The sequence below is a fragment of the Mesorhizobium koreense genome, assembly GCF_031656215.1.
GTDB lineage: Bacteria > Pseudomonadota > Alphaproteobacteria > Rhizobiales > Rhizobiaceae > Mesorhizobium_L > Mesorhizobium_L koreense.
The window spans coordinates 2,383,123-2,494,811 of the sequence record NZ_CP134228.1 but is presented as its reverse complement, the minus strand read 5'-3'; the positions used below and the strand labels follow the sequence as shown (position 1 = coordinate 2,494,811).

The 111,689-nt window shown below is 63.2% G+C and carries 109 protein-coding genes, 1 other RNA gene and 1 pseudogene (1 of these 111 running past the window's edge); 46 read left to right on the top strand and 65 right to left on the bottom strand.

Features of this window, described 5'->3' with window-relative positions; translation table 11 throughout:
- The 4 genes in view from RBH77_RS11835 to mraZ are tightly spaced (at most 7 nt apart) and all read right to left on the bottom strand, a layout consistent with a single transcriptional unit that may run on beyond the window.
- Positions 1-1,089: the 5' portion of a peptidoglycan D,D-transpeptidase FtsI family protein gene (locus RBH77_RS11835; protein ID WP_311032379.1), read on the bottom strand. Its footprint begins 624 nt before the window's first position; the window shows 1,089 of its 1,713 coding nt (coding positions 1-1,089); its start codon is at positions 1,087-1,089; its stop codon lies off the left edge, out of view.
- Positions 1,086-1,448 carry a cell division protein FtsL gene (ftsL, locus tag RBH77_RS11830; RefSeq protein ID WP_311032378.1) on the bottom strand — a complete coding sequence of 121 codons (363 nt, stop codon included), beginning with the start codon at positions 1,446-1,448 and terminating at the stop codon, positions 1,086-1,088. The genes RBH77_RS11835 and ftsL overlap by 4 nt, the downstream gene beginning before the upstream one ends.
- A 7-nt stretch (positions 1,449-1,455) precedes the next feature.
- On the bottom strand, positions 1,456-2,475 hold the full coding sequence (gene rsmH, locus RBH77_RS11825) for a 16S rRNA (cytosine(1402)-N(4))-methyltransferase RsmH (protein ID WP_311032377.1): 1,020 nt from the start codon (positions 2,473-2,475) through the stop codon (positions 1,456-1,458).
- Positions 2,472-2,939 (bottom strand): division/cell wall cluster transcriptional repressor MraZ, encoded by a 468-nt coding sequence (mraZ, locus tag RBH77_RS11820; protein ID WP_311032376.1) that lies wholly within the window; start codon positions 2,937-2,939, stop codon positions 2,472-2,474. The genes rsmH and mraZ overlap by 4 nt, the downstream gene beginning before the upstream one ends.
- A gap of 401 nt (positions 2,940-3,340) precedes the next feature.
- Here mraZ and RBH77_RS11815 point away from each other — a divergent pair, with 401 nt between their 5' ends.
- Positions 3,341-4,450, top strand: a complete 1,110-nt coding sequence (locus RBH77_RS11815; protein ID WP_311032375.1) for a cystathionine gamma-lyase — start codon at positions 3,341-3,343, stop codon at positions 4,448-4,450.
- 51 nt (positions 4,451-4,501) lie between these two features.
- Here RBH77_RS11815 and RBH77_RS11810 read toward each other — a convergent pair whose 3' ends face one another.
- From RBH77_RS11810 to RBH77_RS11785, 6 genes are all read right to left on the bottom strand, one after another.
- On the bottom strand, positions 4,502-4,786 hold the full coding sequence (locus tag RBH77_RS11810; RefSeq protein ID WP_311032374.1) for a type II toxin-antitoxin system ParD family antitoxin: 285 nt from the start codon (positions 4,784-4,786) through the stop codon (positions 4,502-4,504).
- A 108-nt stretch (positions 4,787-4,894) separates the two neighbouring features.
- Positions 4,895-5,344: RNase P RNA component class A (rnpB, locus tag RBH77_RS11805), an RNA gene on the bottom strand.
- Positions 5,345-5,430: 86 nt separating this feature from the next.
- Complete coding sequence (locus RBH77_RS11800; RefSeq protein ID WP_311032372.1) at positions 5,431-6,147, bottom strand: lytic transglycosylase domain-containing protein; 717 nt, start codon at positions 6,145-6,147, stop codon at positions 5,431-5,433.
- 184 nt (positions 6,148-6,331) lie between these two features.
- Complete coding sequence (locus RBH77_RS11795) at positions 6,332-7,096, bottom strand: N-acetylmuramoyl-L-alanine amidase (RefSeq protein ID WP_311032371.1); 765 nt, start codon at positions 7,094-7,096, stop codon at positions 6,332-6,334.
- Positions 7,093-7,803: a TerB family tellurite resistance protein gene (locus RBH77_RS11790; protein WP_311032370.1), complete on the bottom strand. Its 711-nt coding sequence runs from the start codon at positions 7,801-7,803 to the stop codon at positions 7,093-7,095. Before RBH77_RS11790 ends, RBH77_RS11795 begins: the two co-directional genes overlap by 4 nt.
- A 169-nt stretch (positions 7,804-7,972) precedes the next feature.
- The gene (locus tag RBH77_RS11785) at positions 7,973-8,221 is read right to left on the bottom strand and encodes a hypothetical protein (protein ID WP_311032369.1); all 249 of its coding nucleotides are present in this window, start codon (positions 8,219-8,221) and stop codon (positions 7,973-7,975) included.
- A 201-nt stretch (positions 8,222-8,422) separates the two neighbouring features.
- On the opposite strand from RBH77_RS11785, the gene RBH77_RS11780 reads away from it, so the two are divergent.
- Positions 8,423-12,127: a hydantoinase B/oxoprolinase family protein gene (locus tag RBH77_RS11780; protein WP_311032368.1), complete on the top strand. Its 3,705-nt coding sequence runs from the start codon at positions 8,423-8,425 to the stop codon at positions 12,125-12,127.
- A 234-nt stretch (positions 12,128-12,361) separates the two neighbouring features.
- On the opposite strand, the gene RBH77_RS11775 is transcribed toward RBH77_RS11780, so the two are convergent.
- Positions 12,362-13,738, bottom strand: coding sequence for a serine hydrolase domain-containing protein (locus tag RBH77_RS11775; RefSeq protein WP_311032367.1), 1,377 nt, complete (start codon positions 13,736-13,738; stop codon positions 12,362-12,364).
- Positions 13,739-13,937: 199 nt separating this feature from the next.
- On the opposite strand from RBH77_RS11775, the gene RBH77_RS11770 reads away from it, so the two are divergent.
- Together RBH77_RS11770 and RBH77_RS11765 are read left to right on the top strand one after the other, a co-directional pair.
- Positions 13,938-14,711 (top strand): glycoside hydrolase family 25 protein, encoded by a 774-nt coding sequence (locus tag RBH77_RS11770; RefSeq protein WP_311032366.1) that lies wholly within the window; start codon positions 13,938-13,940, stop codon positions 14,709-14,711.
- Positions 14,712-14,724: 13 nt separating this feature from the next.
- Positions 14,725-15,897, top strand: coding sequence for a lytic murein transglycosylase (locus tag RBH77_RS11765; protein WP_311032365.1), 1,173 nt, complete (start codon positions 14,725-14,727; stop codon positions 15,895-15,897).
- 106 nt (positions 15,898-16,003) lie between these two features.
- On the opposite strand, the gene RBH77_RS11760 is transcribed toward RBH77_RS11765, so the two are convergent.
- Together RBH77_RS11760 and RBH77_RS11755 are read right to left on the bottom strand one after the other, a co-directional pair.
- A complete protein-coding gene (locus RBH77_RS11760; RefSeq protein ID WP_311032363.1) occupies positions 16,004-16,375 on the bottom strand; it encodes an SPW repeat protein in 372 nt (123 codons plus the stop codon).
- Positions 16,376-16,514: 139 nt separating this feature from the next.
- Positions 16,515-17,735, bottom strand: coding sequence for an alanine racemase (locus RBH77_RS11755; RefSeq protein ID WP_311032362.1), 1,221 nt, complete (start codon positions 17,733-17,735; stop codon positions 16,515-16,517).
- A gap of 119 nt (positions 17,736-17,854) precedes the next feature.
- Here RBH77_RS11755 and RBH77_RS11750 point away from each other — a divergent pair, with 119 nt between their 5' ends.
- The gene (locus RBH77_RS11750) at positions 17,855-18,793 is read left to right on the top strand and encodes a DMT family transporter (protein ID WP_311032361.1); all 939 of its coding nucleotides are present in this window, start codon (positions 17,855-17,857) and stop codon (positions 18,791-18,793) included.
- A 604-nt stretch (positions 18,794-19,397) separates the two neighbouring features.
- Here the strand turns inward: RBH77_RS11750 and metF are convergent.
- Positions 19,398-20,318 carry a methylenetetrahydrofolate reductase [NAD(P)H] gene (metF, locus tag RBH77_RS11745; RefSeq protein ID WP_311032359.1) on the bottom strand — a complete coding sequence of 307 codons (921 nt, stop codon included), beginning with the start codon at positions 20,316-20,318 and terminating at the stop codon, positions 19,398-19,400.
- Positions 20,318-21,334, bottom strand: a complete 1,017-nt coding sequence (locus RBH77_RS11740) for an ArsR/SmtB family transcription factor (RefSeq protein WP_311032358.1) — start codon at positions 21,332-21,334, stop codon at positions 20,318-20,320. Before RBH77_RS11740 ends, metF begins: the two co-directional genes overlap by 1 nt.
- A gap of 121 nt (positions 21,335-21,455) precedes the next feature.
- Between RBH77_RS11740 and tsaA the strand changes: the two genes are divergently transcribed.
- Together tsaA and RBH77_RS11730 are read left to right on the top strand one after the other, a co-directional pair.
- The gene (tsaA, locus tag RBH77_RS11735) at positions 21,456-21,956 is read left to right on the top strand and encodes a tRNA (N6-threonylcarbamoyladenosine(37)-N6)-methyltransferase TrmO (RefSeq protein WP_311032515.1); all 501 of its coding nucleotides are present in this window, start codon (positions 21,456-21,458) and stop codon (positions 21,954-21,956) included.
- Positions 21,953-22,264 carry a DUF2293 domain-containing protein gene (locus RBH77_RS11730; protein ID WP_311032357.1) on the top strand — a complete coding sequence of 104 codons (312 nt, stop codon included), beginning with the start codon at positions 21,953-21,955 and terminating at the stop codon, positions 22,262-22,264. Before tsaA ends, RBH77_RS11730 begins: the two co-directional genes overlap by 4 nt.
- 23 nt (positions 22,265-22,287) lie before the next feature.
- On the opposite strand, the gene RBH77_RS11725 is transcribed toward RBH77_RS11730, so the two are convergent.
- Positions 22,288-23,409: a beta-ketoacyl-ACP synthase III gene (locus RBH77_RS11725; protein ID WP_311032355.1), complete on the bottom strand. Its 1,122-nt coding sequence runs from the start codon at positions 23,407-23,409 to the stop codon at positions 22,288-22,290.
- A gap of 162 nt (positions 23,410-23,571) precedes the next feature.
- The gene (gene tam, locus RBH77_RS11720; RefSeq protein ID WP_311032353.1) at positions 23,572-24,351 is read right to left on the bottom strand and encodes a trans-aconitate 2-methyltransferase; all 780 of its coding nucleotides are present in this window, start codon (positions 24,349-24,351) and stop codon (positions 23,572-23,574) included.
- Positions 24,352-24,582: 231 nt separating this feature from the next.
- On the opposite strand from tam, the gene RBH77_RS11715 reads away from it, so the two are divergent.
- Positions 24,583-26,247, top strand: coding sequence for a Na/Pi cotransporter family protein (locus RBH77_RS11715; protein WP_311032351.1), 1,665 nt, complete (start codon positions 24,583-24,585; stop codon positions 26,245-26,247).
- An 89-nt stretch (positions 26,248-26,336) separates the two neighbouring features.
- On the opposite strand, the gene RBH77_RS11710 is transcribed toward RBH77_RS11715, so the two are convergent.
- Complete coding sequence (locus RBH77_RS11710) at positions 26,337-26,795, bottom strand: GatB/YqeY domain-containing protein (protein ID WP_311032350.1); 459 nt, start codon at positions 26,793-26,795, stop codon at positions 26,337-26,339.
- Between the two features lie 178 nt (positions 26,796-26,973).
- Between RBH77_RS11710 and carA the strand changes: the two genes are divergently transcribed.
- The gene (carA, locus tag RBH77_RS11705; protein ID WP_311032349.1) at positions 26,974-28,173 is read left to right on the top strand and encodes a glutamine-hydrolyzing carbamoyl-phosphate synthase small subunit; all 1,200 of its coding nucleotides are present in this window, start codon (positions 26,974-26,976) and stop codon (positions 28,171-28,173) included.
- A 16-nt stretch (positions 28,174-28,189) separates the two neighbouring features.
- Here the strand turns inward: carA and RBH77_RS11700 are convergent, their stop codons facing one another.
- The 4 genes from RBH77_RS11700 to RBH77_RS11685 all read right to left on the bottom strand — a co-directional run bounded on the left by RBH77_RS11700 (position 28,190) and on the right by RBH77_RS11685 (position 32,300).
- On the bottom strand, positions 28,190-29,443 hold the full coding sequence (locus tag RBH77_RS11700) for a TCR/Tet family MFS transporter (protein ID WP_311032348.1): 1,254 nt from the start codon (positions 29,441-29,443) through the stop codon (positions 28,190-28,192).
- A 294-nt stretch (positions 29,444-29,737) separates the two neighbouring features.
- Positions 29,738-30,661 carry a KPN_02809 family neutral zinc metallopeptidase gene (gene ypfJ / locus RBH77_RS11695; RefSeq protein WP_311032347.1) on the bottom strand — a complete coding sequence of 308 codons (924 nt, stop codon included), beginning with the start codon at positions 30,659-30,661 and terminating at the stop codon, positions 29,738-29,740.
- Positions 30,662-30,863: 202 nt separating this feature from the next.
- Positions 30,864-31,049, bottom strand: a complete 186-nt coding sequence (locus tag RBH77_RS11690; RefSeq protein ID WP_311032346.1) for a hypothetical protein — start codon at positions 31,047-31,049, stop codon at positions 30,864-30,866.
- Positions 31,050-31,118: 69 nt separating this feature from the next.
- A complete protein-coding gene (locus RBH77_RS11685) occupies positions 31,119-32,300 on the bottom strand; it encodes an MFS transporter (RefSeq protein WP_311032345.1) in 1,182 nt (393 codons plus the stop codon).
- Positions 32,301-32,513: 213 nt separating this feature from the next.
- Here RBH77_RS11685 and RBH77_RS11680 point away from each other — a divergent pair, with 213 nt between their 5' ends.
- Complete coding sequence (locus RBH77_RS11680) at positions 32,514-32,855, top strand: ArsR/SmtB family transcription factor (protein ID WP_311032344.1); 342 nt, start codon at positions 32,514-32,516, stop codon at positions 32,853-32,855.
- A gap of 114 nt (positions 32,856-32,969) precedes the next feature.
- On the top strand, positions 32,970-33,656 hold the full coding sequence (locus tag RBH77_RS11675) for a dihydrofolate reductase family protein (protein WP_311032343.1): 687 nt from the start codon (positions 32,970-32,972) through the stop codon (positions 33,654-33,656).
- Positions 33,657-33,715: 59 nt separating this feature from the next.
- On the opposite strand, the gene msrA is transcribed toward RBH77_RS11675, so the two are convergent.
- Positions 33,716-34,474, bottom strand: a complete 759-nt coding sequence (gene msrA / locus RBH77_RS11670; RefSeq protein WP_371832862.1) for a peptide-methionine (S)-S-oxide reductase MsrA — start codon at positions 34,472-34,474, stop codon at positions 33,716-33,718.
- Positions 34,475-34,801: 327 nt separating this feature from the next.
- Between msrA and RBH77_RS11665 the strand changes: the two genes are divergently transcribed.
- Both RBH77_RS11665 and carB read left to right on the top strand, forming a co-directional pair.
- Entirely contained in the window at positions 34,802-35,872 is a 1,071-nt protein-coding gene (locus RBH77_RS11665; protein WP_311032342.1) for an SH3 domain-containing protein, read from the top strand.
- Between the two features lie 181 nt (positions 35,873-36,053).
- Complete coding sequence (carB, locus tag RBH77_RS11660; RefSeq protein ID WP_311032340.1) at positions 36,054-39,533, top strand: carbamoyl-phosphate synthase large subunit; 3,480 nt, start codon at positions 36,054-36,056, stop codon at positions 39,531-39,533.
- Here carB and RBH77_RS11655 read toward each other — a convergent pair whose 3' ends face one another.
- Positions 39,534-41,180: a hypothetical protein gene (locus RBH77_RS11655; protein WP_311032339.1), complete on the bottom strand. Its 1,647-nt coding sequence runs from the start codon at positions 41,178-41,180 to the stop codon at positions 39,534-39,536.
- A 641-nt stretch (positions 41,181-41,821) separates the two neighbouring features.
- Here RBH77_RS11655 and RBH77_RS11650 point away from each other — a divergent pair.
- Positions 41,822-42,253, top strand: coding sequence for a hypothetical protein (locus RBH77_RS11650; protein ID WP_311032338.1), 432 nt, complete (start codon positions 41,822-41,824; stop codon positions 42,251-42,253).
- 79 nt (positions 42,254-42,332) lie between these two features.
- Positions 42,333-42,620 carry a hypothetical protein gene (locus RBH77_RS11645; protein WP_311032337.1) on the top strand — a complete coding sequence of 96 codons (288 nt, stop codon included), beginning with the start codon at positions 42,333-42,335 and terminating at the stop codon, positions 42,618-42,620.
- Positions 42,621-43,500: 880 nt separating this feature from the next.
- Here the strand turns inward: RBH77_RS11645 and RBH77_RS11640 are convergent.
- Both RBH77_RS11640 and RBH77_RS11635 read right to left on the bottom strand, forming a co-directional pair.
- A complete protein-coding gene (locus tag RBH77_RS11640) occupies positions 43,501-44,391 on the bottom strand; it encodes a class I SAM-dependent methyltransferase (RefSeq protein ID WP_311032336.1) in 891 nt (296 codons plus the stop codon).
- A 203-nt stretch (positions 44,392-44,594) separates the two neighbouring features.
- Positions 44,595-45,356: a transglycosylase SLT domain-containing protein gene (locus tag RBH77_RS11635; RefSeq protein WP_311032334.1), complete on the bottom strand. Its 762-nt coding sequence runs from the start codon at positions 45,354-45,356 to the stop codon at positions 44,595-44,597.
- Positions 45,357-45,599: 243 nt separating this feature from the next.
- Between RBH77_RS11635 and RBH77_RS11630 the strand changes: the two genes are divergently transcribed.
- Positions 45,600-46,175, top strand: coding sequence for a methylated-DNA--[protein]-cysteine S-methyltransferase (locus tag RBH77_RS11630; RefSeq protein WP_311032333.1), 576 nt, complete (start codon positions 45,600-45,602; stop codon positions 46,173-46,175).
- Positions 46,176-46,201: 26 nt separating this feature from the next.
- On the opposite strand, the gene RBH77_RS11625 is transcribed toward RBH77_RS11630, so the two are convergent.
- Positions 46,202-46,510, bottom strand: coding sequence for a hypothetical protein (locus RBH77_RS11625; RefSeq protein ID WP_311032332.1), 309 nt, complete (start codon positions 46,508-46,510; stop codon positions 46,202-46,204).
- A gap of 302 nt (positions 46,511-46,812) precedes the next feature.
- Here RBH77_RS11625 and RBH77_RS11620 point away from each other — a divergent pair, with 302 nt between their 5' ends.
- Positions 46,813-47,025 (top strand): cold-shock protein, encoded by a 213-nt coding sequence (locus tag RBH77_RS11620; RefSeq protein ID WP_311032331.1) that lies wholly within the window; start codon positions 46,813-46,815, stop codon positions 47,023-47,025.
- 247 nt (positions 47,026-47,272) lie between these two features.
- Complete coding sequence (locus RBH77_RS11615; RefSeq protein ID WP_311032330.1) at positions 47,273-48,181, top strand: NAD(P)-dependent oxidoreductase; 909 nt, start codon at positions 47,273-47,275, stop codon at positions 48,179-48,181.
- Here RBH77_RS11615 and RBH77_RS11610 read toward each other — a convergent pair.
- On the bottom strand, positions 48,109-48,675 hold the full coding sequence (locus RBH77_RS11610) for an SgcJ/EcaC family oxidoreductase (RefSeq protein WP_311032329.1): 567 nt from the start codon (positions 48,673-48,675) through the stop codon (positions 48,109-48,111). The two genes, RBH77_RS11615 and RBH77_RS11610, sit on opposite strands and share 73 nt — an antisense overlap.
- 44 nt (positions 48,676-48,719) lie before the next feature.
- Here RBH77_RS11610 and RBH77_RS11605 point away from each other — a divergent pair, with 44 nt between their 5' ends.
- Positions 48,720-49,169 carry a MarR family winged helix-turn-helix transcriptional regulator gene (locus tag RBH77_RS11605; RefSeq protein ID WP_311032327.1) on the top strand — a complete coding sequence of 150 codons (450 nt, stop codon included), beginning with the start codon at positions 48,720-48,722 and terminating at the stop codon, positions 49,167-49,169.
- Positions 49,170-49,190: 21 nt separating this feature from the next.
- Here RBH77_RS11605 and RBH77_RS11600 read toward each other — a convergent pair whose 3' ends face one another.
- The 6 genes from RBH77_RS11600 to RBH77_RS11575 form a co-directional block, all read right to left on the bottom strand.
- On the bottom strand, positions 49,191-50,276 hold the full coding sequence (locus RBH77_RS11600) for a sn-glycerol-3-phosphate import ATP-binding protein UgpC (RefSeq protein ID WP_311032326.1): 1,086 nt from the start codon (positions 50,274-50,276) through the stop codon (positions 49,191-49,193).
- A 16-nt stretch (positions 50,277-50,292) separates the two neighbouring features.
- Positions 50,293-51,141 carry a sn-glycerol-3-phosphate ABC transporter permease UgpE gene (ugpE, locus tag RBH77_RS11595; RefSeq protein ID WP_311032325.1) on the bottom strand — a complete coding sequence of 283 codons (849 nt, stop codon included), beginning with the start codon at positions 51,139-51,141 and terminating at the stop codon, positions 50,293-50,295.
- A 9-nt stretch (positions 51,142-51,150) separates the two neighbouring features.
- Positions 51,151-52,035: a sn-glycerol-3-phosphate ABC transporter permease UgpA gene (ugpA, locus tag RBH77_RS11590; RefSeq protein WP_311032324.1), complete on the bottom strand. Its 885-nt coding sequence runs from the start codon at positions 52,033-52,035 to the stop codon at positions 51,151-51,153.
- A 68-nt stretch (positions 52,036-52,103) separates the two neighbouring features.
- Positions 52,104-53,429, bottom strand: a complete 1,326-nt coding sequence (gene ugpB, locus RBH77_RS11585; RefSeq protein ID WP_311032323.1) for a sn-glycerol-3-phosphate ABC transporter substrate-binding protein UgpB — start codon at positions 53,427-53,429, stop codon at positions 52,104-52,106.
- A 153-nt stretch (positions 53,430-53,582) separates the two neighbouring features.
- Entirely contained in the window at positions 53,583-54,203 is a 621-nt protein-coding gene (locus tag RBH77_RS11580; protein WP_311032322.1) for a glutathione S-transferase family protein, read from the bottom strand.
- Positions 54,204-54,300: 97 nt separating this feature from the next.
- Entirely contained in the window at positions 54,301-55,146 is an 846-nt protein-coding gene (locus RBH77_RS11575) for an EAL domain-containing protein (protein WP_311032321.1), read from the bottom strand.
- Positions 55,147-55,336: 190 nt separating this feature from the next.
- Between RBH77_RS11575 and RBH77_RS11570 the strand changes: the two genes are divergently transcribed.
- On the top strand, positions 55,337-56,539 hold the full coding sequence (locus tag RBH77_RS11570; protein WP_311032320.1) for a pyridoxal phosphate-dependent aminotransferase: 1,203 nt from the start codon (positions 55,337-55,339) through the stop codon (positions 56,537-56,539).
- Between the two features lie 161 nt (positions 56,540-56,700).
- Here the strand turns inward: RBH77_RS11570 and RBH77_RS11565 are convergent, their stop codons facing one another.
- A complete protein-coding gene (locus RBH77_RS11565) occupies positions 56,701-57,489 on the bottom strand; it encodes an ion channel (protein WP_311032319.1) in 789 nt (262 codons plus the stop codon).
- Between the two features lie 89 nt (positions 57,490-57,578).
- Here RBH77_RS11565 and RBH77_RS11560 point away from each other — a divergent pair, with 89 nt between their 5' ends.
- On the top strand, positions 57,579-58,454 hold the full coding sequence (locus RBH77_RS11560) for a protein-L-isoaspartate O-methyltransferase family protein (RefSeq protein ID WP_311032318.1): 876 nt from the start codon (positions 57,579-57,581) through the stop codon (positions 58,452-58,454).
- Between the two features lie 172 nt (positions 58,455-58,626).
- Positions 58,627-60,678, top strand: a complete 2,052-nt coding sequence (locus RBH77_RS11555; protein WP_311032316.1) for an elongation factor G — start codon at positions 58,627-58,629, stop codon at positions 60,676-60,678.
- A 500-nt stretch (positions 60,679-61,178) separates the two neighbouring features.
- On the opposite strand, the gene RBH77_RS11550 is transcribed toward RBH77_RS11555, so the two are convergent.
- Positions 61,179-62,075 carry a LysR family transcriptional regulator gene (locus RBH77_RS11550; RefSeq protein WP_311032315.1) on the bottom strand — a complete coding sequence of 299 codons (897 nt, stop codon included), beginning with the start codon at positions 62,073-62,075 and terminating at the stop codon, positions 61,179-61,181.
- A gap of 31 nt (positions 62,076-62,106) precedes the next feature.
- Complete coding sequence (gene trxB, locus RBH77_RS11545; protein ID WP_311032314.1) at positions 62,107-63,090, bottom strand: thioredoxin-disulfide reductase; 984 nt, start codon at positions 63,088-63,090, stop codon at positions 62,107-62,109.
- A 232-nt stretch (positions 63,091-63,322) separates the two neighbouring features.
- Between trxB and RBH77_RS11540 the strand changes: the two genes are divergently transcribed.
- Together RBH77_RS11540 and RBH77_RS11535 are read left to right on the top strand one after the other, a co-directional pair.
- Positions 63,323-63,793: an Lrp/AsnC family transcriptional regulator gene (locus tag RBH77_RS11540; RefSeq protein ID WP_311032313.1), complete on the top strand. Its 471-nt coding sequence runs from the start codon at positions 63,323-63,325 to the stop codon at positions 63,791-63,793.
- Positions 63,794-63,957: 164 nt separating this feature from the next.
- Complete coding sequence (locus tag RBH77_RS11535) at positions 63,958-64,866, top strand: hypothetical protein (RefSeq protein WP_311032312.1); 909 nt, start codon at positions 63,958-63,960, stop codon at positions 64,864-64,866.
- Here RBH77_RS11535 and RBH77_RS11530 read toward each other — a convergent pair.
- The 5 genes from RBH77_RS11530 to greA all read right to left on the bottom strand — a co-directional run bounded on the left by RBH77_RS11530 (position 64,863) and on the right by greA (position 69,311).
- Complete coding sequence (locus RBH77_RS11530; RefSeq protein WP_311032311.1) at positions 64,863-65,771, bottom strand: glycosyltransferase family 92 protein; 909 nt, start codon at positions 65,769-65,771, stop codon at positions 64,863-64,865. The two genes, RBH77_RS11535 and RBH77_RS11530, sit on opposite strands and share 4 nt — an antisense overlap.
- Before the next feature lie 15 nt (positions 65,772-65,786).
- Entirely contained in the window at positions 65,787-66,695 is a 909-nt protein-coding gene (locus tag RBH77_RS11525) for a glycosyl transferase (protein WP_311032310.1), read from the bottom strand.
- Positions 66,696-66,848: 153 nt separating this feature from the next.
- On the bottom strand, positions 66,849-67,715 hold the full coding sequence (locus RBH77_RS11520) for a glycosyltransferase family 2 protein (protein ID WP_311032309.1): 867 nt from the start codon (positions 67,713-67,715) through the stop codon (positions 66,849-66,851).
- A gap of 4 nt (positions 67,716-67,719) precedes the next feature.
- Positions 67,720-68,805, bottom strand: coding sequence for a glycosyltransferase family 4 protein (locus RBH77_RS11515; protein WP_311032308.1), 1,086 nt, complete (start codon positions 68,803-68,805; stop codon positions 67,720-67,722).
- A 32-nt stretch (positions 68,806-68,837) separates the two neighbouring features.
- Positions 68,838-69,311: a transcription elongation factor GreA gene (greA, locus tag RBH77_RS11510; protein ID WP_311032513.1), complete on the bottom strand. Its 474-nt coding sequence runs from the start codon at positions 69,309-69,311 to the stop codon at positions 68,838-68,840.
- A gap of 243 nt (positions 69,312-69,554) precedes the next feature.
- Between greA and RBH77_RS11505 the strand changes: the two genes are divergently transcribed.
- A complete protein-coding gene (locus RBH77_RS11505) occupies positions 69,555-70,706 on the top strand; it encodes a PQQ-dependent sugar dehydrogenase (RefSeq protein WP_311032307.1) in 1,152 nt (383 codons plus the stop codon).
- A 14-nt stretch (positions 70,707-70,720) separates the two neighbouring features.
- Here RBH77_RS11505 and RBH77_RS11500 read toward each other — a convergent pair whose 3' ends face one another.
- Positions 70,721-71,269, bottom strand: a complete 549-nt coding sequence (locus RBH77_RS11500; protein WP_311032306.1) for a tetratricopeptide repeat protein — start codon at positions 71,267-71,269, stop codon at positions 70,721-70,723.
- A 171-nt stretch (positions 71,270-71,440) separates the two neighbouring features.
- On the opposite strand from RBH77_RS11500, the gene RBH77_RS11495 reads away from it, so the two are divergent.
- The 3 genes from RBH77_RS11495 to RBH77_RS11485 all read left to right on the top strand — a co-directional run bounded on the left by RBH77_RS11495 (position 71,441) and on the right by RBH77_RS11485 (position 74,529).
- Positions 71,441-72,355, top strand: a complete 915-nt coding sequence (locus RBH77_RS11495; protein ID WP_311032305.1) for a DMT family transporter — start codon at positions 71,441-71,443, stop codon at positions 72,353-72,355.
- Between the two features lie 297 nt (positions 72,356-72,652).
- Positions 72,653-73,237 (top strand): extensin-like domain-containing protein, encoded by a 585-nt coding sequence (locus RBH77_RS11490; protein ID WP_311032304.1) that lies wholly within the window; start codon positions 72,653-72,655, stop codon positions 73,235-73,237.
- 116 nt (positions 73,238-73,353) lie between these two features.
- Positions 73,354-74,529, top strand: a complete 1,176-nt coding sequence (locus RBH77_RS11485; protein ID WP_311032303.1) for an extensin family protein — start codon at positions 73,354-73,356, stop codon at positions 74,527-74,529.
- Positions 74,530-74,531: 2 nt separating this feature from the next.
- Here RBH77_RS11485 and RBH77_RS11480 read toward each other — a convergent pair whose 3' ends face one another.
- The gene (locus RBH77_RS11480) at positions 74,532-74,924 is read right to left on the bottom strand and encodes an acyl-CoA thioesterase (RefSeq protein ID WP_311032302.1); all 393 of its coding nucleotides are present in this window, start codon (positions 74,922-74,924) and stop codon (positions 74,532-74,534) included.
- Between the two features lie 181 nt (positions 74,925-75,105).
- Here RBH77_RS11480 and RBH77_RS11475 point away from each other — a divergent pair, with 181 nt between their 5' ends.
- Together RBH77_RS11475 and RBH77_RS11470 are read left to right on the top strand one after the other, a co-directional pair.
- Positions 75,106-76,185 carry a Zn-dependent alcohol dehydrogenase gene (locus RBH77_RS11475; protein WP_311032301.1) on the top strand — a complete coding sequence of 360 codons (1,080 nt, stop codon included), beginning with the start codon at positions 75,106-75,108 and terminating at the stop codon, positions 76,183-76,185.
- Positions 76,186-76,283: 98 nt separating this feature from the next.
- Positions 76,284-77,498 carry a mandelate racemase/muconate lactonizing enzyme family protein gene (locus tag RBH77_RS11470; protein ID WP_311032300.1) on the top strand — a complete coding sequence of 405 codons (1,215 nt, stop codon included), beginning with the start codon at positions 76,284-76,286 and terminating at the stop codon, positions 77,496-77,498.
- A gap of 3 nt (positions 77,499-77,501) precedes the next feature.
- Here the strand turns inward: RBH77_RS11470 and RBH77_RS11465 are convergent, their stop codons facing one another.
- Positions 77,502-77,915, bottom strand: coding sequence for a winged helix-turn-helix transcriptional regulator (locus tag RBH77_RS11465; RefSeq protein WP_311032299.1), 414 nt, complete (start codon positions 77,913-77,915; stop codon positions 77,502-77,504).
- Between the two features lie 137 nt (positions 77,916-78,052).
- On the opposite strand from RBH77_RS11465, the gene RBH77_RS11460 reads away from it, so the two are divergent.
- Complete coding sequence (locus tag RBH77_RS11460; RefSeq protein WP_311032297.1) at positions 78,053-78,688, top strand: FMN-dependent NADH-azoreductase; 636 nt, start codon at positions 78,053-78,055, stop codon at positions 78,686-78,688.
- 226 nt (positions 78,689-78,914) lie between these two features.
- On the opposite strand, the gene RBH77_RS11455 is transcribed toward RBH77_RS11460, so the two are convergent.
- Positions 78,915-79,601, bottom strand: coding sequence for a 5-formyltetrahydrofolate cyclo-ligase (locus RBH77_RS11455; protein ID WP_311032296.1), 687 nt, complete (start codon positions 79,599-79,601; stop codon positions 78,915-78,917).
- A 332-nt stretch (positions 79,602-79,933) separates the two neighbouring features.
- On the opposite strand from RBH77_RS11455, the gene RBH77_RS11450 reads away from it, so the two are divergent.
- Complete coding sequence (locus RBH77_RS11450; RefSeq protein ID WP_311032295.1) at positions 79,934-81,334, top strand: coiled-coil domain-containing protein; 1,401 nt, start codon at positions 79,934-79,936, stop codon at positions 81,332-81,334.
- Between the two features lie 58 nt (positions 81,335-81,392).
- Here RBH77_RS11450 and RBH77_RS11445 read toward each other — a convergent pair whose 3' ends face one another.
- The 3 genes from RBH77_RS11445 to RBH77_RS11435 form a co-directional block, all read right to left on the bottom strand.
- Positions 81,393-82,295 carry an NAD-dependent epimerase/dehydratase family protein gene (locus tag RBH77_RS11445; protein ID WP_311032294.1) on the bottom strand — a complete coding sequence of 301 codons (903 nt, stop codon included), beginning with the start codon at positions 82,293-82,295 and terminating at the stop codon, positions 81,393-81,395.
- Positions 82,292-83,107: a glycosyltransferase gene (locus tag RBH77_RS11440; RefSeq protein ID WP_311032293.1), complete on the bottom strand. Its 816-nt coding sequence runs from the start codon at positions 83,105-83,107 to the stop codon at positions 82,292-82,294. The genes RBH77_RS11445 and RBH77_RS11440 overlap by 4 nt, the downstream gene beginning before the upstream one ends.
- 216 nt (positions 83,108-83,323) lie before the next feature.
- Positions 83,324-84,544, bottom strand: a complete 1,221-nt coding sequence (locus RBH77_RS11435) for an NAD-dependent epimerase/dehydratase family protein (protein ID WP_311032292.1) — start codon at positions 84,542-84,544, stop codon at positions 83,324-83,326.
- 246 nt (positions 84,545-84,790) lie between these two features.
- Between RBH77_RS11435 and RBH77_RS11430 the strand changes: the two genes are divergently transcribed.
- The 4 genes from RBH77_RS11430 (at position 84,791) to RBH77_RS11415 (ending at position 87,486) form a co-directional block, all read left to right on the top strand.
- Entirely contained in the window at positions 84,791-85,585 is a 795-nt protein-coding gene (locus RBH77_RS11430) for a gamma-glutamyl-gamma-aminobutyrate hydrolase family protein (RefSeq protein WP_311032291.1), read from the top strand.
- Positions 85,586-85,689: 104 nt separating this feature from the next.
- Positions 85,690-86,184, top strand: a complete 495-nt coding sequence (locus tag RBH77_RS11425; RefSeq protein WP_311032290.1) for a MarR family winged helix-turn-helix transcriptional regulator — start codon at positions 85,690-85,692, stop codon at positions 86,182-86,184.
- On the top strand, positions 86,181-86,888 hold the full coding sequence (locus tag RBH77_RS11420) for a GNAT family N-acetyltransferase (RefSeq protein ID WP_311032289.1): 708 nt from the start codon (positions 86,181-86,183) through the stop codon (positions 86,886-86,888). Before RBH77_RS11425 ends, RBH77_RS11420 begins: the two co-directional genes overlap by 4 nt.
- A gap of 127 nt (positions 86,889-87,015) precedes the next feature.
- Entirely contained in the window at positions 87,016-87,486 is a 471-nt protein-coding gene (locus RBH77_RS11415; RefSeq protein WP_311032288.1) for a Kazal-type serine protease inhibitor domain-containing protein, read from the top strand.
- A gap of 68 nt (positions 87,487-87,554) precedes the next feature.
- Here RBH77_RS11415 and RBH77_RS11410 read toward each other — a convergent pair whose 3' ends face one another.
- Positions 87,555-87,785 carry a hypothetical protein gene (locus tag RBH77_RS11410; RefSeq protein WP_311032287.1) on the bottom strand — a complete coding sequence of 77 codons (231 nt, stop codon included), beginning with the start codon at positions 87,783-87,785 and terminating at the stop codon, positions 87,555-87,557.
- 292 nt (positions 87,786-88,077) lie between these two features.
- On the opposite strand from RBH77_RS11410, the gene RBH77_RS11405 reads away from it, so the two are divergent.
- Positions 88,078-88,863 (top strand): transporter substrate-binding domain-containing protein, encoded by a 786-nt coding sequence (locus RBH77_RS11405; RefSeq protein WP_311032286.1) that lies wholly within the window; start codon positions 88,078-88,080, stop codon positions 88,861-88,863.
- Between the two features lie 73 nt (positions 88,864-88,936).
- On the opposite strand, the gene RBH77_RS11400 is transcribed toward RBH77_RS11405, so the two are convergent.
- On the bottom strand, positions 88,937-89,368 hold the full coding sequence (locus RBH77_RS11400; protein WP_311032285.1) for a VOC family protein: 432 nt from the start codon (positions 89,366-89,368) through the stop codon (positions 88,937-88,939).
- Positions 89,369-89,548: 180 nt separating this feature from the next.
- Between RBH77_RS11400 and RBH77_RS11395 the strand changes: the two genes are divergently transcribed.
- Entirely contained in the window at positions 89,549-91,030 is a 1,482-nt protein-coding gene (locus RBH77_RS11395; protein WP_311032284.1) for an MATE family efflux transporter, read from the top strand.
- A 22-nt stretch (positions 91,031-91,052) separates the two neighbouring features.
- Here RBH77_RS11395 and uvrB read toward each other — a convergent pair whose 3' ends face one another.
- The 3 genes from uvrB to RBH77_RS11380 all read right to left on the bottom strand — a co-directional run bounded on the left by uvrB (position 91,053) and on the right by RBH77_RS11380 (position 95,055).
- Complete coding sequence (gene uvrB / locus RBH77_RS11390; protein WP_311032283.1) at positions 91,053-94,100, bottom strand: excinuclease ABC subunit UvrB; 3,048 nt, start codon at positions 94,098-94,100, stop codon at positions 91,053-91,055.
- Between the two features lie 102 nt (positions 94,101-94,202).
- A complete protein-coding gene (locus RBH77_RS11385) occupies positions 94,203-94,460 on the bottom strand; it encodes a SemiSWEET family sugar transporter (RefSeq protein WP_311032282.1) in 258 nt (85 codons plus the stop codon).
- Between the two features lie 157 nt (positions 94,461-94,617).
- The gene (locus RBH77_RS11380) at positions 94,618-95,055 is read right to left on the bottom strand and encodes a hypothetical protein (RefSeq protein WP_311032281.1); all 438 of its coding nucleotides are present in this window, start codon (positions 95,053-95,055) and stop codon (positions 94,618-94,620) included.
- A 397-nt stretch (positions 95,056-95,452) separates the two neighbouring features.
- Between RBH77_RS11380 and RBH77_RS11375 the strand changes: the two genes are divergently transcribed.
- Positions 95,453-95,665, top strand: a complete 213-nt coding sequence (locus tag RBH77_RS11375; protein ID WP_311032280.1) for a cold-shock protein — start codon at positions 95,453-95,455, stop codon at positions 95,663-95,665.
- Between the two features lie 316 nt (positions 95,666-95,981).
- Complete coding sequence (locus RBH77_RS11370) at positions 95,982-96,194, top strand: cold-shock protein (protein WP_311032512.1); 213 nt, start codon at positions 95,982-95,984, stop codon at positions 96,192-96,194.
- A gap of 94 nt (positions 96,195-96,288) precedes the next feature.
- Here the strand turns inward: RBH77_RS11370 and RBH77_RS11365 are convergent, their stop codons facing one another.
- The 4 genes from RBH77_RS11365 to RBH77_RS11350 all read right to left on the bottom strand — a co-directional run bounded on the left by RBH77_RS11365 (position 96,289) and on the right by RBH77_RS11350 (position 99,027).
- The gene (locus tag RBH77_RS11365; RefSeq protein ID WP_311032279.1) at positions 96,289-96,807 is read right to left on the bottom strand and encodes a GNAT family N-acetyltransferase; all 519 of its coding nucleotides are present in this window, start codon (positions 96,805-96,807) and stop codon (positions 96,289-96,291) included.
- Between the two features lie 15 nt (positions 96,808-96,822).
- Positions 96,823-97,464: an MBL fold metallo-hydrolase gene (locus tag RBH77_RS11360; RefSeq protein WP_311032278.1), complete on the bottom strand. Its 642-nt coding sequence runs from the start codon at positions 97,462-97,464 to the stop codon at positions 96,823-96,825.
- 227 nt (positions 97,465-97,691) lie between these two features.
- A complete protein-coding gene (locus tag RBH77_RS11355) occupies positions 97,692-97,985 on the bottom strand; it encodes a hypothetical protein (protein ID WP_311032277.1) in 294 nt (97 codons plus the stop codon).
- A gap of 145 nt (positions 97,986-98,130) precedes the next feature.
- The gene (locus RBH77_RS11350; protein ID WP_311032276.1) at positions 98,131-99,027 is read right to left on the bottom strand and encodes a branched-chain amino acid aminotransferase; all 897 of its coding nucleotides are present in this window, start codon (positions 99,025-99,027) and stop codon (positions 98,131-98,133) included.
- Positions 99,028-99,311: 284 nt separating this feature from the next.
- Here RBH77_RS11350 and RBH77_RS11345 point away from each other — a divergent pair, with 284 nt between their 5' ends.
- Together RBH77_RS11345 and RBH77_RS11340 are read left to right on the top strand one after the other, a co-directional pair.
- Positions 99,312-99,893, top strand: coding sequence for a MarR family winged helix-turn-helix transcriptional regulator (locus RBH77_RS11345; RefSeq protein WP_371832861.1), 582 nt, complete (start codon positions 99,312-99,314; stop codon positions 99,891-99,893).
- Positions 99,894-99,906: 13 nt separating this feature from the next.
- Positions 99,907-100,611 carry a response regulator gene (locus RBH77_RS11340; RefSeq protein WP_311032274.1) on the top strand — a complete coding sequence of 235 codons (705 nt, stop codon included), beginning with the start codon at positions 99,907-99,909 and terminating at the stop codon, positions 100,609-100,611.
- 18 nt (positions 100,612-100,629) lie between these two features.
- Here the strand turns inward: RBH77_RS11340 and RBH77_RS11335 are convergent, their stop codons facing one another.
- Positions 100,630-103,422: a lysozyme inhibitor LprI family protein gene (locus tag RBH77_RS11335; RefSeq protein WP_311032273.1), complete on the bottom strand. Its 2,793-nt coding sequence runs from the start codon at positions 103,420-103,422 to the stop codon at positions 100,630-100,632.
- Between the two features lie 448 nt (positions 103,423-103,870).
- Positions 103,871-104,551 carry a methyltransferase family protein gene (locus tag RBH77_RS11330; RefSeq protein ID WP_311032272.1) on the bottom strand — a complete coding sequence of 227 codons (681 nt, stop codon included), beginning with the start codon at positions 104,549-104,551 and terminating at the stop codon, positions 103,871-103,873.
- 288 nt (positions 104,552-104,839) lie between these two features.
- Here RBH77_RS11330 and RBH77_RS11325 point away from each other — a divergent pair, with 288 nt between their 5' ends.
- On the top strand, positions 104,840-106,183 hold the full coding sequence (locus RBH77_RS11325) for an ATP-binding protein (RefSeq protein WP_311032510.1): 1,344 nt from the start codon (positions 104,840-104,842) through the stop codon (positions 106,181-106,183).
- Positions 106,184-106,342: 159 nt separating this feature from the next.
- Here RBH77_RS11325 and RBH77_RS24070 read toward each other — a convergent pair.
- Positions 106,343-106,606, bottom strand: a pseudogene (locus RBH77_RS24070) (GFA family protein); the annotation flags it as partial.
- A complete protein-coding gene (locus RBH77_RS11320) occupies positions 106,596-107,507 on the bottom strand; it encodes an EamA family transporter (RefSeq protein ID WP_311032271.1) in 912 nt (303 codons plus the stop codon). The gene RBH77_RS11320 and the pseudogene RBH77_RS24070, both read right to left, overlap by 11 nt.
- 89 nt (positions 107,508-107,596) lie before the next feature.
- On the opposite strand from RBH77_RS11320, the gene RBH77_RS11315 reads away from it, so the two are divergent.
- Positions 107,597-108,079, top strand: a complete 483-nt coding sequence (locus RBH77_RS11315; protein ID WP_311032270.1) for an Lrp/AsnC family transcriptional regulator — start codon at positions 107,597-107,599, stop codon at positions 108,077-108,079.
- Positions 108,080-108,082: 3 nt separating this feature from the next.
- Here RBH77_RS11315 and RBH77_RS11310 read toward each other — a convergent pair whose 3' ends face one another.
- The 3 genes from RBH77_RS11310 to RBH77_RS11300 all read right to left on the bottom strand — a co-directional run bounded on the left by RBH77_RS11310 (position 108,083) and on the right by RBH77_RS11300 (position 109,599).
- Complete coding sequence (locus tag RBH77_RS11310) at positions 108,083-108,442, bottom strand: tRNA-binding protein (RefSeq protein WP_311032269.1); 360 nt, start codon at positions 108,440-108,442, stop codon at positions 108,083-108,085.
- 8 nt (positions 108,443-108,450) lie between these two features.
- Positions 108,451-108,951: a type III secretion system chaperone family protein gene (locus RBH77_RS11305; protein ID WP_311032268.1), complete on the bottom strand. Its 501-nt coding sequence runs from the start codon at positions 108,949-108,951 to the stop codon at positions 108,451-108,453.
- 333 nt (positions 108,952-109,284) lie between these two features.
- Positions 109,285-109,599, bottom strand: a complete 315-nt coding sequence (locus RBH77_RS11300; protein WP_311032267.1) for an accessory factor UbiK family protein — start codon at positions 109,597-109,599, stop codon at positions 109,285-109,287.
- 157 nt (positions 109,600-109,756) lie between these two features.
- On the opposite strand from RBH77_RS11300, the gene lgt reads away from it, so the two are divergent.
- Both lgt and RBH77_RS11290 read left to right on the top strand, forming a co-directional pair.
- Positions 109,757-110,617 (top strand): prolipoprotein diacylglyceryl transferase, encoded by an 861-nt coding sequence (gene lgt, locus RBH77_RS11295; RefSeq protein WP_311032509.1) that lies wholly within the window; start codon positions 109,757-109,759, stop codon positions 110,615-110,617.
- The gene (locus RBH77_RS11290; RefSeq protein ID WP_311032266.1) at positions 110,601-111,665 is read left to right on the top strand and encodes a class I SAM-dependent methyltransferase; all 1,065 of its coding nucleotides are present in this window, start codon (positions 110,601-110,603) and stop codon (positions 111,663-111,665) included. Before lgt ends, RBH77_RS11290 begins: the two co-directional genes overlap by 17 nt.
- The last annotated feature ends 24 nt before the right edge of the window (positions 111,666-111,689 follow it).

The following is a 111,689-nucleotide window of genomic DNA, read 5'->3' as shown; positions in this document are numbered from 1 at the left end:
CTCGGGAATGCTGATCTTCTCGGCTTCCTTCGCCGTGCCGATATTCGAGGAATAGATGAAGATCTCCGGCACGCTCAGCGCCCGGCCCTTCGCATGGTAGTCGTGGATGGTGAAGCGGCCGTAATGCAGCGGATGCGAAGCGTCGAACTTGTCGGTAATCTTCACCCGGCCCGAATCGAGCGCCATGGCCGTGGTGAACGTCTTGAAGGTCGAGCCCATCTCGTAGACGCCGCCCGACATGCGGTTCAGCCGGTCCTTCTCGTTGGCGTTAAAGGGGTTGTTCGGATCGAAATCCGGCACCGAGGCCATGCCGAGGATCTCGCCCGTCTTGGCGTTGAGGACGACGGCGCCCGCCGCGATGGCGCGGTAGCGCTCCATCGCCTGGGTGATCTCGTCATGGATGATATGCTGGACGCGCAGATCGATCGACAGTTTGACGGGCTTGAGGTCGTTGGCGGTGGCGAGACCCGTCTGCTGCAGCACGGCCAGGCCCTGATCGTCGACCCATTTCTCCATGCCGGCGATGCCCTTGTTGTCGACATTCACCAGGCCGACGACATGGGCGACGGTGGAGCCGGCCGGGTAGAAGCGGCGCTTCTCCGAGCGGAAGCCGATGCCGGGAATGCCGAGTTGGAGGATGTCGGCCTCCTGCTTCGGCGTAAGCTGACGCCTGAGCCAGACGAAACCTGCCTTGCTGTTCAGCCTGTTGTAGACCTGTTCGTAATCGATGTCCGGCAACACCGTGGCGAGCTTGTCGATCGCCTCGTCGATATCGACGATGCGGCGCGGCTCGGCATAGAGCGACGCGGTCTTGATGTCGGTCGCGAGCACCTCGCCGTTACGGTCGACGATATCTGGCCGCGCGGCCGTCGGACGCCCAGCGGGCGGTCCGTTGTCCTCGGGCTGATGCGTACCGTAATAGACCAGCCGCCCGGCCATCACCGCATAGACGGCGAAGAAGACCGACATGGTCATGACGATGCGGTTGCTCGTGCGGCCGCCGCCCGATTTGCGCGCGCCTTCCACCACGATGGGCGCATCCGCGCCATCGGCCGTCTTCTTCCGGCCCCGTTTCAACCAGCCCATCATGGCTTCACCCCGCCGGTCACGATGCCATCGGTTCCGTTTCGCGCCACCGCCACGCCGCTGTCGGGCGGGCTCGGCGGCCGCATCGGCAGATCGTCCAGCGTGGCGATCTGGTCGGCCTGGACCGGTTTCAACTGCAATTGGTCCTGATAGACATCGACCAGTTTCTGCAGCCGGCCCGGCCGCGACAGGAGGGCCCAGTCGGCCTTGAGGAGATCGATCGTTTCCTTTTCGAGCCGGATTCGGGTCTTGGTCTGGTTGATCGCGTCGAGCTGGTCCTCCGCCCCGCGCTTGACCTGATAGGTATATGCGGCGGCGGCGACCATGACGGCGATGAGAACGGCATCTGTGGTACGGAACACGGGTACTCTACCTCTCGGCCGTGAGCCGAGGCTCTGGCAGCCTCGGCAATGCAAAGATGGACGGATCGGCGGGACGTGCCGGCTCGGCTGTGCGAACCGCACCCCTGAGCTTCGCCGAACGCGCGCGCGGGTTTTGCGCGATCTCCTCTTCGGAGGCCGTGACGACACGGGCCGGCTTGTCGAAGGTCGCCGGGGCTGCCGTTTGTGCGGGCAGGTGACGGGATATGGCGGCGGCCGCCGAACGGTCCGTAAGGAAGCGCTTGACGATGCGGTCCTCCAGCGAATGGAAGGAGACGACGGCGAGTCGCCCGCCCGGCTTCAGGATATGCTCGGCGGCGAAGAGCGCCGCCGCCAGTTCGCCGAGCTCGTCGTTCACGAAGATCCTGAGCGCCTGGAAGACGCGCGTCGCCGGATGAATCCTGTCCTTCGAATTGTTGCCGACCAGAGCCTCGATCGACTGCGCCAGATCGCGGGTCGTCGTGAAAAGTCGGTCGGCACGCCGCCTTTCGATCATGCGAGCGATGCGGCCGGCGTGACGCTCCTCGCCGAGAATGCCGAATATGCGTGTGAGATCGCCGACCTTGAATGTGTTGACGACATCGGCGGCTGCGAGCCCCGCCTGCGCCATGCGCATGTCGAGCGGCCCGTCATGGCGGAAGGAAAAGCCGCGCTCCGCCTCGTCCAGTTGCATGGAGGAAACGCCGATATCGAGAACGACGCCGTCCACCGGACCGTCCGTGCATTCGTCCAGACGGGAGAACGGAGCCTCAACCAACCGCAACCGTCCGTCCGAGCCGGCTTCGAGCGACCGGCCGGCGGCAATGGCGTCCGGGTCGCGATCGATGGCAACGACGTTGGCGCCGATGTCGAGCAGCGCGCGCGTATAGCCCCCGGCCCCGAAGGTTCCGTCGACAATCACCTTGCCGGCGGCTGGCTGGAGCATTTCAAGGACTTCGGAAAGGAGAACCGGAATGTGGCGGGCCGGTCCGCCACCGGCGTCTGACGTACCGCCGGGGCCTGCCGTCATTCCGATTCTCCAGCCTGCCTTGCCCTGGCGGCCGATTGCCGAAGCCGGGTGAGCCGCGCGCGGACCGCCGCGCCATGCGCGCGCAGCCGCTCCGGCTCCCATATCTGGAAGAAATTGCCGCGACCCAGAAAAGCCACTTCCGTCCCGATCCCGGTATGCTCGCGGATGAAATCCGTCACAATGATACGCCCGTCCTGATCGAGTTTCAGGAAGGTCCCGTCGCCATGGCAGAAAAAGGAAATGTCGTCCGCGGTACCGGTAAGCGGATCCTCCGCCGCGATCCTCGCCTCGTAGCGGTCGAGCAGATCCGGCCCGCCGACATCCATCGACGGCGTATCCAGCGTCCGCAGCGCATAGAGCTCCTGATAACCGCGCTTTTGAAGCACCGAACGGAAATGCGCAGGCACCGAGACGCGGCCCTTGGCGTCGATGCGGTTCACGGCGCTGGAGAGAAAGCGATCCATCACAGGCTGCACCCGCCCTGGCCACGATGTCCGCCCATGATCCGCCGCACCCCGGCTCTCCTGCTTCAAATCTCGCGTTTCCGGCAGGCAAACGGAAGCGGACGGCCGCGCGGACGGCCCGGCCCCTGCACGCTTTATCCTCTACGGAAACGATCGGTTGACTGACTGAATGGGATAACATGGGCTGATATGGGCGTCAACGGGAACAGTTCCGGCTGCGCCTGCCCTGGCGCTTTCGACGCCCGGGATTTCGGCCGGTTCGCACATTTATCGGTCATTAAGCCTAATGATCCGTTTATGCGCGCGTGGCAGATGCGCTCCATCGCCCTTGCGTCAAGGTAGACGCGCGGTCATAGCTGCCGTCGGAAAGAGCCGCGAGAGAAGCCCTCGAGAGAACCCTTATGAAGAAATCGCCGGAAAAGCGCGCGGCCGAGGCGGCGCATCTGAGGCAGCGTGAACTCGCCAAAGGCGACCCGGTCGCCCTGCCGCTGACCATGGCCTCGATGTACCACCTGCCGGGCGATCCGACGGGCGTCCGGCAATATGGCCGTTTCGACAATCCGACCCGGGAGGCCGTCGAAAAACTGCTCGGCCATCTGGAGGACGCCGAGGCGCTCGCCTTCCCTTCCGGCATGGGGGCGATCTCGGCGGTTTTCTTTTCGCTGCTCAAGGCGGGCGACCGCATCCTGCTCCCTTCGGACGGCTATTACACGACGCGCGTGCTTGCCGAGCGGTTTCTGAATAAACTCGGCGTCACCCATGACCTTCGACCGACCGCCTCCTTCGGCGAGGGTGGCTTCGGCGGCTATCGGCTGGTCTTCATCGAGACACCGTCCAATCCCGGCCTCGATATCTGCGACATCGCCGCCGTGGCTTCCGAAGCGCACGCCGCCGGTGCCGTGGTCCTGGCCGACAACACCACCATGACGCCGCTCGGCCAGCGCCCGCTCGACCTTGGCGCGGACGTGGTGGTAGCCGCCGACACCAAGGCACCGAACGGCCATTCCGACGCGCTTTTCGGCCATGTCGCCAGCCACGACGCGGAAATCATGAAAGCGGTCGCCGAATGGCGGAAGCTTTCCGGCGCCATTCCCGGTCCGTTCGAGGCGTGGCTGGTCCATCGCGGGCTGGAGACGCTGGAGGTGCGGTTTGACCGCATGTGCTCGACGGCGGAACTTCTTGCGCCGCGCCTTGCCGCGCACCCGGCCGTGAAGGCGCTACGCTACCCCGGCCTCGACGGCGATCCCTCGCACAATCTGGCCCGAGCCCAGATGGAGCGTTTCGGCTTCATGATCGGCTTGACGCTCAAATCGGAAGCGGCGGCAGAGCGCTTCATCAATGGCTGCGCGCTCCTCCAGCCCGCCACCTCCTTCGGCGGCATACACAGTTCGGCCGAACGCCGCGCCCGCTGGGGCGACGCCGTCGAGCCCGGCTTCGTCAGGCTGTCGGTCGGCTGCGAGCCGGCGGAGGACCTATGGGAAGCACTTCAGGCGGCACTCGAGAAACGATAAAGACTGGAACTGGCCGATGGCAAGGTAGACTGGCGTACTAACCGCCGTATCTTAACTCCGCTTTCTGGCGCTCTCCATACGCAGGCGAGCCTTCTGCTTCAGTGCTTCCATCGTTGAGGGGCCATCGGGCGGCGGTCCGCTGTCGATGCCATCCTGCACCAGCGCGCGCAGTTCCTCCAGCGTATAGCCGAACAGGTCGCGCCGCTCCTTCCATTGGCGCAGCGCGTCGCGGACGACCTCGCTCGCTGAAGCGTATTCGCCGGCGGCGACCGCCTCGTCCACCTCTGCGGCGAGCTCCGGCGAAAGCGTGACGCTCCTTTTATCCACCGTCGACATGGGAGCCTCCTGTCATTGCGGACTGTACCGGACCGGAAGGTAGGATCAAATCCTACCGAGGACAAGCATAGGTAATGCTCCAGACGTCACCAGAACAGGAGGAAAGAAATTGCCAGCCGGCCTGTAAGCCGGGTTCTGTATGGCCCCGCAGCCTCTCGGCAGCGGAACGTGGCGGCCATTCATCTGGGACGGATGTCGCCATCCGCCTCACGCGACCAACCCGGACGGCTGGGCCGGAAACGACCCTGAAGGTTGCCCTTCGCGCCATCCCTATTCGGTCTTGCTCCCGGTGGGGTTTGCCGTGCCGCCCCTGTTACCAGGCGCGCGGTGGGCTCTTACCCCACCCTTTCACCCTTACCCCGCCAATATATCGGCCCGTTCATATCGGACAGGCCATCACAAAGAGGCCGATATATAGGCGGGGTGGTCTGCTTTCTGTGGCACTTTCCCTGGGGTTTCCCCCGCCGGCTGTTAGCCGGCACCGTGTTTCCGTGGAGCCCGGACTTTCCTCGCGAACAGCCTTTCGGCATTTATCCGCGCGGCCGCCCAGCCGACTGGCAGGGCGTATAAAGACGTTCGCCACGAAAAGTTCAATCCCGCTCTTGCGGAGGCAGGCTCTCCTTCGTCCGTCAGCGGGCCTCGAATTACGTCGCTGCGTCGCCGAGCGCCGCTTCCACGCGCCCGCAATAGGCGGCCGATATGGGGTTCATGCGTTTGGCTGCATGGCCGGCATTGTACTTGAGCAGCGTTCCGCAGGTCGTGCCATTGCCGACGTCCTGGGCCATGCCGAGATATTTCATGCCCCACTTGATATTCGTTTCGGGACTGTAGAGTTGCTTGACGCTGCCGGAATAGCCGAGCATCCGAGCCGTCGAAGGTTTGATCTGCATGAGCCCCACCTCGCCGGCAAGGCCGGTCTTGTGTGCATTGTAGCCGCTTTCCACCTCGATCACCGCCCGCGCCAGCGATGGCGCAACGCCGTACGCCGCCGCGTAGCGGTCGATGATGCCGCCATAGGCGTGGGTGGAACGAACGGAAGGCTGGGCGGAACGGTCCTCCATCGCCTGGCGCGGCGTAGACTCCTTTTTCTTTATCGAGGCGGTCGTAGTACGGTCGATCTTCGCCGCATGGCCGGACTTTGACGCATGCGCCACGCGCCGCTCTCGACGCACGACGCGCGAAGCGGTCTTTTTCGTGGCCTTGTGGGTCCCGGCCTTTGCCGCCGCGGGTTCTTTCTTCTGCGCGGCCGCCAATGCCTCCGCCATGATCCTTCCGCCGTCTCTGGGAGCTTCATGGGCGTGGGCGGCAAAACTCGTCATGGCGGCGGCAAGCGCCACCGCGATTGCGATCGATCGTGTCATTTCGTCCTGATCTGTGGCTGGCCGGCTGTGGAAATCCGGCGCGTGGTTGTTGTTATTCCGGGTCGCACAGACGGACCCGGTGCTTACGGGGACGGTGTGTGATGGCGGAATGGGCGGCAAAAATGGCGCCGCGAATCACATTGAGTGACGGCTGGTTACAAAAAAGCAGCTTACCTAACGGTACTTAGGCGACGTTCTTAACCAGTTTGGCGAGAAGCGCCCGCAAGGTTTCCACCGTCGATTCGTCCGCGATGCCGTCCACGAGCGCCGGCCGGAAATGACGCTGGAACGCCGTCACCGCCTGCCAGGTCCCGTCATCGAACGTACCGCTGATATCCACGCCGTAACCGTAGAGCGCCAGCATCGACTGAAGGTTTTCGACGGCTTGGCCGGCGCTGCCCTGCGCGAGGGCTTCCCCTTCACGGATCGGCGCAGGCGCGACGAAATGGCCGATGCCCGATGCGGCAAGGCGGCGCCACGGGAATTTTTCGCCCGGATCGGCTTTGCGCGCCGGCGCGATATCGGAATGCGCCAGTACCCTCTCGGGCGGCACGCGATGGCGGAGCGAGATGCCCTGGCAAAGATCGATGACAGCCTCGATCTGACGGTCTCCGAAGTCCTCGTACCCGAGAAAATGGCCGCTATTGACGATCTCGATGCCGACCGAGCGTGAATTCATGTCGGTTTCGCCGTGCCAGGAACTGGCGCCTGCATGCCATGCCCGGTCGATCTCGCGCACCATCTGCACGATGCGCCCGTCCTCATGTACGAGATAATGCGACGAGACCTCGCTTTCGGGATTGCACAGCCACGCTTCCGCCGCCTCGCCGGTTTCCATGCCGGTATAATGCAGGATGATCGCATCCGCGCGCTTGCCGTCGCGGCGGGGGCCGAAATTCGGCGAAATCCGCACCTCCGCGCCGCCATGGTCCGGCAGGAAGCCGCTCATCGACGACGACGCCCCTTCTCGATCACCTCGTAGGCGGCGTTAAGCGCGGCGACGCGTGTCGAGGCGATCGCGACGAACTCTTCCGGCAGGCCCCGCGCAATCGCGCGGTCTGGGTGGTTTTCGCGGACAAGCAGGCGGTAATGCTTGCGGATTTCCTCGAAACTCGCGTCGCGCCCGACACCCAGCACCTTGTAAGGATCCGCCTCCCCTATATCGGCATGGCGCGCGAGGATGCTCTCGAAATGATCCGGGCTGATCTCGAAAATCTCGGAGATACGGCGCAGGAAAGCGACTTCCCGTTCATGCACCATGCCGTCCGCCTTGGCGATGTGGAAAAGCCCGTCGAGGATGTCCTCGAGCATGGCACAATTCGGATGGCCCGACCCGCACATGCCTGCCAGCCGCTCGGCATAGACCTCGTAGCCGGCGATATCCTGCTTGGCGATGTCGTAGAGACGGGCGACATTCCGCGCCTCGTTCTCCGGCACCAGGAAAATCTGCCGGAAAGCGCGAATCTCGTTCTGGGTGACGATGCCGTCGGCCTTGGCCATCTTCGCCGAAAGCGCGATCATGGCGACCGAAAACGCCACGCGGCGTCTCAATTCCGGATCGCCGGCAAAGAGCGTGCGCACCGCCTCCAGCGCATTGGAGAGAGCGGTTCCCGAAACGCGCGAAACAATATCGCCTATGCGAGTCCAGATCGACATTGGCGCGTTCTAGAACGAGTTGAAGCGGATGGAAACAGCGCCCGCGGGGCTATGGCTGATTCGCGCGCGGCATCCGCAGGCCCGGGGCGGTTCCCTGGCTCTTTTCCCCAATTTCCATGCAAAGAAAAAGGCCGGCGAACCGGCCTTTTCCATAGTCATGCATCGGCACTTATTGCGCGGGCTTCGACGTATCGGTCGAAGGCGCCGTCGTGGTCGTGCCGGAATTGTCGGACGGAGCCGCCTGAGGCGTCGTCGGGGCCGGCTTCATGGTGTTGTCGGTCGACGGAGCGGCCGGAGCAGTCGTCGCAGGCGGGGTAGTGCTCTGCGTCGTCTGGTTGTCCGTACCACCATTGTCGTTGCATGCCGCAAGGCCCAGCAAAGCGATCGCCGAAACGGACGCAAGAATGATCTTTTTCATTGTCCTTCTCCTTTCGAAGCTCGCCCGGTCACCCCCGAGCGTCAGCAGGATAATGGCTGCACCTTATTTTCGTTTCGTCACATTGGGTTACCGCCTGTTACAGCTTCGCCGCGCGCAAGCGCCCGCAACCGACTTCGACATTGCCCGCGAGAGATTTCGGCTTTAGAGACCGGATCGAATAGTGTCGAGCGGAGCGGATAAATGGGCGGACGCTGGGATTTCTGGATCGATCGGGGCGGCACCTTCACCGACGTGATCGGCCGCGATCCCGAAGGCGGGCTGCATCCGCGCAAGCTGCTTTCCGAAAATCCGGAAGCCTATCGCGACGCCGCCATCCAGGGTATCCGCGACCTGCTCGGCGTCGCGGCAGGCGAATCGATCCCCTCGGACCAGATCCGCGACATCAAGATGGGCACGACGGTTGCAACCAACGCGCTTCTGGAGCGTAAGGGCGACCGCGTCGCGCTTCTCATCACGCGTGGCTTCCGCGACGCGCTCCGGATCGCCTATCAGGCTCGGCCCGACATCTTCGCCAAGGAGATCATCCTTCCCGAACAGCTCTACGAGCGCGTCATCGAGATCGACGAGCGCGTGCGTGCCGATGGAACGGTCGAAAAGGCCCTCGATCTCAAAAGCGCCCGCGCGGCCATCGAAGCCGCAAAGCGCGACGGTATCGATGCAGTGGCGATCGTCTTCATGCATGCCTGGAAATTCGCCGACCATGAGGTCGAGGCCGAGCTTCTGTGCAAGGAGGTCGGCTTCACGCAGATTTCGGTCAGCCATAAGACATCGCCGCTGATCAAGCTGGTCGGCCGCGGCGACACCACCGTTGTCGACGCCTATCTCTCACCGATCCTGTCGAGATATGTGCAGCGTGTGGCGGAGGAACTGGGCGTAGGCAAAGTATCGGCCGAAGGCCGCAAGTCCAACCGGACGTCGGCCGGTCAGGCCGCCCCAGCGGAGGCCAGCCCGAAGGGCGGTGCGGCCGTGAGCCCGAGACTGATGTTCATGATGTCGTCGGGCGGGCTCACCGCCGCCGATATGTTCCAGGGCAAGGACGCTCTTCTGTCCGGCCCGGCCGGCGGCGTTGTCGGCATGGTCGAGACGGCAAGGCTCGCCGGCTTCGACCAGGTGATCGGCTTCGACATGGGCGGCACCTCGACCGACGTCGCCCATTATGACGGCGAATACGAGCGCGCCTTCGATACTGAGGTCGCCGGCGTGCGCGTGCGCGCGCCGATGATGCGCATCCACACGGTTGCCGCCGGCGGCGGCTCGATACTGCATTACGAGGACGGACGCTTCCAGGCCGGCCCGGATTCGGCAGGCGCCAATCCCGGTCCCGCCTGTTACCGTCGCGGCGGACCGCTGGCCGTCACCGACGCGAACCTGATGCTCGGAAAGCTGCAACCCGACTTCTTCCCCTCGATCTTCGGCCCGAACCAGGACCAGCCTCTCGACAGGAAGATCGTGGAGGAAAAGTTCCGCAAGCTGGCCGAAGAGATCGGCGACGGCCGCTCGCCGGAATCCGTGGCCGAAGGCTTCATCACCATCGCCGTCGAGAACATGGCCAACGCCATCAAGAAGATCTCGGTGCAGCGCGGCTACGACGTGACGCGCTATCTCCTGAACTGCTTCGGCGGCGCGGGCGGCCAGCACGCCTGCCTCGTGGCCGATGCGCTCGGCATGGAGACGGTGTTGATCCATCCCTTCTCCGGCCTGCTTTCCGCCTACGGCATCGGGCTCGCCGTCGTGTCGGCCTCGCGCCAACAGGCGCTCCTGAAGCCGCTTGCGGACGCCTCGCTTCCAGCCATTCGGGAAATGATCGCCGATCTCGGCAGCCAGGTACTTGCCGAACTCGACGGCCAGGGCATCGAGAAGACGGACGTGGCGGAGCATGCCGTCCTGCACATCCGCTACGACGGCACCGACAGTTCGCTACCCGTCGGCTTCGATCACGGTTCGATCACGGAGGCGAAAAAAGCCTTCGAGACGGCGCACAAGGCACAGTTCGGCTTCATCTACGACGACAAGCCGATGGTGGTCGAGGCTGTCGGCGTCGAAGGAACCGATAGCCGCGAGCACGGCCGCGACGAGAGCGACCAACCGAGTGTCGGCGCGGAACCGAAACCGGTCGAGAAACGCGCCCTCTTCACCGAAGGCGGGAACCGCGAGGCCGGCATCTTCCGCCGCGCCGACCTTTCCGCCGGCAATCACGTCACCGGCCCGGCGCTCATCATCGAGGGCCACCAGACGATCGTCGTCGAGCCCGGCTGGCAGGCGGAGATCACAACAAAGGATCACGTGCTTCTGCGCCGGATCGAGAAGAAGCGGCGGCAGGCGGCGCTCGGCACCGAAGCGGACCCGGTGATGCTGGAGGTCTTCAACAACCTCTTCATGTCGATCGCCGAGCAGATGGGCGTGACGCTGCAGAACACCGCCTATTCCGTCAACATCAAGGAGCGGCTCGATTTCTCCTGCGCGGTGTTCGATCGCGACGGTGCTCTGGTGGCGAACGCGCCGCATATGCCGGTGCATCTCGGCTCGATGGATCGCTCGGTCGAGGCCATCATCCGGCTGAACGAAGGCGACATCCATCCCGGCGACGTCTTCGCGCTGAACGCGCCGTATAACGGCGGCACGCATCTTCCCGACATCACGGTGGTGACGCCGGTCTTCGATGCGGCCGGGAAGGAAATCCTGTTCTATACCGCCTCGCGCGGACACCACGCCGATGTCGGCGGCACGGCGCCGGGCTCGATGACGCCACTTGCCACCACGGTGGACGAGGAAGGGGTGCTGATCGACAATTTCCGGCTCGTCGAACGCGGCCGCTTCCGTGAGAAGGAGTTACACGACCTTCTCACGAACCACCCCTACCCTGCCCGCAACCCGGTCCAGAACATCGCCGATCTCAAGGCGCAGATCGCCGCCAACGAAAAGGGCGTGGCCGAACTCCGGAAAATGGTCGTGCATTTCGGGCTCGACGTGGTGGAAGCCTATATGGGCCACGTGCAGGACAATGCGGCCGAGAGCGTGCGCCGCGTGCTGGAGCGTCTGCCGGACAGTTCCGAATACGAATATGCGACCGATACCGGCCAGGTGATCAAGGTGAAGATAACGGTCGATCGCGAGAAGCGGGAGGCAACTGTCGATTTCACCGGCACCTCGCCGGTGATGAAGAACAATTTCAACGCGCCGGAACCGGTGGCGCGGGCGGCGGTTCTCTACGCCTTCCGCGTCATGGTGGAAGGCTCGATCCCGATGAATGCGGGATGCCTGAGGCCGATCAATATCATCATCCCCGATGGCTGCATGCTGCGTCCCGCCTACCCGGCGGCCGTCGTGGCCGGCAATGTCGAGACCTCGCAGCACGTCACCAATGCGATGTTCGGCGCCATGGGTGCGCTGGCGAATGCGCAAGGCACCATGAACAACCTCACCTACGGCAATGAAAAATATCAGTATTACGAGACGATCTGCTCGGGCTCGCCGGCCGGCCGCATGAATGACGGGCACGGCTTCAACGGCACGTCGGGGGTCCACACCCATATGACCAACTCGCGCCTGACCGACCCGGAAATCCTGGAACTGCGCTTTCCCGTGTTGCTCGAGGATTTCCATATCCGCGAGGGCTCCGGCGGCAAGGGCAAGTGGCACGCGGGCGACGGCACGCGCCGCACCGTCCGCTTCCTCGAAAAGATGGAATGCGCCATCCTCTCATCGCACCGCAACCGCCCGCCAGAAGGCATAGAGGGCGGCGGCCACGGCGAGGCCGGCAAGACCGAGGTGCGCCGCCTCGACGGCACGGTCGAGACGCTGAAGGCCTGCGACCAGACCGTTCTCGAAGCCGGCGAGGCGGTTATCGTCACCACGCCGACATCGGGAGGATTCGGGAAGGCGTAGGCAGGAATTCCCTATGGCTATAAATGTTTCAGTGCGTCCTTCGAGGCTCGCTCCGCTCGCACCTCAGGATGAGGGAGGTCTGTGACGGCATTTTAAGTCTGAGGCGTTGCGATCAACGTACCGCACCCTGAAGTCTCTCGGAATTTAGCGCCGGAAAGGGGGCACCGACCTCCCTCATCCTGAGGTGCGAGCGGAGCGAGCCTCGAAGGACGCACGGCACGGCAAATCAAAGTCCTACTCCACCGCCTTCGCCAGCGCTGCGACAAGCTTCTGCGGCCGGTAATCGAGCCAGGCCGGCGTCAGCCCCATCCTCACCACCACCATCCGCTTCGAAGGGACGATGGCGACCGTCTGCCCGTCATGACCTTGGAGCCAGTAGGTTCCTTCCGGCACGCCTCTGGCAACACCATCGCCCTTCTTGTCTTCGGGCCCTTCCAGCCACACTTCGCCCTTGCCGTAGACACCGTTCGGGGCCGCGGCCGGCTCGTGCATCATGGTGACGAAGCCCTCGGGCAGGATGCGCTTGCCGTTCCACACGCCGTCCTGCAACAGGAACTGGCCGAACCGCGCCCAGTCATGCGCCGTCGCGTAGAGGTAGGACGCGCCGGTCAGCGTGCCGCTCTCGTCGGCCTCGAGGACTGCGCTTTGCATGCCGAGCGGCTCGAACAGCGCCTTACGCGGATAGGCGAGCGAGGCGGCCTCGTCGCCGACGGCGTTCTGCCACAACCGCGCCAGCATGACGCTGGTGCCGGTCGAATAGCTGAATTTCGTGCCGATCGCCGCTACCAGCGGCTTGGAGGCGGCGAATTTCGCCATGTCCGGCTCGAGATAGAGCATGCGGGTGACGTCGGAGACGGTGCCGTAATCCTCGTTGAAGGCAAGGCCGCTCTCCATCGCCATCAGTTCGGCGACCGAAATGTTCCTGCGTTCGTCGCCGGCCCATTCCGGGAAAAGGTTCTTCCGGTCGAGCGAAAGCTTGCCGGCGCCGAGGACCGTTCCAAGGATAGCGACATTGACGGTCTTCGACATCGACCAGCCGATGAGCGGCGTATCGGCCGCGAAGCCTTCGCCATAGCGCTCGCCGATGATGCGGCCGTCCTTCACCACGACCACCGCCCGCATGCCGGGCCCGATGAGGCCGGCGTCATCGAGCAGCTTCGCGATAACCGGATCCTGCGACGGCTCGACCCGCTCGCCGTCCGGCCAGAGATCGGCGGAAACCTTGGGTTGCGGTGGTTCCGTGGTCGTGAACTTCCTTGCCGCGGCGATGTCGCCGTCCGGCACAAGCGCGCAGCCGAGCCCCGGCCGGGCGACGGCCTCGTTGGCGGCGAAGGCGCCAAGGAAGGAAGCCTTCACGGTCCCGGCCTTCCTATCGACTTCGACATCGAAGAATTTGAGCAGCGGATTGCCGGGCGCCTGGACATCCACCGCCAGCACTTCTTCCGGATCGCGGCCGGCAATGAACACGTTCGAACAGACGATCTTCGCTGCATAGCCGGCACCGACGCGCAGGAGATCAGGCGGGAACGCCGCGAGCCAAACGGCCGCCGCAACGACGGTGAGCGCGACTAGCCCGGCGAGCCACTTCACGATCCTGGTCAGCGCTCGCACGTAAACCCTGTCCCTGCTTACCCTCGATTGGTCCCCAACGGACCATTGACTTGCCGGCCCGGTTCGTCTTTCTCGACTGTCGGGCGGCCAAGGGCATAAATCAACCGCTTTCGTCCTGCGGCCCGCCGCCCGTTATCGGATCGCTTACCGGCACCGCGGTATGAGAGCGTCAGCGATCCCCGAAGCGCCTGGAGAAGCGATGCGCCGTCTCGCGGTCCTGTCCCTGTTGCTGGTGCTCGCCGCCTGTACGTCGATCTCCTATGATTTCGGCGAAATCGCCGGGCCGGGACCGCGCTTCCGCGACCGCGACCCGCATCAGTGGAAATCGCGTACCCCGTGGAGCTACGCCGTCCACGGCACCGACGTCGCGAAATATCAGAACGCGGTCGATTGGCCGAAGTTGAAGAGCGAGGGCCTCGCCTTCGCCTTCATCAAGGCCACGGAGGGCGGCGACCGCGTCGACGAGCGTTTCGACGAGAACTGGCGCGGCGCGCGGCGCGCCGGCATTCCACGCGGCGCCTATCATTTCTACTATTTCTGCCGGCCCGCGATCGAACAGGCCGCCTGGTACATCAACCACGTGCCCAAGGAACGATCCTCCCTGCCGCCCGTTCTCGACATGGAATGGAACCCGGCCTCTCCCACCTGCAAGCTCCGCCCTGATCCCGAGACGGTACGCGCCGAGATGAGGGTCTTTCTCGACGCCGTTACCAGACATTACGGCAAGAAGCCGATCATCTACACGACTATCGATTTCTTCGAGGATAATGATTTGGCGAGGATCCGGGGCTATCCGTTCTGGCTGCGCTCGGTGGCCGGCCATCCGGACGACAAATATCGTGGCCTGCCCTGGACTTTCTGGCAATACACCGGCACCGGCATCGTGCCCGGCATAAAGGGCGATGCCGATCTAAATACGTTCAACGGCGATACGGGCGACTGGCGCAAATGGCTGACCGCGAATACCACATGAGGGAGTTTCCGACGTGAGATTTTATCCGCTTCTGCTGGCGCTCGCGCTGCTGCCGGCGACGGCCCACGCCCAACAACAATGCGGCGGCGATTTCGATGCCTGGAAAGCGGCGGTGGAGAAGCAGGCGGCCTCCGAAGGAGTTGGCGAGCGTGGGCTCGCCGCCCTCGACAAGGCCGAGGTCAATATGAACGTCATCGCCAGCGACCGCGCGCAGGGCGTCTTCACGCAGACCTTCATCGAATTCTCCAGCCGCATGGAATCGGCTTACCGGCTGAAGCACGGCGAGATCAATTTGAAGAAATATGCCGACGTGTTCCAGCGCGCGGAACAAGAGTTCGGTGTTCCCGGCCCGGTCGTCACCGCCTTCTGGGCGCTGGAGACCGATTTCGGCGCCGTGCAGGGCGATTTCTCCACGCTCGACGCGCTGGCGACGCTGGCGCATGATTGCCGCCGTCCCGATCTCTTCCGCCCGCAACTGATCGCGCTCCTGAAGCTCATCGACAACGGCACCGTGCCCGCCGATGTACGCGGCGCATGGGCCGGCGAGATCGGCCAGACACAGATGCTGCCGAAGGACTATCTCGCGCAGGGCGTGGACGGCGACGGCGACAGCCGCGTCGATTTGCGCACCAGTGCTCCCGACGTGATCATGACTACCGCACATTTCCTGCAATCGCTCGGCTGGAAGGCCGGCGAACCCTGGATGGAGGAAGTGCGCGTTCCCGAGCAGATGCCCTGGGAAAAGACCGGCCGCGAAACGCGCCTTCCGATCAGCCAGTGGGCGGCCTGGGGTGTGACGGATCGTGGCGGCGGCGCGCTCGACCAGACCAAAAGCCCGGCAAGCCTCGTGCTGCCGATGGGGCGCAAGGGTCCGGCCTTCCTCGTCTTCGACAATTACGACGTCTATCTGAAGTGGAACCAGTCCTTCATCTACACGCTGACGGCAGCGCATCTGGCGACCCGCTTCGCCGGCGCGCCCGCTTACGACAAGCGCGACCCTGAACCGGGCCTGTCACCGGAGGATATGCGCCAGTTGCAGACGAAGCTCGATGCCAAAGGACACGATGTCGGCAAGATCGACGGCATCCTGGGGTCGGGCACGCGCGCAGCCGTGCGCGCGATGCAGCAGGAACTCGGCCTTCCGGTCGACGGTTGGCCGACCGCCAGGCTGCTCGCGGCACTCTGATCCTTCAAGGCTCGCTTCGCTCACACCTCGGGATGAGGGCGGTTTACGCCTGAGTTCCTCATGGTGAGGTGCGAGTGAAGCGAGCCTCGAACCACGCACAATCGTCCTAGTGCTGCAGATGCATCGCTTCCACCTGCCTGACGGCGACCACCCCCCAGATCCCGATCAGGAAGAACAGGATGCCGACGATCCAGGCATTCATGGCGGCGTGCTGCATGCCGCTGAAGTGCAGGATCCAGGGCGAGATGAACAGCCAGATGCCGAGGACCACGTTGACCCAGTCTTCCCACTGCGCCACCTGCGCCAGCGCGACGACCGAAACCACCGCCACGATCACGCCGACGATCCAGGCGTTCCATGCGGGGTCGGGTGTCCCGCTGAATCCGAGGATCCAGGGCGAGACGAACAGCCAGACGGCAAGGATCAGTGTCAGCCAGTTGGGCCAGAGATATGATGCGGGTGCTGAATTGTATGACATAGTCAACTCCTTTCAACGACCGGACACCCCTCTATCAGTCGTTAAAGACCGTAACGATTCGTGATCGCCTGAAGTTCCGCGCGCCCGCTGTCTGGAGCAGTAAATTTGCCGTGTTGGCCCGAACGGCCGGCCGGCTTCCTCAGTCGGCCATGGTTTCCAGGCTGGCGAAGCTGTCGGGCGCTCCGCCTTCCTCGAAGGGTGTCGCCACCTCCACGAACGTATCCGGATAGAAGCCGTTGAAATGGGTGCGCAGCGCCATCGAATAGGCGCCGATATGGCCGATCTCGATCCAGTCGCCGGTATCGACCGTCTCTGGAAGCCAGAACGGTCGGGACAGGATATCGACCGAATCGCAGGTGCCGCCGCAGACCCGGAACGCCGCGATCTTGCCGACGTCTCCGTTGCGTGTGCGGATTGCCGGATCCGGAATGAAGCGTGCCGGCAGCGTGATCCGGCCGGTCCAGCTATCGGAAAGCGAGGACCAGATGCCGTCATTGATGTAGAGCCGCCTGCCCTTGCGAAGCAGCACCCTCACGATCAGCGAAAACGCGCGCGCGACAATGACGCGCCCGGGCTCTGCGACCAGCGGCAAATCGTCGAACTGGTATTCGGTGAGGTCACTCCTCAGCCGCGACATGATCCCTTCGAGCGACGGCATCCGGGGCGCCTTGCGGTTCGGGTCGTGCCCGTATTCGGCGGGAAACCCGCCGCCTACATCGAGCGCGGCGAGCGGAACGCCGGCGCGATTGCGCACCCAGTCGGCCGAGGCGAGCGCCCGCTCGTAGGTATCGGGATCCTCGATCTGGCTGCCGACATGGAAGCAGATGCCGACGCGGTAGCCGCTGCGATGGAGGCGCTGGAGCAATTCGACCGCATGCGCCGGGCCGGCGCCGAATTTCTTGGAGAGCTCATATGCCGCGTGGCCCTTGGTGTGCAGCCGCACGAATACGGTGACCACGCCGGGGTCGATGTCGAGCGCCTTAACCACACGCGTCAGCTTGACGATCTCGTCCTCATGGTCGAGCGCGATCACGCGGATGCCGAACGCCTCCAGCGCCAGCCTTATGTCCGACTGCGCCTTGACCGGATGCATGTAGAACATCTCCGCGTTGGGCGCGACGGCGCGCACGGCCGCGAATTCCGCCGGTGACGCCACGTCGAAGGCGGATATGCCGGCTTCGGAAACGGCCTTGAGCACCATCGCCTCGCCATTGGTCTTGACCGCATAGGCCGTCTTGCCGGGAAACAGGCCGGTAAAGCGCCGCGCGTCGGCCTTCAGCACCTCCGGCCGGAAGCAATAGACCGACCGATCCGGGCGAAGGGTCAGCGCGGCGTCGCGGGCGGTATCGAATCGCTGCATTGAGGCTCCCTGATGCGGCGCAACCTAGCAGCAATGGAATACGGGAAAAACCCGGCCAGGGAAAACGGGTGGCGCGATGACTTCCATTCGGCTAGCGATGGCGCTTTCGAGGAGCAGCCATGAAAGTCCCGCAGCCAGCATCGAAGCCGATGAGCACCGCCGACTGGGCGCAGCTTATCCTGCTCGGCGCCCTGTGGGGTGGCTCCTTCTTCTTCGCGCGCGTTGCCGTCGCCGAGATCGAGCCGCTGACGCTGGTATTCTACCGCGTTCTCATTGCGGCGGCAGCGCTGCATGTCTGGCTCGTTGCACGCGGCGCTTCCTTTCGCCCGGCACTTCCCCGCGCGGGCAGTTTCCTCATGCTGGCGCTGTTGAACAACGTCATCCCCTTCTCGCTTCTCTTTTCCGGCCAGACGGCGATCGGCGCGGGCTTGGCAGCGGTCCTCAACGCGACGACCCCGTTCTGGACGATCGTCGCCGCCAATTTCCTGACCAGCGACGAGAAGATCACGCCGAACAGGTTGGCCGGCATCCTGCTCGGGGTAGTGGGAACGGCCGTGATGGTGGGACCTGGAGCACTTACCGGCCTTGGAGCGCCGGTGTGGGCGCAGCTTTGCGCGCTCGGCGCTTCCGTCTCCTATGCTCTGGCAAGCATCTTCGCGCGGCGCTTCCGCGCCCTGCCCTCCGACGTCGTCGCGACAGGTCAATTGACCGCCTCGGCCGTCATCATGGCGCTGGTCGTCAGCCTCGGCGCGTCCAGCATCGGTGCGGCCAGCCCTGCGGCATGGAGTTCCGTGGCGGCATTGGGCCTCCTGTCGACGGCTCTGGCCTACATCCTCTATTTCAACCTTATCGCCTCGGCGGGGGCGACGAACACCTCGCTCGTCACCCTGGTCGTGCCGGTCAGCGCCATCCTGCTCGGCGTCCTTTTCCTCGGCGAGGGTCTCGACACCTATGAACTCATCGGCATGGTCCTGATCGGGCTTGGCCTCGTGACCATCGACGGCCGGATATTCCGCTCCCGCGCACGCCGGGCAACGGAATCAGCCGAAAGGCGCTGAAAAAGGCGGTCAAGCGATTTTTTTCAAAGCGTGGCTTTGCGATCACTTTTTGCAGCGAAAACAAGGCGCAAGCCCGGCAATTAAGGCAGGATTTTCACAAGTTCGTGGCAACGCAGCAAAAAATTCTCTTGTCCGTGGCCGAAATGCATCTAGACTCTACCATAGTCGAAGAGGAGGCTATGCCATGGGACTGACACGGCCGATCAACGCTTTGATGATCTGCGCGGCATTCGTATTCATCGCCGCGCTCATTATGGGAGTGCTTCCTTGATGCGTTGACTCCCGGGGCGGCTGAGCTGCCCATCGGTAATTCTGAGAAGGCCGGGCCGCAAACCCGGCCTTTTCTGTCTCTTGGTTCACCGCTCCTTATCCAGGGCGACCGTATACGGAAACTGCGCGACCCTACACCCCCACCCCTGTCCCCTCCCCACAAGGGGGAGGGAGACGCCGCCGCCACTTTCCGAGCTAGAGCTATCGAAGTTCTGCACCATGCTGCGCCGAGACGAGACAAGGTTCCCTCCCCCTTGTGGGGAGGGGTTAGGGGTGGGTGGGGGTACTCCCATTGCCCTCATGCTGACGTGCAGGCGAAACGGGCCTCGAAGGATCAGGCAGCCGCCACCCGGGTAGCCTGCTCCTGCAATGGCGTGCGGATGCCGATCATGTGGCAGATGGCAAAGGCGAGGTCCGCGCGGTTCAGCGTATAGAAGTGAAAATCGCCCACGCCCCGTTCGACGAGGTCGAGCACCTGCTCGGCCGCAACCGCGGCAGCGACGAGCGCATGCGTCTGCGGATCGTCGTCGAGACCGGCGAAGCGCTCGGCCAGCCACGCCGGCATGTACGCGCCGCAGCGTGAGGCGAAATTCGTCACCTGCTTGAAATTGTGGATCGGCAGGATGCCGGGAACGATCGGAATGTAGATGCCAGCCCGGCGCACGCGTTCGACATAACGCTCGTAAAGATCGTTGTCGAAGAAGAACTGCGTGATCGCGCGAGTCGCGCCATTGTCGACCTTGCGCTTCAGCATGTCGATGTCGGTCGCGAAATCGGAGCTCTCCGGATGCTTCTCCGGGTAGGCCGACACCGAAATGTCGAAATCCCCGGCGCGTCCGAGCGCCGCCACCAGTTCCGCCGCATTGGAATAACCGCCGGGATGCGGCCTGTAGATGGCACCGACTCCGGATGCCGGATCGCCGCGCAGCGCCACGAAGCGCTTCACGCCCATGACGGCAAACTCACGGATGACCTCGTCCACCTCGCCGCGCGTGGCGTCGATGCAGGTGAGATGCGCGGCCGGCGCAAGACTGGTCTCGCCAAGGATACGCGCCACCGTCCGCGCCGTGCGCTCGCGCGTCGAGCCGCCGGCGCCGTAGGTCACCGATATGAAACTCGGTGAAAGGGGCTGGAGCCGGGTTACGGTTTCCCAAAGCCGGGCCTCCATCTCGTCCGTCTTCGGTGGAAAGAACTCGAAGGAGACGCGAATCCGGTCTCCGATATCGGGCAGGCGGGAGAAGCGGAACTGTGACATCAGGCGATATTCTCCTGCGTTCGGGCGTGGCTCCCCTCGCCGGCGATGAGCAACCGCCGGTCCTGGGCAAGCCACAATTTGACGGTCAGCCGCGACCCCTCCCCGCGCGGCGCGAAGTCGATCGTGTCCTTCAATTCAAGTCCGGCCTCTTCGAGCCAGTCGGCGACCTGCCGATCGGCGAAGCCGAGGCGCAGATGCGCGTGCTCCTCGCGCAGGAATTCGAGCGCGTGCGGCGCGAAATCGACGATCACCAGCCGTCCGCCCGGCCTAAGCAGCCTTGCAGCCTCGCGGATCGCGGCGGCCGGATCCTCCAGGAAATGCAGCACCTGGTGGATCGTCACGAGGTCGAAGGATTCGCGCTCCACCGGCGGCGTGTAGATGTCGCCCTGCCTGACCTGCGCATTGTGCACGCCGGCGCGGTCGAGATTGGCCCGTGCCACCGCAAGCATCTCGCGCGAGAGATCGACGCCCACGCCGCGCACATAAAGCGGCGAAAATATCTCCAGCAGACGTCCGGTGCCGGTCCCGAGGTCAAGCATGGACTGGAAGGGCCGCTTGCCGACGATTTTCCTGAGCCCGGCCTCCACGGCGTCGTCGGGCACGTGCAGCGAGCGGATACGGTCCCAGCTCGCCGCATTGGCGCTGAAATAGCCGAGCGCGCGCTCCTGCCGCCTACGCTTCACCTCGGCGAGGCGTTCGAGGTCGCGCTCGACGGTCGCATCGCCGAGGTCGACGCGAGCGACGATGCCCTGGATGGTTTCACGGGCGGTTTCGTCGTCGGAAAGCCGGAAATAAGCCCACGACCCCTCCTGATAGCGCGAAATGAGGCCGGCATCGAGGAGCAGTTTCAGGTGGCGCGAGACACGCGGCTGCGACTGGCCGAGCACGTCCGTCAGATCGCTGACCGTGAGGTCGCCGCGCGACAGCATCAAGAGGATACGCAGACGGCTGGATTCGGCGGCCGCCTTCAAGGTATCAACCATGGCATCGAGGCCAACAGGCGTGCGCGTCAGCATTTACTGCTCCAGAAAGACATAAAGATATCTTTATGTGAATATCGCCCGCTTGGCAAGAGCCATGTCGCGTTCCGGCCAGAAAATGACGCCCGGGAAATGATAGGATGACGGAGTGGACAAGATGACGGAAAGGCGCGAAGGCGAAGTGGAGTTGACGACCGACCCGGCTGGCCTGCCGCCGGACGGTCATGTCGTCTTCATCGGCCGTATCCGCTCACCCTGGACCTCCCGCGAGGAATGTCCCCGCAACATGGCTCAGGCCCGCGAACGCGCAGCACCTGCCAGCGTCGAGGTCGCACCGGACTACCGGCCGGGCCTTGCCGGCCTCGAAGGCGCGAGCCACGTCGCCATCCTCACCTGGCTCAATCGCTCGGCGCGGAATCTGATTGTGCAGAAACCCCGCCATGCGCTTCATCCGAAAGGCGTTTTCGCCCTGCGCTCCCCTGCCCGACCGAACCCGATCGGCCTGCATGTCACGCGTCTCACCGGGCTCGACATCGGCGCGGGGATTTTGACGCTGGACGCCATGGACGTGCTGGACGGAACGCCGGTCATCGACATCAAGCCGTACTACGCCTCTACCGATTCGGTGCCGGAAGCGACGGTCTCCAAGAGCGAATGAGCGGCACGTCGCGCCAGCGCGTTATCGGCAAGGCCCTGTCGGCGCTTCTGCCGATGGCGCCCTATGCCGACACGGAGCCTATCCGGGAGGCCGCGCTTTCCGCCAAATTCAGGACGCTGCCGCCGACCATCGCGGTGTGGCTGGCGACGGTCGCGCACGTCCGCCACGAGCACACCGCCTACGACCGCCTGCTCTCCGAGGGTTACGACCGCGAGGCGGCCCGCTTCTTCGTGGTGGACGAGATCAACACCGTCCTGACGCGCTGGCGCGCAACGCGCCTGCTCGAGCCGGACGACGAGGAGGAATGACGCCCGAAGACCCGTTCCGGCCTTCACATCATGCGCATCAGTGCGCCGCCGATCGAATAGCCGGCGCCGAAGGCGCAGAGCAGCCCGTAATCGCCGGGCTTCAGATCGGCATGGTTCTCCTTCATCGCCACGATGGCTCCGGCAGCAGCCGTGTTGCCGAGCCGATCGAGCACAAGCGGTGCCCGATCCTGGTCGGCGTCGTGGCCGAGCGCCATCCTTAGGATCATGGCGTTCATGCGCGCATTCGCCTGGTGCAGCCAGAAGCGGCGGATGCCGTGCGGGTCGAGCCCATGCTCGGCCAGGAACTGCACGATGAAGTGGTGGCCGGCGACCGTGACTTCCTTGAACACCTTGTTGCCGAGCTGGACGATCAAATTGTCGGCCATTTCCACGATCGAGGTATCCTCCTGCGAGGCCCGGTTGAGGAAGCCGAAATTGGAGCGGATCGCGTTGGAGAATTGCGTCCAGGTCCCCGTGTCCAGCACCTCCAGCCGTCCGGGCCGCGTCTCGCCCTCCGCCAGCGGCTCGACGATGACCGACGCCGAGGCGTCGCCGAAGATGAAATGCGTCTGCCGGTCGCGGAAATTGAGATGGCCGGAGATGATCTCCGGCGTCACCACCAGCACCCGCTTCTGTGCACCGCTCCGGACGAGGTTGGTCGCGACATGCAGCCCGGCGGCGGCGGACGAACAGCCGAGGCTCATGTCGAAAGCCGCGCCTGACGTGCCGAGTTCCTTCTGTATCTCGATCGACATCGCCGGGTAGTTGCGCTGCTGGTGGGAAGCGGCACAGATGACCATGTCGATCCCGGCCGGATCGACGCCGGCGTCCTCGATCGCCTGCCTTGCCGAGGCGACGCCGAATTCGGCCATCACCGAAAGCTCCTCATTGCTTCGGCGGGGAATGCGCGGCGCCATGCGGTCCGGATCGAGGATGCCGTCCGCGGCGATCACATGCCGCGATTTCACGCCGGAAGCGTGCTCGATGAAGGCGACGCTCGATTCCTTCAGCGGCTCCTCGCCGCATTTTTCCCGCTTCCTGTTTTCCCGCCCGACCCACTCGTTGAAGCTCGCCACCAGCTCTTCATTGGGTATCTCGGCCTCGGGGATCTTCACTCCGATGCCGGTAATCGCGACGCGGTTCATGCCTGTTCCTTTGAGCGGCGGGCGCACGCCGAGAGGCGCGCCGAAGGCCGGATACGATAGGGCCGAAGGGGTTTAGTGCCGATTAAGCGTCCGTGTAAAGAAAACGGAGGCATTTCCTCCGCATTGTGGTTTCCGTATGGCGCATTCGCCGGCAAGGGTTCCCTACCGGACAGCCACGATGAAAAGACGGGGGAAGCGCAGAAGCACCTTGCCGTCCTTTCGCGGTGGATAAGCCTCGCGGATGCGCGCGAGATAATCGGCCAGGAACGTCTCCCGTTCGGCCGGCTCCAGTGGATCGAGGAAGGGCTTCAGCCCGGTAGACTTCAGCCATTCGACGATGGCTTCCGCGCCGGCCAGCGGATGATTGTAGGCCGTATGCCAGATGTCGAGCCGGCTGGCTTCGCCGATCAGGAGGTCGTAATAGAAGCCGACCGGCGGCAGCGGCGCCCGTGCCGACGTTTCGAGCTTCGCCTTGAACGGCATGGCGCCCGCCGCCTCGCGCATCGTCCGGTGCGACGCCTCGCCCAGATTGTCCGGCATCTGCACCGCAAGCACGCCGCCCGGTACGAGATGCTCCATCAATCGCTGAAGAATGGTGGGATGGTCCGGCAGCCACTGGAAGACGGCATTGGCGAAGATCACGTCGACCGGTTCCGACGGTATCCAGGCCGCGGCATCGGCCAGTTCGAAGTGGACGCCGGGGAGCCGCGCCCGCGCCTTCTCCAGCATGTCGGGCGAGGTGTCGATGCCGGTTACCGCGGCATCCGGCCAGCGCGCGGCGAGAAGCTCGGTCGAATTGCCCGGCCCACAGCCGATGTCCACCACCCGCTTCGGGCCTGGAAGCGGTATCTGTGCCAGGAGATCGCGCGACGGCCGCGTCCTCTCGTCCTCGAATTTGAGATATTGCGCGGCGGACCAGTCGGGGCGGGATTGTTCGTTCATTGCCATCTCTCCTGATCGGCCATGGGCAGGCCGGGTGCTTGATATTCCAACCTTTGCCATTGCGCCAGCGCCCCTCCCGCTCACACTCGCTTGCACGCCTGTTCAAAAGGCGCGATATCTTAACCGGCTAATCGAATCGGCCGCTGGAAAACCGTTTGGGATTCGCTATTTGTCTGGCATGGCCAACCTTATCGTGACCATTTGCCGGCCCCTGTGCCAGGACCCGCTCGCATGAGCGGCTCGATCGTTCTCGTCCATCTGGCGGGCGCGGTGGCGTTGCTTTTATGGGCGACTCGCATGGTGCGCACCGGCGTCGAGCGCGCCTATGGCGATGTCTTGCGCCAAAAGCTGCGCGCCACGATGAGGAACCCGTTCCTCTCGGCAGCGACCGGCATGGGATTGTCGGTCGCGTTCCAGAGTTCGACGGCGGTGACGCTCTTGATCGGCTCCTTCGCGGGCTCCGGCATCGTCACCGGTCTCTCCGGCATCCTCGCCGTGCGCGGCGCCGAGGTCGGCTCGGCGCTCGTCGTCAAGATTCTGAGCTACAATCTGTCGCTTCTGGTGCCCATCTGCCTCATCGCGGGCACAGTCATGTTCCGCACGACCGAAGAGCGGTCCTGGCGGCAGATGGGCCGCATCGTATTCGGCGTGGGATTGATGATCCTGTCGCTCGAAATGATGAACAGCGCGACCGAGCCGCTGCGCGATTCGAACCTGCTTCCCGTCATTGTCGACTATCTGTCGGGCGACCCGGTGACGGCCTTCCTGCTCGCCGCCCTCATCACCTGGCTGTTCCATTCCTCCATCGCCGGCGTGCTGCTCCTGATGGCGCTTGCCGGCAAGGGCATCATCCATCCCGAACTTGCCATCGTCATGGTGCTCGGCGTCAATCTCGGCAGTTCCGTCATCGCGCCGCTGCTCACCCGCGGTGCGCCGCCGGCCGAGCGCGTCGTTCCCCTCGGCAACCTCCTGATGCGCGGCGCCGGCTCCATCGTCATGCTCGTGCTCTATATGATCTTCAAGCCGAGGATGGATTTCCTGGGTGCCGACGCCGTCAGCCAGATCGTCAACGCGCATATCCTCTTCAACGTCATCATCCTGATCGCCGGCATTCCGCTTTCCGGTCTCGTGCTGAAGGCGACGGAAGCGATAGTCGCCCTTTCCACGCCGGCCGAACCCGAAATTCCCGCCGAAATGGAGGAACTCTCCGCACTCAACAAGGCGGCGCTTGCCCATCCCGGACAGGCGCTCGCTAACGCCACGCGCGAGGTCGTGCGGGTCTGCGAGATCATCGAGATCATGCTTCGCCGCATCATCGAGCTTTACGAGACGCCGGATCGGAAGAGGATGGACGAGCTTGCCGCGCTGGACGATCGCGTCGACAGGCTCCATGCCGGCATCAAGCTCTATCTTGCGCAGATCGCGACGGGCGATATGTCAGAAAGGGAAGCGGCACGCTGCCAGGAACTGCTCGGCGCATGCGTGAAGCTCGAACAGGTCGGCGACATCATCGTCAGGAACATGCTGCCGCAAGTGCAGAAGAAGCTGAAGCGCGGCATCGATTTCACGCCGGAGGGCTGGCGCGAGCTTTCGAGCTTCCACGCCGCCGTGCTTGCCAATGCGCGGCTTGCCTTCAACCTCCTCGTCAACCGCGACCCGGTGACGGCACGCCAGCTCGTCGCCGAGAAGGACCGGCTGCGCGACGTCGAGAAGGAAACAAGCCGGCGCCATTTCGAGCGGTTGCGCGAGGGCACGGAGCAGAGCGTGGAGACCAGTTCCATCCACCTCGACACGATCCGCGACATGAAGCAGATCAACTCGCTGCTGGCCTCGATCGCCTATCCGGTGCTGGAAGAGAGCGGCGAGCTTTCCGGCTCGCGCCTGCGCGCCATCTGAGCGACGGGTCTGCGCAGCCGATTACCCCACAATCCTCATCCTGAGGTGCGAGCGGAGCGAGCCTCGAAGGACGCACCGCCGGGCAACCTTCAACCGCCGAGCAGCCCCTTCACGATGCCGCTTGCTTTGCCGAAATCCATCCGGCCGGCATATTGCTCCTTGAGCTTGCCGATCACCTTGCCCATGTCGCGTATCCCGGAAGCGCCTGTCTCCCTGATCGCGGCCTCGGCTGCGGCGCGCATCTCCGCCTCGTCCATCTGCTTCGGCATGAATTCGCGGATCACCGCGATCTCGGCACGCTCCTTCGCCGCCAGTTCCGGCCGTTTGCCTGCCTCGAAGGCGGCGGCCGATTCCTCGCGCTGCTTCACCATCTTGGCGAGGATCTGCAGGATGTCGGCGTCGCCGGCCTCCTTGCGTCCCTCGCCGCGCCTGGCGATGTCGTCCCCCTGGATCGCGGCTCGCATGAGCCTCAGCGTCGAGACCCGCTCCGCCTCGCGCCTCTTCTGCGCGTTCTTCAGCGCCTCGTCGATATTCCCGCGGAGCGACATGCCGCTTCCTTTCCTGTTCCGATGCGCCGCCGCGGCGCCTTGACCGCGCCGCCGCCCGAGCCTATTGACCGCTCTCTTAGCGACTATCATCTAAGGAAGCACGCGAATTGCGCCAGCCGCATTCGCTGCTTTGCGACGCGCCTTGCGATTGGTGCGCCGAAATCGAAGGACCCGATTAATGGCCAGCACCGCCCCTTGGACCCAGCACAAGCCCACCGCCCTCCTCGTCCTCGCGGACGGGACGGTGATCGAGGGACGCGGGCTCGGTGCGGAAGGCGAGGCCGTCGGCGAGGTCTGCTTCAACACGGCGCTGACCGGCTACGAGGAAATCCTGACCGACCCTTCCTATACCGGCCAGATCGTCACCTTCACCTTCCCGCATATCGGCAATGTCGGCACCAATGAAGAGGACATCGAGGACCTGACCCCCGCCGCGCGCGCCGGCGCGATCGGCGCGGTCTTCAAGGCCGGCATTACCGATCCGTCCAATTACCGCGCCGAGGGCGGCCTCGACCAATGGCTGAAGCGGCGCGGCATCGTCGCCATCAGCGGCGTCGACACGCGCGCGCTGACCGCCCATATCCGCGTCGGCGGCGCGCCGAACGCCATCGTGGCGCATGCGCCGGACGGCATTTTCGACCTCGATGAGTTGAAGGCGAAGGCGGCCACATGGTCCGGCCTCGTCGGCCTCGATCTCGCCAAGGACGTCACCTCCGGCCAGAGCTCGACCTGGACCGAGACGCCCTGGATCTGGAACGAGGGCTATGGCGAACTGGCCGAACCGGACATGCACATCGTCGCCGTCGATTACGGCATCAAGCGCAATATATTGCGGCAGCTCGCCGGGCTGGGCGCCAAGGTTACCGTGGTGCCGGCCGACATGCCCGCCGACGACATCCTCGCCATGGAGCCGGACGGCATATTCCTCTCGAACGGCCCCGGCGACCCGGCGGCGACCGGCGAATATGCCGTGCCGATCATCCAGGACCTGCTCGACGCCGACATCCCCGTCTTCGGCATCTGCCTCGGCCACCAGATGCTGGCGCTGGCGCTCGGCGGCAACACCGTCAAGATGCACCAGGGCCATCACGGCGCCAACCATCCGGTCAAGGACCACACGACCGCCAAGGTCGAAATCGTCTCGATGAATCACGGCTTCGCGGTCGACGGCGACACGCTGCCCGACGGCGTCGAGGAGACGCACGTCTCCCTCTTCGACGGCTCGAATTGCGGCCTTGCCATCACCGGCAAGCCGGTCTTCTCCGTGCAGCACCACCCCGAGGCGTCGCCCGGCCCGCAGGATTCCCACTACCTCTTCCGCCGCTTCGCCAATCTGATCCGCGAACGCCGTGGCGAACCGGCGCTGGCGGAACGCTGAGCCGGCCGGGCCTCCGTCACAAACCGGCCTCCGCTGCCCCCGCCCTCGCGGCCTCTTTCGGCCTGCCGACCTTGGCCAGCAGCACGATGAGCGAAAACGCCAGGAAGATTCCAGCGACGATATAGGGCGCGCCGGCGAAATCCACCGGCGCATCCGGCCCGGTGAAACGGGCGAAGATGCCCGTATAGAGCAGCGGCGTGACGATCGAGGTGATAGAGAAGATCGAGGTCATCGCGCCCTGCAGTTCGCCCTGCGCCGACGGCGGCACCTTGGCGGCGGCGAGGCTCCTGAGTGGCGGGTCGGCCAGCGCCTCGAGGCACGTCGCCACGATCACCACATAGACCATCCAGCCCTGCCAGGCGGCCGCATAACCGAAAGCGGAGAGCGCGGCGAAGGCGAGCCCGATCGCGGCGGTGCGCCGCTCGCCGAACCAGGGAATGACACGCGGCAGGACGAGGCCCATGACGATAGCGCCGCCGAGCCCGTAGAGGCCGAGCGAAAGCCCGATCTGGCTCTCGCTCCAGCCGTAGCGGTAGCTGCCGACGAACGACCACACGGCCGGATAGACCATGTGCCCGAGCGTCATCAGGAAGAAGACGAGGCCGATCCAGCCGATGCCGGGATAGCTGCGCATCTGCATAAGCGCGCCGACCGGGTTGGCGCGCCTCCACTCGAAGCGGCGACGGTGTTCCGGCGCCAGGGTCTCCGGCAGCAGGACGAGGCCGATCAGGAAATTGACGAAGGCCAGCCCCGCCGCGAAATAAAACGGCACGCGCGGCCCGAACGAGCCGAGCAGGCCGCCAAGAACCGGGCCGATGATGAAGCCGACACCGAAGGCGATGCCCAGCAGGCCGAAATTCCTGGCTCGGTTCTCGTCCGTGCTGATGTCGGCGATGAAGGCCGAAGTGGTCGAATAGCTCGCGCCGCTGATGCCGGCGAGCACGCGGCCGATGAACAGCATCGGATAGGACCATGCGACGGCGCAGATCAGGTTGTCGATCGAGAAGGTCAGCACCGAGGCGAGCAGGATCGGCCGCCGCCCGAAGCGATCGCTCAAGTTTCCCACCAGCGGCGCGAAGAAGAACTGCATCGCCGCGTAGACGAAGAACAGCCAGCCGCCCTCGATCGCCGCCTCGCTGACGCCGACGCCGGAAAGCTCGCTCAGATAGGCCGGCAGCACCGGCATGATGATGCCGAAGCCGATGATGTCGAGCAGGAGCGTGGTGAAGACGAGGACGAGGCCCCGCCTGGCCGTGGCGGCGTCGATCATGATTGGCTCCTCGAACGGGAGGGGCCTTATAGAGGAAGCGGCCATTCCGGACAACGAAGGTTTCGGGATTACCCACTCTGTCGGGGTGGGGCGATCGCATATGGCCGGATACCCCCACTCCGTCCCGGCTTCGCCGGGCCACCTCTCCCCCACCTTCGTGGGGTAGAGGAAGGGTGCTAGCCCTGCGGCCAGCGCTTCCTCTCCCCCGCCGATCGGGGGAGAGGTGGACGCGAAGCGGACGGAGTGGGGGTCGATGCCACCGCATCAACCCCGGTCCAGAGACGTATCGTCGTCTCAGATAGGGTTATTGAACGTGTCGCAGGCCGAAAGCTTGCCCGACTGATAGCCCGTCTGGAACCAGTGGCGGCGCTGCGCCGAGGTGCCGTGGTTGAAGCTGTCGGGCACGACATAACCCTGCGTTTCCTTCTGTAGCGTGTCGTCGCCGATCTGCGAGGCCGCGTTCAGCGCCTCGTCGACATCGCCCTTCTCGAGGATGCCCTTCTGTTCGGTGAAGTGCGCCCAGATACCGGCGAAGCAATCGGCCTGGAGTTCCACCATGACCGACAGCTTGTTGGCGGTGACCTCGTCGACCTGTTGTCTCTTCTCGTTGAACTTACCGAGGATACCGGTGAGGTTCTGCACGTGATGGCCGATCTCATGCGCGATCACATAGGCCTGCGCGAAATCGCCGGAGGCATGGAATTGCTGCGCGAGCTGGCGGAAGAAATCGGTATCGAGATAGACCTTCTGGTCGTTCGGGCAATAGAACGGCCCCATTGCCTTCTGCGCCATGCCGCACCCGCCGGGATAGGCGCCGGAGAACAGCACCAGCGTCGGATCCTTGTAGGTCAGACCCTGCGACTGGAAGATGCCGGTCCAGGTATCCTCGGTCTCGGCCAGCACGGTCGCGACGAACTGCTTCATCTCGTCATTGGCCTGGGGGCCGTTTTGCACGCTGCTTTCCTGGGTCACGCCACCGTTCGAGATCGGGCCGCCGTCACCCAGGATCTGCATCGGGTCGATGCCGAGGAACCGAAGCACGAAAAACAGGATGACCAGGATGATGATACCCTTGATGCCGCCGCCGCCGGCTGCGCGGCCAATGGGGATGCGGAATCCGCCGCCCTGTCCGAACGGATCGCCACCACCGAAACCGCCGCCGCTTTCGCTGCGCCGGTCCTCGATATTGTCGCTTTGGCGTCGGCCTTTCCAGAGCATTGTGTTTCCTCTCCTCGACCAGCCTGCCCATCCGCTTCACAATTATCCGAATGCAGCGGCCGAGTCATAGTGATTTTTTGGCCGGACGGACATCGCTGAACGGAATTGCCTGCCGGAGCTGTTCGGTACCCGACAGGCAGCACTCAGCAAAAACAGGGTCTTAAGCCGCAAAGGCGAATCAGTTTCTGAGCCTTGAGGCCAGTCAGCGTTGCTTGGCGCCGGCGCCCTTGCCGTCGGAGCTTTTCGACCGCTCCTCCACGCGCGCGGCGCCCTTCTTCAGTGGGCTGCCCTTTTTGGCCTCAACCTTCCGCTCTTCCTTTTTAGCCGACCGCTTCAGGCCGCTCGCGGCCTGTCTGCCCTTGGCTGTAGGGGCTTGTTCTACACCCATCTCCGTTCCTCCGGTAGCGCCGCAACCATTGCGACGCCCGGAGAAACGCGCGGAACGTTCCCGCGTTCCCTATTCTGCCGGCGCAACGGCGGTGGGACGGTTCCTGCGTGCGGCGGCCGCCAGCACGATAGCGAGGCCGATCAGCGGAAACAGCCCGGCCACCCAGCCAAGATCGGCCGGCGACCCGACACGCAGCACCTCCGCTCCGACGACAGAGCCGAGCGCTATGCCGAGATAAAGCGCAGAGCCATTGAGCGACAGCACCACCGGCGCGTCGTCGGGCGCGATAGCGAGGATGCGGCTCGCCTGCGCCGGCGGGAAGGCCCAGCCGACCACGCCCCACGGGACCATGGCGAGGATCAGCGCCGGACCGGCGAAGGAATGCGGCAGCGCGGGAATCGCGGAGAAGGCGAACAGCACGGCCGCCGAGAGCGCCAGCGACCAGCAGACGGTACGCGTCGCGCCGAAGCGGTCGGCAGCCTGCCCGCCCACGATATTACCGATCACCGCACCGACACCGAACGCGAACAGGACGGCCGGCAGGGCAAGTTCGGAAAGGCTCGTGCCCTGCATGGCAAGCGGCGCGATAAAGGAAAACACGGTGAAAGCGCCCGTCAGCGTCATCAGCGTCGTGAACAGCATGGGCAGCACGCCCGGCCGCATGACGCCGGCGACGCGCTCGCCGAGAGAAAGCGGCGTGCCGGTCAGACCGTGCGGGAGACGCCACCAAAGAACGACACCGGCCAGCGTACCGATCACCGCGATCGTCATGAAGGTACCGCGCCAGCCGATCGCAGTGCCGATCAGGGCTCCCAGCGGCGCGCCGAGCGCGACCGCGACCGTGGTGCCGCCAACGACCACCGCGATGGCGCGTGCCCGGTGATGGTCGTCCACCATAGCGACGGCGGTCGCCTGCGCGGTGGCTGCGAAAAGGCCGGCGGCAAGCGCCATGACGACGCGGGCGGAGAGCAGCGTCTCGAAGGAGGAACCGAGCGCCGCCATCAGATTGCCGAAAACGAAGAACGCCATCGTCCACACGATGATCGAGCGCCGGTCCTGCCGGCCGGTGAGCGTGGCGAGGACAGGCCCGCCGAGCGCATAGGCGAGCGCGAAGGCGGTGATGAGGCAGCCCGCGAGGGGGATCGATATGCCGGCATCCGCCGCAATGTCGGGCAGAAGGCTTGAAACGACGAAGCCCTCTGTCGATATCGTGAAGGAACCGGCGGCGAGCCAGAAGATACGCTTGTCCATGGGAGAATCCTTAGTTCAAAATTCGTTGAACAATTGGAACTTGGGAAGGTCGCTGTCAATGATGCAGTGCAAAATAACCCGACCGTGCTGACAACTTGGTGTCAGGAGGGACAGGTCGCACGTGGCTCGCGCCATAAGGCGCGGATCGTCGCAACGACCGTAGCACCCCTCCTCCGCGTTGAAATCCACCCGATTTGTGCTTAATTCTCGGGCATGAGCCTGCCGCATCCCACCATCGACCAGATTGCCTTGCCGAACGTGCTTTCAGCACTCGGCGACGACACGCGTCTGGCTATCGTCGGGATGCTCGCCCGCAACGAGGGAACGAGCATGACGTGCGGCCAGTTCTGCGACCTCGGCTCGAAAACGAGCCTCAGCTACCATCTGGCCAAGCTGCGCGAGGCGGGCGTCGTCAATGTCGAGCCTTGCGGCACCTCACGCCATATCTCGCTCAGGCGCGCCGACCTCGACCGGCGTTTCCCCGGCTTCCTCGATTCGGTGATCGCAACCGCCGTCAACCTGCCGCTGGTGCTGCCGAAAGGCGACGCAGCGTAGGCACTCGACCACGTAGGCACTGGCCGAAATTTTTCCTGCCGCTGTCGGCATCCGCGTCGGTCGTCCGTCCTTTGTGCGCGACCGACACGAAACGCACTTCAAGGGAGAAGTCCGATGCGCAGGATCATAACGACCGCCTTCATCAGCCTCGACGGCGTCATCCAAGCGCCCGGCGGTCCGCAGGAGGACCCGACCGGCGGCTTCGAGTATGGCGGGTGGACCGCGACTTACGGAGACGAAGCGATTGGCGCCGCCGTAGGCGAAGGAATGTCCAGGCCGTTCGACCTGCTGCTTGGCCGCAATACCTACGACATCTTCGCGGCCCATTGGCCCTATATCCCAACCGACCCGTCATCCGACGGATATAACCCGGGAGAAGCGGAGATCGCCCGGACCTTCAACCGCGTGACCAAATACGTGGCGACGCATGAGCCCGACACGTTGAGCTGGGAAAACAGCCAGGGGCTCGGCAAGGACGTGGTGGCTACCGTGCGCGCTCTGAAGAAAGAGGATGGCCCGGCGCTCCTGATCTGGGGTTCGAGCAAGCTGATTCAGCAATTGCTCGCCGCCGATCTGGTCGATGAATTCCAGTTGATGATCTATCCCCTGGTCTTCGGCAAGGGCAAGCGCCTGTTCGGCGACGGCACGATGCCCGCCGCCCTCAGGCTGGAAAAGTCGCAGGCCTCCGCCTCCGGCGTCATCATCGCCACCTACCGACGCGACGGCGAAATCAAGACAGGTACCTTCGAGCGAGCGCAGCCGAGCAAGGCGGAACTCGAAAGGCGCCGGAAGCTCGGATAGGGCCGCATACCGGCGCAGAGGGCCTGCACGCCTCCCGCTTCTTGTATGCTCGACAGACTCTATTCCCCGCTGCTGGCAACCAGCACCGGCTTGGATGCGTATTCCGCGGGGAAAAGCCGTTTCAGGCTTTGGACCTTCGGAATGTCGTTGATCACGATATAGGGATAATCCGGGTGGTTCGTCAGGAAATTCTGATGATAACCTTCCGCCGGATAGAATTTCTTCCCCGTTTCGATCGTGGTCACGATCGACGAGCCGAAGACGCCGGAGTTGTTCAACTGGCGGATATACGCCTCGGCGACCTTCGCCTGCCCGGCATTCGTCGGGAAGATGGCCGAACGGTATTGCGTTCCGGTGTCGGGTCCCTGCCGGTTGAGTTCCGTCGGGTCGTGCACGACGGAGAAGAATATCTGCAGCAGATGGCCGTAGCTGACCTTCTTCGGGTCGAAGACGATGCGGACGGATTCGGCATGACCGGTCGTGCCAGTGGAAACCGTTTCGTATGACGCGGTGTTCCCGGCGCCGCCGGTATAGCCCGACGTGGCGCTGACCACGCCCGCCACGTGCTGGAAGACGCCCTGCACCCCCCAGAAACATCCACCCGCGAGCACGGCTGTCTCCGGTCCGCTATGCCCCGCGGCAGCGACCGGCTCGTCGATCGCGGGCGCAGGGACGACACGCGCCTCATCGGCGTCCGCGCGGGTCGGCGCCATTTGCAGCCAGAGACCGCAAAGCGCGGCGATGCCGCCGGAAAGGACGATCAGCTTTCCCTTTCTCGAGACAGCGCGGGCGGCTTTGTTCACGGCCGTTATCGTCATGGCGAACCCTTTCGTTTAGTGCGCGGCCGGCGTACCGTTTTGGGGCGCGCGGCCGGCGGCACGTCCGGCTTACAGCAACGGGGCTGGCCTGGGCAGATGGAATTGGCCCGGCGCAACGAGATGTGAATTTGCGACAACTCGGCGTGATGACGGCTGACCGGTCACCGGCGGCAGGCTGTTTCCCCGCTGGGAGGCCCGCCGGGATCCTTCCCCATGAAGTCGCGCCTCATTCCTTCCGCATAAATATGCGCCCTTGCGGCCGCTCGGCACGCCGGGCACGAATCGGGTTAGTAATAGCGCGCCGATCCTACCCCTAGGGAATACCGCATGGCGAACCGCAGGCAATCCGGCAATCCTTGGCTCGGCCCGGCCACGAGGCGCGGCCGCATCGATCTCCGCCAAATCCTTTCCATGGCTTTCCTTTTGACCGTGGCATTCGCCGCCTCCTGCCCCTCCGCCAAGGCACAAAGCGCGGATGAGCCGTCCATCTCGGTCGTCAACGGGCTGTCGCTGGGCGACTTCCTCAACATCCGCGCCACGCCCTCCCCGATCGGCTCGGTACAAGCGCGCCTGCCCAACGGCTCAGGCGTTAGGAATTTCGGCTGCGCGCAATATAGCGGCTACGAATGGTGCAAGGTGACGACGCTGGCCGCGCCCCAGATGAGCGGCTGGGCGCCCGAACGCTATCTGCGCACGGCAAGCCGGGCCGAAGGAGAAGCGCTGAAGGAAATGGCCGCGCCATCATCCCCCGGCACGGGGACCACGCCCACTTGGGCAGGTCTGATGGCGAAGAGCGAGACGACGCCCGCCGACCTGCCGGAAAACCTCGATGCCCGCATCGGAGGCAACAGCGAGGCGGCCGGCGCGACGGAACACCCGGACAAGGAAAAGCTGCGCGAGGCGATCATTGCCCGCTACGGCCCTCTCTACCGCGCAGCGCTCGGCCGGCCGGCCGGCGGTGAAGCCGGCGATGCCGCGCCCAACACCGCCACACCCGCCACCGACGACGCCGCGGCAGCAGCCGATCCGGCGCCCGACAATGGCACGGATGCCGGGGGCATCCCGCATCCGACACCGCGCCCCACCGTACCGGGAGAGGCGCCCGCCTCTGTCGAGGCGGCGGAAAAGTCGACCGGAGAAATCCCCTGCGCCGGCGCGTTCGGCCAGCCGACGCAGCCTTGCCGGGCGGCCGTCACCCGCCTCGGACCCGGCATCGCCGACGTGGTGGTGAGCCTGCCGGACGGCGCCTCCCGCACCATCCGCTTCCGCGGTGGAAAACCCGATGGCTCCGACTCGTCCGAGCCCTTGCAGGCCACGCGCGAAGGCAGCCTGAACATGATCCGCATCGGCAAGGCCGAGCGCTTTGAAATCCTCGACGCGGTGGCGCTGGGGAAGTAGGCGGCGCATAGCTTCCCATCGCGGCATTTTAGGGGGTTACGCGGCGCGTTTCCTTCCCCTATAAGGCCCGCCTAGCCTGATATTTTCTTCCTTGCGCATGGCCGGGCCGCCGCGACGCTTTTCGCGCGCGAAACGGGGCCCCGCCCGGCCCAATGCGCGAGCGCCATCGACGGACCGCATCATGCCCAAACGCACCGACATCAACTCCATCCTGATCATCGGCGCGGGACCGATCGTCATCGGCCAGGCCTGCGAGTTCGACTATTCGGGCACCCAGGCCTGCAAGGCACTGAAGGCCGAGGGCTATCGCATCATCCTGGTGAACTCCAACCCGGCCACCATCATGACCGACCCGGAGCTTGCCGATGCAACCTATATCGAGCCGATCACGCCCGAAGTGGTGGCCAAGATCATCGCCCGCGAGCGGCCGGATGCGCTTTTGCCCACCATGGGCGGCCAGACCGCGCTCAACACCGCGCTTTCGCTCCGCCGCATGGGCATCCTGGAACGCTACAATGTCGAGATGATCGGCGCAAACGCCGAGGCCATCGACAAAGCCGAGGACCGCGCGCTCTTCCGCGAAGCGATGAAGAAGATCGGGCTGGAGACGCCGCGCTCCATGCTCGCCAACGCGACGGAGGTGAAGGACGCCGACCGCCGGAAGCACGAGGCGCGTCGCGCCGAGTTGAAAGCCTCCAGCCCCGACGACCTGGACGCCGCGCTCGATGCGCTCGAGACGGAATGGCAGCTCGGCGAGGGCGACCGCAAGCAGCGCTATATGGGCCATGCCATGGGAGTGGCGGCGCGGGCGCTAGAAGAGATCGGCCTGCCGGCGATCATCCGCCCCTCCTTCACGCTCGGCGGCACCGGCGGCGGCATCGCCTTCAACCGCTCCGAGTTCTTCGAGATCGTCGAGCGCGGGCTCGATGCTTCGCCGACCACCGAGGTGCTGATCGAGGAATCGGTGCTCGGCTGGAAGGAATTCGAGATGGAGGTCGTCCGCGATAAGGCGGACAATTGCATCATCATCTGCTCCATCGAGAACATCGACCCGATGGGCGTGCATACGGGCGATTCGATCACGGTGGCCCCTGCCCTCACCCTGACGGACAAGGAATACCAGATGATGCGCAACGGCTCGATCGCCGTCCTGCGCGAGATCGGCGTGGAAACGGGCGGCTCCAACGTGCAGTTCGCGGTCAATCCGAAGGACGGTCGCCTCGTCGTCATCGAGATGAACCCGCGCGTGTCGCGCTCCTCCGCGCTCGCCTCCAAGGCGACCGGCTTCCCGATCGCCAAAGTCGCGGCGAAACTCGCCGTCGGCTACACGCTGGACGAGCTTGAGAACGACATCACCGGCGGCGCCACTCCGGCCTCCTTCGAGCCGAGCATCGATTACGTGGTGACCAAGATCCCGCGCTTCGCCTTCGAGAAATTCCCCGGCGCCGAGCCGATCCTGACCACCGCCATGAAATCCGTCGGCGAGGTGATGGCGATCGGCCGCACCTTCGCCGAAAGCCTGCAGAAGGCGCTGCGCGGGCTGGAAACCGGCCTCACCGGGCTCGACGAGATCGAAATCCCCGGCCTGGGATCCGGCGACGACAAGAACGCCATCCGCGCCGCGCTCGGCACGCCGACGCCGGATCGCCTCAGGATGGTGGCTCAGGCGCTGCGCATGGGTACCTCCGTCGCCGACGTCTACCAGATGTGCCGCATCGACCCGTGGTTCCTGGAGCGCATCGCCGAGATCGTCGCCATGGAGGCGCGTATCCGCGAGCACGGCCTGCCCGGCGACGCCGGGAACCTGCGCATGCTGAAGGCGATGGGCTTTTCCGACGCCCGCCTCGCCTCATTGACGAACAGCGACGCGGAAGCCGTTCAGAAGACTCGCCAAAAGCTCGGCGTGCACCCCGCTTTCAAGCGCATCGACACCTGCGCGGCCGAGTTCGCCTCGCCGACCGCCTATATGTACTCGACCTACGAGCAGCCCTTCGCCGGCGCGCTCGCCTCGGAAGCGGAAGTCTCCGAGCGCCGCAAGGTCGTCATCCTCGGCGGCGGACCGAACCGCATCGGCCAGGGCATCGAGTTCGACTATTGCTGCTGCCACGCCTGCTTCGCGCTCGCCGACGCCGGCTACGAATCGATCATGATCAACTGCAACCCGGAGACGGTCTCGACCGACTACGACACCTCCGATCGGCTCTATTTCGAGCCGCTGACGGCGGAGGACGTGCTGGAGATCCTGCGCGTCGAGAAGGAGGCGGGCGAACTTGTCGGCGTCATCGTCCAGTTCGGCGGCCAGACGCCGCTGAAGCTTGCCGACGCGCTGGAGAGGGCCGGCATCCCGATCCTCGGCACCGCGCCCGACATGATCGACCTGGCCGAGGACCGCGACCGCTTCCAGAAGCTCCTGCAGAAGCTCTCGCTCACCCAGCCGAAGAACGGCATCGCCTATTCGGTCGAGCAGGCGCGGCTCGTGGCCGGCGAACTCGGCTTCCCGCTGGTCGTGCGCCCCTCCTACGTGCTCGGCGGCCGCGCCATGCAGATCATCCACGACGAGAACATGCTGCAATCCTACCTGCTCGACACCGTGCCGGGGCTGGTGCCGGAGGACATCAAGCAGAAATACCCGAACGACAAGACCGGCCAGATCAACACGCTGCTCGGCAAGAACCCGCTTCTCTTCGACACCTACCTGACCGACGCCATCGAGGTCGATGTCGATTGCCTGTGCGACGGCAAGGAAGTGTTCGTCTCGGGCATCCTCGAGCATATCGAGGAGGCCGGCATCCATTCAGGCGACAGTGCCTGCTCGCTGCCGGTGCACTCGCTCTCCGACGACATCGTGGACGAGCTGGAGCGGCAGACCGCCGCGCTCGCCCGTGCGCTTCATGTCGGCGGCCTGATGAACGTGCAATACGCGATCCAGGACGGCACGATCTACGTGCTGGAGGTGAACCCGCGCGCCAGCCGCACCGTGCCCTTCGTGGCCAAGACCGTCGGCAAGCCGATCGCCAAGGTCGCGGCCCGTATCATGGCCGGCGAGAGCCTGGACGACGCCTTCGCCCACTACGGCGCCCTGCCCGATCCGCGCCGGCCCGGCCACATCGCGGTCAAGGAAGCCGTCTTCCCCTTCGCCCGCTTCCCCGGCGTCGATACGCTGCTCGGCCCCGAGATGAAATCGACCGGCGAGGTGATGGGCCTCGACCACGATTTCGCGCTCGCCTTCGCCAAGGCGCAGCTCGGCGCCGGCGTCGACCTGCCGCGCGGCGGCACGCTCTTCGTCTCCGTGCGCGACGAGGACAAGCCGGGCGTCTTGCCGGCGGTGCAGCGCCTCGCCCGCCTCGGCTTCAAGGTGCTCGCCACCTCCGGCACCGCGCGCTTCCTCAAGGAAAACGGCGTCGAGGCGGAGAAGATCAACAAGGTGCTAGAAGGCCGCCCCCACATCGAGGATGCCATCCGCAACCGCCAGGTGCAGATCGTCTTCAACACCACGGACGGCCAGAAAGCGCTGTCGGACTCCAAGTCCCTCCGCCGCGCCACCTTGATGCAGCGCGTACCCTACTACACCACGCTAGCCGGCGCCGAGGCGGTGGCCGAGGCCATCGCGGCGCTGAAGGCGGGGAGTTTGGAAGTTCGGCCGCTGCAGGAATATTTTTAGTTAAGCGACCAACGAAGATAGTGATCCAAGTTCAAATTCCGGTCCTGATCTAAAAATTTGAATAACCTTTCGAGGTGTATCAGCAATAAGTTTAGTTCCTCGTGGACCAGTTCTCCTAAGAACAAGATTATCTCCCTTCAATTCTATTACAGATATATTCTTCTTCAAGCGCGATCCAGAGTACTCGGATAGATCAATCATATATACCTCCGACCTCTCCCCCACTGCGTGCGCTTCAGATAAACTCCCCTTGACAATATGTATCATTCTCAAGTCCATAAGACTCTGAAGCAGACCATACTCATCGGGAAATTCATTCTTATCTCGAAAGGCAACTCTAAAAAACGAAAAATGTTTCTCGTCTATCGCAAAACTTCGAATCTTATTTAGTGCCTCTACTCGACTCTGCGCTTTTCCACGGGCAGAAGCAGCATCTTCTTCCAACTCCGACAATTTTTGCGCCCCAGCTTCTCCGGCAGCATCGTTCACGTCTTGTGTCCCGACAGTCCTCGCGTTTACGCGCTCTCGCGCAAGCTGAATAGAACGAGCGCTTAACAACAGAAAGTCCCGAGGGACACCAGCAGATGCCAGTACTAAACGATCTAACGCCCCGTTGGAAAATATACCTGAACGGTTTGTTATTCCCGCAGGTGGGAGATACGTCTGCAAAATCCCCGTCAGGAAGCGCCGAGCCTTGGCAGGCTCCTCCAATGTAATGTCTAGATATATTGCAGCAATGTCATGGCCGACTTGCATACCAAGCGCAGGGTCATTTTGATAAAGTCTGCATTGATTGCGTATGCCCGAAATCTTTATCCAGGCTGTCGTATCTCTCGTAATACCATGTAGTAGGTCCAAAAATTCCGGCTGCTGAGACATCTCCAAATAGTGAAAATCATCCAAGAATATGTATAGATCGCCCCCATATTCAGAGCAAATCATAGATACAAGTCTCTGCGCATCCGGTATTAGAGACGCTGTCTCTGACATAGCGCGGGATGGTCGAATTAATATCTTATCAATACGATTAACTATATCCGATGATAACCTTTTACTTGCGAGCCTCTGTGAGCGGTCAGAATATATTATATCAGGAATCTCACATATTCTCTTTACAATAGTGAGAAAAGCCGCTTTCGGATCAAGGCCTCTCAATACCTGTATGTTTTGCCATATAGTGATATTTTGTGAATTCTCTACAAGCCGCTTTGCTTCTAATAAAAGTGCGGTCTTTCCAACGCCTCTCCTCCCAAAGACTACGTGATGCCGCCGCGTTACGGCAACCTTCACGTTCTCGGCCGCATCCTTTATAAACTGTAGACTTGGCTGCTGCTCAGACGTTCTCGACCTCTCATTCAGCAATTCTATAAGGCGACTTACTCGTGAATCAGAAACGCCTTTGACGCTTTCGTTCTTATATTTATCAGAATCTTCGGCCCGCCGGATTACTACGAGATGATTTTCAGGGAGTTCATTTTCTACTGTACTTGATAACGCCACAGACGCGTCGTAATCTTGTGAGCTTACGAAGACAATCAACACGGTCTCATCTGGAAAATTCCGTACCGTGATTGAAGCCGGTACGAGACCATGCTTTGAGAATGCGGAGCGGATTCTTTGCTCAGGCGTCTGCTCACGTGAAGTCATCAGATGGGGCATCCTCTTGCGCGCAGATATGCTTCCGCTTCGCTAATGAACTTGTCGGCTATGATAATCTGTGATCGCCCATGTTGACGAAAGGCTTTGTCGTCTGGGGGGTACGGATCGTAGTCAGCCTCATTTCGTCGAAGTCTTGCGTCCTTCAAAGCATTTTTCCACAAATTTACGTCGGGAAAATCGTCTGGGAGTCCCTTGTGAAGATCATTGTGTCCTTCATGATCATCGCCCTCATGGTGGAGATACGCCACTGCTCGCGCCGCATGATACATTCCATAATATGACCTGGAAATCGCATTTCTTTGCATTGGCGGCCGCAAGCGGACCATACGCTGAGCTGAGAAAAAAAATTCCTGTGCTAGCCGAAATCTATCGGCCGAAGCTACCAAAATAAGGTTTGATATCGTATCTGCGCAGACATGCTCTATACGAGCACCATTTTTAAGTAATGTGAGCTGAGTTTTTCGGTATTTTGTAATTACCTGAAGCTCAGCTTGACGGGGTGACAAAGCCACCGAACCACCTCCCCACGCCGCTGAAGTTACGATCTGCGTCATGGACCTTAAGGCAGGACCGCAAACATTGACAACAGCTTGTCGTCATGGACGGTACCCATATGTTAGGCTTCTTAGATGATGATCCATACCATTCGTCACCTCCCCCTCCTCGCCCTTTCCCTCGTCACCGCCGCCTCGGCCGCCGAGCGCCTCCCCGCCTACAGCAACACGGCGATGTCGATCACCGGCGACGTGACGCTCGGCGCGGACAGGATCACCTTTGGCAACGGCAAGTCGGTCGCGGTGAAGAAGGTCGCCTCGGGCAAGGAAGGCAAATGGGACCCGATCGCCTCGGGCAAGGCGAAGGCCGATGTCTATGAACTGACGAAGCCGCAGGACCCGAAGCTGTTGCGCGGCAACCGGCTCTGCGGCTCAGGCCCGGTGCCCTACGTCGCCTTCTTCAGGACCGACGACAAACTGACCGAGATGGTCGTTTTCCAGCCCAAGGCGGACCCCTTCAGCAACGACCCGGACCGCGTCTGCGCCACCTATACCTATGGCCGGTGAGCGGGCCGGGCGAGGAAGAGCCGCCACACTCCTGCCGGGCTTCGGGCGTGAGGTGCCCTCGCGTCAACTGGAGATCCCCATGCGCAAGCCCCTCCTCGTCTCTGCCCTGCTTTCCCTTTTCCTCGTGCCCGCCGCACAGGCCGCCATGCCGCAATTCCAGGCAAGCTGCGGCGGGATGATCGAAACGCATGACGAGGACGGCACGGTCTATATCAACGGCAAGCTGGCGAAGCTCGAGCAACAGGGCGATACCTACACGGCCACTCTTGGCCATACGTCCGTCACTATCCGGGTTCGCCCGAACGGCACGCCTGACGTGACGTATACGGCAAGGCACCGCGGCGGCGACTGCAACCTCATCCGTTGAATGCCTTGCCGGCCGCGTGAGCGGCGACAATCCTCCATGTCATTATCCTCCGTGCCCCGCGCGCCGCGAGGATCGTTATCGCGCGCGTCATCCCCGAAAGGCAGCCTGATCGCAGTACGGGCGACCTGTCCATGACCCATTCCGTAGCGGTACGGAAACCTGGCGGCTCCCCATGCTCGACGATTGTCGGAAGGGCCAATGACACGCCGTCATTCCCGGCCTCGTCAGCGACTGGAAGGAGCGGAGAGTGTCGGGAATCCAGGCCTGAGCGATGGTGTGGCGAGCCGGAGGTTCAGAACGGGGTCGCCTCAGGTATCGGGGTGTTCGTCCGCAAGGCTACGGCATGGATCCCCGACACTCTCCGCTCCTTTCAGTCGCTCACGAGGTCGGGAATGACGGAGGAGGGGGTGGTCGCCGAAACGTGGATAGACTGGCGCCCGTCAGCCTCCGGAAACCGCTGATTTCAGCGCTTTCCTTATTTTCTGCGCTTCCCTTTATCCACGCCCTCTGCCCTTCATCCATAATCCCGTCAGTTCCTCCCATCGGGAACACCGATCATGACGGTGATTGCGTGGGGAGGAACCGGCGCCTCCGCTTTGCGGCAAACGTAGCCGTAAGGCCGGGGAGGTCCCGCCTGGAGGTTCCCCTGGGGGCACTATGACCCCTGCGTGCCGGTAGAAGGTACACAGACCCGAAGCAGAACAGCGCTTCGGGAGCAGCGGAACAGGCGGGAACAGAAATCGCCGGCGGGGCGCGTGTGTCGCGCCACCTGTTTTAATTCGGAAGGCACGGCCTCGCGCCCCGCTTCCCGATTTCTTGACAATGGCCAGGGCCGGAAGGCAGCGTGGCAATGGGGAAGCGTGCCCTCTTCTTGCGGGAGTCAGGAACGATCGCCTACCCTCGCCCAGGCGTTGATGAGTTCCGGCAGGCGGATGATGCCGTTCGCCGCCACGGTTTCGGCTCTCAGCCGCTCCTCCAGCGTGTCGATCCCGATCTCCTCCTCGCTCGACAGCCCGGCCTTCAGAATGAGCGGCAGCAGGCTCCTCACCGTCGCGGCGGCATAGGCGTAGCCGTCCCATTCCGGACCGCCGCCCATATGCGACATCAAGGACAGCATGGGGAACGGCAGGCCCGCCTTGCGGAAGGCCGGGAAAAGCTTGTTGCCCATCGCCGTCTCCGCGCCGGCATGTCGGAACGCCCCCTCGATCCAGCCGAAGAGCTTCTGTGCGAGAGGCATGGCCGGCAGGTCGCGCATTGCGACCGGCATGATGTTGTATTCGCCGAAGGCGACGATGCCGCCGGGCCGCACATGGCGGGCGAGCGCTTTCAGCGTCGCCGCAGGGTCCGGCATGTACATCAGCACCAGCCGGCCGACGACGGCGTCGAACCTGTCGTTCGGGTCGAGATCGGCCAGGTCGCCTTCACGGAAGGTCACATGCGCGAAGCCGACCGTCGTGGCCCGCGCGCGGGCGACCGAGAGCGCCGCACCGTTGCGGTCGATGCCCACCACCTCCCCGGTCGGCCCGACCATGTCCGCGGCGATGAGCGCCACGTCGCCCGCGCCGCTGCCGACATCGAGCACGCGCATGCCGGGCGCGATCCCGGCTTCGGCAAAGAGCGCGCGGGTGAAGGCGTTGATAAAGGCCGATTGGCGGATCAGCCGCTCGGTCTCGGCGCTGCCGGCCGGAAGCGGATAGGCAAGCTGATCCCGATTCTTCGTCTTGAGTTCGACTGCACTTGCGGAAGGTCTTGCATCGCGACTGTCGTCCACAGCCTCCTCCTTGGATTGCAAGCCTGTCCCCGCCCTCCCCCAGGCGCTTCTGTTGTCATGCGCGCGGCAGGTTTCATGCCCGCGCCGCTGATACTAGCACGGAGCGGGACTATCGGCGGCGGAGGCGCCTAAGCCTTTCGATGGTGGCGATAATGCCGGATGCGGCCGACTGCGGGGTCAGCCCGCCCTTGCGGATCTTGTATTCAGCGCGCGGGCCGCTCGGGCGGCGCGGTCATCACGCCGGGCAGCGCCTCGACGGCGGTCGGCACGGAGCCGGCATAGCCCATGGCGGTCGTCTGCGTGGAAGCGGTGGCGACGGAAGCGGAACGGCTCGCGGTCGCGCTGCCGCCGAACCGGCTCGATACCGGCTCGATCGAAGCGGTCATGGTCGGCGCTTCGGGTTGCTTCTTATCCTGCTCTTCGGCCGCGGCGACCGTCGGGCCGGCCTTCGGCTTGACGGCGGCGAGCGCATCCCAGCCGGCCCGGTCAAGCATGCCCTTGCGCTTGGCGTTATAGTAGTAGCCGGTCTGGTAGAGTCGGTCGGCGCGCTTTTCATTGCCTCCCGCCACCAGCCACGCGCCCTTCAGATATTTCACCGCATATCTGAGGTTCGTTTCCGCATCGAGCAAGCCATGCGGGGTGCCCGTGTAGCCCATGCCCTTGGCCGTACGGTAACGGATCTGCATGAGGCCGTAATTGCCGGCGTGATAGGCCTTGGGATTGTAGTTGCTCTCGCGCTTGACGACCCGGTGAATGAGGCTTGTCGGAACGTCGTAAGCGGCGGAATAGGTGGAAATCAGGCGGTCGAGCCGATCGTGTTTGCCATCGGTCGCGGAAGCGGTTTGCGTGTCGGGCCGCTCGGTCGGCACGGCGGAGGCAACGCCCGGCAGGCCCATATTGCCGGTGGTGCAGCCGGCCAGCGCGGACGAAGCCAGGACCAGGCCGCAAAGAATGCGGATTCGCATAAACAAAAACCCTCGCGCCCCCGCGAAGCCGAAAAAATTATCTTTGCGTTGCCTAAATTTTCCTTAACCCAGGATTGCCGGCATCGCAATGCACGAAACGAATCAACGCGTAGCCGTGGCGACAGCGGTTTTTCGGGTGGCGCTAAACAGCCGCGATGCCTAGATTCATGGTGGATTTTCGGCAGCCTCGATGAATGTTTCTGGTTTGTTCTTAAGTGCCGTTTATGCTAGAAGGACAAAGCAATGACCGCGACAGATGATCGTATCGTTCCCTATGCGCTGATCGAGACCGGCATCGGCTGGATCGGCATTGCCTGGAGCGAGCATGGCCTGACGAGGCTGCAGCTTCCTGCGCGTGACCGCCAGGCGACCGAGCGTCGCCTGCTTGCGACTGTGGCGGGTCACGCGGTCGAAAGCGCCGACATGCCGGCGCCGATCGCCGATCTGGTCGGCATGCTCCGGCGCTACGGGGCGGGCGAGCCAGTCGACTTTTCGGGTGTGCCGGTCGATCTCGACGGCATCGATCCTTTCCGCCGCGCCATCTACGATACGGCCCGCGGCTTGCGCTTCGGCGAGACCACGACCTATGGCGGGCTGGCCGAGGAGGCCGGCTACAAGGGTCGCGCCCAGGACACCGGCCAGGCGCTCGGGCGAAACCCGGTGCCGATCGTAGTGCCCTGCCACCGCATCCTCGCCGCCGGCAATAAGATCGGCGGATTCTCGGCGCCGGGCGGTTCGGCGGCCAAGGAGCGGCTGCTCGAAATGGAAGGCGTGCATGTCGGCCCGCCGCCCCCGGCACAGCAATCCTTCGCGTTTTGAAGAGCCGAGCCAGCGGGAATGCGAAATCAGTTGTCCGGCGTGTCGTAGGTGATGTCACGGCATTTGAGCACGACGCAGCGTGGGTTGTCGCGCGTCGGCACCGTGTCTACCACCGCCCCCTCCCCCAGCGCGCACATGCCGCCGTCGCTCACATAGCGGTTGTAGAGGGGCAGGTTCGGGTTGCGCGCCGAGCGGTAGCGCAGGATCACCGCGCCCTCACGCAGGATATGCGCCTGCGCCGCCCCGCAACTCATGCTCATGGAACTATAGCGGGAGATCGCGTGCGCCGGAAAGGCCGCCAGCACGAGGAACGAAACGACGATCAGCCTTTTCATGACAGCCTCCGCGCGTACGGAAAATCGTGGACGCGTGCGAACGTGACCTTCGAACGGTGCACCCGTTTCCGCCGGCGGTAAAGATAGAACGATCCGCATTCCCGCCAAGTCTTCCGCACTTTCCAGGTGGTCTTGCCTCGCCCTCGGTCCGGCCCTATATGCAGCGCGTTGATATTTCGGCCGATCGAACTGAACGCCCGCGCCACTTCCACTCTGGTCGCGTTTGCTGATGTCTATCTCCAAAATCTCGATACCACCGGTCCGAAGGGCCAAACCGTAGCAAACACGACAGGAAGACAAAAATGGCAACTGGAACAGTGAAGTGGTTCAACGACCAGAAGGGCTTCGGCTTCATCCAGCCTGACGCCGGCGGACCGGACGTGTTCGTCCATATCTCCGCGGTCGAGCGTTCGGGCATGAACGGCCTGACCGAAGGCCAGAAGGTCAATTTCGAGGTCGCGCAGGACCGCCGCACCGGCAAGTCCGCCGCGCAGAACCTCAGCGCCGCAGGCTGAACGGGCGCAGCCGGGGATTTCGCGGCACGATCGCCGCGACCGGACGGATTGAGCCGGTGTGATCGCGCTTCGGCAAGTCCGAGAAATCCCGGCCCGGCAAGTCACGGATGTACTGGCGGCCGTGCACGGCATGTGCTGCCTGCGGAAGGCGGGGTTCTACCCCGCCTTTTTCGTTTGTGCTTTCGCACATTTCAATAACAGGTTTCCGAGTCTAAGTTCCCCCCGACCAGAATCTCGGGAGAAGTAAATGACCAAGGAAAAGATCGGTTTTGTCGGCGTCGGCCTTATGGGCCACGGCATGGCCTCGAACATCGTCGGCAAGGGTTGGCCGCTCACGGTGCTGGGCCATCGCAACAGGAAACCGGTCGAGTATCTGAAGAAGCGCGGCGCCGCGGAGGCGAAGAATGCACGCGAGCTCGCCGAAAACTCCGATATCGTCTTTCTCTGCGTCACCGGCAGCCCCGATGTGGAAGCGATCGTCAACGGGCCGGAGGGACTCGCCAGCGCCGGCAAGCCGCTCCTGATCGTCGACTGCTCGACCTCGGACCCGTCTTCGACCTTGCGTCTCGCCGGCGAGCTTGCGGACAGGAACATCACGCTCATAGACGCACCGCTCAGCCGCACGCCGAAAGAGGCCGCCGAAGGCAATCTGGATGTCATGGTGGGCGGCGAGGACAAGGTGGTGGCGCGAGCCCGGCCGATCATCGATTGCTTCGCCGGTCGTGTTATCCATACCGGCCCGACCGGGTCCGGCCACGCCATGAAGCTCCTCAACAACTTCATCGCTATGGGTTACGCGGCGATCTATTCGGAAGCGCTGACACTCGCCGCCAAGGCCGGGCTGACGCCGGAGGTATTCGACGCCGTCATCCGCGGCGGGCGTATGGATTGTCCCTTCTACCAGACCTTCTTCAAATACGTGCTGGAGCGCGACCGCGATGCCCACAAATTCGCGCTGCGCAACGCGCTGAAGGACATGAATTACCTGGCCGCCTTTGCCCAGGCGAGCGATGTAGCCAACCCGGTCGGCGCTTCCGTGCGCAATTCCTACGCTTCCGCCGTCGCCCAGGGACGCGGCGACGACTACATGCCGATGCTTTCCGACGTCATTGCCGAGCAGAACGGGGTCAAGCTGGGGGCGGGAGCCAAAGGGTAGATCTCGTCGACTTCCTCGGCGCCGGAGCGCACATGCCGTTCCTGCAAGCGCGCTTGCCCGTCGGACATCCCGTCGGGAGGAAGCTCCATATTGTGCATCACCGCAATCGCCCAGCACCCCTGCTCACGGGTTATAAGCAGGCTCATCAGTCCATGGCGGTTCGGCCATTGGTTGCCCGCGGGATCGCATGCGCCGCTCATCTCCCAATGGACGTCCACGGCAGCGACGTCGGACCGGACCGGACGCGTCCGCATGCGGATGGCCGCAAGGCAGCTATCTTTGAACATCGTCTCGAAGATCGGCCTGTGAAACCGCTCCACCTCTTCGCGACCTTCAGCGCCCATTCCGAATACGTTGGTAAAGTCGGCATCCCGCGCAAAAATAGCCGCGAAGGCATGTGCATCGTGAGCATTCCACGCATGGACCATTGCCGTGACGATCTCGTGAGCCGCAAGTGCGGCTTCGGAAGTCGATGACATGTTTTCCTCCAACATAGTATGGATTCCATATAATATGGCATCGATACGGATTTGAAAAGATGGATTCGCCTTACACCCAGTCGCTACTCCTTTATGCCTATCAGGCGTCGGCCCGCGCCCTCGTCGAGACGTTGCAGGCGTGCGGACATCCTGCGATCAGACCCAAACACGGCGCCGTTTTCGCCAATATCGACCGCCAAGGGACGCGGTCGAGTGTCCTGGCCGAACGCGCAGGAATCGGAAAGGCCGCCATGGGCGAGCTGGTCGACGAGCTTGAGAGACTTGGCTATGTCCGGCGCGAACCGGACCCGACTGACCGCCGCGCCAAGCTGGTCCTGCCGCTGGACGCCGCCGTGCGGGTCACAAAAATCGTCCACGAATTCAATAAGCGGATGGAAACGGCGTATCGTGAACTTCTCGGCGAAGAGGCCTATCGGACGCTGCGTGCCGCGCTTCAGGCAATCGCTCCAAGCGACGGGATGCAGCCGAGACTGCCTCCGAATGCATGAGCGGCAGCGGCGCGCCTCGCGCTATTCGATCCGCTTGCCGCTTTCCCGGTCGAACAGATGCGTCATGCCGGGTTCGATGGCAAGCGGCAGCACCTCGTCGGGTTTTACCGCCGACGTACCCGGCAGCCGGGCGACGAGTTCGCCCCCTACCCCGCCACCGTCTGCGAGCCGGCCATGCGCGAGCGTATCGGCACCCAGCGTCTCAACCGCCTGCACAGCGAGGTGAAGGTCGGCGTTGAGATCTTGAACCAGTGAAAGGTGCTCGGGCCGGATGCCGAGAAGGACCTTGCGCCCGCTCTCTGGCAGCGAAATATTGCGCGGCTTCACCGTGCCTCCGCCGTCAAGCTCCAGCCCCTTGCCGTTGGCGGCGACGGTCGCCGCCATGAGGTTCATCGCCGGTGAGCCGATGAAGCCGGCGACGAAGGTCGTGGCCGGTTCGCGGTAGACGTTGAGCGGCGTGTCGATCTGCTCGGCGTAGCCGGCGTTCATCACAACCAGCCGGTCGGCGAGCGTCATGGCCTCCACCTGGTCGTGGGTGACGTAGAGCGAGGTCGTTTCGACCTTGCGCTGCATCGCCTTGATCTCGAGGCGCATCTGCACCCTGAGCTTGGCATCGAGGTTGGAGAGCGGTTCGTCCAGCAGGAAGGCGGCTGGCTGGCGCACCAGCGCCCGGCCCATGGCAACACGCTGGCGTTGGCCGCCCGAAAGCTGCCGCGGTCTGCGGTCGAGATAGGGCTTCAACTCCAACATCTGGGCGGCGACATCGACGCGCTGGCGGATGGCCTCCTTGGAAAGCCCCGCGATCTTCAGCCCGTAGGCCATGTTGTCGTAGACGCTCATATGCGGATAAAGCGCGTAGTTCTGGAAGACCATGGCGATATCGCGCTCGCCCGGTTCGAGATCGTTGACGACGCGCCCGCCGATCTCGATCGTGCCTTCGGTAATCGGCTCCAGCCCCGCCACCATCCTGAGAAGCGTGGACTTGCCGCAGCCCGACGGCCCGACGATGACGATGAACTCCCCGTCGGTCACATCGAGATCGACCCCGTGGATGACCTCAGTCGTCCCGTATTTCTTGCGTACATCATGGAGGGAAATTGCCGCCATGCGGGTTCAAGCCTCTCTATTTCTCGGTCTCGACCAGACCCTTGACGAACAGCCGCTGCATGGCGATCACCACGATGACAGGCGGCAGGAGCGCCAATACCACCGTTGCCATGACGACGTTCCATTTCGGAATGGAATCGGCCACATCCGCCATGCGCTTGATGGCCATGACCACCGTGTAATAATTCGGATCGGTCGTGATCATCAGCGGCCACAGATACTGGTTCCAGCCATAGATGAACAGGATCACGAACAGCGCCGCCATGTTGGTGCGCGACAGCGGCACGAGAATATCCCAGAAGAACCGCATCGGTCCGGCGCCGTCGACGCGCGCCGCTTCCATAAGCTCTTCAGGCACGGTGAGGAAAAACTGGCGGAACAGGAAAGTAGCGGTCGCCGAAGCGATCAGCGGAACCGACAGCCCCGCATAGCTGTTCAGCATGCCGAGGTCGGAAACGACCTTGAATGTCGGCAGGATGCGCACCTCGACCGGCAGCATCAGCGTGATGAAGATCAACCAGAAGGCCAGTGACCGGAAGGGGAAGCGGAAATAGACGATCGCGAAGGCTGAGATGATCGAGATCGCGATCTTGCCGATGGCGATGGAGAGCGCCATGACAAGGCTGTTGAACATCATCAGGCCGATCGGCGGCGCGCCGGAGGTGGAGATGCCGGAGAACAGCACCTCCTTGTAGTTCTCGATCGTATGCGGGCCCGGCAGGAGCGGCACGATGCCGGAATAGAAATCGTTCGGCCCGCGCGTCGACGCAATAAGCGCGATATAGACGGGCAAGGCGACGACGGCCACGCCGAGGATCAGGATCGCGTGGCAGAAGAAATTCAACCAGGGTCTGTTTTCGATCATGCGCGCGCCTCAATACTGAACATTGCGCTCGATCCAGCGGAACTGGATGAAGGTAAGTGCGATCACGATGACCATCAGCACCACCGACTGCGTGGCGGAGGAGCCGATGTTCAGGCCGATGAAACCGTCCTGGAAAACCTTGTAGACAAGCGTGTTGGTGGCCTGCGCCGGGCCGCCCTGCGTCGTGGCGTGAATAACCGCGAAAGTGTCGAACATGGCGTAGACGGTGTTGATTACCAGCAGGAAGAAGGTCGTCGGCGACAGGAGAGGGAAAATGATGGTGAAGAAGCGTTTATAGGGCCCCGCCCCGTCGATCGCGGCGGCCTCGACAAGCGATTTCGGGATGGCCTGCAAACCTGCGACGAAGAACAGGAAATTATAGGAAATCTGCTTCCAGCTCGATGCGATGATGACGAGGATCATGGCGTCGAACCCCGATAGCGAGTGGTCCCAGTGATAATCGACGAAGCTGAGCAGATAGGGAAGGATCCCGATCGTCGGGTTGAACATGAACCACCACAGGATGCCGGCCACCGCCGGCGCCACGGCGTAAGGCCAGACGAGCAGCGTGGTGTAGACCTGGCTGGAGCGGATCGTGCGGTCGACCGCCAGCGCCAGGACGAGCGCCGAGATCAGGGATAGAAGCGCAACGCCGACCGCGAATACGAGCGTGACCCGAAGCGAGTTCTCATATGTCGGATCCGAAAACAGGCGGGCGTAATTGTCGAACCACACGAAGGTCGTTTTGAAGCCGAAGGCGTCTTCGCGCATGAACGACTGGCGCACCGCCTGCGCGGCGGGCCAAAGGAAGAAAATGACCGTGACCGCCATCTGCGGCAGAATGAGCAGATAGGGCAGCGTCTTGCTGCGGAAGAGGGTGCGCTTCGTCTGCATCTACCGACCCGGGGAGAGGAGATATGTGAAGCCCGCGCCTTGGCGCGGGCTTCGTGAAGGTCGATAGACTATTCGTTGGCCTTCTGGAATTCGGCGATCAGTTCGTTGCCCCGCTTGACGACGGCATCGAGCGCCTCCTGGCCGGTTTTCTTTCCTGCCAGCAAGCTCTGGAATTCCTCGTCGATGATCTGGCGCACCTGCACGTAGTTACCGAAGCGCAGGCCTTTCGAATTCGCCGTAGGCGGATTGAGCGTCATCTGCTTGATGGCGACGTCGGCACCCGGATTCTTCTCGTAATAGCCCTGCTTCTGGCCGAGTTCATAGGCAGCCTTGGTGATTGGCAGGTAGCCGGAGAACTGGTGCCAGTCGGCCTGGACTTCGGCCGAGGACAGGTAGTGGAAGAAGTCCGCCACGCCCTTGTAGTGATCCTTGTCCTTGCCCTGCAGGACCCACAGCGTTGCGCCGCCGATGATCGAATTCTGCGGAGCACCCTTTACGTCGGAATAGTATGGCAGCATGCCGATGCCGACATCGAAACCCTTGGAATTGGCAAGAATGTCGGCGCGCGAAGCCGAGGAGTTCATGTAGATGGCGCATTCCTGCGAATAGAATTTCGGTCCCGCATCATTGCCGCCCACGGGTCCGCCATACTGGAAGATGCCGTTGTCTTGCCACTTCTTCAGATTGTCCCAGTGCCGGGCCTGGATCGGACCGTTGAAGCTGAGGCGCGCGTCAAGCCCGCCGAAACCGTTCTCTTCCGTCCCGATCGGCAGATTGTGCCAGGCCGAGAAGTTTTCGAGCTGCACCCAGGAGATCCAGCCCGAGGTGAAGCCGCATTTGGCCGCACCCGAATCCATGATCTTCTTGGAATAGCTTTCGACATCTTCCCACGTCTTGGGCGGCGTATTGGGGTCGAGGCCGGCCTTCTTGAAGACGTTTTTGTTGTAATAGAGGATCGGCGTGGAGGAGTTGAACGGCAGCGACAGCATATTGCCGTTCGTATCGGTATAGTAGCCGACAACCGCCGCCAGGTAATCCTTGGGGTTGAACGCTTCGCCAGTGTCCTTCATGAGCTGGTAGACCGGATAGACGGCGCCCTTGGCGGCCATCATCGTGCCGGTGCCGACCTCGTAGACCTGCACGATGTCGGGCTGCTGGTGGGCACGGAAAGCCGCGATGGCGGCCGTCATGGTCTCGGGATAGCTGCCCTTGTAGGTCGGCACCACCTCGTAATTGTCCTGCGATTTGTTGTAGCCGGCCACGATGGCTTCGAGCTTCTGCCCGAGCGCGCCGCCCATTGCGTGCCACCACTGGATCTGGGTCTTCGCTTCGGCGACGACCGGCGACATCATCGCAAGCGCCGTTGCCGCGGCGAGAAGGGTTCGGAACTTCATGTTATTCTCTCCCATAGAAAGCCGTTTGATGCGGTTCGCTTATTGGTCGGCTTTTATTACGACCGGATGACAGCATCAGCCGAGGCCGATGTCTAGTCCAGACTTGCGCATAACCGAAATTAATCCGCGATTCAAACGCACCAAAAGCGAAGATCACAGTTCCGGCGGCGTCCATTCGAGTTGCACGTGCCCCGGATCGGCCCTGACACGGTCGAGCCAAGCCGTCACGGCCGGGTATGAGCCGAGGTCAAAACCGGCATATTCGGCGTCCTGCGTGTAGGCGAAGAGCGCGATATCGGCGACGGTGATGGACCGGCCGGCAATGAAAGGCGCCTTCGCCAATTGCGTCTCCATCACGCCGAGCGCCCTATTGCCACCGGCGAGCGTCTCGGCAAGCCTTTCCGGCGTGGCCATCGCGGCGCGTTCCGGATAGCGGACGAGCGCCCGGCGCACCGCGACATATGGTTCATGGCTGTACTGTTCGAAGAAGAGCCATTGGTGGACCACGCCGCGCCCGTAGCGATCGCTCGGCAGGAAACGCGTCCCTTCGGCCATATAAAGAAGTATTGCGTTCGATTCCCACAGGAGACGACCGTCCTCCAGTTCCAACAGAGGCACCTTGCCATTCGGATTCCGCGCCAGGAACGCGTCCGTCCGCGTCGAGCCGTCACGCGAACTGATTTCGACATGCCGGAACGGCAGGCCAAGCTTGGCGGCAAGCAGCCTCGGCTTGTAGCAATTGCCGCTGTCGAGTGAGCCGTAGAGGGTGATCATGACCGGCGTCTCCGTGGTGAAAGGCGGACTATGATCAACCTTGTCTGCGCGCCAAAATGAATATTTTTGCCGCACGGATCAACGCGGCTGATTGTTCTTACTTGAACAATTGGACCACGTTGGCATGCGGCTCGAGCAGCGTATCGATCCTGAGCGATGCGGGGTCGAAGACCGTGCCGGCGAGTTTCGGCCGCGAAAAGAGAAAGCCCTGCAGATAGTCGGCGTCCGCATCGATCGCGCACGCCAACTGCTCCGGCGTTTCAACACCTTCGATCAGGGCCTTCGCACCAAGGCCGTGCAGGCCGGTGACGAAAGACTTGAACAGGCCGGCGGCGGCCGGAACAGCAGCGATCTGGCGGAACCACGCGCCATCGATCTTGAGGATATCAGGTCGAAGCAATTTCACCCGCTCCAGGTCGGAATCGCCGACACCGAAATCATCGACCGCGAGCCGGATGCCATGGCGGCGCATCTCCTCCGTGATCCTGACGAGCGTGTCGATATCCTGCGCCTCGGTCTCGATGATCTCGCAGACGAGCAGGTGGCTGTCGAGCTGGATTTCGCCGTAGCGGCCGGCGATGAACTCCAGTTCCTTCACCGTCACCGCGAAATCGCTGTTGGTGCGGGGGTCGAAATTGAAGAAGAGAACCAGCCCCGGCTCGCCGATATTGCCGTAGTTCCTCAAATGCAGCGTGCGGCACATGCTCTCCACGAAGACCTCGTCCTCGGCAGGAATCGCTTCGAAAAGGGCTTCGGGCGGCATGGGCTGGCCGTCTTGGAACGGCATGACGAGCCCCTCGACGGCAAAGGGGCGCAACAACCCGTCCTCGCGGCGGAATATCTTCTGGTAGGCGCTCTTCAGGATGAAGTCGCCGTAGCGGCCGTACTCGATGCCGATCTCGTCGGCGACAATAGCGTCGCTGACACGCCGGGGATGCTTCATTTTCCAGTTTCCGGCGACCTGGCTGCCAAAAAGGCAGCCGTGAACCCCTGTTCCCCGGATTGTGGCAGGGAAGCTTTGACCAGCGGTTAATGACAGGGATTCAGTCCTGGTCCCGTCGATCGAGCCTTGCGATTCGGCGCGGGATCGGACATGAGAAACGCGGCAATTTTCCCCTTATGGAGACATTCCAATGGCCTTCCTCGCCGACGCTCTTTCACGCGTGAAGCCTTCCGCGACCATCGCGGTCAGCCAGAAGGCGCGCGACCTCAAGGCGAAAGGTCGGGATGTGATCGGTCTCGGCGCCGGCGAGCCGGATTTCGACACGCCCGACAACATCAAGAACGCCGCAATCGATGCGATCCGGCGCGGCGAAACCAAATACCCGCCGGTTTCGGGGATCGCGCCGCTGCGCGAGGCCATCGCGGCGAAGTTCAAGCGCGAGAACAATCTCGACTACAGGCCGGAGCAGACTATCGTCGGCACCGGCGGCAAGCAGATCCTGTTCAACGCGCTGATGGCGACGCTGAACCCCGGCGACGAGGTGGTGATCCCGCGCCCCTACTGGGTCAGCTACCCGGAGATGGTGGCGATCTGCAACGGCACGTCAGTCTATGCCGAGACCTCCATCGACAACGGCTTCAAGCTGACGCCGGAAGCCCTTGAAAAGGTCATCACGCCGAAGACCAAGTGGCTGATCTTCAACTCGCCGTCGAACCCCTCCGGCGCCGCCTACACCGAAGCGGAGTTGCGCGCGGTAGCCGACGTGCTCCTGAGGCATCCGAACGTCTGGGTGCTGACGGACGACATGTACGAGCACCTGACCTATGGCGATTTCACCTTCCGCACCATCGCGGAGGTAGAGCCGAAGCTCTACGAGCGCACACTGACCATGAACGGCGTGTCGAAGGCCTATGCCATGACCGGCTGGCGCATCGGCTACGCCGCCGGCCCGATCCAGCTCATCAAGGCGATGGACATGATCCAGGGCCAGCAGACCTCGGGCGCCTGCACCATCGCGCAATGGGCCTCGGTCGAGGCGCTGAACGGCCCGCAGGATTTCGTCGCGAAGAACAAGGCTATCTTCCAGAACCGCCGCGACCTCGTCGTATCGATGCTCAACCAGGCGCGCGGCATCACCTGCCCCGTGCCGGAAGGCGCCTTCTACGTTTACCCGTCTTGCGCGGCGCTGATCGGCAAGAAGGCTCCGTCCGGCAAGGTGATCGGCACCGACGAGGATTTCGTCACCGAACTTCTGGAAGCAGAAGGCGTTGCGGTCGTCCATGGCTCGGCCTTCGGTCTCGGGCCGAACTTCCGCATCTCCTACGCCACCTCGGAAGAGCTACTGGAAGAGGCCTGCATCCGCATCCAGCGCTTCACGACAGGCCTGAGTTGAGGCTTTCGGGGCGGGCAGCATCCGCCCCAGGCCGGCAATTCTTTTCACGCGAAAGACCGTTCAAAAGCCGTCACGTGCCGAGGCAAAAACAGTGATCGGCGAGCACCGGAGCGCAGCCGAGCGCCATTTGCAGCCCGGCCGCACGGCTTTATGGACGGTCTCTACTCCCCTTCGTCGGGGATTTTGAGCTTGTGCCCGCACGCCTTGCAATAGACCGCGTCGACGTCATGGCGCTGCAGCGCGCATTCGGGGCATGGAAAGAGGACCTTGAACGGCCGGAAGATCGAGCGGGCCAGCCGCACAAACAAGGTAATGCCGACGATCATGATGACGATCGAGGTGAGCTTGCCCCAGATACCGGGCAAAACGACGTCGCCGAAGCCGGTCGTCGTCACCGTCGCCACCGTGACGTAGAGTGCATCGACATAGCCCTCCAGGCCATTGCCGCCCCGGTAGAAGCTCACATAGACGAAGCTCGCGGCAAGCAGCAGGAAAGTCAGGAGGTTCATCACCGCCTGAACATCATCCCGCCACATGCCGTAGCCACGCCGTTCGAGCGGTCGCCAGATCGTACCGCTCCGCGAGATGGTCCATAGCCTCAGGATACGCAGGAAGCCGAGGTTGAAGAGGGTGTAGGGAAAGAGCAGCGTCACCAGGATGAAGAGATCGACCAGCACCGGCAACTGCTTCAACCAGCGCGGAATATCCCTAGAGGCGAGTGCACGGGCCGCTATGTCGATCGCGAGGACGGCTGCAACGGCATAGTCGAGCCACAGAAAGGACGGCCAGTCCCTCACGACCGGCGAGACGATAAAGAAGGCGATGGTGAGCAGATCGACGAAGATGATGGAGAGTTGAAAGCGAAGCGCCGCCTTCGACTCGCCGTGATAAAGTCGCCTAAGCGACGAGCGGAGCGTTTCGAGACTCGAGCTTTTTTCGTTTTCGGCCATCGCCGGCACTTTTGGCAAACTGGTTCGGCTTTCGCAACGTCCGACGGGCGGTCGGCCGCAACGGGATTTCAGGAATAACACATGTTGGAATGGGATTTCTGACCATGGCCGGCGGTGACGTCGATCTGACGGAAATCCGTTCCGTCTATGCTCGCCAGATGGCGGCCGCAAGCGGCTCAAGCGATCCACGGCTGGAACAGGCCTTCGCCGAGGTGCCGCGCGAGGATTTCGTCGGCCCCGGCCCGTGGTTGATCATGGGCCTCACCGCCGCCCTCGCCGGCGAACGCTACGTGCGGACGCTCGACGCCGATCCCGCCCATCTCTACCAGAACGCGCTGGTGGCACTCGATGCCGAGAAGGGCATCAACAATGGCGAACCCTCGCTTCACGCCGCATGGATCGGAGCGGTCGCCCCGAAGCCGGGCGAGGCGGTATCGCATGTCGGCGCCGGCACCGGCTACTACTCCGCCATCCTGTCACGGCTCGTCCTGCCCGGCGGCAGCGTCCACGCCTTCGAGATCGAACCGGAACTCGCGGAGAAGGCAAGGCGCAATCTCCTGCCCTACCCCGGTGTGACCGTCGTGACTGGCGATGCGGTGACGCTGCCCCTCCCCGCCTCCGACATCATCTATGTCAATGCCGGCGTGGTCGCGCCGCCGGCCGCCTGGCTGCACGCCTTGAAGCCAGGCGGTCGGCTGATCTTCCCCTGGCGACCGTCCGAGAAGGTCGCGCTTTCCGTGCTCGTCACGCGCAGGCAAGCCGGCTTCGCGCTGGAGCCGTTGATGCCGTCCTGGTTCATCCCCTGCGTCGGCGCTTCGTTCGCAGGGAGGAAGGCAAAGCTGCCCGATCGCGCGGGGGCGCAGCGCACCCGTTCGATCTGGCGTGCGGCCGACAAGCCGCCGGACGAAACGGCAACCGCAATCATTGGCGATGTCTGGTTCTCGTCCGAGAGGCTTGCGGAATAGGTTTCTCACCAACAGGCAGAGCTCTCCCCTTGCCCTTGCCGCAAAGCCGTGTGACGATGCCTCGACGACGGGACAAGTGCGCCCGAAAGAGGGAGCCTGACGATCCCGCCGCGCGACGGCCGCAGGGCCGGCCGCCGCTCAACCGGAAACGCTTGAGAGGAGGTCGGGCATCATGGGTAATCGCGCCGGAGGACGACGTCAGGGACCGAAATGCGTCGCCATCATCGGTCCCTTTTCCAGCGGAAAGACGACACTTCTCGAGGCGATCCTCGCACGCACCGGCGCCATTCCCAAGCAGGGCACGGTAGCATCGGGTGGCACCGTCGGTGACCACTCGGCCGAGGCGCGGGCGCATGCGATGAGCGTCGAGGCGAGTTTCGCCACCGCCGAATTCATGGGCGAGGAGATGACCTTTGTCGACTGCCCCGGCTCCATCGAGTTCGCCTATGAAACCGTGCCGGTGCTTTCCGCCTGCGATATCGCCGTCGTCGTGGCGGAAGCGGATGAGAAGAAGATACCTGCGCTCCAGCTCATCCTGCGCCAGCTCGACGATCTCGGCGTGCCGCGCATGCTTTTCCTCAACAAGGTCGACAAAACCGACACCGGCGTCCGCGACACGCTGAAGATGCTGCAGCCGGCCTCCAGCACGCCGCTTCTCCTGCGCCAGATTCCGCTTCGGAAGGACGGCATCGTGATCGGCTCGATCGACCTCGCGCTGGAGCGCGCCTACATCTACCGCGAGCACGCCGAGAGCGAGATCGCCGCCATCCCCGACGACGACAAGGCGCGCGAGATCGAGGCGCGCTTCTCCATGCTGGAAACGCTGGCCGACCATGACGACCAGTTGATGGAGCAATTGCTGGAAGAGATCGAGCCGCCACGCGACGCTGTCTTCGACGACCTCGCCGCCGATCTGCGTGAGGGCACCGTAACGCCGGTCCTGATCGGCTCGGCCGAGCGCGGCAATGGCGTGCTGCGTCTCCTGAAGGCGATCCGCCACGACGCTCCGGACGCGGCAGCGACACGCGAACGCCTCGGGCTCGGCAATCCTCAAAGCCTCATCCGCGTCATGAAGACGATCCACACCTCACATGGCGGCAAACTGTCGATCGCGCGGCTACTTGCCGGCCCGCTCACCGACGGCGCCGAACTGTGGCTGCCGAACGGCAATTCGGCCAAGGTTTCCGGCCTCTACCGCATGCTCGGCAAGGACCAGGTCAAGATCGCGTCTGCAAAGGAAGGCGACACCGTCGCCATCGGCAAGGTAGATGAGGCCAGGACCGGCGATGCGCTGAGCACGCTGAAGGGTGGCGTTTCGGTCGACGCCATTCCCGCCCCGCCGCCGCCCGTCTACGCGCTGGCGCTCAAGCCTCGCGAGCGCAAGGACGAGGTCAAGATGTCGTCGGCCTTGCAGCGCATCTCCGAGGAAGACCCTTCCCTCTCGCTGGAGCATCATCAGGCTTCGGCCGAAACCGTGCTTTCCGGCCATGGCGAGATGCATCTGAGGGTCGCCATCGAGCGGCTTGAAGGAAAATACCAGATACCTGTCGACGCGCACGCCGCGCAGATCCCCTATCGCGAAACCATCCGCAAGCCGACCGAGCAGCGCGGCCGCCACAAGAAGCAGTCGGGCGGGCACGGCCAGTTCGGCGATGTCGTACTGGAGATAAAGCCTCTGCCCCGCGAGAGCGGCTTCCAGTTCACCGATACAATCACCGGCGGCGTCGTGCCGAAACAATACATCCCCTCGGTCGAGACCGGCGTGCGCGATTTCCTGAAATCGGGGCCGCTCGGTTTCCCCGTCGTCGATATCGCGGTCAATTTGTCGGACGGTTCCTATCATTCGGTCGATTCTTCCGACATGGCGTTCCAGATGGCGGCGAAACTCGCCATGAAGGACGGCATGGCCGCCTGTTCGCCCGTACTGCTAGAGCCGGTCATGAAGGTGGAGATTGCGACGCCTTCCGACGCGACCGCCAGGATCACGGCGCTGATCCCGCAGCGACGCGGCCAGATCCTGGGCTACGACGCCCGCCCCGGATGGCCGGGCTGGGACGTGGTGGAAGCGACGATGCCCCAGGCCGAGATCGGCGACCTGATCATCGAGCTTCGCTCGGCGACGGCGGGCGTCGCGGGCTTCGTGGCGAAATTCGACCATATGGCGGAACTGACCGGCAGGTTGGCGGACGACGTGCTTTCCATCGCCGCCGGCAAGGCCGCGTAGGACACGCGGCTATCTGGACCAAATTTATGCCGTGCCGTGGCATAGGGGCGGGCGGCCGTTGTGGCCCGTCCGGGAGCGGTTTAACCTTCGAGATCGCAGGCGCGAGACGGAAATCCGGACTGAAAGGCGCGGCCGGAGAACCTGTCCGCGCCAGAAACGCACCTCTGATTCCTGGAGCCTGCCGGGACGGCGGCTGGAAAGTTCTCGTTTCACGTGCGATGCGAGTGCCGAGCCCGGACGAAGCTCTGGCCAGAAAAGCCAAAGAATATCTGGGCTTTAGGCAACAAAAAAGCCGGATCGAATAGACCCGGCTAAGTTGAATTGGAAGCGCTGTTTCCAGCTAAACCTCCAGAGGGGAACACTCGACGGACGCTAATGGGAGGAGGAACGCGTCCGTGAGATGATTACGATATGGGCTTCCTTTGCCCGTTTAACAAGCACTCTTTTGCAAAGGACCCATGCATTTTCGCATATGTCTGCTGACGCTGCCTCTGTACCAATCAGAATGACCAGTTACGCGCCTTGGCGATGAGGAAATCGCGAAAGACCTGCAGCTTGACCTGGCTCTTCAGCGCATCCGTATAAGCGAAATAGGTGTCGAAGGACGGCACATGGCTTTCCGGCAAGAGCTGGACGAGATCGGAATCCTTTCCGACCATGTAGTCGGGCAGCGCCGCGATGCCCGCGCCGCGCCTGACCGCGCGCTTGATCGCCAGCAGGTCGTTGATCTGGAGATGGGCGATCCGCCGCGAGCCGTCCGCCCGCCCGGCCGTTTCCAGCCAGTTCACGTCCGCGATCGCCGTCGGGATCGGTTCGCCGAACGTGACGATGCGGTGATTGTCGAGTTCCTCGATGGAAGCGAGTCTTCCATGCCTGGCGATATAGGATTCCGACGCATAGAGATGCATGTGGACGGTGAAGAGCCGCCGCTGGATCAGGTCCGACTGCTGCGGCTGGCGCAACCGGATGGCACAGTCGGCGTGACGCGTCATCAGGTCCATTTCCTCGTTGATGAGGATGAGTTGAAGCTGGATGTCCGGATAGAGGTCGAGGAATTCCTGTACACGCTCCGTCAGCCAGCCGGCGCCGAGGCCGACGGTGGTCGTCACGCGCAATGTGCCCGACGGCCTGTCCTTCGCCTCGGTCAGCCTCGTGCGGACGTTTTCCAGCCGCATCAGCACGTCATGCGCTGTCCGGTAGAGGAGTTCGCCCTGCTCGGTCAGCACCAGCCCGCGCGCATGACGGTGGAAGAGTGGCACGCCGACATCGTGCTCCAGCGCGCTCACCTGCCGCGAGATGGCCGATTGCGACAGCTTCAGCGTCTCCGCCGCATGCGTGAACGATCCCGCTTCGGCCGCGGCGTGAAAGACACGCAGCTTGTCCCAATCCAGCGACATACCACCGCCACCCCTCTTCCCGAGGTTCTCTTTATTCGGCCGCTTCCGCAGCCTGCCCATGCATGTTCAGTTCCGCCAGATAGCGTTCAGCCTCAAGTGCCGCCATGCAACCCATGCCCGCCGCGGTCACCGCCTGCCGATAGATATCGTCGGTCACATCGCCCGCCGCGAACACGCCCGGCACATCGGTCTTGGTCGAATCCGGCGCCGTCCACAGATAACCGTTGGGCTTCTGCTTCAGCTTGCCGGCGAAAAGCTCGACCGAGGGTGAATGGCCGATAGCGACGAACACACCGTCGATCGGCATTTCCGTGACCTCGCCGCTAAACGCATTCTTCAGGACCAGGCCGTTGACCGAGGGCGGCAGCGGCAGCTTGCCGGGCACGCCCTTTATCTCCTCGACCACCGTATCCCACAACACGGAGACGTTTCCGCGCGCGAACAGCCGCTCCTGCAGGATGCGCTCAGCGCGGAACTCGTTGCGCCGGTGAACGACCGTCACATGCCGCGCCAGGTTGGAGAGGTAAAGCGCCTCTTCGACGGCCGTATTGCCGCCGCCGACGACGACCACGTCCTTGCCGCGATAGAAGAAGCCGTCGCAGGTGGCGCAGGCCGAGATACCGAAGCCCATATAGGTCTGCTCGCTGGGCAGCCCCAGCCACTTCGCCTGCGCGCCGGTCGCGATGATAAGCGCGTCGGCGGTATAGACCGTGCCGGAATCGCCGGTGAGCCGGAACGGGCGCGTGCCGATATCCGCCTCCACGATCAGGTCGTTGGCGATCTCCGCGCCGACATGCTCGGCCTGCTTCAGCATCTCGCCCATCAGCCACGGCCCCTGGATCGGCTCGGCGAAGCCGGGATAGTTCTCGACATCGGTGGTGATCATCAACTGCCCGCCCTGTTGCAGCCCCGCGACGAGCAAAGGCTTCAGCATGGCGCGCGCCGCATAGATCGCGGCCGTGTAGCCGGCTGGACCGGAACCGACGATGAGGACGGGAGCGTGCTTGACCGTCATGACTGGACCTTGTCTGGGCGGCCGACCGTCGCCGCCTTGCATTTACTGGAACCGCCGTAATCTAGGTGCTGGGCGCCCCGCCTTGCAAGGTTGCCCGCGCGTGGCGGATCGCCCATCCCCGGAAAAGCATCGCCGACAAGCGCGCCCGCATGCGTTACACACACGAAATCGGATATTTTGTCGGGATCGGCTATATCGGCCGCAGACTGCTGTCGCGATTCGGAAACCGCTCATGGCATTGAAAGCAGAACTGGACGCAATCGACTGGAACATCCTCAAGGAACTCCAGGACGATGGCCGCATGACCAATGTCGAACTGGCGCGGCGGGTCGGGATCTCGGCGCCGCCCTGCCTCAGGCGCGTGAAGCGGCTGGAGGAGACCGGCATCATCCGTGGCTACCGGGCGCTGCTCAACGCCCCTGCGCTGGGCCTCGATGTCGTCGCCTTCTGCCTTGTGGGGCTGCACCACCAGTCGGACGCGGAATTGAAAGCCTTCGCCGAAGCGACCCGCCAATGGCCGCTGGTGCGCGGGGCATGGATGGTGTCCGGCGATTCCGACTTCCTGCTTCATTGCGTGGCCAGCGACCTCGCCAGTTTCCAGGGTTTCGTGATAGAGGAACTGACCTCGACGGCCAATGTCGATACGGTACGCACCGCGCTGACGATCCGGCAGGTGAAGGATGACGGGCTGGTGGCGATTTAGACGCGCAGCTCATCGAAGCGACGAGTTTGGACTCCCGATGATCTGGCGCGAGAGGATCGGATCGTCGTATGGCTTTTCGCCGATGCCTATACGACTTTGCGGCTCAGCTATCCATGTACGGCGAACCCTACGCTACATGGCAGACAAATCCGGCGTGATTTGAGATGAAAGTTCTGTTTACCGGTATCGGTGGTTTTGGATCGTGGACGATGAGGGCGGAGCAAATGGCCGCCACCCGACCCGATTGGAAAGCCGTGCCCCATGCCACACGCAAGGACGCCGAGGGCATGGATGCCGTGGTTATTGTCAAGAGCATACGCGACGAGAACCTCGCCGAACTAAAGGCCTGGGGCGGCCCGGTGGTCTACGATCCGCTGGATTTCTGGCGTCAGCGACGAAACCCATGGAAGAGGTGGGCAAGGAAAAACCGCCTGAAGGATATCGCCGATGCCCGGGCGATGGCGGCGGCACATTTTGCGAGGATCGATCCAGACCTGATCCTCTGCCCGACGCGGGCAATGGTCGAGGACATCACACCGCTCGGCTGGAAGGTAGGCCTGCTCTATCACCACTACGACCCGAGGATAGGAGATATGGCGCCGCCAGCGGGAAAACGGCGGCGAGTCGTTTATCACGGCAGGCCTGAGCACCTTGGATGGTGGCTCGTGGCGGTATATTTGTCATGCTTCGTCCATGGCGTGAAATTCGTCACATCGAACGGCCCGCAACCGTCGCTGGGCCATGTCTTGCTCGGCGTCCGCAGAGCCTATCCCTGGATCTCAAGGCGTTGGAAGTCGAATATCAAGGCTGCCGTCGCGCTTAGGCTCGGCCTGCCTTTTGTCGCGTGGCCCGAGGCAGGCTATCGCGAAACGCACCCGTCCGCGTTCTGGTTTACGAATGTCTTTGAAATGCACCGGGCGATCGGGAAAGCCTTGGCTGCGGATCCGGCCGCGCCGGACGACCGTTTTTCGGTCGAGGCCTGCGCCACGGAACTGGAAAATATCCTGCGGGACTTCATCGCCAACCGGGCGAACCAGTCAGCGACGGATAAGAACACACTGCCTATTGATTAAAGATGAATACCATTCTTTTCAATGAAATTGAGTAAGAAAAAATCCTCCACGGGATACTTCTCGATATTCTCCAACGCAATGGACAATCTTGTCTTGCGCTTTTCCCATGCGGTTGGAGAAACCCCCCCTCGCTCGATCTTCCTCATGAACTCTTCTTCGGAGCGCGTATAGTAATGATTGAGCTGAAGATAGTCTGACGAATAGAATTCGGGCGACTTGCGCTTATCGAGCGGGAAAACACGCCCTGAATCGTTCGCCGTCCGGTCGCCGAATTCCCTCGTATGGAAATGGTGGACGCTGACTTCCGACACCGCGCACGGATCGACGATGCACTTGAAATTCGTCGCGTTCTTCAAGCGGCTGATCGGATCCCGCGCCCGCAGCGTATAGTTGCGCGTGACCGGTCCAGCGGGGCGCGTCTTGTGCCCATTCGTCCCGAACATGTGCCACGGCAGCGATATGTTCGGAAAGCCTTTGGCTCCGACCAGCGCTTCCTCGATGGTGCGTCCGGTCTTCGGCACGATGAATTCGTCCACGTCGATGAACGCCATCCAGCGGAAATCCGCCCCGAAATTGAGAATGGCATGGCCGAAGGCGAGCACCTGCCGGTTGAGCGGCAGGCCCACACTGACGTCGCGCATCCCGAACCGCCAGGGCAGGATCGTCAGTTCCGCTTCGGACAGGAGATCGCGAAGTACGGACAGCGTCCGGTCCGTCGACCCGTCGTCATAGACGAAGAAATGGCGCACGCCCACCGCCCGGTGGAACGACGCCCATTCGGCGACATAGTGTTCCTCGTCGCGCAAGACCGTCGCTATCGCCATGCCGTTTCGATCCGCTCCGGCCGGCGGCGGCTCGATCTCCAACCGTTTCGTGAAGGGAGCCTTCCTGTTGAAAAGCCTCATGAACTCCGCTCGCTTTTATCCCTCCAGCCTCGACACGTATGGGACACCGATTTCGGCAAGCCGCGAGACGGGCGAATAGTTCTCAAGCACGATGCCGCGCCGGGCGCACTCATCCCTGATTATGCTGAAGGTGGCAAGTATCCTTTCGCTGGCCGCGCCGATCCGCGACATCGCCTTGTCGGCGTCCGATTCGTAGAAACGTGGACGGCTGGTGTTGGTCAGGTCGATGCCGGCAAGACCGATCCGCAAAGGCGCGAGCGACAGCGCAAGCTGGGCGGCCGAACCGGCTACCGAGCCGACCGGCATCAGCCCCAATTCCGGCGAGAGCGATATCGCCGCTTTCCCGTCGTCGGACCAACGCAGGAAGGGCAGGTTCCGCAATCCCGCGGCATCTGGTCTCTTCTTGCCATACGGCCTGTGCACGAAGTCGAGATGATGGATGCTCTGCGACGCCAGCCATTCCGGCGCGGTCTCGCACAGCGCCCGGATCACGCCCGTCGAGAAATAGCAATGCGCCTGCGCCGGCACCCTCGCCACGATCGTGCGCCAGTGCCGATACACGAAGCGCTCGTCCTCGATGATCACGCCGAGCGGCCTTGGCGCATGCGGGCCGGCGAGGTGGATCGCGCCATTGAGCAGCAGCGCGGATTCGAGCGGGATGCGCTCCCTGGCCTGCGCTGCCAGCGATGGTCCCGACCCGACGACGATGATCTCGTCCCTGCCCTCCGATGGAGCGGGATATGGCAGCAGCGGCGCGACGAACCTGCCCCGGTAGTGGATCGCCCCGTCGCCCCTCGACGGCAATGTCAAGGCAAGGCCCGGCCACCACGCCTCGGCATGGCCATCGGCCCGTCCGTAGCGCAGCAGCAGGTACAGTCGCGCGAAATAGCGGTGCGCCGGCCGATTGAGCCTCAGGCCGCGCATCGATCTCGCCGCGGTTCCGCGTCGGGACGCTTGCAGAGGTCAATCAAGCCCCATCTCCTGCTGAGCCCGGAAATGCGCCGGGACACGCCCCCGCCCGTTGCAGCCATGCGCAGCCGCCGGCACTCCGATCGGATGGGATTTGATCGGGCAACGCTAGAGACGCACCAGGCGATCATCGGGCGCAAGGGTGACCTCCCCGTCCGGGCGCAGCCATTGATCAAGACCTCGGTCGGCCCTGCGCTTTTTCTCTTCGCGGGTCCGGCGTCTCACTGCGCGGCTTTTCTCAATCATCTCCGGCGTCACGTATCCACGTCCGTGATGAAGGTGGAGGACGACCGCCGAATAGCGGATCTGATCGCCGAAGACGCCGGTATGGCCGAGGCGCACACCGAATTCCCCGTCCAGCCCGCCATACTGCATGTCTTCGTTGAAGCCATTGACGCGGATGGCCAGACTGCGGTCGCATGAGGCGTTATGGCCGTTCCACGTCCGCCTTGTCGGCACGATGCGATTGAGCAACGTATCGAAGGGCGGTGCCGCGACCAGTTTGAAGGCTTTCGTATTGATTGGCATGCCGCGCCGGACAAGCCAGGAAGCGCTGAATGCCCTCTGGTCTTCGATGAGATCGCGGTCAAGCGAATTGGACAGATCCTCGCCGAGCTTGAAATAGCCGCCTGACAGGAAGCGATCCGGGCGCGCATATCGCGCATGGACACCGATGAAATCGCGGCGCGGTACGCAATCGCCGTCCGTCGTCAGGATCCGGTCGCCCCGGGCCACCGCAATCGCCTTGTTTATGATCGCGCATTTCCGGAAACCGTCGTCCGGCTGCCATATATGCGTAATGGGCACGGGCGAAGAGCGCGCCATCTCCGCCAGCAGTTCGCCGGTCGATGCATCGGATCCATCGTCGGCGATGATGATCTCGAAGTCGGTATTGTCCTGCGCGAAATACCCCCAGAGCACTTTCTGGAGCCATAAGGGCGAATTGTACGTCGAAATGATAACGCTGGTTTTCATCGCTTCATGACCCGCTCTCGCCCAGCTTTCCATGACCAAGCAGCCGATAAAGCTCAATCAGCGCATCGGCCTCCCGGTCAAGCGCAAAACGCGCGTTTACATGCTCAATCGCCCGTCGGCCCGCCTCGCCCGCCCGGTCGGGCGCTGCCATATATTCCCGGACCGCCTCGGTCAGCGCATCCTGGTCTCCGGCCGGCACGACCGCACCCGTCACGCCTTCCTCGATCAGTTCGCGATAGGCGCCGGCGTCCGAAGCCACCACCGGCGTACCGGACGCCATGGCCTCCAGCGGCGTCAGGCCGAAGCCTTCGTTGCGCGAAGGCGCGACATAGAGCGAAAGGCGCCGGTACCATTGATCGACCGACGGCACCTCGCCAAGGAAGAAGATGCGGTTTGAAAGGCCTGCTTTTTCGACCTTTTCCCGCAATCCGTCGACAAAGGCCTGATGCTCCGCCGTCACGCGGCCGGTGATGATGGCGGTCCAGTCGGGGAAATCCGGCAGGAGTGCGATCATCGACTCGACGAAAAGATCCGTGCCTTTCTGGTGGCGGATGCGGCCGAAACAGCCGACCGCGAAGCGCCCCGGCAGGCCGGCGCCGGCGAATTCGTCTTCATGGGAGCGCGCCGGATGGAAACGTTCCGTGTCGATACCGTGCATGATGACGCGATGTGGCACTTCGAGGAAGGAGCCGGACCGCGCGCTTGTCGCCACCACCGCGTCCATGCGCCTTATCAGCCATTTCGTGAAAGGCTTGTGGCGCCTTTGCGCCGCCGAGGTGAACAGGAGTTTCACAGGCGCGCGGAGCACGTAGCGCAGGAATACGCCTGCCGCCATCTCGATATTGCGGCGAGCGTGCCAGATGCGGAACGGTCGCCCTTGCGGTTGGGCCAGCAAGGCCCACACCTGCGACAGACGCATTTTCGGCAGCGTGTCCGGAAGGCCCGGCCCCAGCGTCGCAATACCGATCCGCTTCGCCTGCAGCGGCACAAGCTGGACGATCGTGCTGGTGACGCCGGAAAGCCGCTTCTTGAAATTCGGCGCCACTACCTCAACGCGGCGCATATCAACGGCAGCGGGCGTCCTGTCCATGGGGAACCCCGCCGGCTGCCGGATTCCTCCCGTCAGGAAAAGCTCAGCTTGACGATCTCATAGCCGCGCGCGCCGCCCGGCGCGTTGACCTCGACCACGTCGCCGACTTCCTTGCCTATCAGTGCGCGGGCGATCGGCGAGGAGATAGAGATGCGGCCAGACTTCACATCGGCTTCCTGATCGCCGACGATCTGGTAGGTCTTCTCTTCCTCGGTGTCCTCGTCGACCAGACGGACGGTCGCGCCAAACTTTATCTTGTCGCCGGAAAGCTTTGAAACGTCGATCACTTCCGCGCGCGCCACAAAGTCCTCAAGCTCGTTGATACGGCCCTCGTTGAGGCTCTGCGCCTCCTTGGCGGCATGATACTCGGCATTCTCCGACAGGTCGCCATGCGAGCGCGCCTCCGAGATCGCCTCGATGATGCGCGGCCGCTCCTCCTGTTGGCGCCAGCGAAGTTCCTCCTTGAGCGCCTCGTGTCCCTGAGCGGTCATCGGAACCTTGTTCATCGGCATCGACCCTTCCTGTTCCTTGCTCGCGCGACCGGCCGGGGGCCGCGCGGCATAAAAAGAAAACGGCCCGCAAGCGCTGGCTAACGGAACCGTCTCACCCAAGTTCCGCCGAATATAGCAACGTTTCTGCGCTTTTCACGAAAAAAGTTTGCGCCTGAATACACTGCTCGGCCCCGTCTCGTCCGCATTCCTGCTATTGTCGGCGGCGGCGCGATCCCTATCTTGCCCTCGATGCAGCCGATGCCCTCGAATCACGCCCAATTCGTTCGTTCCGCCCTTGCTGCGGCACTTCTGCTTCTCATCACGATGCCCTCTACCGAGGCGGCAGGCAAGGTCTTCAATACGGAAAAGGTCAAGGTCCGCGCCGAGGTTCTGGCCGACGGCCTCACCCATCCGTGGGGTCTCGATTTTCTGCCCGACGGCACGGTGATCGTAACCGAGCGCCCCGGTCGCGTGCGGCTCTTTTCCGAAGGCCGCCTCTCCGATCCCCTGCCCGGCGTGCCTAAAGTGCTCTCAGGCAGCCAGGGCGGCCTGCTCGACGTGACGCTGGCGAAGGATTTCGCCCGTACCGGAACGCTCTTCCTCTCCTTCACGGAAGGTGGTCCTTCCGGCGGCGGCACGGCGGTGGCGCGTGCCAGGCTCGTCCGCGACGATAGGGGCGCAAGGCTCGAAGACACCAAGATCATCTTTTCGGTGAAGAAGAAGACGGGCACCCATCAATATGGCTCACGCATCGTGCTCGACCGCGACGGCAATCTCTTCGTCACGACAGGCGACGCCGGCCAGCCGAAGCGCGCGCAGGATCCGTTCGACGGCCAGGGTTCCGTCCTGCACATGACGCCGGACGGCGCGCCTGCGCCCGGCAATCCGTGGCCCGACGGCAAAAAGGGTCTGCCGCAGATCTGGTCGATCGGCCATCGCAATATCGATGGCGCCGCGCTCGACCCCGCAACCGGAAGGCTGTGGACGGTGGAGCACGGAGCAAGGGGCGGCGATGAGATAAACCAGCCGCAGGCCGGCAGGAATTACGGCTGGCCGGTCATCAGCTACGGCGTCAATTACGACGGCACGAAGATCGGCATCGGCACCGCCGCGCCCGGCTACGAGCAGCCGAAATTCTATTGGGATCCGTCGATCGCGCCATCGGGCCTAGCCATCTATGACGGCAGGATGTTCCCCGAATGGAAAGGCGATTTCATCGTCGGCGCGCTGAAATTCCAGCTCGTTTCACGGCTGAAGCGCGACGCTTCGGGAAAGATCGCGGAAGTGGAGCGGATGTTCAAAGGCGCCTTCGGCCGTATCCGCGACGTCAACGTCGCGCCGGACGGCTCGATCTGGCTCCTCACCGACGAGGACAATGGCGAGATCATAAGACTGTCGCGGGCCGAATAGCCCGCAAAAGCACCTTACCCGGCCTTCGACGCGGCCTCGATCTGCGCGGAAAGGACGCGGTATTCGGCGCAATCCATGCCCTTCCGCTTTTCGATCTCGGCAAGCTGGCCCTTTGCCTTCGCCATGTCACCGATCTGCAGATAGGCTTCGCCGAGATATTCCCGCACCAGCGTGTAGTTCGGGTCGATCCTCAGCGCCTCCAGATAGTAGCCGAGCCCGACATTCACCCGGCCCGACTTGCGATGCGCATAGCCGAGGAAATTCAGGATGCGCGGGTCGCGCTTGTCCGCCGCCATGGTCAGCACATTGATCGCTTCGTCGTAGCGGCCGGCATAGGCGAGGTCACGCCCGGCCTCGAAGATGCTCTCGTCGTCCAGCATGCCCTGCTTCGGCAGGACACATTTTTGCTTCTTCTTGTCCCAGACCTGATTCTTCTTGCATTTCTGCGTGGTCTTGGACGCCCCGCCTGAATCGCCGCCGCTGCCCATTGCCAGCACCGGCGAGCCAGCGAGGGAAACACCGAGTAGGATCGCCGTCGCACCGATGACCAAATGTCTGCGCATTATCGTTCTCCCCTGACCGCCCTAATTCGTCACTGCGTCCTGGAACATTGACGTCTCGCGGGTGGACCTTCATCTGTTGCGGAGATTATCACAGATCGCAGCCGAATGGATCACGCGGCCATGAAATTACCGCGAGGCGATCCGTCTGCGGCAGCCCCGACCGGAAAGTCCATGACGCGCGCACAAGCCAACCTCGTCCTTCTCCTCGCCGGAGCCATGTGGGGCATGGGCTTCGTGGCGCAATCGACCGCCATGCAGGCGATCGGACCGTTGCTCTTCATCGGCTTGCGTTTCGTGGTCGCCACCGTCGCCATGATGCCCTTTGCCATGAGGGAAGGCAGGCACGCCGCACGTCCGGTGCACAAATCCGAATGGCTGGCCTTCGCCATGATCGGGCTTTTGCTTTTCGCCGGCATGGCCGCGCAGCAGATCGGGCTCCTGACGACCTCGGTGACCAATTCCGGTTTCCTGACCGGGCTTTACGTGGTGATGGTGCCCTTCATAGCCGTCATCCTCTTTCGCCAATGGCCGCATCCGCTGGTCTGGCCGGCGGCGCTTGCCGCGCTTGCCGGCATCTGGCTGCTTTCGGGCGGCTCCATCGGCGCCTTCACGACCGGCGACTGGCTGACCATCCTTTGCGCGCTGATCTGGGCGTTACAGGTGATCTATACGGGCCGATATGCGGTGGCGAGCGGCCGGCCGGTGACGCTAGCCGTCACCCAGTTTGCCGTCTGCGGCGTGGTGGCGCTGCTCTTTGCGCTCTTCATCGAGCCGATCGGCTGGACTGCGATCCGCGCCGCGATGCCGGAAATCCTCTATGCCGGCGTGATCGCCGGCGGGGCGGCCTTCACGCTCCAGGCGGTCGGCCAGCGCTACACGACCGCACCTCAGGCCGCCATTTTCCTTTCGACCGAGGCGGTGTTCGCGGCCCTTTTCGGTGCGATCTTCCTCGGCGAGCGGCTGCCGTTCGAGGCCCTTGCCGGCTGCGGGTTGATCTTCGCCGCGATCCTGCTGGTCGAAGCGGCGCCGGCATTTCTCTCACGCCGGAGGCTCGCCACGCGCCTGACAGGCCGTAACGTCATTTGAAACGGCGGTCCGGAACCGCCTTTCGCTGAAAGCGGTTACCCCGCCATGAGGGATTTGTCGTGGGCGCGGGCAGCGCTTTTCCTGCTGGCATTGATCGTTTGCGGCGTGGGTGGCTCCGCTACGGCTGCCGCTGCGCGCCTGCCGCAGCATGCGCCGGTCCCGGAGCCGGCGCCCCGCCTGATCCCACCTTCACAAATGCCGGCTGCCGCTGAGCATGTGCCGTTGCCAAACCCGCGAGAACAGCCCGAGAGTCCGGCGACGGCGCCAGTTCCTCAACGGCGCCCGGAAGGGCCACCCGTGCGAAAAGTCATATTCCGGCCCACGCCACCCCCTCCTCCGGCGCGCTTCGCCTGCCGGGCGGATCTGCGTAAGCTCGGCGTGAAATTCGAGGAACGCGCACCCCTGTTCAATCACGACGCCGGCTGCTCGGTCCCGAACCCGATCGCCGTATCCGCCCTTTCGCAAACGGTGAAGATCGGACCCGAGGCCGTGATGAACTGCGCACTCACCGACGAACTGGCGCATTTCATCAAGGACACGGCTTCGCCGGCCGCCGAAAAGACCTTCGGCTCGCCGATCGCCTCGATCCGACAGGCTTCGGCCTATGTCTGCCGGGATCGGCACGGAACGAGCAAAATATCGGAGCACGCTTTCGGCAACGCCGTCGACATCGCGGAATTCGTGCTGAAGGACGGCACCGCAATCGAGGTAAAGGACTACCGCGACGACGACCCGAAGCGCACCGCGTTCCTGAACGAGGTACGCAAGGCCGCCTGCGGTCCGTTCCGCACCGTGCTCGGCCCCGGCGCTGACGCCGATCACAGCCTGCACTTTCACTTCGACCTCGAGCCGAGAAAGAGCAAGAGCGCCTTCTGCCAGTAAGTGTCCGCCAAGGCGCTCCGAAGCTGCCTCCTTTCCGCCGCAGCCGTAAACCCCGCGATGAGCTTTCCTTTACCCTTGGCGTCTAAAATCGTTGCCGGGACAGTCCGGGACGACCCATGTCAGTACGAGTTTGCGTATCTTTTGCCGCGCCGATCCGCGCGTACCTCCGGCGGGCGGCCGGCACCGGTTTGCTGATCGGCTCGGTGGCCTTCGCACTGGCCGGTTGCACGGCCGGCAGCGTGCTCGCACCGGTTCCCTCGGTCGATGTCGGCACGCACACCGCCGCTATTTCCGCCCCGCGTCCGTCGTCATCGCTGGTGACGCCAGCGGCCGCCGCCGAATTGCCCTCCACCGCCGAAGAAGGCGGAGCTGAAATGGTCTGGCGGACCGGTCCCGCCGGCGTCGGGGAACCAAACAGGGAAGACACCTTCACGCAATCGGGAGAGCCTCTGGGCACGGAAGCCGGCTATCCGCAACGCATGGCTGACAGAGAGCCGGCCCCTGACCCGCAGTCGGTCCAGCCCGGCTATCAGGTGCCCTTGCCGCCGCAAGCCGAAGCGACGCCGACCGGTCGCTCGGCCAATGGCCCTCGCTACGCCATGTTGCCGCCCGCTCGGCCCGGCGACATAGGGGCCTCGCGCACCTTCACGCCGCCGGCACCCGAACCGGAGGATATCCCCGAGGCGGCCCCGCCTCCGGCACCGCCGGCAGCCCGCGACCTCACCCGCCCGGACGTGATGCCCGCCGATGAGGTCTCGCTCAGGCGTGAACTGAAACGGCTCGGCGTCCGCTATGTCGACCTTCCGCCGATCCACGAGCGCCGCGTCTGCGGCATCGACTACCCCGTCAAGGTGCTGGGTCTTTCAGGCGGCATCGAACTGAAGGCGCCCGCTATCCTCAACGCCAGGATGGCGGTCACCTTCGCCAAATACGTGAAAAGGGATTTCGCCCCGGCCGTCCGCACGCGCTATTTCTCCGGCATCCAGACGATCTACACTGGCTCGACCTATTCCTGCCGCAACATGATCGGCGAATCCACGAACCATCTTTCCGAGCACGCCAAGGGCAACGCCATCGACGTGATGAAGATCAAGCTCGACAGCGGCCGTGTGATCGACGTCACCAAGCCAGGCTTTTTCTCCTTCCGGCAGAGGGGTTTCCTGAACCGCGTGCGCGCCGAGGCCTGCAATTATTTCACCACCGTCCTCGGCCCCGGCTACAACCGGGCGCACGCCAACCATTTCCACTTCGATTTGAAACAGCGGCGAAACGGCTACGTCGCCTGCCGGTAGTCTCACCCCTCGGCCGGCACCGGCTTCGGTTTCCCGTTCTTGTCCAGCGCTACCATGATGAAATCGGCGTCGGTGACCTTTTCCATCAGGTCCGACAGGTAGCGCTGCGCCCAGGCCTCGACCTTCAGCGTCATGGAGGTGCGGCCGACGCGCTCGATATGCGTATAGATGCAAAGCGTGTCGCCGATCTTCATCGGCTTGGCGAAGGACATCTCCTTGACCGCCGCCGTCACCACCCGGCCCTTGGCCCGCTCGGCGGCGCGGATACCGCAGGCAAGGTCCATCTGCGCCATGACCCAGCCGCCGAAGATGTCGTTGGCGGCGTTGGCGTCGGACGGCATGGCGAGCGTCCGGATCGTCAATTCGCCCAGCGGTTTCTCTTCCATATCGGCCATTCCCTCGCCTCGGTTTCGTTCAGGCTGTAAGTCGGCTCCTCGCAACGGTCAATGGCACCGTGACGCGGAACCGCACGCTGGCGAAAAGCCGACGCCGCATGCCGCATTTTCTGTACGCGCCTGCTTGCCCGCTATCTAGATTGCCGCCATTGTCCGCGCCTCGAAGCAGGAGCCTCCTCAGATGAAAGCCGCCGTCTGCCACGAATTCGGCAAGCCTCTTGTGATCGAGGAGATCAACCTTGCCAAGCCAGGCCCCGGTGAGGTGCTGGTGGACATCAGGGCCTGCGCCATCTGCCATTCCGATATTTTTTTCGCCGAGGGCGCATGGGGCGGCGACCTGCCGGCCGTCTACGGACACGAAGCCGCCGGTGTCGTCGCGGCGACCGGAACCGGCGTCTCGCGCGTCAAACCGGGCGACCATGTAGTGGTCACCCTGATCCGCTCTTGCGGCCACTGCCATTATTGCCGGCAGGGCAGCGAGGTCATGTGTGAGGAGGTCTTTGCGCGTGACACAAAAGGTCCGCTCTCCGGCGCGGACGGCCGCCCCTATGTCCAGGCCATGCATACCGGCGCCTTCGCCGAGCGCGTCTTGACGCATGAAAGCCAGATGGTGGCGATTCCGAAGGATGTGCCTTTCGACGCCGCCTCGCTGCTCGCCTGCGGCGTCATCACCGGCTATGGCGCGGTGGTCAACACGGCAAAGGTGAAGCCCGGCCATCATGTCGCCGTTGTCGGCTGCGGTGGCGTCGGGCTGAACAGCGTGCAGGGCGCGGCGATCGCCGGCGCTGGCATCATCGTCGCCGTCGATCTCGCCGACGACAAGTTGGAGGCAGCCAAGCGCTTCGGCGCGACCCATGCCGTCAATCCGAAGAAGGACGATGCGACAAAGGCGATCAAGGCGCTGACCCAGGGGCGCGGCGTCGACTTCGTCTTCGTCACGGTCGGCGCGAAAGCGGCCTTCGACCGCGCCTTCGACTATATCACGAAGAATGGCACGGTCGTCATCGTCGGCATGCCGCCTTCCGGCGTCATGGCCGAATATGACCCAGGCACCGTGGCCGCATGGAACCAGAAGATACTCGGCTCGAAGATGGGAGAAACCCGCGTCGCGACCGACATTCCAGAGTTGGTGGACCTCTACCGCGCCGGCCGGCTGAAGCTCGACGAACTCATCACCGCCCGCTACCCGCTGGAGCGCATCAACGAGGCGATCGCCGAGGTGAATGCTGGAAAGGCGCTGAGGAATGTGATCGTGTTTTAAGGGAGTAAGGCAATAAGAACTAGCGGAAAGGTGCGGCAGCACCTCCACTGCCCTAATGCCTTAAATGCCCTATTGCCCCTGCCGCTCCGGAGCGCCAAATGAAAATCACCGACGTCAAAACCTTTATCGTCGGCAATCCGCCGCCGCAGATCGGCGGGCGCTATTTCATCTTCGTCAGGCTGACGACCGACGGCAACGTCGTCGGCTATGGCGAGGCCTACAACGCCACCTTCGGCCCCGAGACCACCGCGCGCATGATCGAGGATTGTGCGGCGCGCCACCTCGTCGGCCGCGATCCGCACGACATCGAGAGCTTCTTCCGCCGCGCCTATTCCTCCGGCTTCACGCAACGTCCGGACGTATCGATGATGGGCTGCGTCTCGGCGCTCGAAATGGCCTGCTGGGACATCATCGGCAAGGAGGCCGGCAAGCCGGTCTACAAGCTTCTCGGCGGCCAGGTGCATGAGCGGCTGCGTTCCTACACCTATCTCTATCCGCAGACCGGCAGCGTCTATCCCGGCGAGACGGACAGCCTGAAGAATGTCTACAACGACCCCGATCTCGCCGCCCTATGCGCGCTCGAATATGTCAAACAGGGCTTCAACGCCGTCAAGCTTGACCCGGCCGGCCCTTACACCGCCTTCGACGGCCACCAGCCGCGCCTCACCGACATCGACCTTTCGGCCCGTATGTTGAAGGCGATACGTGAAGCAGTCGGCACGAAGGCCGACATATTGTTCGGCACGCACGGCCAGTTCACGGCGTCCGGCGCACGACGCATGGCACGCGCCATCGAGCCTTACGACCCGCTCTGGTTCGAGGAGCCGGTGCCGCCGGACATGCCCGAAGTGATGGCCGAGGTCGCGCGCTGGACCTCCATCCCGATCGCCACCGGCGAGCGGTTGACGACGAAATGGGAGTTTGCACGCGTCATCGAGCACAAGGCGGCAAGCATCCTCCAGCCCGATCTCGGCCGCTCAGGCGGCATTCTCGAAACGAAAAAGATCGCCGCGATGGCCGAGGCCCATCACATCCAGATCGCGCCGCACTGCTATTGCGGGCCGATCGTTGGCGCCGCCAACATCCAGCTAGCCGCTACCCTGCCCAATTTCCTCATATTGGAGTCGATCAAGACCTGGGATGGCTTCCACGCGAAACTCTTGAAGAAGAAAATCGGCTGGCAGGACGGCTGGGTCATCCCGCCGAAGGAACCGGGCCTCGGCGTCGAACTCGACGAGGCGGTCTGCGAAGCACATCCATGGAAGGGCGATACGCTGCATCTGGAGATGGCGCCCGACCCGCTGTTTCCGTGAGGCTCAGCGCCCTCCCCCGCCGGCACCAATCAGCCGGGGCGGCACCGATTCCATAGTGGCACGATCGAAGCTGTCGCGGGCGTCTTCCACCTGTTGACGATGTGTCGTCGCCCATTCACCGATGGTGTGCAGCGGCCCAATCAGAGTGCGGCCAAGCTCGGTCAGTTCGTAGTCCACGCGCGGCGGGATCGACGGCGTCACCGTGCGCGTCACGAAACCGTCTCGCTCCAGCCCGCGCAGCGTAAGTGTCAGCATTCGCTGCGAAATCCCGTTAATCATGCGCTTGATCTCGGTGAAGCGCCTGGGTCCGTCGGAAAGACTGCGAACCACGAACACCGTCCATTTGTCGCCGATCCTGGCCAGGACATCGGCCACCGCCCGGCAGTTCGGGGTTACAAGATTGTCACCGTGTTCCAAAAAAGTGCCTCCTTGCGCCTTCCTCTTCGGTATCTAATTTAGCATCGGTTCTTGTTTGTTACCAGTATCAAACTTGTAACCAACGAAATCAAAGTAAGCGGCCCCTCCCAAAGCCGCCACCGAAAAGGAAGACCTTCATGTCCAGTACTCTTCTCGTTCTATCCAGCCCGCGCGGCGAAGCCTCGTTGTCAACCAAGGTGGCACGGACCCTCGCAGGATCGATCGCCGACAAAAGCGGCGGATCGCTGACCGTACGCGATCTCGGTGCCAATCCGCCCGCCCATATCGACAGCGAGTTCGTCGTCGCCGCGACCGCACCTTCTGATGAACCGACCGCTGCGCAAAAGGCAGCCGCCGAAGAATCCGACAAGCTGATCGCGGAGATCGCTGCCGCCGACACAGTGATCATCGGCGCGGCCATGATCAACTTCGCCATCACCTCGCCGCTGAAGAGCTGGTTCGACCGCATCGCCGTGCGCGGCAAGTCGTTCCGCTACACAGAAAGCGGCCCGGAAGGCTTGCTAAAGGACAAGAAAGCCTATGTCGTGATGGCGAGCGCCGGCATCTATTCCGACGGGCCGACCAAAGCGATCGACTTCGCCTCGCCCTATATCCGGCATATGCTCGGCTTCATCGGCATCACCGACGTCGAATTCATCCGCGTCGAGGGCCTGGCCTTCGGCGAGGAAGCCGCCCAGAAGGCGATCAGCGGAGCCTTGGAATGCGCCGGCGCGCTAGCCAAAACGCACAATCAGGCAGCCATCGCCGCCTGATCTCGCATACGGTAAAAAAGATCCCCCGCTCCGTCCCGCTTCGCGGGCCACCTCTCCCCCACTTTCGTGGGGGCGAGGAAAGGGGCCAGGCCTTACGGTCGGCGCTTCCTCTCCCCCGTCGAGCGGGGGAGAGCTGGATCGGCGAAGCCGAGACGGAGTGGGGGTCGAACCTCAAAGGCGGTCACCCTCCCGATTGCACGGAGAAGATGCGGCGCCTCTACTCTCCCTACCGCCGGTCGGAAACCACGCCCTTCTCGGTGACGATGGCGTCCATCGGGATATCGTGCGCCTGCGGATAGATGGTCGGCAGCGCGCATGAGCCATAGCCGATGCCGATGACAAGCGGTTTCCTCGGCAGCGATGCGAGCGTCCGGTCGAAGAAGCCACCTCCGTAGCCGAGCCGGTAGTTCGAGCGATCGTAACCGACGAGCGGCGCGATCACGATATCCGGGAAAACCGGATCGCCTTCCGCTGGGATGGGAATGTTCCAGACGCCGCGCTCCAGTTTTTCGCCCTGCTTCCATTCTCGGAAGACGAGCGGCTGGCCTTTCGCCACAACGAGCGGCAGCGCGGTGCGCCCGCCTCTGTCCACGATCGCCTGGCCCCACGGCCTGAGATCGGGCTCGCCGCGGAACGGCCAGTAATAGCTGGCGAGCCTGCCACCGACGTCGCCGATCAGCGCATTGATGCCGGCCGCTATGCCTTCCGTCATCGCCGCGCGGTCCGCCGCGCTGACCGCCAACCGCGCCTCGATCTGGCGCTGCCTTTCCGCCTTGCGCCAACGATAGACGTCCGCCGCGGCCTGGGCGTCGGCAGACGTCGGCACGCGGTAATCCTCTGTCAATTCATGCATGAAGCAGGGGGGCGAGGCATATTCCGCCGTGCCGCTCCTGTCTTCCTCTTCCTCGCCCATTCCTACGCCTTTTGGTCAGTTTTCCGCCCGAATGTAGACTTTTTCGACGGCCGCGCCATCTTCAACGCGACGGGATTGGCTGCGACGGCGTCAAGCCGCAGGAGCTGCCGCCGCAACAAAGGCCAAGTCGGACATGCCTAAATGTTTATTAAAATCGAGGGATTCTACGTCAGCCGCAAGAAGGGCCGAAGCAGGAAAGCGTAGAAATTTACTATACTTGGCGATGCGTCCGGCGCGAACCTTCCGTTCACAAAAGATCGGCTGTAGTAACAGGGTTACCAATTCCTGAATAAATTCGGAACACGGCGGTGTTCCTGCCAAGGGGTGAAGTGATGAATCTGATGGGTATGCTCAAACGCGGCGACAAGCTGGACAAGGCTTTCGAGGAACTCCAGACAGGCATGCTGGATGTGCTCGACGAGGACCTTTTCAGCCTGCCGGATACGGCGCAGCCCACGGAAGACAATGCCGTTTCCGAAGAAACAACTGTGGCGGAAGAAGTCAAGCCTGATGGACGTTTCGCCGATGGGCGTCCTGAGGAACAGCAGGAGCCTGCCGTCCGGCTTACTTCTTACGCGCAGGGCCGGATGGCGGCGCTGGAATCGCTCGAAGAGCTTCACCGCAACGCGCACGACCATCTCGAAAGCGTCGGCTCGGGCCTTGCCGAGATCATCACGTCCCATCATCTCACCCGCGAGTTCCTCAACGCCGTCCATTCCGATATCCATCGCGCCAGCGAACTCGAGGCGGCGAGCAACACGCTCTCGGCGGAAAACCGCAAGCTCTCCGAGCAGCTTCACGACGCTCTCAAGAAGCACCAGGAACTGGAGACGGCGCTGGAAGCGCTGCGCCGCCGCGAAACTGGCCTGCTGCAGGATCGCGACGCACTGCGGATCGAGCTTTCCAGCCTCAAGCTTGAGAATGTCGAGCTCGGCAACAATCTGTCCCGGACCGAATCCGAGCGCGGCGATCTGGTGAAGACGCTCTCCACGCGCACCGTCGAGGCCGAACGGCGCCTGCGTGAGAACGAGATGTTGCGCGAAAAGCAGGTCAATCTGTCGATCGACCTCGAAAAGGCGCTGAAGCGTGAGACGGAGTTGCGGCGCAAGTTCGACGAGCTTTCCGCCAGCCATTCCAACGAGACCACGCGTCATCGCGAGACGCAGGCGGCGCTCACCAGAACCGACAAGGAGATCATCCGGCTGCAGAAGCAGGCCGAGATAGCCGAGGCAAGGCAGGCGGAACTCCACGAAGCCGCCATCGCCCGCGAGGCCGAGAGCGAAGCGGAAGCAAAGCGCGGCATGGCTGAGATCCGTGGTCTGAAGGAAGAGATACAGAGCCTGCACACGCGCCTCGAAACCGCCTCCGCCGGCCAGGCCGACGCGGGCGAGGAGATCGCCCGGCTGAAGTCGCAGCTCGACGACATGACCACCGAGAAGCAGATCGCGCAGGAGATGATCGCCACGCTGAAACGGGAGAGCGAGGCCGACAAGAAGAGCCTCGCCGCCCTCGGCGCCGAACGGTCGGAAATGTCCGGAATGGAGAAACTGGAAGGCGAAATCGCCAACCTGACCGGTCAGATCGCCAAGCTGAAAGCCGAGGTCAAGGAATTGCAGCCCTATCAGCGGCTCTATCGCGAAGCCAAGGCCAAGCTCCAGGCCGCGAACACCTCGGAAGCCGAGGAACCCGGCACCAGGAAGAAGCACCACGCCGAGGCCGCCAACAAGGGCTGAAGGCGGCAATACCCGACTATTCGACGACAGCGAAGGCTCCGCGAGCCTTCGCTGTTTGTCATTCCGGGCCCCGATTGGCCAAAGAGCTTCGTAGGAACTCCGCAAGCTTCACCCGCCCGCCCGGTTGCCAGCCAAGCGCCCGCAGCTTCTCGCAGGACATGACGTTCAGCGTCGAACAGTCCGCAGCAGCGGGCAGAGGCTTTGCAACGCCGGTGATCTCGCCAACCATCTCCAGTAATTCCCGTCGATCGACGATTATATCCGAGACGTTGAAGACTTCGCCTGACACCGTCGCGGATGTAGAAAGCGTGAGCGAGACAGCGGATGCCACGTCCTCACCATGCACTTCGGTGCCGGCGCGGGGTGCGATTTCCCACCCCGCCCGCCAATCGTCGAAAAGATCGGCCCATTTGTGCCGGCGGCCTTCGCCGGCTGGTCCGTAAACGCCGGTGATCCTGAGGACGACCGGCCAAAAACCTTCCCCTGCCATCGCCAGGATTTCGCGTTCCGCCGCCAGCTTCACCTCGCCATAGAGCGTGTCCGGATGCGGCACTGTTTCCTCGGTCAGCACCGCCCCTGGCTCCTGCACGCCATAAACCGCACGGCTCGACAGGAAGACGGCGCGGCGGACGCCCGCCTCCTTGGCCGCGCGAAAGAAGGCGGCTGTGCCGAGATGGTTGCGCCGGCGAAAGCCTTCCGCGTCACCGCCCTCACCGCCCCTGTATCGACCCGGCAGATGGTCGAAGGCGGCGTGGACGAAATAATCGACCCCTGAAAATACGGCGGAGAAATCCGATTCCGGATCAAGTGCTTGCGGTACGAACTGGACAGACCGCGAGAAGAATTTATCCACGGGCGGCGTCCGCCCGGTAATCCGGACCGACATCCCTTCGCCAATCAGCCTTTCGACGATGAAACGGCCGACGAAACCACTGCCACCGGAGACGAGCGCTAACGTCACGGCCCGCCCATCGGGTTGGGCAGGCTGGCCGTCTCCGGAATCCCCTCACCGCTGTAATAGGCTCGCCAGAGATCGACCAGCGGCTGCAGCCTGTCGGCCTTGGCGTGGTCCTCCCACGGCTTCTCATACTGGTAGTGCAGCACCGAAATCGACTTCCAATCCCAGAGGTCGGGCAGGTTGAACCAGACATATTGCAGCATGTTGAAGTAAACCGGCAGCCCATGCCAGTCAGGAAAGAAGTCTTGCAGGAAGGTCTGGTCGGTACGCCGCCAGAAGGCTTCCGGCCGGTCGAGCCTTTCCAGCATCGCCAAAAACGTCGCCTCCGAGGGTCGGGCCACGAACACGCCGGAGTTGAGTCGGCGAAAATCGGCAAGGCTCTCATAGACGTTCGGCGCGGCGGAAAACTCGGGATAGGAAAAGAGTCGATCGATATTCTTCAGTACCAGCACATCGGCATCGAGGAAGACGATCTTCTCATATCCGGCCATTTGCCAGAGCCTGAGCTTGGCGAAATTGTCGAGCGGCGTATGGAAAGCCGGCTTCTCACCCTTGGTGAAGGGCGCCGCCTCGTGCTGGCGCGCGCGGGAATGGCGCGCGTTGAAGGCGTCGGAAGTCGGCAGGAGTTCGACCGGCGCCAGACGCGCGCCGAGCGCCGCCACCGGCGCCAGTACCTCCCCCGATACGCCACCCGTATGCATGACCACGATGCCGGCTTGCGTGTCCGTCCGCATCAGCGAACGCACCAACGCCACCGCGCCCCTGGCGTAGTCGGCATTGGTGACGAGGGTGACATAGGCGTGAGCCTTGGTCATCGAGCGCCAAGGGGCGCCTTTTCACCCCCCTCTGCCTTGCCAGGCATCTCCCCCTCAAGGGGGGAGATCATGCCGGCCGCATGCTCGGGCGCTCTTCCTGTGACGTTTATGATTGGCGAAAGCGACCGCGAAGGCTGATCTCCCCCCTTGAGGGGGAGATGGCCGGCAGGCCAGAGGGGGGTGCTCAAGCGAAAAGCCCTGCCGACACCGCCCCCTTTACCCTACGCTCTTCAGCCGCTTGCCTTCCGGGTCGCGTTCGAGCGTCGACGCGAGATCGCGCGTCCAGGCAGATACTGCGGGAATACGCGAACGATCGACGCGATAGGCGAACTTTTTCGCCACGTCCACAACCTCCGTCAAAAGCCCCTCGGCGAGCGTCGTCGGCTCCAGTCCAAGCGCGAGGAACTGGTCGTTCTTCACCACGAGATCATTCTCCGCCGCCTCCTTGCGCGGGTTGGGCAGATAGGCCATCCGCGCCCCGGTGATGCGTGAGATCAGTTCGGCGAGATCACGCACACGATGGGTCTCCGTCATCTGGTTGAATATCCTGACGCGTTCGCCGCGCTTCGGCGCGTTCTTCAGCGCAAGCTCGATGCAGCGCACCGAATCCTGGATATGGATGAAGGCGCGGGTCTGTCCGCCCGTACCATGCACGGTGAGCGGATAGCCGATCGCCGCCTGTATGAGGAAGCGGTTGAGCACCGTGCCGTAATCGCCGTCATAGTCGAAGCGATTGACGAGTTGCGCGTGCAGCCGCGTTTCCTCCGTATGCGTACCCCAGACGATGCCCTGGTGCAGATCGGTGATCCGCACGCCATCGTTCTTCGCGTAGAACTGGAAGAGAAGTTGATCGAGGCATTTCGTCATGTGATAGATCGAGCCGGGGTTGGCCGGGTAGAGGATCTCCTGGTCGACAATCTCGCCGTCCAGCCGCTCGATGCCGACCGGCAGATAGCCTTCCGGGATAGCGGCGCCTACCGTCGAATAGCCGTAGACGCCCATCGTGCCGAGATGGATGAGATGCGCGTCGAGATCGAGTTCGACCAGCGCGTTGAGCAGATTGTGCGTGGCGTTGACGTTGTTGTTGACAGTGTAGTTCTTGTGTCGGTCGCTCTTCATCGAATAAGGCGCGGCGCGCTGCTCCGCGAAATGGATGACGGCGTCGGGCCGGTTTTCGCCGAGCCAACGTTTCAGAACCTCGTAGTCCCGCGCGAGGTCGATCAGATGGAAGCGGATGCGCCGCCCTGTCTCCAGATGCCAGATGCGCGTCCGCTCCTGGATGGAATCCATCGGGGTCAGCGACTGCACGCCAAGCTCCGTATCGATCCAGCGGCGCGAGAGATTGTCGAGAATGTGGATTTCGTGACCGCGTGCAGAAAGATGAAGCGAGGTAGGCCATCCGATGAAGCCGTCGCCGCCCAGAACCGCGATTTTCATCGAATCACCCTCTTTCGTTGCAGTCGACCGTCATTAGAACCGTATTGTGACAGCAAATGTAGGGCATGCGCGGGCGGCGGCGACAAGCAGAGCGCGCGCAGGTTCTGAACACTCCATCCTCGACGCGCCCCTTGTCCGTCGGCGTTTGCGGGAGTATCCCCCAAAAAGCTGGGTGTTCGGCCCTTTCGGCCGCTTGATTCGCGGTCGTATATTTCTGCGGGCGGGCACAAGGCCGAAGGAGCGACGATGAAAAGACCCGTGATCGGCGTCATCGGCAACACGCATGTGGTGGAAAACCGCTTCAGCGTGCAGATGGCGGGCGAGCGCAACCTTTGCGCGGTGGCGGAAGTGGCTGGCGCGCTGCCGCTGGTCTTCGCGGGGAACCCGAAGATCACCCACATCCCCGATCTGCTCGACACGGTCGACGGCATCGTGCTTACCGGCGCCCGGGCCAATGTGCACCCCACCCGCTTCAACACCGAGCCAACCGCCAAATACGAACCCTATGACGAGGCGCGTGACGCGCTGGCGCTGCCGCTTATCGAGGCCTGCGTGGAACGCGGCGTGCCCGTTTTCGGCATCTGTCGCGGCTTCCAGGAGATGAATGTCGCCTTCGGCGGCTCGCTCCACCCCGAAATCCGCGAATTGCCGGGCCATATCAACCATCGCATGCCGAGGCTGGAGAACGGCGAAATCCATCCCGACCCGACCGTCGTCTTCGCCGACCGCCATGAGGTGCGGCTGACGCCCGGCGGCGTCTTCGCACGGCTGTTCAGGCGCGACACGATCAAGGTCAACTCGCTGCACGGCCAGGGGATTCTCCAGCTTGGCCGTCGCGTCATCGCGGAAGGTATTGCGGAAGACAGCACGATCGAGGCAATCCGCATCGAGGGCGCTTCGGACTTCGCGCTCGGCGTCCAATGGCATGCCGAGTACGATCCGGCCACCAACCCGATCAACCGCGCCCTGTTCGAAGCCTTCGGCGCCGCCGTCAGGGCGCGCGCCAGCGGCGATCTGCGCGGCCGGCAGGCGGCGGAATAGCCTTCCTCCCATCGATTGCGTCCGCGGCCCTGTAGCCGCACTCCTCTGTTGCACATTTATATAAGATGTTATATAAATAACTATACTTTTCTGGAATATACATCATGACCGAAGATATCGTCCGCTCGCTCGGCTATCTGCCGCTCGGCAGCCGTTTCCGCCGGATCGGTGAGCGGCTCCAGGCCGATACGCAACGCATCCTCGACCAATCCGGGCTGCCCTTGCTGGCGAGCCACCATCCTTTCCTTGCCGCGCTCGATCGGCTGGGTCCGCTGACCATCGGCGAGTTGGCCGAGGCGGTGGGCGTCACCCAGCCTGGCGCGACACGCAGCATCGGCCAGTTGGCAGGGCTTGGCCTAGTCCGGTCGCGGGTGGCGCCCGACGACCAGCGTCGCCGCATCGTCTCCTTGACGGACGTGGGAAAGACCCTCGTCGATAGCGCCAAGGCCACGGTCTGGCCACTCGTCGAGCGCGCCGTCGCCGATCTGTGCAGCCGGCTCGAAGGCTCACTTCTCGATCAGCTTGCCGCCCTGGAAGACGGCCTCGCTGAAAAGCCGCTCTACCGCCGCATGCCAAAACCGGAACAGGCAAAGAAATGATACACCTCCTCGATCGCCCCGTGTGGAGCGCGCTCAGTTCACGTCACGCCTCGCTTGCCGAAGGCGGCGCCCTCGCCCGCCGCTACCCCACTGCGATCGTGCCTTTCGCCTCGACAGTTGATGACGGACGTGAAAGCCTCGCCGAGCTCGCCGCACTGGTGAGGCCCGGCGAAACGATCTACATGGCGCAGGCCGATCCGATCGCTCTCCCGCCCGAACTGAGCGCGACCGTCACCGCCGCTGCGGTGCAGATGTTGGCCGAAAGGCCGATCGAGAGTGCGGCCGACGCCCGCATCCGCGCCCTTGGTTCTGCCGACGCGGCGGAAATGGTGGAACTGGCAATATTGACGAAGCCTGGTCCCTTTACGCTCCACGCCATGGATTTGGGCGAATTCTTCGGCATTCGGATGGATGGCCGGCTGGCGGCGATGGCGGGCGAACGCATGAAGCAGGTCGGCTTCACCGAATTGAGCGGCGTCTGCGTCCACCCTGATTTTCGCGGCCGCGGCCTCGCACGCCTGCTCTCGCTCTTTGTCGCCGGCCACATCGCCGGGCGCGGCGAAACGGCCTATCTCCATGTCTACGCCGACAACAGAGCGGCCATTCGGCTTTACGAGCAGATTGGCTTCAGGTCGAGGACCGAAATGAACATTGCCGTCGTCTGCAATCCCGTCCGCCCGCTCGACCGTGCCGCTCCCGACTAGACGATATGGCGTACATTCAGTGGAATCGAGGCCGGCCGGACGATCCCACAGGAGATTGCCGCGAGACGGTTCCTTGGGCCGTGCTTTTTCGCTATTCACGAACCGGGGGATATGAAGGAGGACGGCGATGCCATTCCGGAAACCAATCCACCAGGGCGCGAAAGCCGCGGCCCTGCTGCTGCTCGGCCTGTTCATCTCATCATGTACGGTGGTCGAAAATCCCGGACCGCTTCCCCCGTCACGGCCGCATCAGCCGAGCCATCAATTCTGCACCCGCGAATACGCGCCTGTATGCGGCGAGCGCCATAACAGGCGCCAGACCTTCTCCAACAGTTGCGAGGCGCGCCGCGCCGGCTTCGACATCGTCCGCCGTGGCCAATGCTCTGGTGTACCGAGCTTCCCCGGCACCAACAGGCCCGACAGGCCTCCCCATCGGCCGGATCGTCCCGACAGGCCACACCGCCCGGACAGACCGCAAATGTGTCCCCAGATCTACAAGCCTGTCTGTGCCATGCGGGATGGGCGCAGCCGCACATTCCCCAATAGCTGTCAGGCGGAGAGCGCCGGCTATCGGGTGCGTTCGAACCACGCCTGCTAGATTTCGAGCGATATTCCTGTGTGGAGCGGCGTTCAGCCGCTCCTGCTGCCAGCAGACCCTCTCAGCCGTCAGCGAAAGTGACGGCCAGGATGTTGCTCGCCAGCATCGAACCCATGGGCGGAACCGCCTGGAACGGCAGTGTCTTGGCCGTCATAGACCGGCAGGCATACCGGTTTGCCACGAACCGAATGGCTGCCCGCCACACAATCCGGCACGATCGGACGCATGGCCACGCCGGTTACCAGGAAAGCCGCGGCAGCAGAGAGGCCGAGCGCCACGCCGATATGAAGCAACGACATGGAACGCTTCCTCCCAAAGGTTCTCGTAACGGCAACTTTTATGTGAACGCGGCGGAACCTATCCTTTTCGCGGGATCGGGCAACCGGAACACGCAACATGTGATCGGCCTCGTTGCTCGAAAGGTTAATTTCCACAACCGGCCGTAAACCATGTTTCAGCGACAGAAGCTTTGCAGCCTGAAATTCGATCTCGCCTGCGTGACGCGGACATGGCCAGGGTCACAGGCGATTGCCATCTTCGCGGCGCCGTGCTGACATGTTCTCCTTCAAAAAATCTTTTCCGGAGGACTCCATGCTGCGTTCCATTTTTGCCGGCGCCATTGCGCTGCTTGCTTTCATGCCCGCCGCACGCGCCGACGCCACGGCCGTGCCATCACGACTCGACCAGATCCTTGCGACAGGCGTGCTCAAAGTCGGCTCGACCGGCGACTACAAGCCCTTCACTTTCAAGGACCCGTCGACCGGCGAATTCTCCGGTTTCGATATCGATCAGGCGAACAGCCTCGCCAAGGCGCTCGGCGTGAAACTGGAAATCGTGCCGACCTCGTGGCCAAACCTGATGAAGGACTTCAAGGCCGACAAGTTCGACATGGCGATGGGCGGCGTTTCCGTCACCTTCGACCGGCAGAAGGTCGGCCTCTTCACCGACCCCTACATGCAGGAGGGCAAGACGCCGATCGCGCGCTGCGCCGACAAGGACAAGTTCCAGACCATCGCCGACATCGACAAGCCGGACGTGACCGTGATCGCCAATCCCGGCGGCACCAACGAAAAATTCGATCGCGCGCATTTCACACATGCCAAGATTGTCGTGTTTCCCGACAACACGAAGATCTTCGACGAGGTTGCGGCCGGCCATGCCGACGTCATGATCACCGACGCCTCGGAGACGCGCTACCAGCAAAAGCTGCATGAAGGCGTGCTCTGCTCGGTCCATCCCGACAAGCCGTTCGATTTCGCCGAAAAGGCGTACTGGCTGCAGCGTGACCCCTATTTCAAGGCCTTCGTCGACGAATGGCTGCATCAGTCGATCAAGACCGGAGCCTACCAGGCCATCAACGACAAATGGTTCAAGTAAAGCGCGAAGCATGAGCAGGGCGCGGCCCGTTCAACCGGACCGCGCCCGATCTTTCGCCAGTCCCTGTCTTTCGTCAGCTTTTGGCGATCGGCGCGTTCATCGCCCAGTCGATGCCGAACGGATCGCGCAAGCTACCCCATTTGTCGCCCCAGAACATCGGCTGCAGCGGATTGACCACCTCGCAGCCGGCCTTGACCGCACGATCCCACCACTCGTCGATATTCGCCTCATTGAGGAAGAGTTGCATGGTAAAGCCCTGCGGCTGCTTGAAGGGGTGGCCGTGTTCCGGATAGGCGTCGCCCAGCATGACCGACGAGCCGTTGATGTAGAGATGGACATGCATCGTCCGCCCCTTCTCGTCGGGCGGATAGAAGAACTTCGTCTCCGCCCCGAAAGCCTTGTTGTAGAATTCGGCGGCCTTGAGCGCGCCCTCGACCGAAAGATAGGCGGCAAGCCCGCCGAGCGGCTTCGCCGGAGCTTCTGCGGTTACGGTGGCATCGGTCATGTCGGTTCTCCGTTTTCGTGTTGCGATGCCTCGAGGACGAAGACGGGATGGACGAGCCGACATAGGCGGGCGGAAAATTCTGTTGGCCGCCTGCATCGGCGGAAGTGGTCGGGGATGGCGCGCGCGGCCTGTTTCGCGTAGTCGAGTTCGTCACCTGCTACACAAGAAGGCCGGCCGGGCTTGGAGAAAACGGATCGTCGCATAAAAGAGAGACCCGGCCGCCGCGCTCATGACCTGACCAGCGGCCCGATCGCGCGCACGCTCTTACTGTTCGCCCTGCCGGTGCTCGGCTCGAACGTGCTCCAATCGCTGAACGGCTCGGTCAACGCCGTCTGGGTCGGCCGCTTCCTCGGCGAATCGGCGCTGACAGCGACCTCCAACGCCAACCTCGTGCTTTTCCTGCTGCTCGGCACCGTCTTCGGTATCGGCATGGCGGCGACCATCCTGGTGGCGCAGTCGGTCGGCGCGCGCGACATGCACGAGGCGCGCCGCATCGTCGGCACCAGCGCCAGCTTCTTCTTCGCCGTTTCGGCGGTGTTTGCGATATGCGGCTGGATCTGGGTCGATGCCATCCTGAAACTGCTTGGCACCCCGCCCGATGCACTGCCGCTTGCCCACGCCTATCTGCGCGTCATCTTCGTCGCCGTACCAGCAATGAACCTTCTGACCTTCGTCATGACCATACTGCGCGGCGCCGGCGATTCACGAACGCCCTTCTTCTTCATGGCCCTGGCGGTCGCCCTCGACATCGTACTGAACCCGCTGCTCATACGCGGTATCGGGCCATTCCCCGAACTCGGCATCGCCGGTTCCGCCACTTCGACGCTGATCGGCCAGACGATCAGCGTCGTGGCCATCATCGCGCTCCTCTACGCGCGCCGGCATCCGCTCAGACTCGCCGGCGCCGATCTCGCCTTGCTGCGCCCCGCCCCGAAGCTTTTGCGCATCGTCGTCTTCAAGGGCGTTCCGATGGGCCTGCAGATGATCGTCATTTCGATGGCGGCGCTGATCCTGATGGGCTTCGTCAACGCCTATGGTTCGCGCGTCGCGGCCGCTTACGGCATCGCGGCGCAGCTTTGGACCTACATCCAGATGCCGGCGCTCGCCATCGGCGCGGCGGTCTCCTCGATGGCGGCGCAGAATGTCGGCGCGCGCCGCTGGGACCGCATCGGCCGTATCACCGGCGCCGGCGTCGGCTTCAACCTGCTTCTGACCGGCGTGCTGGTTACGCTGCTGTTCGTGTTTGACCGGCCGGTACTCGGCCTCTTCCTGGTCAACGATAGCGGGGCGATCGATATTGCCGTCCACATCAACAACGTCGTCTCGTGGTCCTTCGTGCTCTTCGGCGTGACGATCGTGCTCTTCGCCACCGTCCGCGCCACCGGCGCGGTGATGCCGCCGCTGATCATTCTCATCGTTTCCGTCCTCTTGATACGTACCGGCTTTGCCTATGCGCTGCGCGGCACGCTCGGGCAGGAAGCGCTGTGGTGGAGCTTTCCGGCGGGCTCCATCGCCTCGCTGCTATTGGCGATCGCCTATTACCGCTTCGGCAACTGGCGCAGCCTGCACATGATGGAAGAGGACCGCCCCGCGACCGGCCTTCCGCCCGACACCGGCCTCGGCGTCCCCCGCCAGCGCGTCTTCGTCGAACCGGAAGGGTAGAGCGAGTGCGGGATGAAGTCAGCTACTGCCCCGGCCGCCCAGTCTTCTTGGAGCGTCGGCGGCTCTCGCGCTCATCCGCCGGGTCCTCATACGAACCACGCCCGATCCTCTCGCGCTTGATAGGCTTTCCGCCGTCAACGGGCTTTTCGGTGCGCCGCACGGTCATCTCGTCCAACGAGTTCTTCCTGAACAATGAGCGTCCGCGCTGATCTTCAGGGATGCCGAAATCGGAACCGTGCGCCTCGCGCGCCGACTGCATCTTGAACAGCGAACGCGAGACGGCACCTGCGGGAATGGCCGTATCGGTGCCCGGCCCCATGTCGTCGAGAGAAGGCTTCGCGAAACCCTTCTTCGCCGGCGTGGCGTGGTCGCCGGCACGGCCCATCTCGTCCAGGGACGGCTTGGCGAATAGCGACGTCTCGTCGACGGTCCGATGCCGCTGGCGGCCCTTGTTGTGCTTGCCCTTCTCGCGCCCGCTCACCGGACTCAGGCGTTCGATCTCTCGCGCCAGCGGGTCGTCGGAAATCTCCAGTTCCGCCTCGCGCAGCCGCTTGATCTCGTCGCGCAGCCTCGCGGCGCGCTCGAAGTCGAGATCGGCCGCCGCGTCGCGCATCTGCTTCTCCAGCGCCTCCAGATGCGCCGTGAGATTGTTGCCGATCAGCGCGCCCTCGTTCTCCGCAAAACCCTTGATGTCGGCGCGCACATGGTCCTTCTCGTAGACGGAATCGAGGATGTCGGCGATGCGCGACTTCACGCTCTCCGGCGTGATGCCATGTTCTTCGTTCCACGCCGCCTGCTTGTCGCGCCTGCGCTGCGTTTCCGCCATCGCCCGCTCCATCGAGCCGGTGATCTGGTCGGCGTAGAGGATGACCTTGCCGTCGACATTGCGCGCCGCGCGGCCGATCGTCTGGACCAGCGAGGTTTCGGAGCGCAGGAAGCCTTCCTTGTCGGCGTCGAGGATCGCCACGAACCCGCATTCGGGAATGTCGAGCCCCTCGCGCAGGAGGTTGATGCCGACCAGCACGTCGAAGGCGCCGAGGCGCAAATCGCGGATGATCTCGATGCGCTCCAGCGTCTCCACATCGGAATGCATGTAGCGCACGCGGATGCCGTTCTCGTGCAGGTACTCGGTCAAATCCTCGGCCATTCGCTTGGTCAGCACGGTGACCAGCGTGCGGTAGCCCTTGCGCGTCGTCTCGCGGATTTCGCCGACGACGTCGTCCACCTGGGTCTTGGCCGGACGCACCTCGACCGGTGGGTCGATCAGTCCGGTCGGGCGGATCACCTGTTCGGCGAAGACGCCGCCCGCTTCTTCCATCTCCCAGCCGCCCGGCGTCGCCGATACCGCGACCGAAAGCGGCCGCATCGCGTCCCACTCCTCGAAACGCAACGGCCGGTTGTCCATGCACGACGGCAGGCGGAAGCCGTATTCGGCCAGCGTCGCCTTGCGGCGGAAGTCGCCGCGATACATGCCGCCGATCTGCGGGATGGTCTGGTGGCTTTCGTCGACGAAGACCAGCGCGTTGTCGGGAATGTATTCGAACAGCGTCGGCGGCGGCTCGCCCGGCGCGCGGCCGGTCAGATAGCGCGAATAGTTCTCGATGCCGGCGCAGGAGCCCGTCGCCTCAAGCATTTCCAGGTCGAAGCGCGTGCGCTGCTCCAACCGCTGCGCTTCCAGCAATCGCCCGGCCCGCTCCAGTTCGGCAAGGCGTTGCTTCAGTTCCTCCTTGATCGACTTGATCGCCTGGTTCAACGTCGGCCGCGGCGTCACGTAGTGCGAGTTGGCGTAGATCTTGACAGATTTCAGGTCACCGGTCTTCTGGCCGGTCAGCGGGTCGAACTCGGTGATGGAGTCGATCTCGTCGCCGAAAAGCGAGATGCGCCACGCCCGGTCCTCCAGGTGCGCCGGGAAGATCTCGATCGTGTCGCCGCGCACGCGGAAGGAGCCGCGCACGAAATTGATGTCCTGCCGTTTGTATTGCTGTGCCACGAGGTCGGCGAGAAGCTGGCGCTGGTCGAGCCGGTCGCCGAGCGACATCTGGAAGGTCATCGCCGTATAGGTCTCGACCGAACCTATACCGTAGATGCACGACACCGAGGCGACGATCACCACGTCGTCGCGCTCGAGCAGCGAGCGTGTCGCCGAGTGGCGCATGCGGTCGATCTGCTCGTTGATGGAGGATTCCTTCTCGATGAAGGTGTCCGTCCGCGGCACATAGGCCTCGGGCTGGTAATAATCGTAGTAGGAGACGAAATACTCGACCGCATTGTCCGGGAAGAAGTTCTTGAACTCGCCGTAAAGCTGCGCGGCGAGCGTCTTGTTCGGCGCCAGGATCAGCGCCGGGCGCTGCGTCGCCTCGATCACCTTGGCCATGGTGAAGGTCTTGCCCGAGCCGGTGACGCCGAGCAGCACCTGTGTGCGGTCGTTGCGGCTGACACCCTCGACGAGGTCGGCGATGGCGGTCGGCTGGTCGCCGGCCGGCTCGTAGTCCGACACCATCTTGATATGGATGCCGCCTTCCGATTTCTCCGGCCGCTCGGGCCGGTGCGGCACCCACAGTTGTCCGTCCTTGTGCAGCGGGTTGCCGCCCTCGATCAGCTTGGACAACGCCGCGACCGTCGCCGTGACGCCCGAATTGGACAGCGCGTCGGCCTCCTCCAGCGTCACGTCGAGCCCGGCAACCGGCATCAGACCGACGGAAGCGCGTTCCTTTGCCGACGCCGCTCCGCCCATGGACGTGCCTCGCCCTGTGCGCGTCGGCGCAGCCGACCGTTCGGGAATGCGCTTGGTGGGTTTCGGCGGCTTGCCGACCTCTCCCCTCGGGGGCGCGAGCGGACGCTCTTCCTCCTCCGCTGCCTTTGAAATCTCCCCGGCCCAATCGGCGATCGAGCCGGATAGCGGTGTGCCTGAAAGCCCGCGCTGCGGTGCCTCCTCGAAGCCGCCTCCAGCGAAACCCCTCTCCAGCGGCTCCGACGCGTCGAGATAGTCGGTCAGCGGGCTGCCGCGCCGACGCGGTTCTTGTCGCTCCGCCTGCTCTGGCGGCGACTTCTTTGCGGGTGTTCTGGCCATCGCCCGAATATGGGCGGAGTCACGCCGGATGAAAAGGCCGCCCACGCATCGCGTGACGGTCGGGCCCATGCTCCTGACAGCAAGTTGTCAGGAGCGGCGGCCTCATCCGTAGCGCAGCTTCAACCCGACAATCGCGAGAATGAAGAAAAGCGTCACCGCGTTCGCCGCGATGACCGGCCAGGACGCGATCAGCACGCCGTAGACGCACCACAGGAACACGCCGCTCGCCAGTGCCGCATTGGTGGCCAGCGATACGCCGGACGCCTGCCGCTCGCGCACGATCTTGAAAAGCTGCGGCAGCCAGCACAGCGTGGTTGTGACGGCCGCAAGCGCGCCGAGCAGTTCGACGGAGAACGACAAGGACGGGACTTTCCGAAAGGGATACCGGCGCGACATATGCGCTGATTTGCGGCCTTTTTGAAGGCCCCCGCCCTGCGACCGTTTGGGCCAGATTGAGAGCCTCACCCCTCACGCACGAGCGTTTCACGAGGGGTGAAGCAGACGTGACATGCGAGGATCAGCCGCCAGCTTCCTGCTGCGTGGTTTCCTGGGCAACCGGCTTTGCGGCGGGCGCTTCCATCGAGGCAAGCTTCTGCGCGCACAGATCGTCCGTGCCGGAGGGCACCTCCTTGACGCCGGCCATCTTCGCCCAGCCACCGTCCTTGATCACGTCGTCGCGTTTCCAGCTATCGGTTTTTTTCAGGGTAGCGAGCTGGGTGGCGGCGTCGGGCGCCTCCATGAATTTGGCGACGCAGACGGTGGCGGCGAGTTCGGCTTGCGCATGGTCGGCCGCGTCCGAAGCCATTTTCGCCGCCGTTCCGCCGGTGGTCCAGCCGCCCCAGGCGAAACCGACGACCATCGTGGCGACGATGCATGCCACGCAGGACCAGAGCCAGACCGCCTTGGATGGCCGGAAGGCCGCCCAGCGCTGCGAAAAACCTGTGCTGTCGTTCATGGTGTTCTCCTCCTCTTGAGTTACCTCACGTGACATTACGTGTTGTTACGTTTCGTAACATAGGGGAGCCGACGCCGAATTGTAACCGTCGTAGGACATTTTCCTGTCGCACCTCTGGAAAACAGCGGCGCCAGGCCTGCACAGGGATATCCGTGGGCGGGGTCTGCAGTGGATCATTGACCCAACTGGCGCGGAACTTATTGATGACTGCCATCTTGCCAGGCGCCGGTATCCGTATTACAAACTGTACGTTCGGGCATTTGCCAACCCGGAGACTGGACGTTATTGACGACCCTTTCCCCGCTACCGTGAATATCTGACAGCCCCGCTCAGGCGGGTGGCAAAGCCGTGCGCGTTGCACGGATGCCAGAAACCACCAACGGGAAGAGGATTTCCCATGGCCCAGACCGGAACTGTAAAATTCTTCAACACGACCAAAGGCTTCGGCTTCATCACGCCGGACGGCGGCGCGAAGGACGTCTTTGTTCATATCTCCGCGCTTCAGGCGTCGGGGCTGCAAAGCCTGGTCGAAGGCCAGAAGGTGACGTTCGACACCGAGCCGGATCGCATGGGCAAGGGCCCGAAGGCGGTCAACCTTCGGGTCGACTGATCCGGCGGAGCGACGTGCGTTTTCCGCTCCTCACAGGGCGCCGCGCATTGCCGTTCCGTCCGATTAAAAAACTTTTCATTGTCCCCTGGACGAAAATAGGGGACAAGTTTGATGTTCGGGCATTTGCCGGCCCGGAGACTGGAATGGCATGGCATGGGCTCTCATGGAAGATGGCCCGGCTGGACCGCGAAACGAGAAGGTTTCGGCAAGATCCCGGCGCGGCCTATCTGTTTCTTCTCCTCCAGTAAAGGACCGACGCGACCTGGCGTCCTACGCCCGGTCGGAAAGCAATCTGATGGGAGAAAAGGAGCTTTCCATGCCGCAATCCGGTACCGTCAAATTTTTTAATCATGCCAAAGGTTTCGGCTTCATCACGCCGGATGACGGCAACAAGGACGTATTCGTCCACATCTCCGCCGTGCAGGCATCGGGCCTGTCGGGGCTGGATGACGGACAGAAGGTGACGTTCGATACCGAGCCGGACCAGCGCGGAAAAGGCCCGAAGGCCGTCAACCTGTCCGTCGGGTAAACAGCACGTTCGTGCGCTCGCAAGAGCGCGCGGCATGAGTGGAAGACATACATTCATCTGCGCGAAATTCTCGCGCGGAGGAGAATTGGTATGCTCACCAAAGCCCATTGACGAAATCTAGTGCGTAAAATTGCATTGGAAGCTCAGAGACGATCGCCTTATGCGTTGGCCGCATTCCGATTTTTTCCAAGACCCGACGAGATGCAATATTTTCTAGATGAGCGAAGCCGATAAAACCTGTCCACCGTTTGGTCGCAGCCAGCCAATCTCGTAATCCACTTGCAATTTCGGTAGCATATCCGTTCCCCCAATATTGAGGCAGCAAAGAATAGCCAATCTCAGGAACGCCTGTTTCGAATAAGGAGTAGCCGGCGCGTCCCACAAACAATCCATCGGTCCTTTTTACCAACCGTTGTTTACCCAAGCCGTACTTGCGGTATTCTTGTGCCCATTTTTGAAGCCGCTTCTCGGCTTTCTGGCTACCATAAAACTGACCTGTAGCGTCGAGGAACCGAACGACTTCATGGGTGCCGTGGAGTTCCATCAGTTCGCTTACGCCTTCATCGCCCCAAGTCTCCAGACGAAGCCTCTTCGTCTCTAGGATCGCAACCATGCCGGTTCTCTAGGATTACACCAGAAACGGATTGGTGCGCCGCTCCACGCCGAAGCGACTGCCCGGCCCGTGGCCGCAGAGAAAGCCGATATCGTCGCCGAGCGGCAGAAGCTTTTCCTTGATCGAGCGCATCAGCGCGGCGTGGTCGCCGCCCGGCAGGTCGGTGCGGCCGACGGAGCCCTGGAAGAGCACGTCGCCGACATGGGCGAATTTCGCCGCTTTGTCGTAGAAGACGACATGACCCGGCGCATGGCCGGGGCAATGCAGCACCTCGAAGGAATGGTCGCCGAAGGAAACAACCTCCCCTTCGGTCAAAAAGCGATCCGGCGCGCAGTTGCGCACCCCGTCGGTGGTGCCGTAGCGCGCCGCCTGCGCTTCCAGCCTGGCCAGCATCGGCGCGTCCGCCTCGTGCGGCCCGATGATGTCGACGCCGAGCGCCTCCTTCAGATCCATCGCGCCGCCGGCATGGTCAATATGGCCATGCGTGATCCAGATCGCCTCGACGACAAGGCCGTTATCTTTGATGAATTTGCGGATGCGATCGACCTCGCCACCCGGATCGACGACGACGCCGTGCTTCGTCTCCGCATCGAACAGGATCGCGCAGTTCTGCTGGAACGGCGTGACGGTGATGATGGCGGCGTTCAACTGACCCATAAATGCAATGACTCCAACGACCCGACTTGTCGTGCGTCCTTCGAGGCTCGCTTCGCTCGCACCTCAGGATGAGGGCAGCTTGTGCCAGGTACGGGACCGCGGCCAAGGTGGTGCCAAGCCTCAACGGTCCTCATGGTGAGGTGCGAGCGAAGCGAGCCTCGAACCACGCACAGCAATCGGGCGGCCCCTCTCCTCGGAGCAGGGCCGCCCGACCGGAAAAGGCCTTGTTACGCCTTGTTCATGGATTTCATGATGGCGCCGACGATTGCCGTTAGCACGCCGCCGCCGACAACACCGCCCACGGCATCGCCCAGCGTCCCGCTCATCGCGCTCGCGGCTGCCGGGTTGCTGAGCAGATTGGTCAGGATCTGACCGCCGGCAACCCCGCCGATCGCACCGCTCAGGATCTTCGGCAGTTGCGTCATGGCCGCGGACTTGACCGCGGCGCCGACCGCCTGGCCGCCGATGATGCCGGTGATGACCTGAACGACAAGTTGCATGATGACACTGTTCATGCGCATTCCCTCCTCGTGAGAGCCGACAAAAAGTGAGTCGGCGCGTCTATGAGACGCCGAATATCGGGAAAGTCAAATGCGGAAAACAAGCAAATAAAACGGGCGGACAGTGTCTTGCCGCCCGCCCGAGCCGTATGAAACCGGCTGAATTCTACTCGGCGGCCGCCGCGTGCTTGGGCTGAACTTCGGCCGAATAGTCGTTCATCAGCGTTTTCGCGATCTCGCCCACCTCGAACCGATACGGCCCGATCTCGGAGACCGGCGTCACCTCCGCCGCCGTGCCCGACAGGAAGCACTGCTCGAAGCCCTCCATCTCTTCCGGCTTGATCGCCCGCTCTACGACCTCGTAGCCCCGTCGCTTCGCCAGGCCGATGATGGTGCGGCGCGTGATGCCGTCGAGGAAGCAGTCCGGCGTCGGCGTATGCAGTACGCCGTCCTTGACGAAGAAGATGTTGGCGCCGGTCGCCTCGGCCACCTGGCCGCGCCAGTCGAGCATCAACGCGTCGGCGTAGCCCTTGTCCTCCGCCGCATGCTTGGAGAGCGTGCAGATCATGTAGAGCCCGGCCGCCTTCGATTTCGACGGCGCCGTCCGCGGATCGGGCCGGCGGTACTGCGCGATATCGAGCCGGATGCCCTTCAGCTTCTGCGCCGGATCGAAATAGCTCGGCCACTGCCAGATGGCGATCGCGCAATTGATGCGGTTGTTCTGCGCCGAAACCCCCATCATCTCGCTGCCGCGCCAGGCGATCGGCCGCACATAGGCATCGAGGAAACCCTGCTTCTTCAGCAGTTCGCGGCAGGCATCCTCGATCTCCGCGACGCTGTAGGGGATCTTGAAGCCGAGGATGCGGGCCGATTCATGCAGCCGCTCCGTATGCTCGTCCAGCTTAAAGATCTCGCCGCCATAGGCGCGCTCGCCCTCGAACACCGCGCTGGCATAGTGAAGCCCGTGGGTGAGCACGTGAATCTTGGCGTCCTTCCACGGCACGAACACGCCGTTCATCCAGATGAAACCGTCCAACTGGTCGAAGGGAACCGAAGAAGCCATGACTACCTCGCTTGGGCAAAGCCCGCTATGATTGAACTCTATACCGCGTGGCGCGTTAATGCCAACCGCGCGTCGCTTGCCGGCCAATGAGCTTTCGATAGGGCATCTCCCGTAGGGGGCATTTCCCAACAGATATTTCGACGGAAGATTAGGGAAAACAGACCGTGAAATACCTTTTCGTTCGCAATCGGCCGAAAAGCTTGGCAAAAATTACCAAAGCCGGGAATATATGTCAACAAAGCTGACATAATTTTTGCCGGATCGCGGCCCATATAGAGGACTGAATGCCCAAAACATCGGCTTCCATCGCCAGAAATTCCCTTCCGGACGAGGATCGGACCGCCCCGGTGCGCACTGTCATGTCCGGCGAAGAAGGCATCGATTTCGCCATTATCGAATTGCTTTTCTTTGCTTATCGGGATTTCACCTCGGATCCAGACCAGATTCTCGCGCAATACGGCTTCGGCCGGGCGCATCACCGTGTCGTCCATTTCGTCAACCGCCGACCTGGCCTAACGGTTGCCGAGCTGCTGGACGTATTGAAGATCACCAAGCAGAGCCTTGCGCGGGTATTGAAGCAATTGATCGACACCGGCCACATCGTCCAGGTACAGGGGCCCAGGGATCGGCGCCAGCGCGAGCTCTACCCGACGGCAAAGGGTCGCGCGCTGTTGCTGGCGCTGGCCGCGCCACAGTCCCGCCGCATCGCAAGAGCACTCGAAGATTCGGATGCTGCCAGCCGCGCGGCGGTCGAGCGTTTCCTCAGGAACATGGTCAATCCGGAATTGCGGGCGCAGATCGGCAAGGCGGCCCCAAGGGGCGCAGGCGACAGCGGCACAGGTAAGGGTGGGGCGGGAGAGAATTGAGGAGAAGGTTGAGATGGTGGATCAAACTGCCATTCCCGGCGATGACGCCCCGCATCTGCTTGTCGTCGACGACGACACGCGCATCCGGACGCTTTTGCGGGAGTTCCTGACCAGCAACGGCTTTCGCGTGACCGTCGCGAACACGGCGGACGAGGCCCGGCGCAAGCTCGAAGGACTTGACTTCGACCTGATCGTGCTCGACGTCATGATGCCCGGCGAAAGCGGTGTCGAACTGACACGATCGCTGCGCGAGGAAAAGGACGTGCCGATCCTGATGCTGACGGCGCTTTCGGAGACGGACAGCCGTATCACCGGCCTCGAAGCCGGCGCCGACGACTATCTGCCGAAGCCCTTCGATCCGCGCGAACTGATCCTGAGGGTCAACAACATCCTGCGCCGCGGCGGCCCTTCTTCCACACCGAAGCTGGAGCAGGTGGTCTTCGGCCCCTACACGTTCCAGATCGCGAGGCGCGAGTTGAAGCGCGGCGGCGAGCCGCTGAAGCTCACCGACCGCGAGCAGGAGATCCTCGCCATCTTCGCCGAGCGCGCCGGCGAAACCATCCCGCGCCATGAACTCGTGTCGGGAGATTCGGAGGTCGGCGAGCGCACGATCGACGTGCAGATCAACCGGCTGCGCCGCAAGATTGAGCGCGATCCGTCCAATCCGGTCTGGCTGCAGACCGTGCGCGGCATTGGCTACCGGCTGAGCGTGGAGTAACCGTCCCGCCGGATTGCCCTAAAACTTGATCGGGTGCGACGCCCGCGCTTGTTCGACGTTCTTGCGTAGCTCCTGCATGAGGAATGCCGCGTAAAGCCGGTTGTCGGCAAGCGAAACCTCAATGCGATCGCCATTTCTATAGACCGCGATTGACGGTCCGCAGTCTGCCCAGACCGCAAGCTCGGGCGTTTGGCCTCCGGTCGGAAAACTGAAACGATAAACCCCCATGGAATCGGTGGCGTGCGTCGAGAAACCGAATGTCGACTGCGGTCCCTCGACTATGGATACGTCGCGCGGGAGGCCCATGGCCGGCACGCCGCAGGGGCCGTCGTCATGTCCCCACCGCCAGATAGGCGACGGATTGACGTCCTTGCGATCGGGATTGCCGTATTTCTTGATCAGCGCCGCTTCGATATCCGCGTCGCTGGTGCCGTGCGCAACGGTGAAGGTCCGCGTAACGCCGAGGACGCGACCTGCCGCCACGGGTGGCATATCGAGAAGCGTCAACGATTCGCTGCGGTCCCCGTTGAAATAGCCGCGCAACGACGTAAGATCCGCATCGGGTTGGCTGCCGATCGGAGTTACCGGATTGGTCAGGACCCAATTGACGGCCATGTTCTTGCGGATGATTGCGTCGGCGTCCTGGAACGTCATGCCGAGCCGGACACCGGCCACATCGGGACCGTAAGGACCTTTCAAGGCCATTTCCGCGGCCGCTTCGACCGTTGCCCGTCGCTTCTCGACAGCGGATGCCGCGTCTGCGCCGGCTTTGGCGACCCGATCGGCTTCGGCTTTGGCCTGCTCCGCCTTCACCTTCGCGGCGTCTTCGGTAGCCTTCGCGCCCGCGCCTGCGATCTGGTTCCAGCGATCCGCCGCCAGCGGAAAGCTGTCGAGCGGCAGTTCGGCAAGCACCGCACCGTCCGGGCCCGCCAAGGCGACAGAATCCAGATGCGCCAAGGCGACCAGATAGCGTTTGTCGGGGCTGTCAACGATCCTTTCCAGCGTGAATTTGATCGTCGAGTGAAAGCTGCCGTAATTACTGCCGCGTTGCTCCAGCTGCTTCATGGCCGTTTCCATCCTGACCGGATCGAGCGGAATCTCCTTGATCTCGAGCACCCGGTCGAGGCCGAGCAACAGGCCTGGAAATTGGGAAGGGAGCATCAAACGCGCGGCGCGGACAAATTCCGACAACTGGCGCAGCGGTTCGGGAACGGGCGTCCCCGGCCCGAATTCCGGCGGATCGCTCTCCATCGGAAAACTATACAGGGCGCGATCCTTGAATGAAGAATCGGCCGAGGCCGCGTTCTTCGGCGAGGTCATGTTAACGCCCATGCCCACCAGGCCGGAGGGCATCATCATGTCGAAGTCGCCCGGAATGCTGCTGTCGCGCGCATAGCAGCAGTCGAACGTCACCATTTGCCGCGCATGATCATAGTGCGGGGCGCCCAATGACTGCTCTCCCCAAAACCGCGTCGGGGCCTTCGCCGCCACCTTGGCGATGGTGTCGCGCATCTTTGGGACAAGCGAGGGCATGATGAATTCAGCGCTGCGGTCCGCGACTTCCGCCGCGCTGAAGACAAACTTATGCTTCATCGCCCCAGATTCAGAGAATCCGGACCGCCGGGCCTTGCGATAGGCTTCCTGGTCGTCTCTGATCTGCCGAAGCGTCATGTCCTCGATAAATTCCTCGTCGATCAGCTTCGGAGCGAAGCGGACCGCAGCAAGCCTGACGAGGGTCGTCGCCGGCATCATGGCTTCGGAAATAGCGCTCGATGATGGCGAGGTCGGCTCGCCGACGTCATGATCCGTCACCGAGGCGCCGTCGTAGTCGGCCATGATCGACCCGTTCACCAAATCCACCGCACGGCCGGAGACGACGCGGCCGTCGAGACCCGTCTCCGAAATGCCGACCTTCGCAACGAGATCGATCCTGAAGGTGAACCCGCTATTGTGGTCGCTGCCTCCCTGTGTCACGCGCAGCCGGGCGTTAAAGTCCGGCACGGCGAGCGGCACATAAAGCGCCTTCAGCTTTCCCAGCGATACGGCCACGCCACCAATCATTTTAACGCTGAGCATGGTGCTGCCGACGCTGCAATGATCGACCGAGACGGGGAAGAATTGCAGGACTGCATTCTCCGGGCTCCAGGCGAGCTTCTGATCCTGGCTTGCGCGCCGCATGAGTGACGGAAGGAGCTTTATTTTCCCGGACGCGCTGTCATAGCCACTCTCAGCGCCGTTCGCGACAATGGACAATTTCAAAGTTCGCGTGCTCGGCCCTCGTGTCGCCTTCGCCAGCACGGCGTCCAGTCGCTGCCTGACGTCCTGGACGAACTGCGGCCGCGTCGCGGGATCCCGCCAGGACTTCTTCGCCGCCTCGCATTCGGCATCCTCGCTATGCAGGTTCCAGCCGTACCAATAGATGGCGAAATCGTCGCTGCGATAGTCGTCGGGACGAAAATCCATCATCATCGCGAGGAGCGTGCGGTAGTCGGCCGCCGGAGCATCCCGGACCGCCCCCCTGCCGCTTTGGGCGCTCGCCGGACCGTCGAATGGCTGCTCCCGCGTATTTTCGCTATCCGCCATGCCCGGAGCCTGCGGCGGTTCCGAAGCCGGCATCGCGCCGGACTGGTCAAAGAGTTCAGCCGTGCGCTGCGTCAGTATGCTTGCGATACAGCCGGGATTCGCACCGCAGGCCGCCCGCCGGGCGAGCCATGCGCGCTGGTCGCGCTTAAGGGCGGCGCGCCCCAGGCCGTCCGCGGTTGTCCACGCGGAAGTATAGGCTTCGGCCAGCTTGCGATCGAGACGCGCCAACTCTGGAGAAGCGCAGATCGCCCTTTCCGTAGGAGGCAATTTCCGTGCACAGGAAAAACTCGGGCCTTCATCCGCATTGGCGGGTTGAGCACTCCGCCCTTCAGCGGGCCGGGGCTTGCTTGTCGCCGGCGTGCGCGGCGCCGCAGGCGGCGGCACGGCTTGCAGCAATTGCTGTCCCGCCTGGCGAAGCAATTCCCCCAGCAGATCGTTCGCCCGCCCCTCCGAAATGGCCGCCAAAACCAACAGCGCGGCGATTGCACACGCCTGCCATCTGCCGGCTACAAAATTTTTCGACATTGCCGCCCCCAACCAGAGGTCGAATAAATCGGGCAAAACTACAGCCCACACCAGCGACCAGCCAGCACTCCGAATGCGGTAGATAACCTCCTTCCAAAGTGCCGGTGCCGTCCGCCACTGCCGGGCATCCGGCCGGAGCCGGTCAGGCGCATCAATAGACGCCAGGCACCAGTCGGTGGCGCACTTTTTGCCGGTATTCGGGGTAGCCGGGCAATTCCCGTTCGAGATAGCGTTCCTCATCCTGCAGGCGCCAGACGAGGACCGCCGCCATGGGGATCACCAGCAGGAGGCCATACCAGGAGCCGAGCGCAAGCGGCATGCCGAGGAACATGAGAAGCGCGCCCGAATACATCGGATGTCGCACAATTCCGTAAGGTCCCGTGGTGACGATCGTCTGGTCCTTCGCCACCTCCACGGTGCCCGATGTATAGCTGTTCGCCCTGAAGACGAAGAAAGTCACGGCGAACCCGGCTACGACCAGCACATCGCCTGCGATCGATACGATGGCCGGAACCGACGACCAGCCGAAGCGATGGTCGAGCGCCGGCACAAGGATGAGCAGGACGATCAGGATACTGGCGAATGTCTGGATTCGTTTTTGACTCTTCAGCTTTTCGTCGACGGGTCCCGCCTTGAGCCTGCGCCCGACAAGCCCCGGATCAGCCTTGAGAAAATAGACTGTCATCAGGATGATGGATGCAGAAAACACGGCGAAGAAAAGCCATCCCTGCCAGTATCTCAGGGACCAGGCCGGCAGAAAGATCAACGCCGCAAGGAAAATCAGGAACTGGGCAATGGCTTCGAACGAGCGCCGGCCGAGAGAATGCGCCATGATCGGGTCCTTTCTTTCCCGTGATATCGGCTCTTCACCGGTTTGACGAGAAACGCCCGTCAACCCAGATAACATTCCGGCCAAATAGGATTTCTGGAACACGGCCCCCTGGAATAGACTGCGGGCGCCCATGGGGCCGATCAGCGCCCCATTCATGCCGGAACGGATATGGCGACCACTGAAGCCGACAGGAAGAGAGCGAAGCAGGAAACGGAAGCGCCGGCCATACCTTCGCGCGCAACCCCGAAAGAGGGCGAGGGCGCCCGAGGGCGCGCCCGCCTTTCGCGCATGTCGCTCGTATGGCGGAAATTCTGGCGCACCGTCTCCTTCTATATGCCGAAACGACTCTACGCGCGCTCGCTCATCATCGTGATCGCGCCGATGATCCTTCTTCAATCCGTGATCACCTTCGTCTTCATGGAGCGTCAGTGGCAGACCGTGACGAACCGCCTGTCCGTCGCCGTCACCCGCGACATCGCCGCGATCATCGACATGATCGAGACCTACCCTCACGACGCGGACTATTCCAACGTCGTGCGCATCGCCCAGGACCGGCTCGGGCTGAAGATCGACATCCTGCCGCCGGATCCCCTGCCCCCGCCCGGCCCCAAGCCGTTCTTCTCCTACCTGGACGAGACGCTGGGCTCCGAGATCACCAAGCAGATCGGCAAGCCGTTCTGGATCGACACCGTCGGCAATTCCAATATCCTTGAAATCCGCGTGCAGCTCGACGGCAAGGTGCTGCGCGTCTTCGCCAAGCGCAGCCAGGCCTACCAGTCGCAGACGCACATCTTCCTGCTCTGGATGGTCGGCACGTCGGTCGTGCTGATGCTGATCGCCATTCCCTTCCTGCGCAACCAGATCAGACCGGTCCTCGACCTGACCGACGCGGCGGAAAGCTTCGGCAAGGGACGGCCGACGCCGCCCAATTTCAAGCCGCGCGGCGCCGAGGAGGTCCGTCGCGCCGGGATCGCCTTCATCCAGATGCGCGAGCGCATCGAGCGCCAGATCGAGCAGCGAACGCAGATGCTGGCCGGCATCAGCCACGATCTACGCACCATCCTCACGCGCTTCCGGCTGCAACTGGCGGTCGCGGGATCCAAATCGTCCGATCTCGACGCGCTGAACAAGGACATCGACGACATGCAGTCGATGCTCGAAGCCTATATGTCCTTCGCGCGCGGCGAGGCGGCGGAGGATACGGGCAGCTTCGACCTCACCGCCTATCTCGAAAAGCTTGCCACCGAAGCGCGCCTGCGCAAACGCAAGCTGACGACGAGGCTCACCGGCGAACCGGAAGTGCTTGTGCGCCCCAACGCCTTCGCCCGGCTTCTTTCCAATCTCGTCAGCAACGCCTTCCGTCATGCGAAGAACATCAAGGTCGCCGCCACCCATACGCGCGGCTTCCTGACCGTGATCATCGACGACGACGGTCCGGGCATCCCGGTGGCGCAACGCGAGGAGGTGTTCAAGCCGTTCGTGCGCCTCGACACGGCCCGCAACCAGGACTCCGGCGGCACCGGGCTCGGCCTCTCCATCGCCCGCGACATCGCCCGCAGCCATGGCGGCGACATCACGCTGGACGACAGCCCCCTCGGCGGCCTGCGTGCAATCGTGCGCGTCCCGGCCTGAAATCTTCGAGCCGTACGAAGCGGGTGTCCACGTCCTCCGACGCCGCGCCATCCGTTCGTCCGGCGCCTCATCGTCGAAATCCACCGACCGCGCCGGCTTCGAAAAGCGCTTCGCGTCGTCCAGCGCACGGACCATAACCACCGCATGCGCGCCGCCCTCCGCCTCCATCACCGCTGCGACATACACGCCGCAGCGGCCGCATACGAGATAGTCCGCCGTTCGCAGGCCGAAGCGATAGCGCCGCACCGTGCTATCGTCCTTTATGTCGATGACTGCCCGCCCATCGGGGTCCGAAACCGCGAGCGCTCCATGTCGGCGGCAGAAATCGCATTGGCACGCGCGGAGCATCGCTTCTTCCGCCGGTATTTTGCTTTCGTAGACGATTCGGATCGCGCCGCAATGACATCCGCCTTCATGCCGCATCGGCAATTCCTTCCCTCGGTTCGGCCACAGGTTGATGGATGGCCACGCCGGCCATCACGAGCAGGACGCCCAGAATGTCGCGCACACCTGGAATCTGGCCGAGCACGACGGCGCCGATCACCGTCGCGCTCGCCGGCAGGAGTGCGAGCATCAGGGCGAAACTCGCTCTCGGCAGCCGCGACATGGCAAGCTGGTCCGAGATATAGGGAATGACGGAGGAGCAGATGCCGACGCCGATGCCGGCAAGCAGCAGGCCCGGCGCCGCGAAGGCGCGCGCCGCCTGGACGAGCCCGACCGGCAGGATGAAGAGGAAGGCGATCGCCATCGCCGCACCGAGGCGTACCACACCTCCCGCTGCCCCCTCCTCCGCAATGCGATGCCCGAGGACGATATAGCAGACGAAGAGCGCGGCATTCAGGAAGGCGAAGAAGAGGCCGACCGGATCGCTTTCCCATTTGACGTCGATAAGCAGGACCACCCCTGCGATCGTCAGCCCGAGCGCTGCCAGGTTGCGGCCGGTGCGCATGCCCCAAAGCGCGATCAGGACCGTCCCCGCGAATTCCATCGCCGCGACGAGGCTCATCGGCAGCCGGTCGAGCGCCAGATAGAAAGCCGTATTCATCGCCGCCAGGCAGAAGCCGAGTGTCACTAGCCTTAACCGTGCTGTCCGACCGGCATCCCGCAGCGTCGCCCATGGTCGCGTGACGGGCGCAAAGAGAAACGCCGCGGCGGCGATCCGGAACCACGCCACTCCCAGCACCCCCACCGCAGGAAACAGGAGGACGGCGAAGGAAGGGCCGAGATAGTGGAAGATTGCGCTCACGCCGAACCATGCCGGCGCGGGCACGGCCTGCCCGATCCTGTCGAAACTCGATAGCGAAATCGCCTTCCGGGATCCCATATCCGGATCATGAAAGGCATGATGCGCCTTTCATATAGATATGGATCGGCTTATGGTCGGTTTATAACGCTATTTTATAGGCCAGATCGATGAAATGGCTTCGATTCGAAGATAAAGATCTCGACAGGATAGATGCAAAACTTCTTGCTGCTCTGGTGGAAGACGCCCGCATCAGTGTCGCCGAGCTCGCCCGCCGCGTCCGCCTTTCCCCGCCGAGCGTGTCGGAGCGGCTGCGCCGTCTGGAAGAGGCCGGTGTGATCGAAGGCTATACGGTCCGGGTCAATCCCGCCGCACTCGGCCTGCCTATAGCCGCATGGCTGCGTGTCCGCCCGGTCCCCGGCGAAATGAAGCGCGTGGCCGGAATACTGCAAGGCTTGCCCGAGATCGTGGAATGCGATCGCGTCACCGGCGAGGATTGCTTCATCGCCCGCGTCCATGTGAAGTCGATGAGCCACCTTGAAGAGGTGATCGACGCCGTCATCCCCTACGCCATGACCAACACGTCGATCGTGCAGTCTTCACCGGTCGCGAAGCGCCTGCCGGCGGGGTTTGGCAGTCAGCCGGTTTCCTGACCGTCAGAAAAGCCGGCCACCGTTTGGCACCGGCCGCTCGACGGCGACGAGGACGACATCGCCATCGCCGTCCGGAAAACCGAGAGTGAGCACTTCGGACATGAACTTGCCGATCTGGCGGGGCGGGAAATTGACAACCGCCGCCACCTGCCGGCCGACCAGTGTTTCGGGCGTATAGTATTTCGTCACCTGCGCCGACGACTTCTTTTCGCCGATCTGAGGGCCGAAATCGATGCGGAGCTTGATCGCCGGCTTGCGTGCCTCCGGATAGGGTGTCGCCTCGACGATCGTACCGACCCGGATGTCGACCTTGTCGAAATCCACGAAGCCGATCTCCGGCTTGCGTTCCTGCTGCACGGCCATTCCCCGCTTCAGGCTGAGCCGAAGGTCTCGAAGAGAACGCTTGCCAGCGCGTCGCGCGCATTCATGCCGGACCAGACGACGAACTGAAAGGCCTGGAAATAGCATTCACAGGCTTCAAGCGCGCTGTTCAAGAGCACCTCGACCTGCTGGCTCGTCGGCTCCGCGCCGCCCGAAAGCAGGAGCGACTGGCGGAACATGATCGCGCCTTCCTGCTCCCACAGGTCGAAATGGCCGAACAGCATCTGCTCGTTGATGAGCGACAGGAGCCGCATGACTTCGAGCGTACGCGTCTCGGGCACCTTGATGTCGAACGCGCAGGCTAGATGCAGCGCCTCGAAATCTTCCATCCAGGAAAAGGAGACGTGATAGTCGGTCCATGTACCGGTAACCGATATGGCGATCTCGTCGTCGCCGGTCCGCTCGAAAGACCAGTCATTATTGTGCGCCACCTGCTCGATCACATCGACCGGATGCAGATCGCGCGCAATGTCCAGTTCCACCAATTCCATTCAAAAAATTCCCGTCGATTTGAGGTGAGGCGGAGCCCCTTGATGGCGCCGCACCGGACTGACCGAACACGCAAGCAGATAACGAGGCCGCATACGTCACGCACGGCTCAGACTGACAGGAAGCACCAAACCCCGAATTCCGGCGTGAGGCCCCCGAAACGAATCACGCTGTAAATTCAGTGTATTGATGGAGAGTCGCCGCGCCAGCCCCTTTTTGTGCGATGCGCGATAGGGGTGTGGATAGATATTGAATCAAACTACGCACGCGCCGTTCTAAGGGATTCAGCGCAAAGCGCTTTTCCCCAAGGTGGCGAGAGCCGGAACGGAGAAAGATTATTTTTTCAGATGCGGGGATTCGGGCGGCTTCTTGGCGGATTTCGTCGCCTTTTCGGCCTCGAGAATCGCGAGCCTAGCCTCCAGCGCGTCGACGCGTTCGGCAAGCGTGGCATTCTCCGCGCGCGCTTTCGCGGCCATGTCCCGCATGGCTTCGAATTCTTCGCGCTGGACGATGTCCATCGAGTTGAGCAGGCGTTCGGCCTGTGCCCGGAAAGCCGTTTCGACCTCGCGCCTCACCCCCTGGGCGGCACCTGCCGCGTCGGTCATCAGCCGGGCGAATTCATCGAGAATGCGGTTCGGTCCGTCGCTCATGCTGGCCTCCCTTCAGGATTGGAAAGGAGTTAGTGGGGCAAGAGGGCGAATGCAAGACCGCCGCACCGTTACGCTGCCTTGACCTCGCCATGCGGCTCACGCATGTTCCGCGCGAATTGACCGACCGGCGGGAGTCCGCGACTTGATCCACCTGATGATGCTGCCCGCGCTTCTGCCCTTCCCCGACATCGATCCGGTCATCGTGCGTATCGGGCCGCTTGCCATCCACTGGTACGGCCTCGGCTATGTGGTCGGCATCCTCTTCGCCTGGTGGTATTCGCGCCGGCTCGTTTCGACCGAGCGGCTTTGGGCCAACAATCGCTCGCCCATGAAGCCGGACGACCTCGACGATTTCCTCGTCTGGGCAGCCGTCGGCGTCGTGCTCGGCGGGCGCATCGGCTACATCCTCTTCTACGATTTCGACCGCTATATGCAGCATCCGCTCGACATGATCGCGCTGTGGGAGGGCGGCATGTCGTTCCATGGCGGTCTCCTCGGCACCACGGTGGCGATGGTGCTTTTTTCGCTGCGGCGGCGCATCAATCCCTGGTCGCTGATCGACACGATCGCCGCCACTGCGCCCTTCGGTCTCGGTATTGTCAGGCTCTGCAATTTCATCAATTCTGAGCTATGGGGTCGGCCGACCGACGTGCCGTGGGCGATCGTCTTCCCGAATGGCGGGCCGGAGCCACGCCATCCGAGCCAGCTTTACGAGGCCGCGCTCGAGGGTCTTGTCCTGTTCGTCGTGTTGCGCCTCCTCACTCACCGCCTCCTCAAGCTGAAAGCGCCCGGCTTCGTCGGCGGCGCCTTCATCTGCGGCTACGGGTTGGCGCGCATCTTCGTGGAGTTCTTCCGCGAGCCGGACCCGCAGCTCGGCTATCTCTTCGGTGGCTGGCTGACCATGGGCATGATCCTGTCCACGCCTATGGTGCTGATCGGCCTGTGGGCGATGCTGCAGGCGCGCGAGCCGCGCCCCGATCCCGCCGCGCGAAGCGTGCCCGGTGACGCCGCTCGCTGAGCGCATCGCGAGCCTGGTCGAGGCGTCGGGGCCGATCGGCGTCGCCGACTACATGATGTTGTGCCTCTTCGATCCGGCATACGGCTATTACGCGACGCGCGAACCCTTCGGCGCCCAAGGCGACTTCACCACCGCGCCCGAAATTAGCCAGATGTTCGGTGAACTGACCGGCGTGTGGATATATCAAGCATGGCAAACCGTCGGTGCCCCTTCCTCCGTCACGATCGCGGAAATCGGTCCCGGTCGCGGCACGCTGACGAAGGATATCCTGCGCACGCTCGGCAGGCTCGATCCCGCGCTTACCCGCAGCGCCCATTTCGCTCTCATCGAGACAAGCCCGCGCCTGATCGAAATCCAGAAGCAGACGCTCGGCGGTACGAATGCACGGATCACCTGGCATACGAGCATCGAGACGCTTCCCCCCGCCCCGCTCCTCCTCATCGGCAACGAACTCTTCGACGCCCTGCCGATCCGCCAATATGTGAAGGCCGCTTCCGGCTGGCGCGAACGCGTCGTCGGCCTCGACAAGGACAAAAGGCTTGCCTTCATGGCCGGCCCCGGCGCGCCGGACATGGCCTTGCTGCCGCCGGACGCGGCCGACGCTCTCGAAGGCGCAATCGTCGAACTCGCCCCGGCGCGGACGGCGCTCATGGAAACGATCGCGCAACGGCTCGCCGATCATGGCGGCGCGGCACTTTTCATCGACTATGGCTATGCCGTGCCAGGTATCGGGGACACGCTGCAGGCCGTCCGCCGGCACGAATATGATGAGGTGCTAGCCCATCCCGGCGAGGCTGACCTGACCGCCCATGTCGACTTCGCCGCGCTGACGTCGGTCGCCCACTCGCACGGCTTGACGGCTTCCGTGACCACGCAGGGCGATTTCCTGCTTCGCATGGGTCTGCTCGAACGGGCTGGCGCGCTCGGCGCCAATGGCGGCGAGACCCTCCGGGACAAGCTCAGAGCCGAGGTCGAGCGCCTCGCCGGCCTGGGCGCCACTGGCGGCATGGGCGAACTCTTCAAGGTGCTCGAAGTCACGACACCGTAGTTCGGCCCGGGTCAGGCCCCGAGG

Coding starts and splice junctions, on each gene's coding strand:
- ugpE (WP_311032325.1), bottom strand. CDS start 51,141: ATGATCGAAAACAGACCCTGGTTGAATTTCTTCTGCCACGCGATCCTG.
- RBH77_RS11780 (WP_311032368.1), top strand. CDS start 8,423: ATGGGCGGACGCTGGGATTTCTGGATCGATCGGGGCGGCACCTTCACC.
- RBH77_RS11605 (WP_311032327.1), top strand. CDS start 48,720: ATGGATTCGCCTTACACCCAGTCGCTACTCCTTTATGCCTATCAGGCG.
- metF (WP_311032359.1), bottom strand. CDS start 20,318: ATGTCACAGTTCCGCTTCTCCCGCCTGCCCGATATCGGAGACCGGATT.
- RBH77_RS11540 (WP_311032313.1), top strand. CDS start 63,323: ATGGCATTGAAAGCAGAACTGGACGCAATCGACTGGAACATCCTCAAG.
- RBH77_RS11470 (WP_311032300.1), top strand. CDS start 76,284: ATGAAAATCACCGACGTCAAAACCTTTATCGTCGGCAATCCGCCGCCG.
- ypfJ (WP_311032347.1), bottom strand. CDS start 30,661: ATGCTCTGGAAAGGCCGACGCCAAAGCGACAATATCGAGGACCGGCGC.
- lgt (WP_311032509.1), top strand. CDS start 109,757: ATGCTGCCCGCGCTTCTGCCCTTCCCCGACATCGATCCGGTCATCGTG.
- RBH77_RS11770 (WP_311032366.1), top strand. CDS start 13,938: ATGCGCCGTCTCGCGGTCCTGTCCCTGTTGCTGGTGCTCGCCGCCTGT.
- RBH77_RS11785 (WP_311032369.1), bottom strand. CDS start 8,221: ATGAAAAAGATCATTCTTGCGTCCGTTTCGGCGATCGCTTTGCTGGGC.
- RBH77_RS11455 (WP_311032296.1), bottom strand. CDS start 79,601: ATGGGCGAGGAAGAGGAAGACAGGAGCGGCACGGCGGAATATGCCTCG.
- RBH77_RS11315 (WP_311032270.1), top strand. CDS start 107,597: ATGAAATGGCTTCGATTCGAAGATAAAGATCTCGACAGGATAGATGCA.
- uvrB (WP_311032283.1), bottom strand. CDS start 94,100: ATGGCCAGAACACCCGCAAAGAAGTCGCCGCCAGAGCAGGCGGAGCGA.
- RBH77_RS11505 (WP_311032307.1), top strand. CDS start 69,555: ATGCCCTCGAATCACGCCCAATTCGTTCGTTCCGCCCTTGCTGCGGCA.
- RBH77_RS11450 (WP_311032295.1), top strand. CDS start 79,934: ATGAATCTGATGGGTATGCTCAAACGCGGCGACAAGCTGGACAAGGCT.
- RBH77_RS11405 (WP_311032286.1), top strand. CDS start 88,078: ATGCTGCGTTCCATTTTTGCCGGCGCCATTGCGCTGCTTGCTTTCATG.
- RBH77_RS11460 (WP_311032297.1), top strand. CDS start 78,053: ATGTCCAGTACTCTTCTCGTTCTATCCAGCCCGCGCGGCGAAGCCTCG.
- RBH77_RS11620 (WP_311032331.1), top strand. CDS start 46,813: ATGGCAACTGGAACAGTGAAGTGGTTCAACGACCAGAAGGGCTTCGGC.
- RBH77_RS11420 (WP_311032289.1), top strand. CDS start 86,181: ATGATACACCTCCTCGATCGCCCCGTGTGGAGCGCGCTCAGTTCACGT.
- RBH77_RS11625 (WP_311032332.1), bottom strand. CDS start 46,510: ATGAAAAGGCTGATCGTCGTTTCGTTCCTCGTGCTGGCGGCCTTTCCG.
- RBH77_RS11495 (WP_311032305.1), top strand. CDS start 71,441: ATGACGCGCGCACAAGCCAACCTCGTCCTTCTCCTCGCCGGAGCCATG.
- carB (WP_311032340.1), top strand. CDS start 36,054: ATGCCCAAACGCACCGACATCAACTCCATCCTGATCATCGGCGCGGGA.
- RBH77_RS11550 (WP_311032315.1), bottom strand. CDS start 62,075: ATGTCGCTGGATTGGGACAAGCTGCGTGTCTTTCACGCCGCGGCCGAA.
- RBH77_RS11650 (WP_311032338.1), top strand. CDS start 41,822: ATGATGATCCATACCATTCGTCACCTCCCCCTCCTCGCCCTTTCCCTC.
- RBH77_RS11575 (WP_311032321.1), bottom strand. CDS start 55,146: ATGAAGCATCCCCGGCGTGTCAGCGACGCTATTGTCGCCGACGAGATC.
- RBH77_RS11800 (WP_311032372.1), bottom strand. CDS start 6,147: ATGACACGATCGATCGCAATCGCGGTGGCGCTTGCCGCCGCCATGACG.
- ugpB (WP_311032323.1), bottom strand. CDS start 53,429: ATGAAGTTCCGAACCCTTCTCGCCGCGGCAACGGCGCTTGCGATGATG.
- RBH77_RS11400 (WP_311032285.1), bottom strand. CDS start 89,368: ATGACCGATGCCACCGTAACCGCAGAAGCTCCGGCGAAGCCGCTCGGC.
- RBH77_RS11310 (WP_311032269.1), bottom strand. CDS start 108,442: ATGGCCGTGCAGCAGGAACGCAAGCCGGAGATCGGCTTCGTGGATTTC.
- RBH77_RS11570 (WP_311032320.1), top strand. CDS start 55,337: ATGGCCTTCCTCGCCGACGCTCTTTCACGCGTGAAGCCTTCCGCGACC.
- RBH77_RS11610 (WP_311032329.1), bottom strand. CDS start 48,675: ATGTTGGAGGAAAACATGTCATCGACTTCCGAAGCCGCACTTGCGGCT.
- RBH77_RS11380 (WP_311032281.1), bottom strand. CDS start 95,055: ATGAACGACAGCACAGGTTTTTCGCAGCGCTGGGCGGCCTTCCGGCCA.
- mraZ (WP_311032376.1), bottom strand. CDS start 2,939: ATGGATCGCTTTCTCTCCAGCGCCGTGAACCGCATCGACGCCAAGGGC.
- RBH77_RS11345 (WP_371832861.1), top strand. CDS start 99,312: ATGCCCAAAACATCGGCTTCCATCGCCAGAAATTCCCTTCCGGACGAG.
- RBH77_RS11630 (WP_311032333.1), top strand. CDS start 45,600: ATGACCGCGACAGATGATCGTATCGTTCCCTATGCGCTGATCGAGACC.
- RBH77_RS11790 (WP_311032370.1), bottom strand. CDS start 7,803: ATGTCGATCTGGACTCGCATAGGCGATATTGTTTCGCGCGTTTCGGGA.
- RBH77_RS11480 (WP_311032302.1), bottom strand. CDS start 74,924: ATGGCCGATATGGAAGAGAAACCGCTGGGCGAATTGACGATCCGGACG.
- RBH77_RS11370 (WP_311032512.1), top strand. CDS start 95,982: ATGCCGCAATCCGGTACCGTCAAATTTTTTAATCATGCCAAAGGTTTC.
- RBH77_RS11655 (WP_311032339.1), bottom strand. CDS start 41,180: ATGACTTCACGTGAGCAGACGCCTGAGCAAAGAATCCGCTCCGCATTC.
- RBH77_RS11600 (WP_311032326.1), bottom strand. CDS start 50,276: ATGGCGGCAATTTCCCTCCATGATGTACGCAAGAAATACGGGACGACT.
- msrA (WP_371832862.1), bottom strand. CDS start 34,474: ATGACGATAACGGCCGTGAACAAAGCCGCCCGCGCTGTCTCGAGAAAG.
- RBH77_RS11410 (WP_311032287.1), bottom strand. CDS start 87,785: ATGTCGTTGCTTCATATCGGCGTGGCGCTCGGCCTCTCTGCTGCCGCG.
- RBH77_RS11425 (WP_311032290.1), top strand. CDS start 85,690: ATGACCGAAGATATCGTCCGCTCGCTCGGCTATCTGCCGCTCGGCAGC.
- RBH77_RS11615 (WP_311032330.1), top strand. CDS start 47,273: ATGACCAAGGAAAAGATCGGTTTTGTCGGCGTCGGCCTTATGGGCCAC.
- RBH77_RS11690 (WP_311032346.1), bottom strand. CDS start 31,049: ATGGGTGTAGAACAAGCCCCTACAGCCAAGGGCAGACAGGCCGCGAGC.
- RBH77_RS11760 (WP_311032363.1), bottom strand. CDS start 16,375: ATGTCATACAATTCAGCACCCGCATCATATCTCTGGCCCAACTGGCTG.
- RBH77_RS11305 (WP_311032268.1), bottom strand. CDS start 108,951: ATGGAATTGGTGGAACTGGACATTGCGCGCGATCTGCATCCGGTCGAT.
- RBH77_RS11435 (WP_311032292.1), bottom strand. CDS start 84,544: ATGAAAATCGCGGTTCTGGGCGGCGACGGCTTCATCGGATGGCCTACC.
- RBH77_RS11555 (WP_311032316.1), top strand. CDS start 58,627: ATGGGTAATCGCGCCGGAGGACGACGTCAGGGACCGAAATGCGTCGCC.
- RBH77_RS11415 (WP_311032288.1), top strand. CDS start 87,016: ATGCCATTCCGGAAACCAATCCACCAGGGCGCGAAAGCCGCGGCCCTG.
- tam (WP_311032353.1), bottom strand. CDS start 24,351: ATGAACGAACAATCCCGCCCCGACTGGTCCGCCGCGCAATATCTCAAA.
- RBH77_RS11665 (WP_311032342.1), top strand. CDS start 34,802: ATGGCGAACCGCAGGCAATCCGGCAATCCTTGGCTCGGCCCGGCCACG.
- rsmH (WP_311032377.1), bottom strand. CDS start 2,475: ATGACGGCAGGCCCCGGCGGTACGTCAGACGCCGGTGGCGGACCGGCC.
- trxB (WP_311032314.1), bottom strand. CDS start 63,090: ATGACGGTCAAGCACGCTCCCGTCCTCATCGTCGGTTCCGGTCCAGCC.
- RBH77_RS11715 (WP_311032351.1), top strand. CDS start 24,583: ATGAGCGGCTCGATCGTTCTCGTCCATCTGGCGGGCGCGGTGGCGTTG.
- RBH77_RS11320 (WP_311032271.1), bottom strand. CDS start 107,507: ATGGGATCCCGGAAGGCGATTTCGCTATCGAGTTTCGACAGGATCGGG.
- RBH77_RS11750 (WP_311032361.1), top strand. CDS start 17,855: ATGAAAGTCCCGCAGCCAGCATCGAAGCCGATGAGCACCGCCGACTGG.
- RBH77_RS11635 (WP_311032334.1), bottom strand. CDS start 45,356: ATGCGAATCCGCATTCTTTGCGGCCTGGTCCTGGCTTCGTCCGCGCTG.
- RBH77_RS11710 (WP_311032350.1), bottom strand. CDS start 26,795: ATGTCGCTCCGCGGGAATATCGACGAGGCGCTGAAGAACGCGCAGAAG.
- RBH77_RS11520 (WP_311032309.1), bottom strand. CDS start 67,715: ATGAAAACCAGCGTTATCATTTCGACGTACAATTCGCCCTTATGGCTC.
- RBH77_RS11815 (WP_311032375.1), top strand. CDS start 3,341: ATGAAGAAATCGCCGGAAAAGCGCGCGGCCGAGGCGGCGCATCTGAGG.
- RBH77_RS11725 (WP_311032355.1), bottom strand. CDS start 23,409: ATGAACCGCGTCGCGATTACCGGCATCGGAGTGAAGATCCCCGAGGCC.
- RBH77_RS11675 (WP_311032343.1), top strand. CDS start 32,970: ATGCGCAGGATCATAACGACCGCCTTCATCAGCCTCGACGGCGTCATC.
- RBH77_RS11535 (WP_311032312.1), top strand. CDS start 63,958: ATGAAAGTTCTGTTTACCGGTATCGGTGGTTTTGGATCGTGGACGATG.
- RBH77_RS11440 (WP_311032293.1), bottom strand. CDS start 83,107: ATGACCAAGGCTCACGCCTATGTCACCCTCGTCACCAATGCCGACTAC.
- tsaA (WP_311032515.1), top strand. CDS start 21,456: ATGACGGAAAGGCGCGAAGGCGAAGTGGAGTTGACGACCGACCCGGCT.
- greA (WP_311032513.1), bottom strand. CDS start 69,311: ATGAACAAGGTTCCGATGACCGCTCAGGGACACGAGGCGCTCAAGGAG.
- RBH77_RS11560 (WP_311032318.1), top strand. CDS start 57,579: ATGGGATTTCTGACCATGGCCGGCGGTGACGTCGATCTGACGGAAATC.
- RBH77_RS11430 (WP_311032291.1), top strand. CDS start 84,791: ATGAAAAGACCCGTGATCGGCGTCATCGGCAACACGCATGTGGTGGAA.
- RBH77_RS11680 (WP_311032344.1), top strand. CDS start 32,514: ATGAGCCTGCCGCATCCCACCATCGACCAGATTGCCTTGCCGAACGTG.
- carA (WP_311032349.1), top strand. CDS start 26,974: ATGGCCAGCACCGCCCCTTGGACCCAGCACAAGCCCACCGCCCTCCTC.
- RBH77_RS11365 (WP_311032279.1), bottom strand. CDS start 96,807: ATGGTTGCGATCCTAGAGACGAAGAGGCTTCGTCTGGAGACTTGGGGC.
- ugpA (WP_311032324.1), bottom strand. CDS start 52,035: ATGCAGACGAAGCGCACCCTCTTCCGCAGCAAGACGCTGCCCTATCTG.
- RBH77_RS11530 (WP_311032311.1), bottom strand. CDS start 65,771: ATGAGGCTTTTCAACAGGAAGGCTCCCTTCACGAAACGGTTGGAGATC.
- RBH77_RS11360 (WP_311032278.1), bottom strand. CDS start 97,464: ATGGGTCAGTTGAACGCCGCCATCATCACCGTCACGCCGTTCCAGCAG.
- RBH77_RS11740 (WP_311032358.1), bottom strand. CDS start 21,334: ATGCTGACGCGCACGCCTGTTGGCCTCGATGCCATGGTTGATACCTTG.
- RBH77_RS11485 (WP_311032303.1), top strand. CDS start 73,354: ATGTCAGTACGAGTTTGCGTATCTTTTGCCGCGCCGATCCGCGCGTAC.
- RBH77_RS11580 (WP_311032322.1), bottom strand. CDS start 54,203: ATGATCACCCTCTACGGCTCACTCGACAGCGGCAATTGCTACAAGCCG.
- RBH77_RS11325 (WP_311032510.1), top strand. CDS start 104,840: ATGTCGCTCGTATGGCGGAAATTCTGGCGCACCGTCTCCTTCTATATG.
- RBH77_RS11565 (WP_311032319.1), bottom strand. CDS start 57,489: ATGGCCGAAAACGAAAAAAGCTCGAGTCTCGAAACGCTCCGCTCGTCG.
- RBH77_RS11475 (WP_311032301.1), top strand. CDS start 75,106: ATGAAAGCCGCCGTCTGCCACGAATTCGGCAAGCCTCTTGTGATCGAG.
- RBH77_RS11355 (WP_311032277.1), bottom strand. CDS start 97,985: ATGCGCATGAACAGTGTCATCATGCAACTTGTCGTTCAGGTCATCACC.
- RBH77_RS11300 (WP_311032267.1), bottom strand. CDS start 109,599: ATGAGCGACGGACCGAACCGCATTCTCGATGAATTCGCCCGGCTGATG.
- RBH77_RS11375 (WP_311032280.1), top strand. CDS start 95,453: ATGGCCCAGACCGGAACTGTAAAATTCTTCAACACGACCAAAGGCTTC.
- RBH77_RS11685 (WP_311032345.1), bottom strand. CDS start 32,300: ATGGACAAGCGTATCTTCTGGCTCGCCGCCGGTTCCTTCACGATATCG.
- RBH77_RS11525 (WP_311032310.1), bottom strand. CDS start 66,695: ATGCGCGGCCTGAGGCTCAATCGGCCGGCGCACCGCTATTTCGCGCGA.
- RBH77_RS11730 (WP_311032357.1), top strand. CDS start 21,953: ATGAGCGGCACGTCGCGCCAGCGCGTTATCGGCAAGGCCCTGTCGGCG.
- RBH77_RS11700 (WP_311032348.1), bottom strand. CDS start 29,443: ATGATCGACGCCGCCACGGCCAGGCGGGGCCTCGTCCTCGTCTTCACC.
- RBH77_RS11515 (WP_311032308.1), bottom strand. CDS start 68,805: ATGGACAGGACGCCCGCTGCCGTTGATATGCGCCGCGTTGAGGTAGTG.
- RBH77_RS11330 (WP_311032272.1), bottom strand. CDS start 104,551: ATGGCGCATTCTCTCGGCCGGCGCTCGTTCGAAGCCATTGCCCAGTTC.
- RBH77_RS11795 (WP_311032371.1), bottom strand. CDS start 7,096: ATGAGCGGCTTCCTGCCGGACCATGGCGGCGCGGAGGTGCGGATTTCG.
- RBH77_RS11340 (WP_311032274.1), top strand. CDS start 99,907: ATGGTGGATCAAACTGCCATTCCCGGCGATGACGCCCCGCATCTGCTT.
- RBH77_RS11755 (WP_311032362.1), bottom strand. CDS start 17,735: ATGCAGCGATTCGATACCGCCCGCGACGCCGCGCTGACCCTTCGCCCG.
- RBH77_RS11350 (WP_311032276.1), bottom strand. CDS start 99,027: ATGGCTTCTTCGGTTCCCTTCGACCAGTTGGACGGTTTCATCTGGATG.
- RBH77_RS11645 (WP_311032337.1), top strand. CDS start 42,333: ATGCGCAAGCCCCTCCTCGTCTCTGCCCTGCTTTCCCTTTTCCTCGTG.
- RBH77_RS11500 (WP_311032306.1), bottom strand. CDS start 71,269: ATGCGCAGACATTTGGTCATCGGTGCGACGGCGATCCTACTCGGTGTT.
- RBH77_RS11810 (WP_311032374.1), bottom strand. CDS start 4,786: ATGTCGACGGTGGATAAAAGGAGCGTCACGCTTTCGCCGGAGCTCGCC.